This window comes from Simiduia curdlanivorans (genome assembly GCF_030409605.1).
Taxonomy (GTDB): Bacteria; Pseudomonadota; Gammaproteobacteria; order Pseudomonadales; family Cellvibrionaceae; genus Simiduia; species Simiduia curdlanivorans.
Genome location: NZ_JAUFQG010000004.1, coordinates 2,405,001 through 2,520,343 on the forward strand (window position 1 = coordinate 2,405,001; position 115,343 = coordinate 2,520,343).

74 protein-coding genes, 2 tRNA genes, 2 rRNA genes and 1 riboswitch (1 of these 79 only partly in view) are annotated in these 115,343 nt (G+C 51.8%); of the genes, 50 read left to right on the top strand and 28 right to left on the bottom strand.

Annotated elements, in window-relative coordinates:
• Positions 1 to 295: 295 nt before the first annotated feature.
• The 3 genes from QWY82_RS10655 (at position 296) to QWY82_RS10665 (ending at position 5,391) form a co-directional block, all read left to right on the top strand.
• Positions 296 to 3,183: ribosomal RNA gene (locus QWY82_RS10655) — 23S ribosomal RNA — on the top strand.
• Positions 3,184 to 3,434: 251 nt separating this feature from the next.
• Positions 3,435 to 3,550 (top strand): 5S ribosomal RNA (gene rrf, locus QWY82_RS10660).
• A 590-nt stretch (positions 3,551 to 4,140) separates the two neighbouring features.
• Positions 4,141 to 5,391 carry a hypothetical protein gene (locus QWY82_RS10665; RefSeq protein WP_290262090.1) on the top strand — a complete coding sequence of 417 codons (1,251 nt, stop codon included), beginning with the start codon at positions 4,141 to 4,143 and terminating at the stop codon, positions 5,389 to 5,391.
• On the opposite strand, the gene QWY82_RS10670 is transcribed toward QWY82_RS10665, so the two are convergent.
• The 5 genes from QWY82_RS10670 to xseA all read right to left on the bottom strand — a co-directional run bounded on the left by QWY82_RS10670 (position 5,297) and on the right by xseA (position 10,805).
• Positions 5,297 to 6,892, bottom strand: coding sequence for a cation:proton antiporter family protein (locus tag QWY82_RS10670; RefSeq protein WP_290262093.1), 1,596 nt, complete (start codon positions 6,890 to 6,892; stop codon positions 5,297 to 5,299). The two genes, QWY82_RS10665 and QWY82_RS10670, sit on opposite strands and share 95 nt — an antisense overlap.
• A gap of 85 nt (positions 6,893 to 6,977) precedes the next feature.
• Positions 6,978 to 7,799, bottom strand: coding sequence for a thiazole synthase (locus QWY82_RS10675; protein ID WP_290262095.1), 822 nt, complete (start codon positions 7,797 to 7,799; stop codon positions 6,978 to 6,980).
• A gap of 1 nt (position 7,800) precedes the next feature.
• Positions 7,801 to 8,013: a sulfur carrier protein ThiS gene (gene thiS, locus QWY82_RS10680; protein WP_290262097.1), complete on the bottom strand. Its 213-nt coding sequence runs from the start codon at positions 8,011 to 8,013 to the stop codon at positions 7,801 to 7,803.
• The gene (thiO, locus tag QWY82_RS10685) at positions 8,001 to 9,134 is read right to left on the bottom strand and encodes a glycine oxidase ThiO (protein ID WP_290262100.1); all 1,134 of its coding nucleotides are present in this window, start codon (positions 9,132 to 9,134) and stop codon (positions 8,001 to 8,003) included. The genes thiS and thiO overlap by 13 nt, the downstream gene beginning before the upstream one ends.
• A 50-nt stretch (positions 9,135 to 9,184) precedes the next feature.
• Positions 9,185 to 9,338, bottom strand: a riboswitch (TPP riboswitch).
• Between the two features lie 57 nt (positions 9,339 to 9,395).
• Positions 9,396 to 10,805: an exodeoxyribonuclease VII large subunit gene (gene xseA / locus QWY82_RS10690; RefSeq protein WP_290262102.1), complete on the bottom strand. Its 1,410-nt coding sequence runs from the start codon at positions 10,803 to 10,805 to the stop codon at positions 9,396 to 9,398.
• A gap of 218 nt (positions 10,806 to 11,023) precedes the next feature.
• On the opposite strand from xseA, the gene guaB reads away from it, so the two are divergent.
• The 5 genes from guaB (at position 11,024) to QWY82_RS10715 (ending at position 17,443) form a co-directional block, all read left to right on the top strand.
• A complete protein-coding gene (gene guaB, locus QWY82_RS10695; RefSeq protein WP_290262105.1) occupies positions 11,024 to 12,499 on the top strand; it encodes an IMP dehydrogenase in 1,476 nt (491 codons plus the stop codon).
• Between the two features lie 110 nt (positions 12,500 to 12,609).
• Complete coding sequence (gene guaA, locus QWY82_RS10700; RefSeq protein WP_290262108.1) at positions 12,610 to 14,187, top strand: glutamine-hydrolyzing GMP synthase; 1,578 nt, start codon at positions 12,610 to 12,612, stop codon at positions 14,185 to 14,187.
• Positions 14,188 to 14,236: 49 nt separating this feature from the next.
• Positions 14,237 to 14,599 carry an FHA domain-containing protein gene (locus QWY82_RS10705; RefSeq protein ID WP_290262111.1) on the top strand — a complete coding sequence of 121 codons (363 nt, stop codon included), beginning with the start codon at positions 14,237 to 14,239 and terminating at the stop codon, positions 14,597 to 14,599.
• A 41-nt stretch (positions 14,600 to 14,640) separates the two neighbouring features.
• Entirely contained in the window at positions 14,641 to 17,043 is a 2,403-nt protein-coding gene (locus QWY82_RS10710; protein WP_290262114.1) for a serine/threonine-protein kinase, read from the top strand.
• A 46-nt stretch (positions 17,044 to 17,089) separates the two neighbouring features.
• Positions 17,090 to 17,443 carry an FHA domain-containing protein gene (locus QWY82_RS10715; protein ID WP_290262117.1) on the top strand — a complete coding sequence of 118 codons (354 nt, stop codon included), beginning with the start codon at positions 17,090 to 17,092 and terminating at the stop codon, positions 17,441 to 17,443.
• Positions 17,444 to 17,775: 332 nt separating this feature from the next.
• On the opposite strand, the gene fdxA is transcribed toward QWY82_RS10715, so the two are convergent.
• Together fdxA and mutS are read right to left on the bottom strand one after the other, a co-directional pair.
• Positions 17,776 to 18,099: a ferredoxin FdxA gene (gene fdxA / locus QWY82_RS10720; RefSeq protein WP_290262120.1), complete on the bottom strand. Its 324-nt coding sequence runs from the start codon at positions 18,097 to 18,099 to the stop codon at positions 17,776 to 17,778.
• Positions 18,100 to 18,186: 87 nt separating this feature from the next.
• Entirely contained in the window at positions 18,187 to 20,805 is a 2,619-nt protein-coding gene (gene mutS, locus QWY82_RS10725) for a DNA mismatch repair protein MutS (protein WP_290263517.1), read from the bottom strand.
• An 82-nt stretch (positions 20,806 to 20,887) separates the two neighbouring features.
• On the opposite strand from mutS, the gene QWY82_RS10730 reads away from it, so the two are divergent.
• The 4 genes from QWY82_RS10730 to QWY82_RS10745 all read left to right on the top strand — a co-directional run bounded on the left by QWY82_RS10730 (position 20,888) and on the right by QWY82_RS10745 (position 23,675).
• The gene (locus QWY82_RS10730) at positions 20,888 to 21,379 is read left to right on the top strand and encodes a CinA family protein (RefSeq protein WP_290262123.1); all 492 of its coding nucleotides are present in this window, start codon (positions 20,888 to 20,890) and stop codon (positions 21,377 to 21,379) included.
• A gap of 135 nt (positions 21,380 to 21,514) precedes the next feature.
• Entirely contained in the window at positions 21,515 to 22,561 is a 1,047-nt protein-coding gene (gene recA / locus QWY82_RS10735) for a recombinase RecA (RefSeq protein ID WP_290262126.1), read from the top strand.
• A gap of 75 nt (positions 22,562 to 22,636) precedes the next feature.
• The gene (locus QWY82_RS10740) at positions 22,637 to 23,116 is read left to right on the top strand and encodes a regulatory protein RecX (RefSeq protein ID WP_290262129.1); all 480 of its coding nucleotides are present in this window, start codon (positions 22,637 to 22,639) and stop codon (positions 23,114 to 23,116) included.
• Between the two features lie 88 nt (positions 23,117 to 23,204).
• Positions 23,205 to 23,675 (top strand): phosphate-starvation-inducible PsiE family protein, encoded by a 471-nt coding sequence (locus tag QWY82_RS10745; RefSeq protein ID WP_290262131.1) that lies wholly within the window; start codon positions 23,205 to 23,207, stop codon positions 23,673 to 23,675.
• Positions 23,676 to 24,401: 726 nt separating this feature from the next.
• Here the strand turns inward: QWY82_RS10745 and QWY82_RS10750 are convergent.
• Positions 24,402 to 25,133: a transposase gene (locus tag QWY82_RS10750; protein WP_290262134.1), complete on the bottom strand. Its 732-nt coding sequence runs from the start codon at positions 25,131 to 25,133 to the stop codon at positions 24,402 to 24,404.
• Between the two features lie 272 nt (positions 25,134 to 25,405).
• On the opposite strand from QWY82_RS10750, the gene QWY82_RS10755 reads away from it, so the two are divergent.
• Positions 25,406 to 26,284: a PP2C family protein-serine/threonine phosphatase gene (locus QWY82_RS10755; protein ID WP_290262136.1), complete on the top strand. Its 879-nt coding sequence runs from the start codon at positions 25,406 to 25,408 to the stop codon at positions 26,282 to 26,284.
• A gap of 348 nt (positions 26,285 to 26,632) precedes the next feature.
• Here QWY82_RS10755 and QWY82_RS10760 read toward each other — a convergent pair whose 3' ends face one another.
• The 4 genes from QWY82_RS10760 to QWY82_RS10775 form a co-directional block, all read right to left on the bottom strand.
• Positions 26,633 to 28,996 (bottom strand): penicillin acylase family protein, encoded by a 2,364-nt coding sequence (locus QWY82_RS10760; RefSeq protein ID WP_290262138.1) that lies wholly within the window; start codon positions 28,994 to 28,996, stop codon positions 26,633 to 26,635.
• Positions 28,997 to 29,197: 201 nt separating this feature from the next.
• Complete coding sequence (gene nagA, locus QWY82_RS10765; RefSeq protein ID WP_290262140.1) at positions 29,198 to 30,352, bottom strand: N-acetylglucosamine-6-phosphate deacetylase; 1,155 nt, start codon at positions 30,350 to 30,352, stop codon at positions 29,198 to 29,200.
• Positions 30,352 to 31,404 (bottom strand): SIS domain-containing protein, encoded by a 1,053-nt coding sequence (locus QWY82_RS10770; protein ID WP_290262143.1) that lies wholly within the window; start codon positions 31,402 to 31,404, stop codon positions 30,352 to 30,354. Before QWY82_RS10770 ends, nagA begins: the two co-directional genes overlap by 1 nt.
• An 82-nt stretch (positions 31,405 to 31,486) precedes the next feature.
• Positions 31,487 to 32,512: a LacI family DNA-binding transcriptional regulator gene (locus tag QWY82_RS10775; protein ID WP_290262146.1), complete on the bottom strand. Its 1,026-nt coding sequence runs from the start codon at positions 32,510 to 32,512 to the stop codon at positions 31,487 to 31,489.
• Positions 32,513 to 32,739: 227 nt separating this feature from the next.
• Here QWY82_RS10775 and pgi point away from each other — a divergent pair, with 227 nt between their 5' ends.
• Positions 32,740 to 34,386 (top strand): glucose-6-phosphate isomerase, encoded by a 1,647-nt coding sequence (pgi, locus tag QWY82_RS10780; protein WP_290262149.1) that lies wholly within the window; start codon positions 32,740 to 32,742, stop codon positions 34,384 to 34,386.
• Here pgi and QWY82_RS10785 read toward each other — a convergent pair.
• Positions 34,378 to 36,486, bottom strand: coding sequence for a prolyl oligopeptidase family serine peptidase (locus tag QWY82_RS10785; protein ID WP_290262151.1), 2,109 nt, complete (start codon positions 36,484 to 36,486; stop codon positions 34,378 to 34,380). The genes pgi and QWY82_RS10785 overlap by 9 nt on opposite strands.
• A gap of 410 nt (positions 36,487 to 36,896) precedes the next feature.
• On the opposite strand from QWY82_RS10785, the gene QWY82_RS10790 reads away from it, so the two are divergent.
• Positions 36,897 to 39,425 (top strand): glycoside hydrolase family 3 protein, encoded by a 2,529-nt coding sequence (locus QWY82_RS10790; protein WP_290262154.1) that lies wholly within the window; start codon positions 36,897 to 36,899, stop codon positions 39,423 to 39,425.
• Positions 39,426 to 39,642: 217 nt separating this feature from the next.
• Here the strand turns inward: QWY82_RS10790 and QWY82_RS10795 are convergent, their stop codons facing one another.
• A complete protein-coding gene (locus QWY82_RS10795) occupies positions 39,643 to 40,104 on the bottom strand; it encodes a methylglyoxal synthase (RefSeq protein ID WP_290262156.1) in 462 nt (153 codons plus the stop codon).
• A gap of 157 nt (positions 40,105 to 40,261) precedes the next feature.
• Positions 40,262 to 41,545, bottom strand: a complete 1,284-nt coding sequence (locus tag QWY82_RS10800) for a sugar MFS transporter (protein ID WP_290262159.1) — start codon at positions 41,543 to 41,545, stop codon at positions 40,262 to 40,264.
• Positions 41,546 to 41,997: 452 nt separating this feature from the next.
• Between QWY82_RS10800 and zwf the strand changes: the two genes are divergently transcribed.
• From zwf to QWY82_RS10840, 8 genes are all read left to right on the top strand, one after another.
• Positions 41,998 to 43,434, top strand: a complete 1,437-nt coding sequence (zwf, locus tag QWY82_RS10805; protein ID WP_290262162.1) for a glucose-6-phosphate dehydrogenase — start codon at positions 41,998 to 42,000, stop codon at positions 43,432 to 43,434.
• Between the two features lie 3 nt (positions 43,435 to 43,437).
• Entirely contained in the window at positions 43,438 to 44,124 is a 687-nt protein-coding gene (pgl, locus tag QWY82_RS10810) for a 6-phosphogluconolactonase (RefSeq protein ID WP_290262164.1), read from the top strand.
• Positions 44,125 to 44,159: 35 nt separating this feature from the next.
• Positions 44,160 to 46,016, top strand: a complete 1,857-nt coding sequence (gene edd / locus QWY82_RS10815) for a phosphogluconate dehydratase (RefSeq protein ID WP_290262167.1) — start codon at positions 44,160 to 44,162, stop codon at positions 46,014 to 46,016.
• 8 nt (positions 46,017 to 46,024) lie between these two features.
• The gene (gene glk / locus QWY82_RS10820; RefSeq protein WP_290262169.1) at positions 46,025 to 47,023 is read left to right on the top strand and encodes a glucokinase; all 999 of its coding nucleotides are present in this window, start codon (positions 46,025 to 46,027) and stop codon (positions 47,021 to 47,023) included.
• A 13-nt stretch (positions 47,024 to 47,036) separates the two neighbouring features.
• A complete protein-coding gene (locus tag QWY82_RS10825) occupies positions 47,037 to 47,669 on the top strand; it encodes a bifunctional 4-hydroxy-2-oxoglutarate aldolase/2-dehydro-3-deoxy-phosphogluconate aldolase (RefSeq protein WP_290262173.1) in 633 nt (210 codons plus the stop codon).
• 169 nt (positions 47,670 to 47,838) lie between these two features.
• Positions 47,839 to 48,843, top strand: a complete 1,005-nt coding sequence (gene gap / locus QWY82_RS10830; RefSeq protein WP_290262175.1) for a type I glyceraldehyde-3-phosphate dehydrogenase — start codon at positions 47,839 to 47,841, stop codon at positions 48,841 to 48,843.
• 131 nt (positions 48,844 to 48,974) lie between these two features.
• Positions 48,975 to 50,423 carry a pyruvate kinase gene (gene pyk, locus QWY82_RS10835; RefSeq protein WP_290262177.1) on the top strand — a complete coding sequence of 483 codons (1,449 nt, stop codon included), beginning with the start codon at positions 48,975 to 48,977 and terminating at the stop codon, positions 50,421 to 50,423.
• A 114-nt stretch (positions 50,424 to 50,537) separates the two neighbouring features.
• Positions 50,538 to 51,539 (top strand): LacI family DNA-binding transcriptional regulator, encoded by a 1,002-nt coding sequence (locus QWY82_RS10840; RefSeq protein WP_290262180.1) that lies wholly within the window; start codon positions 50,538 to 50,540, stop codon positions 51,537 to 51,539.
• Between the two features lie 60 nt (positions 51,540 to 51,599).
• Here the strand turns inward: QWY82_RS10840 and QWY82_RS10845 are convergent, their stop codons facing one another.
• Positions 51,600 to 51,941: a hypothetical protein gene (locus QWY82_RS10845; RefSeq protein WP_290262183.1), complete on the bottom strand. Its 342-nt coding sequence runs from the start codon at positions 51,939 to 51,941 to the stop codon at positions 51,600 to 51,602.
• A gap of 63 nt (positions 51,942 to 52,004) precedes the next feature.
• Here QWY82_RS10845 and QWY82_RS10850 point away from each other — a divergent pair, with 63 nt between their 5' ends.
• The 11 genes from QWY82_RS10850 to QWY82_RS10900 all read left to right on the top strand — a co-directional run bounded on the left by QWY82_RS10850 (position 52,005) and on the right by QWY82_RS10900 (position 80,295).
• Positions 52,005 to 54,167 carry a type I secretion system permease/ATPase gene (locus QWY82_RS10850; RefSeq protein WP_290262186.1) on the top strand — a complete coding sequence of 721 codons (2,163 nt, stop codon included), beginning with the start codon at positions 52,005 to 52,007 and terminating at the stop codon, positions 54,165 to 54,167.
• Positions 54,148 to 55,524, top strand: a complete 1,377-nt coding sequence (locus QWY82_RS10855) for an HlyD family type I secretion periplasmic adaptor subunit (RefSeq protein ID WP_290262189.1) — start codon at positions 54,148 to 54,150, stop codon at positions 55,522 to 55,524. Before QWY82_RS10850 ends, QWY82_RS10855 begins: the two co-directional genes overlap by 20 nt.
• A 322-nt stretch (positions 55,525 to 55,846) precedes the next feature.
• Positions 55,847 to 57,130 (top strand): TolC family outer membrane protein, encoded by a 1,284-nt coding sequence (locus QWY82_RS10860; RefSeq protein WP_290262192.1) that lies wholly within the window; start codon positions 55,847 to 55,849, stop codon positions 57,128 to 57,130.
• 84 nt (positions 57,131 to 57,214) lie between these two features.
• Entirely contained in the window at positions 57,215 to 74,032 is a 16,818-nt protein-coding gene (locus QWY82_RS10865) for an Ig-like domain-containing protein (RefSeq protein WP_290262194.1), read from the top strand.
• Entirely contained in the window at positions 74,019 to 74,915 is an 897-nt protein-coding gene (locus tag QWY82_RS10870) for a M23 family metallopeptidase (RefSeq protein ID WP_290262197.1), read from the top strand. The genes QWY82_RS10865 and QWY82_RS10870 overlap by 14 nt, the downstream gene beginning before the upstream one ends.
• A 95-nt stretch (positions 74,916 to 75,010) precedes the next feature.
• Complete coding sequence (locus QWY82_RS10875) at positions 75,011 to 75,205, top strand: Trm112 family protein (RefSeq protein ID WP_290262199.1); 195 nt, start codon at positions 75,011 to 75,013, stop codon at positions 75,203 to 75,205.
• 30 nt (positions 75,206 to 75,235) lie between these two features.
• On the top strand, positions 75,236 to 75,586 hold the full coding sequence (locus QWY82_RS10880; RefSeq protein WP_290262201.1) for a histidine triad nucleotide-binding protein: 351 nt from the start codon (positions 75,236 to 75,238) through the stop codon (positions 75,584 to 75,586).
• 58 nt (positions 75,587 to 75,644) lie between these two features.
• A complete protein-coding gene (alaS, locus tag QWY82_RS10885; RefSeq protein ID WP_290262203.1) occupies positions 75,645 to 78,272 on the top strand; it encodes an alanine--tRNA ligase in 2,628 nt (875 codons plus the stop codon).
• Positions 78,273 to 78,414: 142 nt separating this feature from the next.
• On the top strand, positions 78,415 to 79,653 hold the full coding sequence (locus QWY82_RS10890; RefSeq protein ID WP_290262205.1) for an aspartate kinase: 1,239 nt from the start codon (positions 78,415 to 78,417) through the stop codon (positions 79,651 to 79,653).
• A gap of 223 nt (positions 79,654 to 79,876) precedes the next feature.
• Positions 79,877 to 80,059, top strand: coding sequence for a carbon storage regulator CsrA (gene csrA / locus QWY82_RS10895; protein ID WP_253360927.1), 183 nt, complete (start codon positions 79,877 to 79,879; stop codon positions 80,057 to 80,059).
• Positions 80,060 to 80,204: 145 nt separating this feature from the next.
• A tRNA-Ser gene (locus tag QWY82_RS10900) sits at positions 80,205 to 80,295 on the top strand.
• A 433-nt stretch (positions 80,296 to 80,728) separates the two neighbouring features.
• Here QWY82_RS10900 and QWY82_RS10905 read toward each other — a convergent pair.
• A complete protein-coding gene (locus QWY82_RS10905) occupies positions 80,729 to 81,568 on the bottom strand; it encodes a 6-pyruvoyl trahydropterin synthase family protein (RefSeq protein WP_290263520.1) in 840 nt (279 codons plus the stop codon).
• A 125-nt stretch (positions 81,569 to 81,693) separates the two neighbouring features.
• On the opposite strand from QWY82_RS10905, the gene QWY82_RS10910 reads away from it, so the two are divergent.
• Entirely contained in the window at positions 81,694 to 83,040 is a 1,347-nt protein-coding gene (locus tag QWY82_RS10910; protein WP_290262210.1) for a sensor histidine kinase, read from the top strand.
• Positions 83,041 to 83,408: 368 nt separating this feature from the next.
• Here QWY82_RS10910 and QWY82_RS10920 read toward each other — a convergent pair whose 3' ends face one another.
• Entirely contained in the window at positions 83,409 to 83,843 is a 435-nt protein-coding gene (locus QWY82_RS10920) for a type 2 periplasmic-binding domain-containing protein (protein WP_290262211.1), read from the bottom strand.
• Positions 83,844 to 83,855: 12 nt separating this feature from the next.
• Complete coding sequence (locus QWY82_RS10925) at positions 83,856 to 85,043, bottom strand: porin (RefSeq protein WP_290262212.1); 1,188 nt, start codon at positions 85,041 to 85,043, stop codon at positions 83,856 to 83,858.
• A 313-nt stretch (positions 85,044 to 85,356) separates the two neighbouring features.
• Between QWY82_RS10925 and gltX the strand changes: the two genes are divergently transcribed.
• The 3 genes from gltX to QWY82_RS10940 all read left to right on the top strand — a co-directional run bounded on the left by gltX (position 85,357) and on the right by QWY82_RS10940 (position 91,686).
• Positions 85,357 to 86,859: a glutamate--tRNA ligase gene (gene gltX / locus QWY82_RS10930; protein WP_290262214.1), complete on the top strand. Its 1,503-nt coding sequence runs from the start codon at positions 85,357 to 85,359 to the stop codon at positions 86,857 to 86,859.
• A gap of 99 nt (positions 86,860 to 86,958) precedes the next feature.
• A tRNA-Ala gene (locus QWY82_RS10935) sits at positions 86,959 to 87,034 on the top strand.
• A 2,159-nt stretch (positions 87,035 to 89,193) separates the two neighbouring features.
• Positions 89,194 to 91,686, top strand: coding sequence for a DEAD/DEAH box helicase family protein (locus QWY82_RS10940; RefSeq protein WP_290262217.1), 2,493 nt, complete (start codon positions 89,194 to 89,196; stop codon positions 91,684 to 91,686).
• A 365-nt stretch (positions 91,687 to 92,051) separates the two neighbouring features.
• Here QWY82_RS10940 and QWY82_RS10945 read toward each other — a convergent pair whose 3' ends face one another.
• Both QWY82_RS10945 and QWY82_RS10950 read right to left on the bottom strand, forming a co-directional pair.
• Positions 92,052 to 92,660, bottom strand: a complete 609-nt coding sequence (locus QWY82_RS10945) for a hypothetical protein (protein ID WP_290262219.1) — start codon at positions 92,658 to 92,660, stop codon at positions 92,052 to 92,054.
• Positions 92,657 to 93,262: an AHH domain-containing protein gene (locus QWY82_RS10950; RefSeq protein ID WP_290262221.1), complete on the bottom strand. Its 606-nt coding sequence runs from the start codon at positions 93,260 to 93,262 to the stop codon at positions 92,657 to 92,659. Before QWY82_RS10950 ends, QWY82_RS10945 begins: the two co-directional genes overlap by 4 nt.
• Before the next feature lie 276 nt (positions 93,263 to 93,538).
• Here QWY82_RS10950 and QWY82_RS10955 point away from each other — a divergent pair, with 276 nt between their 5' ends.
• A complete protein-coding gene (locus QWY82_RS10955; RefSeq protein ID WP_290262223.1) occupies positions 93,539 to 93,859 on the top strand; it encodes a hypothetical protein in 321 nt (106 codons plus the stop codon).
• A 14-nt stretch (positions 93,860 to 93,873) separates the two neighbouring features.
• Here the strand turns inward: QWY82_RS10955 and QWY82_RS10960 are convergent, their stop codons facing one another.
• The gene (locus QWY82_RS10960; protein ID WP_290262226.1) at positions 93,874 to 94,140 is read right to left on the bottom strand and encodes a hypothetical protein; all 267 of its coding nucleotides are present in this window, start codon (positions 94,138 to 94,140) and stop codon (positions 93,874 to 93,876) included.
• A 199-nt stretch (positions 94,141 to 94,339) separates the two neighbouring features.
• Between QWY82_RS10960 and QWY82_RS10965 the strand changes: the two genes are divergently transcribed.
• The 8 genes from QWY82_RS10965 (at position 94,340) to QWY82_RS11000 (ending at position 102,749) form a co-directional block, all read left to right on the top strand.
• On the top strand, positions 94,340 to 94,960 hold the full coding sequence (locus QWY82_RS10965) for a hypothetical protein (RefSeq protein ID WP_290262229.1): 621 nt from the start codon (positions 94,340 to 94,342) through the stop codon (positions 94,958 to 94,960).
• 403 nt (positions 94,961 to 95,363) lie between these two features.
• Positions 95,364 to 95,720 carry a MerC domain-containing protein gene (locus QWY82_RS10970; RefSeq protein WP_290262231.1) on the top strand — a complete coding sequence of 119 codons (357 nt, stop codon included), beginning with the start codon at positions 95,364 to 95,366 and terminating at the stop codon, positions 95,718 to 95,720.
• The gene (gene zigA / locus QWY82_RS10975) at positions 95,717 to 96,991 is read left to right on the top strand and encodes a zinc metallochaperone GTPase ZigA (RefSeq protein WP_290262233.1); all 1,275 of its coding nucleotides are present in this window, start codon (positions 95,717 to 95,719) and stop codon (positions 96,989 to 96,991) included. Before QWY82_RS10970 ends, zigA begins: the two co-directional genes overlap by 4 nt.
• A gap of 12 nt (positions 96,992 to 97,003) precedes the next feature.
• A complete protein-coding gene (locus QWY82_RS10980; protein WP_290262235.1) occupies positions 97,004 to 97,609 on the top strand; it encodes a DUF1826 domain-containing protein in 606 nt (201 codons plus the stop codon).
• A 118-nt stretch (positions 97,610 to 97,727) separates the two neighbouring features.
• Positions 97,728 to 100,106 carry a TonB-dependent receptor gene (locus tag QWY82_RS10985; protein ID WP_290262237.1) on the top strand — a complete coding sequence of 793 codons (2,379 nt, stop codon included), beginning with the start codon at positions 97,728 to 97,730 and terminating at the stop codon, positions 100,104 to 100,106.
• 51 nt (positions 100,107 to 100,157) lie between these two features.
• On the top strand, positions 100,158 to 101,546 hold the full coding sequence (locus tag QWY82_RS10990) for a 5-methyltetrahydrofolate--homocysteine methyltransferase (protein ID WP_290262240.1): 1,389 nt from the start codon (positions 100,158 to 100,160) through the stop codon (positions 101,544 to 101,546).
• A gap of 110 nt (positions 101,547 to 101,656) precedes the next feature.
• Positions 101,657 to 102,280, top strand: coding sequence for a ZrgA family zinc uptake protein (locus QWY82_RS10995; protein WP_290262242.1), 624 nt, complete (start codon positions 101,657 to 101,659; stop codon positions 102,278 to 102,280).
• Between the two features lies 1 nt (position 102,281).
• Positions 102,282 to 102,749: a Fur family transcriptional regulator gene (locus QWY82_RS11000; protein WP_290262244.1), complete on the top strand. Its 468-nt coding sequence runs from the start codon at positions 102,282 to 102,284 to the stop codon at positions 102,747 to 102,749.
• A gap of 209 nt (positions 102,750 to 102,958) precedes the next feature.
• Here the strand turns inward: QWY82_RS11000 and QWY82_RS11005 are convergent, their stop codons facing one another.
• From QWY82_RS11005 to QWY82_RS11015, 3 genes are all read right to left on the bottom strand, one after another.
• Complete coding sequence (locus QWY82_RS11005) at positions 102,959 to 103,618, bottom strand: hypothetical protein (RefSeq protein ID WP_290262245.1); 660 nt, start codon at positions 103,616 to 103,618, stop codon at positions 102,959 to 102,961.
• A gap of 517 nt (positions 103,619 to 104,135) precedes the next feature.
• Entirely contained in the window at positions 104,136 to 105,788 is a 1,653-nt protein-coding gene (locus QWY82_RS11010) for a lytic polysaccharide monooxygenase (RefSeq protein WP_290262248.1), read from the bottom strand.
• 269 nt (positions 105,789 to 106,057) lie between these two features.
• Entirely contained in the window at positions 106,058 to 107,488 is a 1,431-nt protein-coding gene (locus QWY82_RS11015) for an aminotransferase-like domain-containing protein (protein ID WP_290262249.1), read from the bottom strand.
• Positions 107,489 to 107,641: 153 nt separating this feature from the next.
• On the opposite strand from QWY82_RS11015, the gene QWY82_RS11020 reads away from it, so the two are divergent.
• A complete protein-coding gene (locus tag QWY82_RS11020) occupies positions 107,642 to 108,523 on the top strand; it encodes an EamA family transporter (protein ID WP_290262252.1) in 882 nt (293 codons plus the stop codon).
• A 168-nt stretch (positions 108,524 to 108,691) separates the two neighbouring features.
• On the opposite strand, the gene QWY82_RS11025 is transcribed toward QWY82_RS11020, so the two are convergent.
• The 3 genes from QWY82_RS11025 to QWY82_RS11035 form a co-directional block, all read right to left on the bottom strand.
• A complete protein-coding gene (locus QWY82_RS11025; RefSeq protein ID WP_290262254.1) occupies positions 108,692 to 110,554 on the bottom strand; it encodes a DUF885 domain-containing protein in 1,863 nt (620 codons plus the stop codon).
• Between the two features lie 222 nt (positions 110,555 to 110,776).
• Positions 110,777 to 111,949, bottom strand: coding sequence for a tetratricopeptide repeat protein (locus tag QWY82_RS11030; RefSeq protein ID WP_290262256.1), 1,173 nt, complete (start codon positions 111,947 to 111,949; stop codon positions 110,777 to 110,779).
• 155 nt (positions 111,950 to 112,104) lie between these two features.
• Positions 112,105 to 112,938 carry a helix-turn-helix domain-containing protein gene (locus QWY82_RS11035; protein WP_290262257.1) on the bottom strand — a complete coding sequence of 278 codons (834 nt, stop codon included), beginning with the start codon at positions 112,936 to 112,938 and terminating at the stop codon, positions 112,105 to 112,107.
• Positions 112,939 to 113,063: 125 nt separating this feature from the next.
• On the opposite strand from QWY82_RS11035, the gene QWY82_RS11040 reads away from it, so the two are divergent.
• Together QWY82_RS11040 and QWY82_RS11045 are read left to right on the top strand one after the other, a co-directional pair.
• Positions 113,064 to 114,869: an acyl-CoA dehydrogenase gene (locus tag QWY82_RS11040; protein ID WP_290262259.1), complete on the top strand. Its 1,806-nt coding sequence runs from the start codon at positions 113,064 to 113,066 to the stop codon at positions 114,867 to 114,869.
• A gap of 36 nt (positions 114,870 to 114,905) precedes the next feature.
• A protein-coding gene (locus tag QWY82_RS11045; protein WP_290262261.1) for a MaoC family dehydratase crosses the window boundary here: on the top strand, positions 114,906 to 115,343 show its 5' portion. Its footprint extends 21 nt past the window's final position; only the first 438 of its 459 coding nucleotides appear in the window; its start codon is at positions 114,906 to 114,908; the stop codon falls past the right edge of the window.

A 115,343-nucleotide genomic window follows, 5' to 3' on the forward strand; every position in this document is an offset into this window, starting at 1 on the left:
TGCTTGATTCACTACGTAAGACATCAGAAACCTAATTTTTTGATGTAACCGCACTGAGGTTACAGAAAAAAAGAAATTAGCTTTCTGGTTTCACACCAGCCGCTCTTTAACAAGGTAAATGTAAAGTTGTAATAATTGCTGATATATAGATGAGTGTGTCTCAAGCACATAAATCTGGCGTAATTTGTTGTTGCAATTGACTTCAGTATTTTAGTTGGCGTGAAAGCGTTAATTATTAATCGTTTGAAAATCAGATATTTTTAAAAAATAGTCAATACAGTCGCTTGTGTTATATGGTCAAGCGACTAAGCGCATACGGTGGATGCCTAGGCAGATGGAGGCGATGAAGGACGTAGGAGCCTGCGATAAGGTTAGGGGAGCCGGCAAACATGCTTTGATCCTAACATTTCCGAATGGGGAAACCCACTGAGCTTTGCTCAGTATCGTACAGTGAATACATAGCTGTACGAAGCGAACCCGGGGAACTGAAACATCTAAGTACCCGGAGGAAAAGAAATCAACCGAGATTCCCTTAGTAGCGGCGAGCGAACGGGGACCAGCCCTTAAGCAACTTGTGTTTTAGTGGAACCTTCTGGAAAGTTGGGCGATACAGGGTGATAGCCCCGTACACGAAAAGGCACTTGTTGTGAAATCGAGTAGGACGGGACACGTGATATCCTGTTTGAACATGGGGGGACCATCCTCCAAGGCTAAATACTCCCATCTGACCGATAGTGAACCAGTACCGTGAGGGAAAGGCGAAAAGAACCCCTGTGAGGGGAGTGAAATAGATCCTGAAACCGTATGCGTACAAGCAGTAGGAGCCCACTTGTTGGGTGACTGCGTACCTTTTGTATAATGGGTCAGCGACTTATTGTATGTGGCAAGGTTAACCGTTTAGGGGAGCCGTAGGGAAACCGAGTCTTAATAGGGCGTTTTAGTCGCATGCAATAGACCCGAAACCGGGCGATCTATCCATGAGCAGGTTGAAGGTTGGGTAACACTAACTGGAGGACCGAACCCACTAATGTTGAAAAATTAGGGGATGACTTGTGGATCGGAGTGAAAGGCTAATCAAGCTCGGAGATATCTGGTTCTCCCCGAAATCTATTTAGGTAGAGCCTCGGACGAATACCACTGGGGGTAGAGCACTGTTTGGGCTAGGGGGTCATCCCGACTTACCAACCCCATGCAAACTCCGAATACCAGTGAGTACTATCCGGGAGACAGACAGCGGGTGCTAACGTCCGTTGTCAAGAGGGAAACAACCCAGACCACCAGCTAAGGTCCCAAATGTTAATTAAGTGGGAAACGATGTGGGAAGGCTTAGACAGCTAGGAGGTTGGCTTAGAAGCAGCCACCCTTTAAAGAAAGCGTAATAGCTCACTAGTCGAGTCGGCCTGCGCGGAAGATGTAACGGGGCTAAATTAGCAACCGAAGCTGTGGCTACAGACTTTGTCTGTGGGGTAGGGGAGCGTTCTGTAAGCTGTTGAAGGTGTGTTGAGAAGCATGCTGGAGGTATCAGAAGTGCGAATGCTGACATGAGTAACGACAAGGGGAGTGAAAAACTCCCCCGCCGGAAGATCAAGGTTTCCTGTCCAACGTTAATCGGGACAGGGTTAGTCGGCCCCTAAGGCGAGGCGGAAACGCGTAGTCGATGGGAAGTAGGTTAATATTCCTACACTTTTTGTTACTGCGATGGAGGGACGGAGAAGGCTAGGCCATCACGGCGTTGGTTGTCCGTGTTTAAGGTTGTAGGCTGGGGGATTAGGCAAATCCGGTCCCCTAAGGCTGAGAACTGATGACGAGCTCAATTTATTGAGCGAAGTGGTTGATGCCATGCTTCCAAGAAAAGCTTCTAAGCTTCAGGTAACAAAGAACCGTACTGTAAACCGACACAGGTGATCAGGTAGAGAATACCAAGGCGCTTGAGAGAACTCGGGTGAAGGAACTAGGCAAAATAGTACCGTAACTTCGGGAGAAGGTACGCCACTGACGGTGAAGGATTTACTCCGTAAGCTGTCGGTGGTCGAAGTAACCAGTCCGCTGCAACTGTTTATTAAAAACACAGCACTCTGCAAACACGTAAGTGGACGTATAGGGTGTGACGCCTGCCCGGTGCTGGAAGGTTAATTGATGGGGTTAGCGTAAGCGAAGCTCTTGATCGAAGCCCCAGTAAACGGCGGCCGTAACTATAACGGTCCTAAGGTAGCGAAATTCCTTGTCGGGTAAGTTCCGACCTGCACGAATGGCGTAATGATGGCGGAGCTGTCTCCACCCGAGACTCAGTGAAATTGAAATCGCTGTTAAGATGCAGTGTACCCGCGGCTAGACGGAAAGACCCCGTGAACCTTTACTGTAGCTTTGCACTGAACTTTGAACCTATTTGTGTAGGATAGGTGGGAGGCTTTGAAGTCGAGACGCTAGTTTCGATGGAGCCGTCCTTGAAATACCACCCTGGTATGTTTGAGGTTCTAACGTAGGTCCCTTATCGGGATTGCGGACAGTGCATGGTGGGCAGTTTGACTGGGGCGGTCTCCTCCCAAAGAGTAACGGAGGAGCACGAAGGTTGGCTAATCCTGGTCGGAAATCAGGAGGTTAGTGTAATGGCACAAGCCAGCTTGACTGCGAGACTGACACGTCGAGCAGGTACGAAAGTAGGTCATAGTGATCCGGTGGTTCTGTATGGAAGGGCCATCGCTCAACGGATAAAAGGTACTCCGGGGATAACAGGCTGATACCGCCCAAGAGTTCACATCGACGGCGGTGTTTGGCACCTCGATGTCGGCTCATCACATCCTGGGGCTGAAGCCGGTCCCAAGGGTATGGCTGTTCGCCATTTAAAGTGGTACGCGAGCTGGGTTTAGAACGTCGTGAGACAGTTCGGTCCCTATCTGCCGTGGGCGTTGGAGATTTGAGAAGAGTTGTTCCTAGTACGAGAGGACCGGAATGAACGAACCTCTGGTGTTCGGGTTGTCATGCCAATGGCATTGCCCGGTAGCTACGTTCGGACGGGATAACCGCTGAAAGCATCTAAGCGGGAAGCCTCCTTCAAGATTAGATCTCCCTGGGACTTTAAGTCCCCTAAAGAGCCGTTGAAGACTACGACGTTGATAGGTTGGGTGTGGAAGCGCTGTGAGGCGTTGAGCTAACCAATACTAATTGCTCGTGAGGCTTGACCATATAACAGAAACGATTGTGTTGACGTTGTACTTTTTAGAAATAGAAAATGATTTGAGAACGATCTGAAGTATTGCGTGAGAGATCACACAACAAGTTAATCAGATTTATGTAAGGCGAGACTCAGCATCTACAGAATTATTACGACGACTTTGTTATCGAAAGACAACAGAGCACATTTACCGCCCTATTTGGATAACGCATGCCGTTGCTTATTGAAAGTGACATAAGACACAGCGATCCATACCAGTTTGCTTGACGACCATAGCGATTTGGAACCACCTGATCCCATCCCGAACTCAGTAGTGAAACGAATTAGCGCCGATGGTAGTGTGGGGTTTCCCCATGTGAGAGTAGGACATTGTCAAGCATCTAAATTAAAACGCCCGATAGGTTAAACCTGTCGGGCGTTTTTCTTTGTCTGCGAGTTGGGTGGGCAATGTCCTACTCTCGCATGGGGCAAGTCGGAGTGCCGCACCACCCTCTCTTTACCTGTGGGGCCGCTCACGCGGTCCGGCCGACAAGCGTAGCTTGCCTGCGCTCCGCGATGCAGGTTGCTGATCGCAACCTAAGCGCATCGCTTCGCCCCCATGTGAGAGCGTGCTAGTAGATGGTTTGTGACGTGAATAGTGCATTGCGGCTGCGCCGCTTGCTGTTAAAAGACGAGAAATAAAAAGCCCAATCGAATACTCGGTTGGGCTTTGTTGTTTGTGGTTAAGTGTAAGCAAAAGCACAATCTTGACTTGCAGCTTGCAGCTTGCAGCTTGCAGCTTGCAGCTTGCAGCTTGCAGCTTGCAGGGGGCGGCCATCCGTCTTGCAGCTTGCAGGGGCCGGCCATCCGGCTTGCAGCTTGCAGGGGCCCGAGCTATCGGGCTAGGCGCTCCGCCGTTTGCCCTCCCGCCCTTCCTGTAAACTGTACCCTGTCAACTCAACCCTTCTTTGCAGTCTAAAGCAGAGGAAGTGGCCCAGAAGCAGCAGGGGATCTACCCCGAGAATTATGCGGTAGAGGTGATAACCCCTGAACAAGCGCAAGTAGAACGCCAGGCTCTCACTGAGCGCGAGGATGCGCAGTACGGCATGGGTGACGTGGTATCGGGTATCAATGCTCAAGAGGCGGAATACCAGGAACGCGCACAACCGCAACAAAGTACGGCCGATATTATTGACGCAGTTGACATGCCGGCGGCGACAGTCGAAGCTAAACAAACATTACCTGAAGACCCGCGCGTAGGCCGGACGGTCGTAGCGTCCAGTTTTGCGGCGGATTCAGAACAAGCAAATGACGAAGGTTTACGGAGGCTAAATGCTCGATCAAGAGAACTCTCAGAAGGATACTTCGCCCAAAAAATTATCGAAGGAGGAGGGGGAGAAACTGATAGCGGGGTTGGAGAAGACCGGGCTCGCGATACAGATGGAAATCGAGAGTGGGAATCCAAACTCGCCCTTAGCCGCAGCTTTGAAGGACTTAATGCAGCCGGAATAGTTCAGTTCCTCCGAACCCCTTCTCCGGAACGAGATTTCTTCGCCAGAGACTTAGCAGCATTCGCCAAGGCTCAAAATGTAGATCCGGCGGCGCTAGCTACACTGCACAACTATAGGATTCGGCTGCAAGAGAATGTGGCGCGGAATACGCAGGATTTCGGGGAAGCTGCCGACGAAACCCGCGCGGAAGAAATTGACGCCGAGGAAGTAGAGCAAACACTCACAGAAATCGACCCTCCGGATACGGAAGATGCCGACGAAGTACTACTGAATAAGTACTGGCGCGATCCTTCCGGTAACGGAAAGCCTTTCCAAATGGCGGAAGGTACACGTAGCACCCGCGCCACATTCGCTCTCGCACTACTGCGCACAGCGTTCCCTAACTATGATTTCGTCCTGCAAAAGGTTCTGCAGGGGAATTCATCTGCGTACCTATATGAAATCCACCCGCGCATCAAAGAATACGCCGATAAAAAGTCGGCGGAGGCCGCGGCGCGGGAGTTTAAGGGGATCAATGCTAGCGACTCGTTCCATGTTAAAAAACGCGACGATAAATTTATCGTAGTGCGGGAGGAACCTGCGTCGGTTGTGGCGGGGTACAACGCTAAAGCACGTCGAATTGCTGCTCTAACCCCTAAACCGCCACTGCCGGTTTCTGCGGCAGTACATCTAAAAGGTTTGAGAGCGTATGCTCTGCAAAACCAGCGCCTGCTTCTGCGTAGTAGTTGAAAACCACATCGGCGCCGGCGGCTTTCATGGCGGTGCGTTCGTCTTCGTATTTGGCAACTGCTGCCACTTTGCCTTTGTATCCAGAATGTCGAAGCTGTTCTACAGCATCAACCATTTCCGACAGTGATGGCATGGTGAACATCACGAGGTTATAACGGGTAGATTGTAGGCCTTCCCAGAAGTCGGCATCTTCGGCGTCGCCGTAAATAACTCGTCGTCCTGCAGCTTGATGGGCTGCCATTTTTGATTTGTCGGTATCAACGCCGCAAACGCGTAAATTGTATTGATTTTGGATGGTGTCATAGGCGCCGGAGCCAACGCGGCCCATGCCGACGATAAGAACCTCGACGTTCTTCGCTGGGCATTGCGGGTCATCATCGGTATCGACATCTGTTTCGAAACGTTTGAGTACGTCTTTGTATTTGGCGTAGAGTTGATGTGATCTGCCGTTAACGAGTGTGGATAGAACAAATGATAGTGATACCGCAATAGCCAGTGTTGCCATCCAGCTTTCCGATAGCCAGCCCAGTTTTAAGCCCAGTGCCGCAACGATTAAGCCAAACTCGCTATATTGAGTTAGCGCTAAACTCGCCAGCATGGCTGTACGCGCCCGCATTTTGAAGCGGGTAAGCAGGAAGAAAAAGGCGGCGGCTTTTAGCGGCAACAGCAAGCAAAGTACTAAGGCGATGCCCAGCATGATCAGTGTCGGTTCGGCCGCCAGGCCGATATTAAGGAAAAACCCGATCAGGAAAATATCTTTGAAACTGATCATGCTTTTTGCTAACTCGCCGGCCTTTTTGTCGCCGCTAATGAGCATACCGAAAATCAACGCGCCGAGATCGGCTTTCATGCCGACCAGTTCGAACAGTGTGCCGCCCAGCGCGGTAAGAATGATGCCAGCGAGAATTAAAATTTCATCGTGACCGCTGGCCTTGATGACATAACTGAAAAGCGGTCGGGCAAAAAAGAGTAGGGGTAGCAACAGCGCCCATAGGCTTGGAATTTTACCGGTGGAAGCGGTTAAAAATAAAACCGCAACAATATCCTGAACAATGAGAATACCAATGGCTAATTGGCCGTGGCGGACGCGAAACTCGCCCCTTTCTTCGAGCATAGCAACGGCGCATACCGTAGAGCTGAAGCTGAGAGCAAAGGCGATTAATGCCGCTTGCTGCCAATTCACATCGGACACTAAGGGCAGGCCGAGGGCACCAATAAAGAGCACAAAGCCGAAAGTAATAGCGCCGTAAGATAAGGTGTGTTCAACGGTGGAGCGATAGATCTCGGGTTTCAACAAGCTCTTTAGGTCTAGCTTCAAACCGATAATGAACAGCATCAAGGATATGCCAGTATCGGAGATAAATTCGATGGTGGTGGAAGATTCAAATCCTGCGAGACCTAAGCCAAAACCAGCGATGAGATAGCCTACTAAGGGCGGTTGGCCAATTTGGCGTGCGGCAAAGCCGAACACAAAGGCGGCAATGATGATTAAGCTATCCATCGGTTCGGTTGACTCCTTGTTCGAATCTAAGGCAGGCGGCTTATTTGAGTCTGCCTTATACCACAAAGCCGAGCCTAGCCGAAGTTTACTTGTGTTGCCAAAAGGGCTGGCCAATAGGTGAGGTGGAGGGGCTGGCATTTTGACGGGGTAATATTAACCCCGCTTGATAGGCTAGGCGTCCTGACTCTATCGCCAGTTTAAAGGCGCTAGCCATCACGACAGGGTCGAGTGCTTTAGCGACGGCGGTGTTTAAAAGCACGCCATCAAATCCTAATTCCATTGCCTGCGCGGCATCGGACGGCGCACCTAGGCCTGCGTCAATGATTAGTGGTGTATCGGGTAGCCGCTCGCGCAAGGTTCGCAATGCATAGTCGTTCATCAAGCCTAGCCCAGTACCGATGGGTGAACCCCAGGGCATAATCGCCTCGCAGCCGGCATCTCTTAACCTCAAGCACAGAATGAGATCGTCCGTGCTGTAGGGCAAAACCTTGAAGCCGCGTTTAATCAGCTCGCTCGCCGCTTTTAGCAGCTCGAAGGGGTCTGGCTGTAAGTTGTAGTCGTCGCCAATAACTTCGAGTTTTATCCAGGCCGTGTTAAAAATTTCCCGAGACATTTCCGCTAGGTTAATGGCTTCTTCTGCGCTCTTGCAGCCCGCGGTGTTGGGAAGTAGCTGGCAGCCTAAAGATTGAATTTCTTGCCAGAAATTTTGCCCCAAGCGATTGGCCGGATCTTGCCTGCGTAAGCTCAGCGTGACTAAGCTTGCAGCGCTGGCTTTCACGGCATCCCTCATGATAGCGGGCGATGGATAAAGTGCTGAGCCTATTAGAAACCGGCTCGCAAAGGATTCGCCATAGAGTTGTAATTGGGCGGCGTTTTTTAGCTGGCTTGCACCTTGAGAAACCTCCATTTTAGCCTCCTGCTACGGGTGTGAGTAAGTCGATACAATCGTTTGGTTTGAGTTGATAGCTTGTGTATTGCGAGCGCGGTAAAAACTGATTGTTAATCGCTAGTGCAAACTTGCCTTGGTTGAGTTCCCACTTTGTTAACGCCGTACTGACAGGGGTATTGGATTCAATTACCTTTTTATCGCCGTTGAGATGCACAATGATTAACTCTTGCATAAGGCATTTTTATCCTTGTGGTGGTAGGGCTTTGATGGCGGTGTAAATCGCGCCTTGAGTTGCTGTATCGCTTCGGCGACTAAGGCCGGCGCAAGTAGAAAGCCGTGTCGGTATAGGCCGTTGATACTCATCACTTGATTGGTTTGAGTTATTTGTGGCTGGTTGTTTGGGTAGGCGGGGCGGAGATTGGTGTCGGTTTCAATCACTCGAGCCTCAGCAAAAGCTGGGTGCAGCGTGTAAAGCGCGCTCGATAGTTCCAGCGTTGATTGCAGGCTAATGGGGCTCGTATCTTCACTTTCGATTTCCGTGGCGCCAATAATGAATTGGTGCTTAGGTTTAGGTACGGCATAGAGTTTGTAGCGCGGGTGCATTAGCCGAATTGGGCGCTGAAAGGACACTTCTTTGGTTTCCACCCAAAGCACTTCGCCACGTACGCCACGCAGCGGGCCGGTGGCCAATTTAGCGCCCATGCCGCGACAGTCAATCCAATAATCAACGTTGTCGGCAATATTAAGTTGCTTGAGATTTAAGGTCGATGCCTCGCAAATGGCGCCATCGGTAAAACTGATCGGGCAGTTTTCAGCGCACATACCGCCGAGCTTTTTAATGGAGGTTAATAGCAGCGGCAACAATTGCCTGTTATCAACATGAGCTTCGCTCGGAAGGTAAATGGCTTGGTTGAACTGGTTTAGCTGCGGCTCAAGGGCACGCAACTGCGTGGCGTCTAGCCATTGCGCTGTTACGGTTTCACCTTGGAGTTTATGGCTTATGTCTCGATAAAATTGTGTCAGCTCTAGGTGGTCTTGCGGGTGGGCTAGAGCGACGCTGCCATTACAGGACAAGAGAGATTGCTTTGTATTGAGTGCTGGTAACCAACTCTGCCATAACGCTAACGATGTTAGTCCCAGGTCGTAGATGCATTTTTCGCTAACGGCGAGTTCACTCAGCGGCGATATCATGCCGGCAGCGGTAAAGGCAGCGGCGCGTGAGGCGGTGAAGCTTGAGGCTTCAAATAGATAAACCTTGTAGCCCTCGAGGAGCAGGCGCCAGGCGAGCAGTCTGCCTAGTAGGCCAGCGCCGCAAATAGCAATGTGGGGTTGAGCGTTTTGAAAGTGTGTCAAGTGCGCTGCCTGCTAACTAAACATGGGCGCAGAAATACAAAGATGTCGAGTGGCGGGCATCTCTTGTTTCCTACGCAGGTGTTAACCTGATCAGGTTCTACGGGTTCAGCGAACTGATCTCAGCCCTGCACAAGCCTATTTAAAACCACATTTAAACCAAGGTTTTAAAAGAGGGTGCGTAGCAGGGCGCCCCGACAAGAGCGAGCAGTTTAAAGAGCGCAGAATGTGGCTGCAAGGTCTATTCGTATTTAGGGCAGTATTTTAGGTTTTTGCCGACTCGACAATGGCGCTAAACTCACCCTCGTGTAAACGCGCGCGCACTCTTTCGCCAGTTTTCAGTTGCGAGGCTTTGGTAATAACCTCGGCCTTGTCGTTGGTGATTAAAGCGTAGCCACGTTCCAGCGTTTGCAGCGGGCTAAGGTTGTGCAAGCTCTGCATGTGTAAATGCAAGCTGTGTTGTTGCCCGTTGAGGTGGTGTTGCAATCTGTCGCTTAATTGTTGCAGCGCTAAGCTAACGCTGTCTCGTGCTAGATGAATTTGCCGTGTGGGGTTTTTGTTGTGCAGGCGCTTTTCAAGTTGTTGGAAATGCACTTTTTTACTCTGTAGTTGACGCGCCGGGTGCAGTTGCTGAAGCTGGCTGGTGAGATGTTCGGCTTTTACTTGGGCTCGACTTATGGCGTTGTTTAAAGCCAAGTGCAGCTGACGTTGGGCACGATTTACCTGCTGCACAGCCGGTAACAGCTTGGGTTCGCAGCGGTTAAGCCTGTGTGCATAGAAATCTGTTCTTTGGGCCAGTTGTTTGAGTTTTCGCTCCATGGCTTCTTCCAGCAGATAACCAAAACCGGTAAAACTCTCGAGCCAATCACTGGCGTCGGGCGATAGGAGTTCGGCCGCGGCGGAGGGGGTGGGTGCCCTTAAATCGGCGCAGTAATCGGCAATGGTGGTGTCGGTTTCATGGCCGACGCCGCACACCACGGGTAGTCGGCTCTGCGCAATTGCGCGCGCGACACTTTCTTCATTGAAACTCCACAAATCTTCCAGCGAGCCGCCGCCGCGGGCGAGCAAAATTACATCGAACTGCGCCTGTTGATTGGCAATCTCAATAGCTTTGACGATAGCCGGTGCCGCGTCGGTACCTTGCACCGGCACGGGTATCAGGGTTAACGGCTGGCCGGCCCAGCGGCGTTTGAATACCGCGAGAATATCTCTCAGTGCGGCACCGGTACCCGAGGTAATAATGGCGATGTGCTTGGCCGGTAGCGGTATTTTCTTTTTTCTACGCGGGTCAAATAAGCCCTCGAGTGCGAGGCGCTCTTTAAGTTCTTCGAAGGCCCGTTGTAAGGCGCCTAGGCCGGCGTCCTCCATGTGTTCGGCAATCAGTTGATAGTCGCCGCGCCCTTCGTACAGGCTGACGCGCCCGCGAATCAGTACTTTGGCACCGTTTTTAGGTTGAATGCGTAAGTGCAGGCTGCGATTTTTAAACATGGCACAGCGAATTTGTGCGCCACTGTCCTTTAGAGTGAAGTAGCTGTGCCCCGATGCAGGCCGCGTGTAATTGCTAATTTCTCCCTCGACCCAAAGGAGTGAAAGATGGGTTTCGAGTAGCTGCCTTGCCTGCCGGTTCAGCTGGCTGACGGTGTAGAGTTTTTTATCGGCAGTGATGGAGTTCATGGCACTCAAATGGCGGCAAAAGACGGACTATACCCAAGCACCCGTGCCGGTGCGAGCTGTAATCTGCACCACTAGCCATTGTAATAAGGCTGTTATATGCAAGCGATAGCCTCCTAATAGCTGAAAAAGCGTGACGTCCAGTTTACCCAATAGGTTCAAATCGTTATAATCGACCGTTTACCTTCTAAACCTTCTATTTACTAGGTTGATTGCAAACTATGTTGCGAATTGCACAAGAAGCACTGACATTCGACGATGTTTTATTGGTACCCGGCTATTCGGATATTACCGCCAAAGACGTGTCGCTCAAGACCCAATTAACCCGTGGTATTCAGCTCAATATCCCGCTGGTATCGGCGGCCATGGATACCGTCACGGAGTCTCGCCTAGCGATCGCCATGGCGCAAGAGGGTGGTATTGGCATTATTCACAAGAGTATGTCCATCGAGCAGCAGGCACTCGAAGTGCGCAAAGTTAAGAAGTTCGAGGCCGGTGTTGTTCAAGACCCGATTACCATCGATAGCAATGCCACTATTGCCGAGCTGGTGGCGTTAACCCGCGCCAATAACATCTCGGGCGTGCCCGTGCTCGATAACGGTGATCTGGTCGGAATCGTGACCGGCCGCGATGTGCGCTTCGAAACCAACATGGCGGCTAAGGTCGCATCTATCATGACGCCGAAAGACCAATTGGTGACGGTGAAAGAGGGCGAGGCGCCTGAAATCGTGCGCGGACTCTTGCATAAGCACCGCATCGAAAAAGTGCTGGTGGTGAACGATAAGTTCGAATTGCGCGGTTTGATCACGGTGAAAGATATTAGCAAAGCCGAGAACTTCCCCAGCGCCTGTAAAGACCCAGCCGGCCGCCTGCGCGTAGGTGCATCGGTAGGCACTAGCCCAGACACCGACGACCGGGTTAAAGCGCTAATTGAAGCGGGTGTGGATGTGCTGGTGGTCGATACCGCACACGGCCACTCAAAGAATGTGCTGGATAGAGTCAAGCGCATCAAAACCCTATACCCAGATATCCAAGTTATTGGCGGTAATATCGCCACCGGCGCCGCGGCTTTGGCCTTGGTTGAAGCTGGTGCAGACGGCGTTAAAGTGGGTATTGGCCCCGGTTCTATTTGTACTACCCGCATCGTGACAGGTGTTGGTGTGCCGCAGATTTCTGCTATTGCCGGTGTAGTTGAAGCCTTGAAAGACACGGACATTCCCGTTATTGCCGATGGCGGTATTCGCTACTCTGGCGATATCTCCAAAGCCGTTGTTGCCGGCGCGCACTGTTTAATGATGGGCTCGATGTTCGCCGGTACTGAAGAGGCGCCAGGCGAGGTTGAGTTGTATCAGGGCCGCACTTACAAGTCTTACCGCGGCATGGGCTCCTTAGGTGCAATGGCCAGAACCCAAGGTTCCTCCGATCGCTACTTTCAAGACGCCAGCCAGGGCACCGAAAAGTTAGTGCCGGAAGGTATCGAGGGGCGTGTACCCTACAAGGGCCCGCTGTCAGCCATCGTGCATCAAATGATGGGCGGGTTGCGCTCTGCCATGGGTTACACGGGCTCGATCGATATGCAGACCATGCGCACCAAGCCTGAGTTTGTGCGCGTCACCAGCGCCGGTATGGGCGAGAGCCATGTGCACGATGTCAGCATCACCAAAGAAGCGCCTAACTACCCCGTCGGTGGTCGTTAAGCTGCAAGCTTGATAAGACAGTGATCGGCCAAGGCCGGTCACTTTTGTTTTCGGGGGAGTGAAAAACCTCTCGTTATGTCAGTTTCGTTAGTAAAAAGTTGCGAGCCCTCATGAGCCAAGATATCCACGCCCAACGCATTTTGATTCTCGATTTTGGATCTCAATACACCCAGTTAATTGCCCGTCGCATTAGAGAAATTGGTGTTTATTCGGAAGTTCGCGCTTTCGATATGACCGAAGCCGAGATTCGCGAATTCGATCCCAAGGGTATTATTTTATCCGGTGGCCCGGAGTCTGTTACCGCCGGTGAATCGCCCCGGGCGGATGCAGCGGTTTTCGAACTGGGTATTCCTGTGCTGGGTATTTGCTATGGCATGCAAACCATGGCCGAGCAGCTGGGCGGTAAAGTGTCCACCAGCGATGTGCGCGAATTTGGTTATGCCCAAGTGAAAGTCGAAGGTGCAAGTGCATTGTTGCACGATATTAAAGATCATCTCGCGGCTGACGGCGCTGGCTTGCTCGATGTCTGGATGAGCCACGGCGATAAAGTCACCAGCATGCCGGCTAATTTTAAGTTGATGGCATCGACACCCTCTTGCCCCATCGCCGGTATGTACTGCGAAGAAAAGGACTTTTTTGGCGTGCAGTTCCATCCCGAGGTGACCCACACACTGCAGGGCCGCCGTATATTTGAACACTTTGTGTTAGAGCTCTGTGGCTGTAAAGCGCTGTGGACACCGGCCAATATCGTTGAAGACGCGATTAACCGCGTGCGCGAACAGGTGGGTAGCGATAACGTGTTGTTAGGTTTATCCGGCGGTGTAGATTCTTCAGTGGTTGCCGCACTCTTGCACAAGGCCATTGGCAGCCAGCTTACCTGTGTTTTCGTCGACAACGGTTTATTGCGCAAGAACGAAGGCGATCAGGTGATGGACATGTTTGCCAAAAACATGGGTGTCAAAGTGATTCGCGCCAACGAAGAAGCGCAGTTTTTATCGCGCTTAGCCGGTGAGAATGATCCTGAGAAAAAACGCAAGATTATCGGCAATACCTTTATCGATGTGTTCGATCAAGAGGCCACTAAGCTTAAGGGCATCAAGTGGTTGGCACAGGGCACAATCTATCCCGATGTGATCGAATCGGCGGCCAGTAAAACCGGCAAGGCCCATGTGATTAAGTCGCACCACAATGTTGGTGGTTTGCCCGATGACATGGCTTTCGAACTGGTTGAGCCGTTGCGTGAATTATTTAAAGACGAAGTACGCAAAATAGGCTTAGAGCTAGGCTTGCCCTACGACATGGTTTACCGCCATCCCTTCCCCGGCCCAGGGCTAGGTGTGCGTATTTTGGGTGAAGTGAAAAAGGAATATGCCGATATTTTGCGCGAAGCCGATGCAATTTTCTTAGAAGAGTTGCATAAGGCAGACTGGTATCACAAAACCTCACAGGCTTTCGCGGTATTCTTACCGGTCAAGTCTGTCGGCGTGGTGGGCGACGGCCGCCGCTACGAGTGGGTGATTGCTCTGCGCGCCGTGGAAACCATCGATTTTATGACAGCTCGCTGGGCGCACTTACCCTATGAGTTGTTGGAAACCGTATCGAACCGTATTATCAACGAAATCTCTGGTGTTTCTCGCGTCGCCTACGATGTCTCGAGCAAGCCACCAGCAACGATTGAGTGGGAATAGTACGGACAGGGCTTGGGTAACCAGGCCTTTTTTATGCGTGAGGGATAACATGGCGTTTTTACAGCATTGCCTGAATGGCGCGATTGTGGCGCACTACCAAGTGGAGGGTGCGCTTCTTCTGGGTCGCCAAAGCGACAACGATATAGTGCTAGAAGATACCACTGTTTCAAGCTTGCATGCGGAAATCACGGTGGATAGCGATGGCGTGTTTCACTTCAAAGATCTGGGTAGTACCAATGGTGTACTTTATCAGGGCAAGAAAGTTGCGTCCGGCACACTGTTGGTAGGTGAGTGGTTAAGCGTTGGCTTGCACGAGTTTACCCGTATTGAACATTTGGCCGAGGGCATGGAGCGCACCTTGCGGATTAAGAAGAGCTGGATACCCGGCGTCTATTACACATCCGATAAATAAAGGTAAACTGCCAGCTAATAATACCGATAATGGCATTGCGCATGCGCCCACTTAGGCGAATATTTGACCAGTTAGAAATCATCGACGTTACCTATCTGCTGCTGAGCCTAGGTTTTGTGCTGGCTTTACAGTGGCCTGCGTGGCTGCAGCAGCCCTTGCAGTGGTTAGATCAGCGTTTGCTGTCGGCCAGTTACTCCTTAAGCGCAGCACCGCCAAGTCCGGTAAAAATTGGCTTGGCGGAAATTCCCGATGAACTTCTCGCGGATTTTACCCGCCTTCCCGTTAACCATCCGCTCACTGAAAAGCTCATCGAGCTGCATCTCGCTGGGGTGCCTTTTCACGTATTTCTACCCTCGGCGTTTGGCGTTGCTGGCTTTACCCAGCAGGAGGATTTTACTGCCTTGGCCTCGGCACTTTCCGCTGGCGAGGGCGAGGCTACGCAAGCCCAGCGACAATTATTGTTGGCGAGAGTGAATGAGCTAAAGCAGTGGAAAGATTTTGTCGGAAGTCCAGATATTTTCTGGTTTTTACCCTGGGGCCAACTGGAGTTGGGCGGCGGCCGGGCGCTCAGTTTCCAATTAACCGCATCGCCTTGGAGCGTTGGCCTACTGCAGTGGTTGGCCGGTCGGGATCAGACGCCGGCGGGGATGCAAAATCTTGCGGCTGCGCAGCAACATTATGAGTTTCTAGGCGCTGGCGCTCCTGGCTTGGCGCGCTTGTGGAGCCAGGTGGGTGAGCACCAAAAGATAATAGCCGCGCCGTTATTGTTGGCGCAAAAACACCGATCCTTAGGCCCTTTGCAGTGGTCTGATGGCCAGTTGCAGGCGCAAAATCAGGCTTGGTTCCGATGGGTTAATGCCCGCGGTATCCTTCCGGTGGATTGGCGCTTGGCTCCGGTGGTCTTACCGATGAATGACGTGGCTGGTCGGTTAAGCGAATTTGACCTCCTGTTGATTGCACCGCAATCGAATTCTGAGGCGCTGTTAACGGCGGCAGCAATGAATACCCTGTTGGCCGACCATTACCCGAAAAGCCCAGATTGGGCTTGGGCCTGGGAGCCTATGAGTCTGCTTCTGCTGGCACTGTTAACCGCACCCATTTGGCTGCGCGCCGGTTCCGCCGTTTTGATACTTAGCTTGGTTTTAGTTTCGACGGCGTTAGTTGCATGGCAACTGGCTGCACATATCTACTACCAATGGTGGCTGCCCACGGCAACCGCGCTAATGTTTATTTGGTGTGCCGTGATCTTGCGTCTGATCGCGCTGGTTTTTTCTCGATCACTGGAAGGCTTAAGAGAAAGTTGGCGATTAGGCTGGCAGCAAATAGTGCGCGAACAAATTGGTTCTGGAAAACTGGCGGAGGCTGAAAATAGTTTAAATAGTTTAATGCAGCTGCGCCATGAAAAGTGGCAATTACAAGCATGTTATGACATAGCGCAAAGTTACGAAAAGCAGCGTCGGTACGAGCAAGCGGAAAAGCTGTATCGCGATATTTTAATCAAGGCACCGAAATTTTCCGATGTAAAAAATCGTCTTATGCGCCTGCAAGAACTATCCGGCAGCCAGGGCACAGGCGGCCTGGATGCAACGCTCGTCATCGATGAGCAGATTATTAACAAGCCGGTACTGGGGCGCTACGAAATTCAGAAAGAGTTAGGGCGTGGTGCCATGGGGGTGGTTTACCTCGGCCGAGACCCACGTATTAGTCGTATGGTGGCAATCAAAACCTTGCACTATAAACACTTTGAACCCAGCCAATTACCCGAGGTAAAGGCGCGCTTTTTTAGAGAGGCGGAAGCGGCTGGGCGGCTCAGTCACCCGAATATTGTGTCAGTGTTCGATGCGGGCGAAGAGGCCGACTTGGCATTTATAGCCATGGATTATGTGCCTGGTAAGGCGTTAAATTACTTCACCAACCCCAAGCGTTTACTGCCGGTGCCTATTGTCTATGGATTAATGGCCAAGGCTGCCGATGCGCTTTTTTATGCCCATAAACATCAAATTATTCACCGCGATATTAAACCCAGCAACCTGCTGTACGACCCTGAAACCGGGCGCATGAAGGTAAGTGATTTCGGTATTGCGCGGCTCGTGGATAACTCCAAAACCCGCACCGGCGATGTTATGGGAAGCCCGCTCTATATGTCGCCCGAGCAACTTAAAGGTATAAAGGTGAGCGAAGCCGCAGATATTTATAGCTTGGGCGTTACTATGTATCAGTTGCTCACCGGTAAGCTGCCTTTCGATGGCGATAGTCTGGCTAATTTGACTTACCAGATCTTACAGGGCAAGCACGCCAGTGTGCGAACGCACAGAGCAGAATTGCCTCCAAGCGCCACACGAATTACCAATAAGGCGTTGCAAAAGGACCCAGAGGATCGCTTTGCCAATGCCCGCGAAATGGCCGAAGCGATTCGTAAATCGCTAGCGCGGGATTTCGAGTAGACTAGAAAATTATTGAATAAAGTGCAATTGTTTAGACGAGGTGTATATGGCTCAGTTAGCGCAATTAATTGACGATGTGGTAGTGAATAAATTCGACTTAGATAAAACACCACTCACCATCGGTCGCCACGCCGATAATCGAGTGCAGATAGACGATGGTGCCGTCAGCGGCCGTCACGCGGTGGTTTCGATCAGGAAAAATCCAGACTTTCCTGAATATCAAGAGATAGTGTTAGAAGATTTAGGTAGCACCAACGGGACGCGAGTGAATAGCGAAAAAATTAAAGGTAAGGTGATTTTAAATCATGGCGACGTGGTCAAGATCGGCTGGAATGAATTCAAGCTTATTGATAGTAAACAAAAGAACTTAGCCAGTACGGTGCATATGCTGCAGGACTAGTGTAATCGGCAAAGTGAAAACGTGCGGCATTGTTTTACTGGTGTGGGACTACTGGTTAAGGCTGAGCCGGGCGTTTGATTTAGCCTCTGCGTTTAATGCGGCAGTGGATTTTGGCCACCCTATTAATAGCTTTAGTAGATATTAATAGGAGTTAATAGATATTTAGTAAAAAGGGTTCCTGAGCCTTACAGCCTATACCACTTGAGGCGAGTCCGCGCTGGGCTTGTTGTTTGAATGTGTGTTTAAGCGTGTTGTATAGGTTAAAAAGCAAGTATAAAAAAACCGCGCTTAGCGCGGTTTTTTTATCGTTGAAACCTGCCGCTTGCTCGGGCTTAGCGCTCCAGATATTGCAGCTTGTTTTCAACGCCATCCCACTCAGCGGCATCCGCCGGGGCATCTTTCATCTCGGTGATGTTGGGCCAAACTTGTGCCAGCTCAGCATTCAGTTCTAAGAATACTTCTTGACCTTCCGGTAGTTCGTCTTCTGAAAAGATGGCTCCTACGGGGCATTCTGGCTCGCACAGGGCGCAGTCAATACATTCGTCTGGGTGAATGACGAGGAAGTTGGGGCCTTCATAGAAACAGTCAACTGGGCAAACTTCCACGCAATCGGTGTGTTTACATTTAATACAGTTATCACCAACTACGAATGTCATTTATTGCACTCCGTCTTAATACGAAAAATTCGCCGGCATTCTACCGTAACCTTTGGCAGGTTTCTAATCTTTTGCGGCTAACGTCACTCAAATCTGCTGTTTTAGCGCGTAAAGGAGATCAAGTGCCTGCCGCGGTGTTAGCTCGTCTAGGTCTAATTTCTCCAATTTTGTCACCACTGGGTGGGGTGGGGCACTAAATAGCTCGCCTTGCCAAGGATCTGGCGCTGGTTCACTCTTTTTCGCAGCCTGCCTTTCCACCACTGCACCGGCGTCAATTGGCGCGACACTAGCCCCGTGGCTACCCGCTTCCAATTGCGCTAATTGTCGCCTCGCCATGGCTAATACTGCTTCGGGAATGCCGGCGAGTTTTGCCACCTGAAGACCATAGCTCTGGCTGGCCGGGCCATCTTGAATATGGTGTAAAAATACAATGTTATCTTTGTGTTCCGTGGCGGTTAAATGCACATTGGCAACTCCAGCGAGTGTCTCAGGCAACGCGGTGATTTCGAAGTAGTGGGTGGCAAACAGGGTAAATGCCTTGACCGTTTGGCCCAAGTGCATGGCCGCCGCCCACGCCAGCGACAGACCGTCGAAGGTGCTGGTACCACGGCCCACCTCATCCATTAACACCAAGCTGTTCGGCGTGGCATTGTGCAGAATATTGGCTGTTTCGGTCATCTCCACCATGAAGGTCGAGCGGCCGCTGGCGAGGTCATCGCTGGAGCCGATACGGGTAAAGATGCGATCTGTTAGACCCAGCTCGCACTGCGCAGCGGGTACGAAGCAGCCTATTTGCGCCATCAATACGATGAGCGCCGTTTGTCGCATGTAAGTCGACTTACCGCCCATGTTGGGGCCGGTGATGATCAGCATGTGGCGCTGTCTGGATAGCGCTAAGTCGTTGGCGACGAAAGGCTGGCTGGACACCTGTTCCACCACCGGGTGGCGGCCTTTTTCTATGTGAATACCGGGTTCTTCGGTAAGTGAGGGCTTACAAAAATTGAGATGCTCGGCGCGCTCGGCAAAGCTTGCCAGCACGTCCAGCTCTGAAACGGCGGCGCTGGCATCCTGCAATTCAAGTAAGTGCTCATTGAGGGTTTCTAGTAGTTCTTCATAGAGCGCTTTTTCACGGCTTAGGGCGCGGCTTTTGGCCGACAGCGCTTTATCCTCAAATTGCTTCAGCTCGGGCGTGATAAAGCGCTCGGCATTCTTTAATGTTTGGCGGCGAATATAGTCGGCCGGTGCTTGATCGGCTTGGCCCCGGCTCAGCTCGATGAAGTAACCGTGCACGCGGTTATAGCCCACTTTCAAGGTGGAAAGTTTGGTGCGTTCCTTCTCCCGCGTCTCTAAGTCGATCAAAAATTGGCCGGCATTGGTGCTAATAGCGCGCAGTTCGTCGAGCTCTGGGTCGAAGCCCTCGGCAATCACGCCGCCTTCGCGAATCACCACCGGTGGGTTTTCGATCAAGGCGCGGTCGAGTAGATCGACTAGCAGGGGAAACTCGCTCACTAGGCTCGCCAGTTTGCGAATACGGGCGCTGTTCGACTCGGCTAACTGTTGTTGCAAGAGTGGGAAGCAGGCGAGAGAGCTTAACAGGCGGCTCAAATCCCGCGGCCGCGCCGAGCGCAGCGCCAGGCGCCCCAAAATGCGCTCCATATCGCCGACATTTTTTAAACTCTGGCGGATGGGCTCGAAGGCATAATCAGCGAGCAGCCAGCTGATGGCATCTTGGCGCTGGGTTAGGGTGTTTAAGTTGCGCAGCGGCCGATTAACCCAGCGCCGCATTAAGCGCCGCCCCATGGCGGTAACGCCGGTGTTGATCACCGACAGCAGGGTATTCTCCTCGCCGCCGCTGAGGTTGGTATCTAGCTCGAGGTTGCGCCGCGTTGCCGTGTCCATGGCCACCGCCTCGTCGCGATTCTCAAACGCTAGCGTGCGAATATGGGGTAACGCCGTGCGCTGGGTTTCGCGCGCGTAGCTAAGCAAGCAGCCGGCGGCGCACAGGGCGTGGCGAAGGTGGGAGCAGCCAAAGCCGTCTAGATCTTGAGTGCCAAATTGTTGGTTCAATAATCGCAATGCCGTATCCAGCTCGAACTCCCAAGGCGCGCGGCGGCGTAAGCCCTTGCGCTTGGCGAAGAGCTCGAGCTCCACCAGCTCGTCGGCCACTAGCAGCTCGGCTGGGTTTAAGCGTTGCAGCTCGGCCGCTAGCGCTTCTAAGCCTGTCACTTCTAAGAGCAGGAAGCGGCCCGAGCCGATATCGAGACTGGCGATGCCGTAGTCGTTATCTTGCGCGTGTACGGCGACGAGTAGGTTATCTTGGCGCTCGTCGAGCAGCGCCTCATCACTGACGGTGCCGGGCGTGACGATGCGCATGACCCTGCGCTCGACTGGGCCCTTACTGGTGGCTGGGTCACCCACCTGTTCACAAATGGCGATGGACACCCCTTGTTTGACTAAGCGCGCGAGGTAGCCGTCGGCTGAGTGGAAGGGAATGCCGGCCATGGGAATAGGTTCGCCATTGGATTTGCCCCGTGCGGTCAGGGTGAGATCCAATAGTTCACTGGCGAGTTTGGCGTCGTCGAAGAATAGCTCGTAGAAGTCACCCATCCGGTAGAACACGATTTCATGGGGGTGTTCGGCCTTAATGCGCAAATACTGTTGCATCATGGGCGTTTCATTGGAGAGGTCTTGGACGGCTTGGTTCATAATGTCGACTGTGCTGGTCAGGATCAAGCGGGGTATTCTACGCAAATCTACCTTGGTCATAAACGTTGTTTAGGAGAAGTTAATGACAGCAAGCCAAGATCACTTGGTTCAGCAGATAGCGGATCAACTTGTCGCCCAGGCGGCTAGCCTAAGTGTTGCGGAGTCCTGCACCGGTGGTGGTGTCGCGCAGGCACTTACTGCCGTGGCGGGTTCCTCGGCGTGGTTTGGTTATGGTTTTGTGACTTATGCCAATAGCGCCAAGATAGCGCTCTTGGGGGTGGATGAGGCGACACTTACTCAATTCGGCGCGGTGAGTGAACAGGTGGCGGTACAGATGGCGGAGGGCGCGAGAGCTAGGGCGTCGTCCACCTGGGCATTGGCGACCACCGGCATCGCTGGCCCAAGTGGTGGCAGCGCGGAAAAGCCCGTGGGCACGGTTTGGTTTGCCTGGGCTGGTCCCCGGGGAACACACTCGCGACGCTGTGTATTTGCCGGTGATCGAGCCTCTATCAGAGAGCAGGCGGTTGTGGTTGCCTTGACTGAATTAACTAAATTAATAAAATTTACTGTATAACCATATAGTACTGGTTGCGCATACAGTAAAATTGTCTTAAGCTACTCAACATAGATTGGTTAAGCCAACACATTTTGCTAACAAGCTCAGTAATGAGCAGACAACGTACAATTAGAAAATTACAAAGGTATCAACATGGATCAGAACAAGGACAAAGCCCTACAGGCAGCGCTCGCTCAAATTGAACGTCAATTTGGTAAGGGCACCGTGATGCGTATGGGCGATCGCGAGCGCATCGCTATGCCATCTATCTCAACCGGTTCATTGGGTTTGGATGTTGCCTTGGGCATAGGCGGCCTACCGAAGGGGCGTATCGTTGAAATTTACGGACCTGAATCCTCCGGTAAAACCACCTTGACCTTGCAAGTAATTGCCGAGGCCCAGAAAAAAGGTGGTGTCTGCGCGTTTATCGATGCCGAACACGCCTTAGACCCTATTTACGCAGAGAAGCTGGGCGTAAATGTTGACGACCTAATCGTCTCCCAGCCGGATACCGGCGAGCAGGCTCTAGAAGTCGCAGATATGTTGGTGCGCTCCGGCGCTGTGGATGTGCTCGTGGTGGATTCCGTGGCTGCACTGACGCCTAAGGCGGAAATCGAAGGCGAAATGGGGGATCACCATGTTGGTTTGCAAGCGCGCTTGATGTCTCAGGCGCTGCGTAAAATTACTGGCAATATTAAAAATGCTAATTGCCTAGCTATTTTTATTAACCAAATTCGTATGAAAATTGGTGTCATGTTCGGCAACCCTGAAACCACTACCGGTGGTAACGCACTCAAATTTTACTCATCTGTGCGTTTAGATATTCGCCGCACGGGTGCTGTTAAAGACGGCGACGAAGTGATTGGCAATGAGACCCGCGTTAAAGTGGTTAAAAATAAAGTCGCACCACCCTTTAAACAGGCTGAATTTCAAATTTTATACGGCCAGGGTATTAATTTGCAGGGCGAAATTATCGATTTTGGTGTGAAACTCGGGCTCATCGATAAGGCGGGCGCCTGGTATAGCTATAAAGGCGATAAAATCGGCCAAGGTAAGAGTAACGTCGGTAAGTTTTTAGTAGAAAACCCAGCAATACAGGCGGAAATAGAGCAGCAGGTTAGGGCAGAGTTGTTGGGTGGAAAGATGAAAGCTGAATCTTCAAGCGATGAAGACAGCGTTGTAGAAACGGAAGAATCATAAGGTTGTTAGCTCGCCCCGCAGTGTCAAAGCTGCGGGGCTTTTTTTTGCTTAAAAAAGGCTACAGAGGGTACTGACATGAAGTCTGCGCGGGCACCGTTGCAAACGGAAGCAGAAATTATGGATGCGGCGTTAAGTCTGTTATCTCGACGAGAATACAGCGAGGCTGAACTGACGCGGAAGTTGCTGGAGAAAACCGAACAGCAACATCATGTAGAAAGTGTATTAGCTCGGGTTCAAGAGTTTGGCTATCAAAACGATCAACGTTATACCGAAAGTTATATCCGCTACGGTATTAGCCAAGGCAAGGGTGAGAGCTGGATAGCTATGAAGCTGCGTCAAAAAGGCGTGTTGCCCGCGTTAATTGAGGCCTGCTTACGCGATGCGGAGCCCTGTTGGCAAGATATCGCTTTGGCACAGTTGGAACGAAAATTTAAAAGCCAAGGCTGTGATTTGCAGGAAAAGGCCAAGTGGTACCGTTTTTTGGCTTCCAGAGGCTTTAACCCCGATGCAATTTCCAGCGCCGTTGAGCGCCACGCCCAAAATCAGCTAGCGTGATGTTGTAGTTTACGACCTACGGGATTGTGATCTAAAGGTTTTCATCCAGCGTAGCTAGTGGGTGAATTCATTAAAGAGCGCATAGACGGTGACTAATAACGACGAGCTGCACCAAGAACTTCCGAAAGATCACCCCGATCCCTTGATTTCCTTTTTTCATAAAATTATTCAATACGCGGTGAAAGTCCTTGCCGGCTTAATGGTGTTGGTGATTATTTGGGGTATAGGTGACGTGTTATTTGTCTTATACCAACGGTTGATGGCTCCACCCTTCATGCTGTTGGATATTAACGATATCTTTTACGTATTTGGCACTTTTATGGCCGTACTCATCGCCATTGAAATTTTTATCAATATCCGATTATATTTGGGCTCTAATACCTTTCCGGTAAAGTTGGTCGTGGCGACGGCTTTAATGGCAATATCTAGGAAAGTTATTGTATTGGATATTGAAAAGCTATCTTATGAATATGTGTTTGCCATCGGTGTTACGATTTTAGCGTTAGGTGTTACTTATTGGTTACTTACGCTGAAGCAACCCGGGAAGATAGGAGTGTAAGGACTGTAAAACATTAATTAGTATTATTAATGGCGTGCGTGCAGCTTATCGCAAATGTCGTTAAAAATGGATTGCTAGAGTCTTAGTTTGAGCCAAGCATGTAATGCTTTCTTTGTATGAAATCCTATCGGTGCATTTTTGACGGCCGCGGCAATTTTCGATAATTTATAACTCAGTAAAGCGGGTGATAGATTTTTGCCTCGCGCCTATTGAATTCATTGGTGGCGTAAGAAACGCAGCCCTCCTTATTGGTCTCGTTTTACCAGCCCGACGGAAGCTGTTGCAACAACAGTTCCAGAGGTGCTCAAAGGCATAATTCATTAAATCCGAAGGAGCCGCTAGGTGAGGTTGTCCTCTGGCTGCAAAAGTCGCACTAACTTTGCGCCTAGCCAAGTAGAAGTATATGAAAAGGTGTATGAAAATTTATGCCGGCATGGCCTATAGCAATGGGTAACATCTTTTGAATTTTGGTGCAGTGATATTAGAAAGTTAGAGAGTTTGTAAAAAATAATTGTACATCTATACGCTTAGATGCTCCAACTCAGCGGGAAGGATATGCCGGTAAGTCGGTGTCCACTCAACTTATTGTGCGTGGTAGATTTTTTGGTGTGTAGAGGAGGCTAACCTTAGTGGTTAGCCTTTTTCTTGAGTGACTATACCTATCTTCGCATTGGCTACGCTGGCATCTAATAAGAGCGCCGAATGGTTACCCAATCATCTAGGGCGCTAAACGGTGCTGGTTTTATTCTCGCCTGTCTTTGTTGGTTGCTCATCTTGCTTGCGCGGACGGCCTCGTTTCAGTGGCCGCACGCGCTGGTTAGCAATTCGCTCGATACGGTCTTTAAAGGAATCTCCCCCTAACACTTGGCCTAACTTAACCGTTTCTGCAATGTAGGTTAAAAGTCGCGAGTCAAAGGCATAGCGAAATAGTTTTCGGTACGCCTGTACTCGCTCGCGCGTGTTTTTGCCGAGCTCAGTATAAAGTCGGTGATCTTTAATCAGCTCACTGGTCTCTAACGTCGTATGAAAGTTAAAGCTCGACCAAGGGTATTCGCCAGGTTCGTTTGCCAAGCCCAAGTACATGGGCTTGAGCTCTACATAGCGATAGCAGGTGAGTAAATAGGCTTCTGAGTCGATAAGGCTAGATTTATAGCGTCCGCCCCAGAGCGTACCCGAGCGCCGGTATCGGTGATTTACGTACTGCACATAGCGCCTACCGAGGGATTGCATCATCGAGGATATGCCTTGCTCTATGCGCGGCGTGGCGATGAATTGCACCATGTTCGGCAGTAATACGTAAGCATGAATATCGACGCGATATTGCTCTGCAGCTGTTTTTAGGCTCTGTAAATAAAATTCGTAGTCTTCATCATCAAAAAAACAGGGCAAATTATTGTGGCCTGTTTGTACGATGTGCTGCGGTATATCGGGTAGATTGAGTCGCGGTAATCTTGCCATCTTGGCAGGGAGTCCCTATTTGGTTTCGAATCCTTTTGAATAGCCTTCCCTATGGGGCAGCGCATTATCGCAAATCTGGGTGCAATTTTTCAAATACCTATGGCAAGAGTTTGTGGTGCTATCGTACTCATTTGGTTTGTATCTGGCGTCTTTGGGCTGTCAATCGATTATAAATCGTTGGACTTGCTTTAGTTTTGAAATTGGATTGCGCTAAAATGCCAGCGCAGCATGTTGCCTGATGGAGGCGGCAGGAGCCACATTGGATTAGTGCGATGACACCAAAGGAAGCAATTCGCCTCGCCATAAATGGTCGAACAGATATCGGCCAAATGCGGGATGAAAATGAGGACCATATTGGTTGGTATAATCATCCTTCATTGCCGATGGGTTTTGTCGTTATTGCCGATGGTATGGGCGGTTATACGGGCGGCTCTAAAGCCAGCCAAATTGCGGTTAAGTCAGTAACCGAGCATCTCGAAGCCCTGCCCACCAGTACTTTTCAGGCTTGTACGCCCGATCAGCAATTGTTAGTCATCCATGCCAAAATTTTAGATGCGCTGAATGCCGCAAATGCTGGAATTTTGGATGCTAAAATAACCGCGCCTCAATTAGCCAATATGGGAAGTACAATTGTACTTGCATTGGTTTGGCAGGATAAGGTCACAATTGCCCATTTAGGCGATTCACGCGCGTATCTCTGGAATAAAGAGGGTCTTTGTCAGCTCACCAGTGATCACAGTTTGGTTCAGGAGATGATCGATAGCGGTTCCTTGACCGTTACCCAGGCGCGCTCCAGTCGCGTTAGAAATCACATTACTCGAGCCTTAGGTGTGACTGATTTCATTGAACCTAACATTAATACTTATGCGTTAACCCAAAACTCATTATTGATGTTGTGCAGTGATGGCTTAACGGAGTATCTCGACCACGGTGAGCTCGAGTTTGTGTTGTCGACCCATAGGCCAGCCCTGGAGTGTTGCTATCGTTTTATTTCGGAAGCCAATGAGATGGGCGGGAAAGATAATATTAGCGTCGGTATTATCGAGTACACGGTGGATAAAAACGTGAATGCCGGTCAGGTCAATATTTCAGTGCCCGCACCCAGTGCGCAAGTGGAAGATGTGACGGTGCGAAAAGAGTCGCGAGCTTAAATATAAGTTTCATTGAAAAAGGCCTTCGATGAAGCACTGCTGTCCCACAGTTATGTCGCGGGAGAGTTTGGTGCCCGTACTAGCGACCGTCACCCGCATGGGTTGATATCGCTAATAGGCAAAGCATGCTTTGCAGCGATAGCAACGCCCACAATGTGTCATTGTGGGCCGGTCCCAAAGGGCGGGTGTTGAGACTAGATGGATGTATTCACGTCGTGTTGCTAGTGTGGGCACCAAACTCATGTCCAAGTACACGCCGAGATGTCGCATCTACTGTGAGGCTTAAAGCCTAACGATGGTCATATCGTTTTTGTGGGACAGCAGTGTTCGATGAAGGCCTTTTTTTATTTATGGACTTATTATCAGTGTGTGTGTCGTTTTACCCTTGAGCCAAGGCGAGGCTCTCCCATCTACCCAATCTTGATGACCATTGCCAAAAAACGGTGACAGCGGGTGCGCACTTTGCCCTGTTGCCATGTGAAAAATGCCTTCAGATTCTCGCCCAGGTGAAACGACAAAACGCTCGCTGGCGCCGTGCGTGGGCGTTTGCACTCGCGGCATGTGGGTGTCGCCATTGAGTGGTTCATGGGGCATGGACATAAACCACTTGATGGGGCCGACAAAGCGCGCCATGGGGTGTTCGATAATCACTTTATTGGCCTCGCCCCAGGTATTATCGGCGAGACTGCCGTCTTTATATAAAGGCTCCACCACCGCGTTAATGGCGAAAAGTTCCAGTTCATCCCAGCTGCTAAAGTCTGGATTGAGTAGGTGCAGCGGTCTGGCTTGCAGTAGGCTCCAAGCTGGGTATTCGATTTGCCGGTTAGCGTTTGCTAAATCGAAGTTTGGATCGATGGTTTGCATATAGCTAATCAGCGGTGCGGTTAAATACTCGATGGTCTTTAATCGGAACTCGCGCACTAGTCGATAGCCTACAGAGTCTATTTCCGCCCTTGCTGTCCATTGTTCTAGGTGCGCTTTCGCTTCAATCAATGAGGGCTGAGTAATGTCCGCTTGCGACAGGCGTTGCAATAGATGATCGCGCCAGGGCGTTAAGAAAACGGCCTTGTCGTCCAGTTGAATGTTGAGCAAGTCATTTTCGTCAAAGCTTTCTAGGGCGAATAAATCGTCTCTAATTTGCTGCTGCCGCGCACCAAGGGCGTAGCCAGAATCACCCATCCTTTCGAAGGCCTCATCTGAAAGGGTTCTTGCATTGGCCGTCCAAATGCGTTGGTTTTCCGGTGTAGATATGGCGGGATGTTCATCCAGCCCACGAATCCCTTGCCATGATCGCGAGCCATCGCTCCAGCTTTCAGGTAGTTTGCCGTCGGTACCGACACGCTTGGGAAAGGGGCCAGCGATGGTCCAGCCGATAGCGCCGCTATCGTCTGCCATAACGAGGTTTTGGTGCGGCATACCGAAACTGGGGCCGAGCTTAAGCGCATCGGCCACGGACGCCACAGACTCCATAATATAGGGACCCATGTTGGCGCCAGTTATGTCGTGCGCCGTCCATCTCAGCGCTAAGAGCCGGCCTTTTGAGTCTTCTCCGATGACCGGGCCCCACTGGGTTTCCCGGACTTGGAAGGAATGTGTGGCTTGGTCTTTGATCGCGATGGCTTCTTGGAAAAGTTCAAATGCCTGCCAGCCCTCGGCGGTTTTGTAGGCATCTTTGCTGTCATTGAGCTCGAGCAAAATAACATCGGACCAATCGCCCTGGGTATTGGTGAAGCCCCATGCCACTTTGCCATTTGAGCCTGCGACGACTAAAGGAGTGCCTGGGAGCGTGGCGCCGCTGACTAAACGCCCGGTATCAGGATGTTGCCACTGGGCGCGAAACCAAATATTGGGCACCCGAATGGCGAGGTGCATGTCATCGGCAATCATGGCGCCGCCATGTTTGGAGATAGCACCCGACACAGCCCAGTTATTACTGCCGACGACGACATCCTCAGACACTATGGGCACATAGCGCATCGCGGTCGAATCGGGCATTAAATCGGACCAACCGGTGCTTGGGATAGGCGCTGAGGCTAGGCTGGCCCCGGTTGTGTCGCTTTCTATCAGCGGCGCGTCCCACTGGCCTCCTTGTTGTGTGAAAAAGGCGTAGAGGTCAGCGGGTAAAGATTCGGCCATAATACCGCGGGTGCGTTCGAACCAACCTTGATCGTCTTGCAATACGAGAATCATGCTGAAGACGGTAAGAATACTGTCTTCTGGCTGCCAAGGGGCAGGGGTTTGCCCGAGCAGGGTGTACTCAAAAGGGGCGGCCGATAAACTTTCTAAACCAAAGTTAACGCCCTTGCTGTAGGCATTCAGAATATCGATGGCGTGGCTTGGGTAGTGCTGTAAGTTGCGTTGAGCCCGAGCGCGGAATCGATGTAATCTTACTTGCTTGTCGTGGTCTAGCGCCGCTTCTCCAAACAGCGCCGACAATTCGCCGGCGGCGTTGCGCCTTTGTAAATCCATCTGAAAAAAGCGTTCTTGGGCATGGGCAAAGCCTAGGGCAAAAGCGATATCAGCTCGAGTTTTACCTTCAATCTCTACGATGCCTTGCGCGTCTCGCTCAATCGATACCGGGGCTTGCAGATCGGATTGTGTTAGCGTGCCGTCGAGTTGCGGCAAACTCATGCGCAAGAGTAGGTAGATCGCGGTAATTGAAATGATAATAAGTGCGACAACACTTACGGATAAAACGCGCAAAAATTTCATGCCTGCTCCAAGGGTTTTATTATGGCTCCATAGTAGCAGGTCACTATTTATCTAACAGGCGGATTTGTGACTGGCTGTTCATTACCTTGCTTGTCCATCGTCCTGCTTGTCTAGGGTATTAGTAGCGAATAGGCAAAGAAAAATAGGCAGCTAAGCCGCCTATAGAATTTTTGACAAGAGGGTTATATCGGCTTGCGCAGACTAAATATATTGCACCAATTGGCCATCAATCCAACTGTGATGCACATTAAAATCATCATCGATGGTGATGCAGTTAGCGCGAAAATCAGGTTTGAGTTGCCCGAGCTCCGATGCCATACCCAACATCTCGGCTGGGTAGGTGGACGCCATTCGGATGGCTTCGCCCAAGGCTAGGCCCAATAATTCATGGGTGTTTTTAACGGCGCCAATCATATCCAGGTCTGAGCCGGCGAGCGTATCGTTAGCGGTGGCACAGCGGCCATCCTTAGCAAATATTTTTTCGCCATTTAAAATAAAGGATTTTTCGCTGGCACCTACGGTCGGCATGGCGTCGGTCACCAATACCATTTTGCCTTTAGCTTTTGCGGCTATAGCGACTCTCAGCGTGGCAGGCGCAACGTGATAATTATCGACAATAATGCCACACCAACTATGGTGATCTTCGAGTGCGGCACCCACCACACCGGGTTCTCTACTGGTGAGCGGCGTCATCGCATTAAATAGGTGGGTAAAGGCTTTCAAGCCGCTATCGAGGGCGAGTTTTGTTTCCTCGTATGTTGCCGCCGTGTGACCCGCGGCAACAATAACGCCGGCATCGGCAAGGCGTTTTATCATTTCCGGCGTGGTGCACTCAGGTGCTAGTGTTACGTAGGTTTTACCACTCTTGAGTGAGGTCAGCAGCTCGAAAGCCTGTTCGTCTATCACTTTAAACTTTTCTGCGTTGTGTACGCCTTTACGCAAACTGTTTAAAAACGGGCCCTCTAAATGCACGCCAATAACACCGGGCACTTTCTTTGCCATCGCCTCGGAAACGGCTTTGATGGTGGCGCCCACCACAGAGAGATCGTCGCTGATTAAGGTGGGTAAAAAAGAGGTGGTGCCCAGCTTTCTGTGGGCATCACCTATGGTGCAAAGGGTTGCGACACTGGGCTTGTCGTTTAACAGAGCCCCGCCGCCACCGTTGACTTGGGTGTCGATAAGCCCAGGAATAAGTTTTAATCCAGTCAGGTCGACCAGCTCGTAGTTAGCCTTTTCCAAGCCACTTGCTGGCACCAACGCGCGAATCTTATCATTGGCCAGCACTAGGGCTTTATCGCTGTGCCAGTGCTCGCCGTCGAAAATGGTTGCATTAATGAGCGCGGTTAGGCGTTGCATTAGAGGGTCTCCGTGACCTTGCGAAGGTGTGGTGGTTCATCTGGATTGTAACCGCGCGCCACGGATAATGCGTTGGCCATTTTATAAAAGCTTTGAATGGCCAAGAGCGGCGCGAGAGCGGGGTGAGCGCCGCCAACAACCTCTAAGCTTAATGGGCCTACGGCGCGTTCGCCGGCGACTAGTACTTTGGCCGAGCGAGCTTCAAAGTCTTTAATCAAGGCGTTAAATCCGTCGCTGGTTTCGTCCTGCTGCGCCAGCATGAGTACGGGGAAGCCGGCTTTTACGATGGCCATGGGGCCATGTTTTACTTCCGCCGAACTAAATGCTTCGGCGTGCAGGCCGCAGGTTTCTTTGAATTTCAGCGCTGCTTCCTGCGCCACGCCGAAGCCTAAGCCTCTGCCGATGACGAATAAATTGGATGCATCTTTTAAGGTGTCAAGCGCTGCGGACCAATCACATTGCCAGGCGTCGGCCAGCAATTGCGGCAGTTGTTTATACGCCTTCTGTAATAATTGATCTTCGCTCCACTCGCTCACTAGGTGCAATATCGCACTCAAGGTTGCGATGTAAGACTTGGTCGCCGCGACACTTTTTTCTGGCCCAGCTCTGAGTGGAATAACCAGATCTGCCATTTGCGCCAGCGGTGAATCTTCAACATTAACGATGGCTAGGGTCAGTGCGCCGGCCGCTTTTGCCTGCGCCACACCGGCTAATAGGTCAGGGCTTTTGCCCGACTGAGAAAACGCAATATACAAAACCCCGTGCAGCCGTTGTTTGGCCAGGTAGACCGAACTAACCGAGGGCGATGCGGAGGAAGTCAAAATGCCGGTGCGAGTCTCGATAAGATACTTGGCATAGGTTGCTGCATGATCCGAACTGCCGCGCGCCAACGTTACCACGGCGCTAGGGTTGAAGGCTCTAATAGCCGCCACGGCTTGTTGAACAGCGTCCTGATTTAAGGTTTGTTGGTTGGCCACCACATCGGCGCTCGACGCGGCTTCCTGGTACATCAAGGTTTGTTCTGCTTGGATGGTGGCGAGTGCGCTGGACATCAAATTCCCCAATAATTGTGAGACAACGTTGTCATTGTGAGGTAAAAAAACGGGCCTGTAAAGCCCCGTTTCACCCCTTATTTCATTGTGCGGCGGGGCAGCTCGAATCTCGAACCACTAATTTAGGATAAAAACCTTGATTCGCAGCATCGCTATCGTCATCGCGCTGGGACCGGATATCGTTGATAAGCAGTTTGGCGGCTGTCTGTGCGATGGTGTTATTGGGTTGTTGCGCAGTGGTGAGTTTTGGCCATGCTTGGCGAGAAAAGGGTGAATCTTCGAAGCCGACAATGGACAGCGCTTGGGGCACGGCAACGCCTAAAATACGCGCGGCAAATAAAGTACCCGCGGCAATTTCATCGTTACAGGCAAAAATAGCGGTGGGCTTATTGGCCAGTGACAGCAATTTTTTCGAGCGTTCAATGCCCGATTCAAACGCGTACTCGCCGGGTAGGATGAGCGATTCATCAATGGCTAAGTTATTCTGCTTGAGCGCGTCTTTGTAACCCTCAAGGCGCTCGCCACTGGAGGCGTGCTCCATATCGCCGCCGAGAAACGCAATGCGTTTGTGGCCTAAGTCGATCAAGTATTGGGTGATGTCAAAACCTGCGGTTTTATCGTCGATAAAAACGCAGGGGGATTGGCTGTCCGGTGCGTGCGAACCCGATAAAATACGCACAAAACGCACCTTTTTCTTTTTCAGCGCCTCGATAACCGCTGGCGTTTCCGACAGTGGTGGCGTTAACACTAAACCGCCGACGCGCGAGCGATCGAGCATTTCTGTCAGTTCGGAAAGTATGTCCGGCGATCTTGCATCACAGGGGTGAATCACTAATTCATAACCCTCGGTTCTGCAGGTGCTCAAAATGCCATTCTGCATTTCGATGACGTAGTTGCTGTTGGGGTTGTCGTAAATGAAGCCGATTGAAGAGGCGGCACCGCGCATGAGTCGCGCGCCTAAATTGGGTTGGTAGTTTAATTCTTTAACGGCAGCCAATACTTTTTCTTGCAGCTCTTGCCCGACACTCGGCTCGCGATTAATGACGCGAGAAACGGTTTTAAATGATACGCCGGCAAGTTTTGCCACGTCCTTGATGGTTGCCTTCATGGGGTTTGAGGTGCCTTTTTGCAAAATACGGATTCGAAGATGGGGCTAGGGTAGAGCGATTCGCGGGCTTCGGCAAGCCGAAACACCTTTCGGGCTCTGGTCTGTTTAGCTCGAGACGGTTATGGCTGCCACAGCAAGAAAGAAAGCGAACTTCGCATTGACAAGGTTTGATTGCTTGTGGAAAATGAGACAACGTTGTCATTTTTTATCGAAATTAAGGTTCCGTTATGTCTTCCAGAGCAGAGTTGCCCGAGTGGCAGAATTTGGTTCAGCACGCCGCGGCAGTTAAAGATCGCTCCATTTCGGGCTTGTTTCAGCAAGATGCGCAACGCTTTTCCAATTGCTCGCGCAGGGTGGCCGATAAGTTGTACGATTTTTCCAAAAACAACCTCTGCGAGACCACCTTTGAGCGCCTGTTAGATTTGGCTAAAGCGGTGGATTTTCCGGCTTGGCGCCAACAACTTTGGGATGGAGTGCCATTAAATAGCACCGAAAATCGCGCCGTGTTGCACGTGGCTTTACGGGATAGCAGCGGTCGTGCCTATTGGGTAGACGGTAAAAATATCGCCTTAGATGTGCAGCGCAGCCTAAAACAAATGCGCCGCTTTTGCGCTCAGGTTCGCTCGGGTCAATGGCTCGGGTACAGCGGCAAAACCATTACCGACGTGGTGAGTATTGGTATTGGAGGCTCCAATTTAGGCCCCCAAATGGCCTGCGAGGCCTTGGCGTCTTATGCCGACGACAGGCTTAAGGTCCATTTTGTGAGCAATGTCGACGGGGTGCAAATTCGCCGTGTACTGGCCGATTTAGATCCTGAGCGAACCCTTTTCGTGGTTGCCTCTAAAACCTTTACCACGCGCGAAACCCTGTTAAACGCGCGCACGGCGAAGGCCTGGTTATTGCAACAGGCTGGTGCAAACGACGCGGTGGCAAAACACTTTGTCGCGGTGACCTCTGCGGTGGCAAAAGCGCAGGCCATGGGCATAGCGCCGGAAAATTGTTTTGAGATGTGGGATTGGGTCGGCGGGCGTTTTTCACTTTGGTCTGCCATCGGATTACCGGTGGCACTGTATTTAGGCTTTGACCAGTTCGAGCAGATGCTGGCCGGCGCCTATGAGGTGGATCGACATTTTTTTGAGACGCCAGAACGCGACAATGTGCCCTTGTTAATGGCCTTGATTGGGGTGTGGAATAACACTTTCCTCAATATGCCAACGCAGGCCATTTTACCCTACGATCAGGCGTTAAAATATTTGCCGGCTTATTTACAGCAAGCGGAAATGGAGAGTAACGGCAAAACCGTCAACCGCGCGGGCGAGTCGATTTCCTACACCACTGGTGCGATTTTATGGGGCCAGTTGGGCATTGATGGGCAGCATGCTTTCTATCAGCTGTTACATCAGGGTGCTCATAACGTTGCCGCAGATTTCATTGGCTCAGTCACACCCGTGCTGGAAACAGATGAGCACCATACGAATCTTTTGGCTAATTTATTTGCCCAGACTCAGGCTTTGATGGACGGTGTGGATGAGCAGGCGGTGCTCGCCGATCTCGCGGCGCGCGGTTTATCGGAGGCAGAACAACGTGCCCTGGCACCGCATAAAGTACATAGAGGTAACCAACCGACCAGCACGCTATTGATGACAAAAATTACCCCGCAAAGCTTGGGCGGTTTAATTGCGCTCTATGAACACAAAATCTTCGTGCAAGGCGTGATTTGGGATGTGTGCTCTTACGATCAATGGGGTGTTGAGTTAGGCAAACTGTTGGCGAATAAATTGGAGCCACAGCTGGAGGGTGAAGAGCCGCCGGCAACACAGGACGGCTCTACCTCTGGGTTGATTCGCTATGTGAGAGCCCAGCAGTTAGCGTAAGGTTTCCCACAGTAATGTGTAACCAAGGGCAACGCGCTTTGCCAGTTGCTCTTTGGTGCTAGAGCCGCCGTGGCCGCCTTCGCGGTTTTCATAATACTCAACGCGGTGGCCCTGAGCTTTCATTTTAGCGGCCATTTTGCGCGCGTGGCCTGGGTGCACGCGGTCGTCTTTGGTTGAGGTGTAAAACAAAATCGGTGGGTATTGTTGTTCGGCGCTGACCTTTTGGAAGGGCGAGTAGGTTTTCAGCCACTGCCAGTTTGATTCTATGTCTGGGTTGCCGTACTCGGCCATCCAGCTCGCGCCGGCAAGTAGCCTATGGTAGCGCTGCATATCTAACAGCGGCACGCCACTGATAACGGCACCGTATAACTCTGGGTGTCTAACCATCGTGGCGGCGACGAGTAGGCCGCCGTTACTACGGCCCTCAATACCTAGATGTTTGGCCGAGGTGATCTTCTTGTTAACCAAGTCTTGTGCCACAGCTTCAAAATCCTCATAGGCTTTGTGGCGATTTTCTAATAGCACGCTGCTATGCCAAGCGGGGCCGTACTCACCACCGCCGCGAATATTGGCGAGCACGAATACACCGCCGCGCTCGAGCCAAAGTTTTCCGTAAACGCCATTTAGATCTTCATAGGAGCCGGAGTAAGACGGTTTTAACGAAACCCGAAAGCCTCCGTAGGAAAAAATATGGGTTGGGTTTTTACCGTCAAATTGGGTGTCTTTTTTCATCACCGCAAAGTAGGGAACCTGGGTGCCATCGGCGGATTGGGCAAAATACTGTTCAACCTTTAATTCGCTGGCGTCAAAACTTGCCGCTTGGGCGGCGACCACCTGGGATTTCAGGTTGGTGTCTAGGTAGTACAGGCTGGGCGGGGTAAGAAAATCTTCAAATCGCGCGAAAAACGCGCCGCTTTTCTGATCAATAGTTTCAATACTTAGGCTGCCCACCGAAGGTAAATCTAAGGCTTGGGAGCGCCAGTTGCCGTTAACCGAGGTGTACAAACGCGCCTGTGCTTTTACGTCGACCAAGCCAATGGCGAGAATGCCGCGCGGGCTTGCGTGTAATTCCTCGACGATAAACTCTGGACTTGGCTCTATCAACAGTGCGATGTCGTGGGCCGCCGCTTTTTCGGGTGTGACCAGTGCTTGTGGCCTGATTAACAGCACCGCGCCTTCGGGAAATAGGCGGCCGTTGAACTGCCATTCTTGTTTCAGTGAAACTAACAATTGGCCTTTTATAAAGTCGTTAATGGTGGCGGTTGATGGCAGAGCGATATCGCTCAGCTTACCGTTGGCGAGCAGCTGATAGCGAGACTCCCAAAAGGTGGTGGCGTCGGTAATGATGTCGACGCTGAACTGGCCGTCTTTATAGCGATGGCCGCTGGCCGATACCGAGCTCTTGTCGGCGCTATATAAAAGTTTGGCATCGGTAAAGGCGGTGCCGCGCGACCAAATACGCACTTGGCGTGGGTAGCCGGAATCCGTTTGGCTATCGGCGCCAAAATCGGTGCCGAGGTAAACCTGATTTTCGTCAATCCAGTCGATATTTGTTTTTGCCGCCGCGAGGTTAAAACCTTGCGCGACAAAGCTCAGTGTTTCCGTATTAAATTCGCGCACTTCGATGGTGTCGCCGCCGCCCTCTGACAGCGACAGCAGGCAGAGGCGGTATTCCGGCGCTAGGCAATTTAAGCCCTTAAACACCCATTTCTTGTTTTCCTCGGCCGACAGGGCGTCGAGATCGACGACGGTCTGCCAAACTGGGGCGTTAGCAATGAAATCACTGACTAAGCTGCGCCGGTAAACGCCCCGCGGATGTTCCGTATCCTGCCAAAGGTTGTAAACGTAGTCGCCCTTTTGATCGATCTTTGGCAAGCGCTCCGGGCTAGACAAAATAGCCAGCGCCTGATCATACAGGGGCTGATAGAGCGCAGATTTGCCGAGTCTGGCCGCCGTTTCACTGTTATTAGCATCGACCCAGGCAATGGCGGCTTTACCTTCTACCTGTTCTAACCATTGATAATCCTCAGCGCTGTCTTGCTCGGTCGAGCAGGCAAGCAGGTTCAAAAGGAGACTAAAGCAGGCGAGATATCTGAACATTCCGGCGTCCTATGGCTGATTGTTAGCGTGAGTATAGGGTTTTGTGACTGTATGACGAAACACACATCTAAACACCCAAATGCAAGATATCGACACAAGGGTCTTGCATTCTTATGGTAGTTTTGACTATATTGGTGGTGTGACGCGTTAGTGAGCCTTTTTGGGTGAGTATTTCAAGGGGCTGGGGTCACGGGTGTTTTGTAAGCACCGGTAATCTGATGTATGGGTACATCAGGCTGCGTATTCTCTCGTTCGCTTTGCCGGCCACCTTGGGTGGTCGGTATTTTTCAAGGTTAAGGCCTTAGATATTTAGATACGAGACGCATAAAAATAAACTCGTTGCGCCCGCCAGGGTGAATGAATGTCAAAAAAATAGGCTGAAAATCAGCGCATAATTCAAAGGCAGTGTTATGAAAACCACGCTTAAACTGGGGAGCCTAGGGTGTCTATTGTTGGCGCTAGCGGCCTGTCGTTCAGATCAGCCAGCGCCGGCTGAACAGGTTGCTTGGGCGCCAGTCAATAGCCCTATTCGCGCCGACGCAAAAACCGAGGCGCGCATCACCGAGCTGTTGGGGCAGATGTCTGTTGAGCAGAAGGTCGGGCAGCTGGTACAGGTTGAGATTCGCTATATAACACCGGCGCAGGTCAAGCAATACCACATTGGTTCAATTCTCAATGGCGGCGGCACCTTTCCCAATAACGACAAGTACGCCAGTGAAACCGATTGGGTGAATGTGGCCGAAGCCTTTTATCAGGCTTCCATGGACACCAGCGATGGCGATTTAGCGATTCCAGTCATCTGGGGTACTGACGCCGTGCACGGCCACAACAACGTGATTCGCGCGACCCTGTTCCCCCACAATATTGGCTTGGGCGCAACCCGCAACCCAGAATTAATACGCGCCATTGGTTCTGCCACGGCGCGCGAAGTGTCTGCCACCGGTGTGCAGTGGACTTTTGCCCCAACGGTGGCAACGCCGCGCGATGATCGCTGGGGTAGAACCTACGAAGGCTATTCGGAAGACCCGGAAATTGTGCGCCAATTTGCCGCGGAAATGGTCAAGGGCATCCAGGGTGAGGCTGGCACCAGCGAATTGTTTTCGCCCTCTAAAATGGTGGCCACGGTTAAGCATTTTGTCGGCGATGGCGGCACCTACATGGGCCGAGACCGCGGCGATACCAAAATAAGCGAATTGGAATTGAGAGATATTCACGCGCAGGGTTATTTTTCTGGCCTCAGTGCCGGCGCGCAAACGGTTATGGCATCGTTCAATAGCTGGAATGGCGAGCGGCTGCACGGCAGCTTCCACATGCTCACTGAAGTGCTAAAAAACCAAATGGGTTTTGATGGCTTCGTGGTCGGAGATTGGAATGGCCATGGCTTTGTGCCCGGCTGTGACTTCACCTCTTGCCCTCAGGCTATTAATGCTGGCTTAGATATGTTTATGGCCATTCAGGAATGGCATGACTTGCTGGAAAATACGATTCGCCAAGCAAAGAGCGGCGAAATTCCCATGGCCCGTTTGGACGACGCTGTGCGTCGTATTTTGCGCGTAAAAATGCGTGCCGGATTGTTTGATGGTGTATCGCCAAAGCAACGCGCGGTGCTTAACGGTGTTGGCGATGTGTTGGGCAACCCCGAGCATCGCGCGCTGGCTCGTCAAGCGGTGCGTGAATCTTTGGTATTGCTGAAAAACCAAGATCAGATTTTACCACTCAACCCCAAGCAACATATTTTAATGGCCGGTGACGGCGCCGATAATATTGGCAAGCAATCGGGCGGCTGGACGCTGTCGTGGCAGGGCACTGGCAACACCAATGCCGATTTCCCCGGCGCAACCTCCATTTACGCCGGTGTTAAAGCGGTGGTCGACGCTGCCGGTGGCAAAGTAACGCTGAGCGAAGAAGGTAAGTTTGATGACAAACCCGATGTCGCCATCGTGGTATTTGGTGAAAATCCATATGCCGAATGGCAGGGCGATATCAACTCGCTCGAATACCAGCCGGCAACGCGAAAAGATTTACAGTTGCTCGCCTCGCTTCGGGCCCAAGGCATTCCTGTAGTGTCGGTCTTTTTATCCGGTCGGCCTTTGTGGGTCAATGCCGAGTTGAATCAGTCCAATGCCTTTGTGGCCGCATTTTTACCGGGTTCTGAAGGCCAAGGTGTCGCCGATGTGATCATGGCAAAGGCGGATGGCTCAATTAATGTTGACTTCAAAGGCAAGCTCACCTTTAGCTGGCCGAAAGATTTAAGCCAAGTGATGTTGAATAAGGGCGATAAAAATTACCAGCCTTTGTTTCCCTATGGTTTTGGTTTGTCTTACAGCGATAAGGATACCTTGCCGAGCAATTTACCCGAGGACCGCAACCTAGCTGCGCCTGGTCAAGGGCCTGTACCCTTGGGCATATTTGAAAGCCGTGTGCTCGATCCTTGGCAAATTTATTTAGTCGACAGCGAGGGCAAAAAGCCGGTGACCACCAATACCGCCGAATCTTCAGCGGTGAGTTTAACCGGTCACGATTATCTACTGCAGGATGATGCGCGGCGACTCATTTTCTCGGGCACTGAACCTGCGTCAGTTGTCATCGCGTCAGATATCAGCGTCGATTTTTCTGGTTTCCTCGCCAGCAAGTCGAGCTTGATACTGGATTTGCGGGTGAACGCGGCACCCGAAGGTGCGGCGGCAATTCGTCTCGATTGCGGTGACGCCTGTAGCGGTGCTGTGGATATGACCACGTTGCTGAAACAGGGTGAGCTTAATCAATGGCGTAAAGTGTCGGTGGATTTACAGTGCTTTGTGAATGCCGGTTTGAAAATTGACGCCATTACCGCGCCTTTTGCCATAGACGCGGCGAGCAAAGTTGATATTTCTTTGGCAAACGTTCAGTTGCTACCAATGTCGGCGGGAGACGCCAATATTAGTTGTCAGCCGCAATAGAATGTAAAGTCACCAGATGGTAAAAAACCCGCGCAAGCGGGTTTTTTTATGGCCGATGAATAAATACCTAGGGAACCTCTCTGCGTGACCTGTAGCGGCCATCCGCTGCGTTGAACTTCTTGCTAAGGGCTACGGCCATTAGCTGCGAAACTCGCCTTGCGGCTGACCGCTACAGATCACGCAGAGCGGTACCAGAGTTATTCAGAGGTTCCCTAGCTTAGTTTCCCAGGCGCTCTTTTAAGTAACCCTCATAATCAGGCACTTGTCGGTCGAAGCTGCCGCGAAATAAGGTTGAATAGACCATCACATCGGCCGATGCGGGATTGCAGGCCACGGGAATATTCCACACGGCGGCAATGCGCAGCAAGGCTTTCACATCAGGGTCGTGTGGCAGCGGCTCGAAGGGGTCCCAAAAGAAAATTAGGAAGTCCACTTTGCCCTCGGTTATCAGCGCACCGATTTGTTGATCGCCACCCAAGGGGCCGCTAATTAACTTATTGATTGTTAAGCCCGCGTCGCGCTCAATCACCGCGCCAGTGGTGCCGGTGCCGTACAGTGTGTGCGGCGCTAAATCTTTATGGTGTTTTTGGCACCAGGCCACTAGCTCTTTTTTCTTGTTGTCGTGCGCCACTAACGCGACGCGCTTGGTGGCGGCCATGGTAACTGTCTTTTGCAGCATGAGTAATTCCTGTGACGGTTCAAAAGTCGTGCGGCCCTGCAGGGGCCAAGCTTCTCATTCAGCGTGAGCTTTGGTTGCGTATTGTAGCAGGGGCAGGGCGGTATTTGTCGGGCAAAAAAAAGCCCGCACAAGGTGCGGGCCAAGCGGTGCATCACACTTAGCGAGGCTGTGAGCCTTTTAATCCGTACACGGCGATATAGATGTAACAGACTAAGGGCAATATGAACGAGATTTGTAAACCAATACCGTCGGCCAACATACCCTGCATGAGCGGTACAATGGCGCCGCCAACAATCGACAGGCAGATGAGGCCGGCGCCATTGCTGGTGAGCCTGCCCAAGCCCGTGATGGCTAGCGCGAAAATGGTTGGGAACATGATTGAGTTGAATAGGCCAACGGCCAGAACAGACCAGAGCGCGATATTGCCGTCGGTCATCATCGTCACCGCCAGTAATATCACACAAGCGGTGGCATTGAATGCGAGAACATATTGCGGCTTCAATTTTTGCATTACCGCCGCGCCAATAAAGCGACCGACCATGGCGCCGCCCCAGTAGTAGGTAATGTACTCGGCGGCGGTTGCCTCGGGCATATTGCCAACTTCGGGCAGGGCGAAATAGTTCACCAGCAAACTACCTATGGCAACCTCGGCTCCTACATAGAGAAAGATGGCGATGGCGCCCATAATCAGGTGGGGGTGATGCCAAATCGTGTCGTTATCACCGCCGTGTACCACGGTTTCTTCTGGCGTGATGGCTGGCAGTTTAAACCACGCGAAGATGCAGGCAAGGGCGAACAGCGTCAGCGCTAAACCCACATAGGGAAGTTGTACGGCGGCAGCTTCTTGGGCGCGATGGCTGTCTAATTCGGCCGGGCTAAGCGCCGCTAATTGCTCTGCACCTAAAACCGCGGCAGACAGGATGAGCGTAGCGCCGAAGTAGGGTGCTACGGTAGTGCCTAGGGAGTTGAAGGCTTGGGTCATGGTCAGACGGCTGGATGCCGTGGCCTGTGGGCCTAGGGCGGTGACATAGGGGTTGGCCGACACTTGCAGTATCGTTATGCCAGCAGCGAGAACGAACAGCGCACCAAGAAACAGGGGGTAGTAGCGCAGGCTTGCCGCTGGGTAAAACATCAAGCAGCCAATGCCGGCAATAATTAGGCCGCTGACAATCCCTTTTTTGAAGCCAATCTTTTTAACCAGATGGCCTGCGGGCATGGATACTACGAAGTAGGCGCCAAAAAAGCAAAACTGCACCAACATAGCTTGGGTATAGCTGAGCGAAAAGACGCTTTTTAAATGGGGGATAAGGATATCGTTGAGGCAGGTAAGGAAGCCCCACATAAAAAATAAGATCGTTAACGCCGCTAAGGGTACGTTGTAGTTTTTGTCTTGGGTTTCACTCGCTAGCTGATAGCTGGCACTTTCGGTCGCACTGGCCATTGGTCACACTCCTGAAAATCTTATGCTTATAGTCATATGAACTCTAACAGTGTTTTGTGGTGCCGTCATCCGTTTCTGTGTTTTGCGATGCAGCTTTTCACTGTTGGAATGCGACTTTGATCCAAGTTGACAGCGCTGTCAATGGCAATATGCGCCTTTTGCGGGTCTAAGTGGCGATAATGGGTCTTTGTCTGCAGCCTAATTGTGGCATAATAGTCATCGATATATATCAAGCTGTTAGCGGGCTTGATCACATAAAAGACAGCTCTGCATACGTATGAATCGCCGCAATCGCATTTTGCGCCAAGCATTCCGTTGACAGCGCTGTCAATTAATAATTATGCTTCCCTCAGAGTCTTCTGCTGCTATTCCCGCAAAAGCGGGGTGGTTTTGGCGGTGTTGGATCTTGGCTAGTGGGTAAGTAGGTGCAGAAATAATTTAAGGGGTTTCAATTGCAGGCGACAGATTGGGTGATATTTGGCGGTACCGGTGATCTATCGATGCGCAAGCTTATGCCTGCGCTCTACCGTTGCGAAGAAGAGGGCCGAATGGTGGAGGGGTCGCGCGTCTTGGCGACGAGCCGCGGCAACACCACGCAAGAAGAATTCGTGCAGGGCGTGAAAGCAGCCCTGCAGAAGTTTTTACGCCCAGGCGAGTTTGAAGAGTCGACCTGGGTGCAATTCGCCGAGCGCTTGTTGATTGTCAATGTCGACCTCAGCGATGTGGCCAGTTGGAACGATATGGCCGAGCTACTTAAAGCCTCCGCAGCAACGCCGGTGTACTACCTCGCCATCCCGCCCTCGCTCTTTGGCGGTGTGTGCGCCACCTTGTCGAGCCTGGATCTCGTCAGCGACAGCGCCCGCGTTATCGTAGAAAAGCCCTTGGGTTACGATCGCGAGTCAGCCGAGGCAATTAATGGCGAGATCGCGCTGTATTTCACGGAGTCGCAAATTTTTCGAATCGATCACTACCTAGGTAAAGAGTCGGTGCAAAATTTATTGGCGCTGCGCTTTGCCAATCGCATGTTCGAAAATATTTGGGACGCCAACTCTATCGATCACGTGCAGATCACACTGGCCGAATCCGTCGGCGTTGAAAGTCGCGGTGGTTTTTATGATGGCGCCGGTGCCATGCGCGATATGGTGCAGAATCACTTGCTGCAACTCTTGTGTTTCGTTGCCATGGACCCGCCCAACGCGCTAGACGCAGACAGCGTGCGCAGTGAAAAGATTAAAGTATTGCGCTCGCTGCGCAAAATTACCGGCGACGATATCGGTAAGCACACAGTGCGCGCACAGTACGTCGATGGCGAGGCGGGCGGCAAGCCAGTCGATAGCTACATCGGCGATCTGGGCAAACCCAGTCGCACAGAAACCTTTGTTGCCATTCGCGCCTTTGTCGATAACTGGCGCTGGAAGGGTGTGCCCTTCTACTTGCGCACCGGCAAACGCATGAGCGGTCGCTATGCCGAGATGGTTATCCAGTTCAAACCGGTGACTCACTCGTTGTTTGGCAAGGAGCAAAACAATCAATTGGTGATTCGCCTGCAACCGGAAGAACATATCTATATCAATCTGATGAGCAAGGATATCGCCAGTGCCGATGTAAAACTGCGCCCCATTGAATTTGAAATTGATTTGGCGGCCGAGTGCAATGCGCCGGTGGCAGATGCCTATAAGCGTTTGATGCTGGATGCCATGACCGGCAATGGCACCCTGTTTGTGCACCGGGAAGAAGTGGACTACGCCTGGCGCTGGGCTGACCCGATCATTGCCGGTTGGAAGAAAAACTTGGCGCCCCTGTCTTATTACGCGGCGGGAACCAATGGCCCTGAATCTTCTGAAGATTTAATGGCAGATGATAATCGCCAATGGCATGTGCAGGATTAAGTTGTGATTAAAGAATATTTTTTCGAATCTAAACAGGCACTGCAAGCGCAGCTAGAGCAAGACTTGTTGGCGCAGGTGGATCTGGCGCTAGCCTCCGCCGGCAAAGCCAGCTTGCTTTTATCCGGTGGCAGCACACCTGGCCCTGTGTATGAAGCCTTGGGTAAGGTGTTAGACCCGCGCGTGCAAGTGGCGTTGGTTGACGATCGCTGGGTTGCCTTGGATCACAAGGGTAGCAATGAAGCCCTGTTGCGTAACTGCTTTCCGGCCCAGCAAGTGATTGGCATGAAAACGCCGGATGCGAAACCCCAAGCGGCCGTTGCTGCAGTGAATCAAGCTTACCAACAATTGCATCAACCCTTTGCCATAACTGTATTGGGTATGGGCCCGGATGGGCACACCGCGTCGCTGTTTCCCAACGCCGAAGGACTAGACGCCGCACTTGCCGAGACAGCGCCAAACTGCGTGGCGATTACCGCCAAGCAAAGTGCGGTCACCGGTGAGTTGGTGGATCGCATGACGCTGTCGCTCAATGGCATTTTAAATAGTAAGAAATTAATTCTGTTGATCACCGGCGACGATAAGCTCGCGGTCTATCAACAGGCAAAAACAGTGAACAACATAAGTGATATGCCGGTCGCCGCGGTACTGCAACAGCAGCAGGTTGACTTGGATGTTTATTGGGCTAAATAGCCCCATCACCTAAATGAATTTTGTAAAGGCTAAACATGACCTCTGAAGCAACAACCAAACTTAACCCCGTTGTGGCGCAAGTAACGGCCACAATTATCGAACGCAGCCGCGCTAGCCGCGCCGATTACCTCGCCCGGATGGAAGCGCAAGCGGAGCAGGGGCCACACCGTAAAACTTTGCCCTGCGGTAACCTCGCACACGGGTTTGCCGCCTGCGGTAGCACGGATAAAGATCTACTGTCGCAATCCGATGTGGCCAATATCGCTATCGTATCGTCCTACAACGACATGTTGTCGGCGCACCAGCCCTTCGAAGATACTCCGAAAGCTATTAAAAAAGTGATCGCCGCCAAGGGCAGTGTGGCGCAGTTCGCGGGCGGTGTTCCGGCTATGTGCGACGGTATAACCCAGGGCATGCCGGGCATGGAGTTGTCGCTGTTTTCTCGCGATGTTATCGCCATGTCTACCGCTATTGCGTTGTCGCACAATATGTTTGATGGCGCCCTATGCCTAGGTGTTTGCGATAAAATTATTCCTGGCATGTTAATCGGCGCTTTATCCTTCGGCCACTTGCCGATGATTTTTATTCCCGCCGGGCCAATGCCCTCGGGTTTACCGAATGATGAAAAAGCCCGGATTCGACAGTTGTTTGCCCAGGGAAAAGTCGGGCGCGAAGAATTATTGGCAGCGGAAAGCGCCAGCTACCACTCTGCTGGCACCTGTACCTTCTACGGCACGGCAAATTCCAATCAGCTGTTAATGGAAATCATGGGCCTGCATCTGCCCGGTAGTTCTTTTATTAACCCCAATACACCGCTGCGTGAAGCCTTAACCGCTGCCGCCAGTGAACAAGTATTAAATTTGGTTAAGAGCGGTTCCGATTACCGCCCGCTGGCAAAAATTGTCGATGAAAAGGCTATCGTCAACGCCGTGGTTGGCTTGGTGGCAACCGGTGGCTCAACTAATCACACCATGCATTTGGTGGCTATGGCGGCGGCTGCCGGCATTGTTTTAACCTGGGACGATTTCTCGGCGCTGTCGGCGGTTATTCCGTCGCTGACAAAAATTTATCCCAATGGCGTGGCCGATATTAACCATTTCCAAGCGGCTGGCGGCATGTCATTTTTAATTGCGACGCTGCTAGACGCGGGTCTGCTGCATGCCGATGTGCTCACCGTTCACAGCGAGCCGGGTTTGCAGGCCTATCGCACCGAGCCGCAATTGCGCGAAGGTAAGCTAGCTTGGGTTGATGGCCCAGCGGAATCGCTCGATACCAGCGTATTGCGTTCGGCGACAGATCCGTTCAGTGCCGATGGCGGTTTAAAAGTACTGAAAGGTAATTTAGGGCGTGGTGTTATTAAAACCTCTGCGGTAAAAGAGGAGTATCGCGTACAAGAGGCGCCGGCGATTATCTTTCAAAGTCAGGCCGAGTTTATTTCGGCGTTTCAGCAAGGCTTGTTAGAAAAAGATTTTATCGCCGTGCTGCGCTATCAGGGGCCGCGCGCCAACGGCATGCCGGAGTTACATAAGTTGGTGCCCATCCTCGGCAGCTTGCAAGACAAGGGCTTTAAAGTTGGCTTGGTAACCGATGGCCGTATGAGTGGCGCCTCAGGCAAAGTTGCCGCCGCCATTCACGTGACCCCGGAAGCAGCGGCCGGCGGCGCCATCGGCAAGGTTCAGAATGGCGATATCGTGCGCTTGGATGCCACCACAGGTGAATTAAATGTACTGGTCGATCAAGCCGTGCTGGATGCGCGTATTGTTGCCATGCCGGATTTGTCGGCCAATCAAACGGGCTGCGGTAGAGAATTGTTTGCAGTGCTGCGCAATCAAGTAACCGGTGCCGGCACTGGCGCGCGTAGTTTTGATTTGTCGGTAGATGAGGGCTTGTGATGAGTGCTTTGGCATCAACAAATTTCGCGCAAAACCCGCAAACTATTTTTCCCTATGTGGTGGCCGATATCGGCGGCACTAATGCGCGTTGGGGTTTGGTGACGGCGCTAGAGGCCAGCGGCCACTATCGCATCGAGTCAATTAAAACCTTTGAAAATAAAACCCATCCCAAGTTTGAAGACTCGCTCGCGGCTTATATCGATTACTTAGCCGGCGTGCAGGTTCGCCATGTCTGCGTAGCCTTAGCGGGCCCGGTTTTAGGCGACCGCATAGAGATGACCAATATCAATTGGTCCTTTTCCGTGCGCGAAGTCGAGGCCGCGTTTTCATTGCAAAAACTGTTAATCGTCAACGACTTTACCGCCTTAGCTTATGCCACCAGTGCGCTAGTAGGCGAGCAGTTAATTACCATAAAACCGGGTCAGCAAAAGCATGCCCCGCGCGCCATTCTCGGCCCTGGCACCGGTTTGGGTATGGCGTCGCTTATTCCCGTGGGTGAAACTTGGTTGCCGCTAAGCGGTGAGGGCGGCCACACCGCCTTTGCGCCCCGCGGTGAAGAAGAAATTGCGCTGTGCCAATATTTACAAAACAAGCAAGGCTACCTTTCCAAAGAGACCTTCCTATCTGGCGCGGGGCTAGAGCGAATTTACGCTGGTTTAGCAGCTGTTCGCGGCCAAACCATCGCGCCGAAATCGGCTGCCGCAATCAGCGCTACCGCTGTGTCTGGCGAAGATGCTTTGGCGGTCGATACGCTGAATTTATTTTGCGCTGTGATGGGGTCTGCGGCTGCTGATTTAGCCTTAACAGTTGGCGCCTTAGGCGGTGTTTTTTTGGGTGGCGGTATTTTACCGAGGGTGCGTGAGTTTTTGTTGCAAAGCCCGTTTGTAGAAAGGTTTTGCGATAAAGCGGTGATGTCGCACTATGTAAGAGAGATACCTGTTTTTCTAATCGTGGCTGATGAGCCTGCACTTATCGGTGCAGCTGCTTTATTGGCTGAACATTCGTAACTTTGGATTAATTATGTTTTCAGCAATTGAACGAGTTGTAAATGCGGCGCCAGTGGTTCCGGTGATGGTTATCGAAAAAATTGAGCACGCCGTGCCCTTGGCCAGAGCCTTAGTGGCAGGTGGCCTGCCAGTGCTTGAAATCACCTTGCGCACCGATTGCGCGCTTGAGGCGATCAAACAAATTAAAGCCGAAGTTGAAGGCGCCATCGTTGGCGCTGGCACGGTCAATACGCCCGCCGATGTCGAGCGCGCTGTGGCGGCCGGCTCCGAATTTTTGGTGTCTCCCGGATCAACCCCCGCCTTGATCGACGCAGCAATTGCTTCGGGCGTGCCTTTGTTGCCGGGAGTAAATTCGCCTAGCGAAGTGATGGCATTAATGGAGCGCGGTTTGCGCTATTTGAAGTTTTTCCCCGCCGAAGCGGCTGGCGGCGTGCCCATGTTGAAGTCCATCAGCGGCCCGCTACCCCAAGTGAAGTTTTGCCCAACCGGTGGCGTTAGCTTGAAAAATCTCAATGATTATTTGGGTTTGCCCAATGTGGTTTGCGTTGGCGGTAGCTGGATGGCGCCGGTTGAACTGATGCGTGCCGGCGATTGGGCCGGTATCGAGAAGTTAGCGCGTGAAGCGCGCGCAGCCGCTGGCAAGTAGTTTACAGAATGAGGTGAGAAGTGAATGCCCTGTTATTAGCGGGGTATTTCGAGAGAAGTGTATAGCCGAGAGACATCGGACATATCCGTAAAACCCTGAGCAGATAAAAATCTGACGCGGTTTCACATTTAGCCAACTTATTGAAAAGACAGAGTTAAGGGTAAATATCATGATTAAAGTAGCAATTAACGGCTATGGCCGAATCGGTCGAAATACCTTGCGCGCGCTCTATGAGAGTGCACTTAAGGATAAAATTCAAATTGTTGCTATTAACGATTTGGGTGATGCCAAAATGAATGCGCATCTCACTCGCTACGATACCGTGCATGGTAAGTTTGCCGGCACTGTCGAGGTGGATGGTAATGCGATGATCGTCAATGGCGATGTGATCCAGATCTTCTCCGAGCGCGACCCAAAGAATCTACCTTGGGCGCAATTAGGCGTCGATGTTGTCTATGAGTGCACGGGTTTCTTTACCAGTAAAGCTAAGGCAAGCGCGCACATTGATGCCGGTGCTAAGAAAGTTATTATTTCCGCGCCCGCAGCCGACGCCGACATTACCGTGGTTTACGGTGTTAACCATGACAAGTTGACCAAAGATCATCAAGTTATCTCCAATGCGTCCTGCACCACTAACTGTTTGGCACCCGTTGCCAAAGTGTTGAATGATGCCATCGGTATTGAGCAGGGCATGATGACCACCGTGCATGCTTACACCAATGATCAGAAGTTAAACGATGTTTACCACGATGACATGTACCGTGCTCGCAGCGCTACCCAGTCGATGATTCCTACCAAGACGGGTGCAGCCTCCGCTGTGTCTCTGGTGCTGCCTGAGTTAAAGGGCAAGCTCGACGGCATGGCCGTGCGTGTGCCGACAATCAATGTGAGCTTAGTGGATTTCAACTTCCTAGCCAGCCGTGAAACCAGCGCCGAAGAAGTGAATGCGTTGATTGAAAAAGCCAGTGCTGGTGCTCTGAAAAATGTCTTGGGTTACAATCTCGAGCCGTTGGTCAGTATCGACTTCAACCACAATACTCACTCTTCGGTATTCGATGGCACCCAAACTAAGGTGGCCGGAAAGTGGGTCAAGGTAATGAGCTGGTACGACAACGAATGGGGTTTCTCAAATCGTATGCTCGATAACACCATCGCATTGATGAATGCAAAGTAAGATCGAAGGTTCGTTACCGTAAAGTTACCTCGCTAGAAAGGTAGCTTGCGGCTCAGGCGAGGGAGCCTGGCGACTTTGCGCTAACCTCGAAAGGCGCGCTCAGTCCATATTCACAGAATGACGGAATAGCTATGTTAAGAAGAACCAAGATTGTTTCCACACTAGGTCCTGCAACGGATGATCCAGCGGTATTGGAGCGTTTGATTCTGGCAGGTGTCGATGTTGTGCGTTTAAATTTTTCCCACGGTCAGCCTGAAGACCATCAGTTGCGAGCGAACTTGGTGCGCGAGTTTGCCGCCAAACACAATCGCCACGTAGCGGTACTCGGTGATTTGCAAGGGCCTAAAATTCGTATTGCTCGTTTTAAAACTAGCAAAATTGAATTAGCCAAAGGCGATAAGTTTTTTCTCGACTCTGAATTAGATACCAATGCCGGTGATCAGAACGGTGTTGGCATCGACTATAAAGAGTTGCCTGGCGATTCGCGCTCTGGCGACATCTTGTTACTCGATGACGGTCGTGTTGTATTCGAAGTAGATCAAGTGGTTGGTACCCGTATTTTTTGTACCGTCACTGTCGGTGGTCCGCTGTCCAACAATAAGGGCATTAATAGGCAGGGCGGTGGACTTTCTGCGCCGGCCTTGACCGAAAAAGATCATCGCGATATTGAATTGGCGGCAAAAATTGGCGTCGATTACTTAGCCGTGTCTTTCCCGCGTAAAGCCAGCGATATTCACCGCGCGCGCGATCTGTTGATTAAGGCGGGTGGTTCTGCACGCATCGTTGCTAAAATTGAGCGCGCTGAAACTGTATTCGATACAGATTGCCTAGACGATATTATCTGCGCATCCGATGCGGTGATGGTAGCGCGTGGTGACTTGGGTGTTGAAATTGGCGATGCCGCGCTGATTGGCGTGCAAAAAGATTTGATCAGCCGTGCCCGTCGCTTGAACAAGGTGGTGATTACGGCGACGCAAATGATGGAGTCTATGATCAATAGCCCTATGCCAACCCGCGCTGAGGTGTTTGACGTAGCTAACGCAGTCTTAGATGGCACCGATGCGGTGATGTTGTCGGCCGAAACGGCAGCGGGTAAATACCCGATCGAAACCGTTGAGGCGATGGTGCGAGTCATCTTGGGCGCAGAAACCCATCCCAAGGCTAACTCGTCGCTCGAGTCATTCAATATGAGTTTGGCATCGGTTGATCAGTCTATCGCCATTGCGGCCATGTTTGCTGCAACCCGTATGCAGGGCGTGAAAGCCATTATCTGTATGACGGAATCGGGTAGCACGCCTTTGTTGATGTCTCGTATTAGCTCTGGCCTACCGATTTTTGCCTTCAGTCGACAGAAAGAAACTCAGGCGCGTGTGGCCATGTTTCGCGGTGTGCACAGCATCCCCTTCGATAACAAAGAAATTGCCAATGAATTGGTCAATCAAAGTGCTGTTGATGAACTGAAAAAACGTGGCATTGTTAATGATGGTGACTTGGTTGTTATTACCAAGGGCGATTTCATGAATGTGTTAGGCGGTACTAATACCATGAAGATCGTTAAAGTAGGGCAGGCGGTTAAGTAACTGTTTGTACCTTGAGCCGGGCTAGGCCCGGCTTTCTATTTTTCGTTAAAGCCAAGTGATATTCATTATTGGCTCTAATTTAATGGCGATATTTACTTAATTCTGGGGCGATAGTTGGCAAAAGCAACCATCGATGATGTAGCAGCCTTGGCTGGTGTGTCGATCAAAACCGTTTCTCGCGTGGTTAATAGCGAACCTAACGTGCGAGCGGCTACCCGGGAAAAAGTGCAAAAAGCGATCGACAAGTTGGGCTATCACCCGAGTCAGTCAGCGCGAAGCCTGGCGAGCAACCGCTCATTCTTGGTTGCGCTTTTGTATGACAATCCATCGGCCAGTTATGTCATCGATGTGCAAAACGGTATCTTAGCCGAGTGCCGACCCGCTGGTTACGACTTGTTAATTCATCCCTGCGATCACGCAGACCCAGAGCTAGAGCAACAGGTTGTCAGCCTCGTGCGTCAATCGAGAGTGGACGGTGTGGTGTTAACACCACCCTTGTCTGACCATGAAAATCTGGTGCGGCGCTTGATGGAGTTGCACATTTCAGTGGTGGTGATAGCGCCGGCTCAAGACGCCATACCCTGTTCCAGCGTGATGACCAATGATGAGGAGGCCGCTTTTGCCATGACTTCTCGCTTACTCGAAAAGGGCCATCGGCGCATCGGTTATATTTTGGGTCACCCGGATCACAAAGCCATGGCGAATCGCTATCAGGGCTACCAAAAGGCGTTGATGTACCAAGGTATCCCCGTGGAAAAGCGCTTGGTCGTGCAAGGCATGAACAGTTTTGAATCGGGCTATTACGCGGCGGAAAAATTGCTGTTGTCGGCAAATCCGCCCAGCGCTATTTTTGCCAGCAATGACGATATGGCCGCGGGCGCCATTAAGTTAGCCCACAAACTTGGCAAAAAAATTCCCAGTGACGTGGCCATAGCGGGCTTCGATGATATTCCTGCGGCCGAGCAACTGTGGCCGGGTTTGACCACCGTGCGCCAACCCATCGTAGAGATGGCGCGCCAGGCTGCGCAGCTGATGTTAATGCAGCTCAGATCCTCTGAGCCGGTTGTGCAACACCAGCGCGTTAAGTCGACCTTGATTCAGCGCGAGTCGGTTTAGCTAGCCTCTGCTCGCGGGCGTTTGCTCGCCTCTTATTTCTTGCCGCTTCTTACTCGCCTGTTATAGCAGCTCACTATCGTCTAAAAAATTATCTTCTGCCTCTTGCAGGTGGGAGCGTAGCCTTTCCCTGTCGAGCAGTTTCTGTTGCACCACATTCGGCAGGTCGGTGAACAGAATCAGATTCTTGGAGATCAATAAGTGAATCAAATCTTCGGTAATGCGGGCGATATCCTGATCCGATTCGGCCAGCGCGCGTTTGAAGGCCTCGGGCGTCGGCATGGTGGTTTGGGCTAAAAAACGCTCAACCTCTGGGTGGCTAGCGGAGAGCTGCTCACTCGCTTCTTCTGCATCGCCATGCAGGCTAACAATTCGTCCGGCGGAATCGCGTTTAACGTAGGGCATGAGTTGACCTGTGCTGTGGCTTAATAGACTATGCTGCAAATTACTGTCTTACAGAGCATAGCAATGAATTCAGAAGCCTTGGCAGGCGTTTCTCAGGAAAAAAGCCAGCGGCAGCATGATCCACTGTTGGAATGCCTACTTTCTTTGGCTAAGCGAGAGCATCGCCAGTGTTCGGCCACGTCCCTCGTGGCAGGCCTGCCACTAGTGGATAATCGTCTTTCGCCCGATTTATTTGTGCGCGCGGCCAAGCGCGCAGGGTTATCAGCCAAGGTGGCCAAGCGCACATTGGCTGAAATTCCCTCGCTGGTTTTACCCGTTGTACTTTTACTTGAAGACAATCAAGCGGTGGTCTTGCTCAAGCGTGAAGACAGCGGCGACTTACTTTTGCTCGATACGGCAACTGATGGCCGTGTCACGCTGAGCGCCGATGAACTGGCTAAATCTTATACCGGCTATTGTATTTTTTGTAAGCCAGAGCACCGCTATGACGAGCGCACCTTGGAGTTGGCGCGCCAGCACGATGGGCACTGGTTTTGGCGGGTGATTGGCAAATCTTGGCGGATTTATCGCGATGTTTTAGTGGCTTCTGTTTTAATCAACCTGTTTGCCCTAGCTAATCCGCTGTTTGTCATGAATGTGTACGACCGGGTGGTACCCAATGCCGCCTTGGAAACTTTATGGGTCTTAGCCATTGGCGTGATGTTGGTGTATGGCTTCGATTTAATTTTAAAGTTATTGCGCAATTACTTTATCGAGGTGGCGGGGAAGAAAGCCGATGTACAGTTGTCGGCCTATATATTCGAACGCGTGCTCGGGGCCCGCTATGAAGAACATCCGCAATCAGTGGGTGTGTTTGCCAGCCAATTGCGCGAATTTGAATCGATCAGAAGTTTTATTACCAGCTCCACGGTAACGGCCTTTGTCGATCTCCCTTTTACGGTCTTATTTCTTGTTGTGATCGCTTATCTGGGTGGTCCCTTAGTGTTGGTGCCCTTGAGTGCTATCCCCATCATCTTAATTTTCTCTTGGTATATGCAGCGCAAATTGGGTTTTGCCGTAGAGGAAACCTATCGCTCCTCGGCTCAGAAAAATGCCACCTTGGTGGAAACCTTAACGGCCTTAGAGACAGTGAAACTGATTGGCGCCGAAGGCCGGTTGCAGCGCTCGTGGGAAAAGTCGGTTGGGCATCTGGCGCAGTGGGGGCAAAGGGTCAAATTGCTGACCTCTACCACCACGGCCGGCGCCGGCATGGTGCAACAGGTGGCGGGCGTGGTTGTGGTAATTGTTGGCGTGTATCAAATTGCCGAACGCGACCTCACCATGGGTGGGTTAATTGCCTGCGTGATGCTAGCGGCCAGAGCTATGGCGCCTATGGCGCAGGTGTCTGGGCTCATGGTGAATTTCCATCAAACCAAGACGGCGCTAGAATCTCTCGATGCCATCGTGAATAAGCCCCAGGAGCGGGATGATGACAAACCCTTTGTGGCGCGCTCGCAGTTAAAAGGCAAAATTACCTTCGATAAAGTGACCTTTTCCTACCCGGGTGAAAAGCAAACGGCGGTCGAGCAGGTTAGTTTCACAATTGATGCCGGCGAGCACGTTGCCATTATCGGCCGCATCGGCTCGGGCAAAACAACGCTGCAGAAATTAATGACCGGCTTGTATCGGCCATCGCAAGGCGCGGTGTTGATTGATGGGGTCGATCAAAGTCAAATTGACCCGGCGGATTTACGCGCGCACATCGGCTCGGTACCACAGGATGTGACCTTGTTTTTTGGCTCGGTGCGGGAAAATATTTTATACGGTAACCCCATGGCCACCGATGAGGATGTGATTCGCGCAGCCCAGATTAGCGGCGTATCCGAATTTGTTAATGCCCACCCCAATGGCTTGGATCGGCAGGTGGGTGAGCGCGGCTCAGCGTTATCGGGCGGGCAACGGCAGAGTATTGCCATCGCGCGCGCGGTGCTCAACCAACCGCCCATTTATATCTTGGACGAACCCAGCACGGCAATGGATAACAGCACGGAAGAGCGCTTGAAGCGTCACCTCACGCAAACCTGCGATGGTAAAACCTTAATTGTCGTGACCCACAAAACCTCGCTGTTGACCTTGGTTGATCGCATTATTGTTTTAGATCAGGGGCGGTTGATTGCCGATGGTCCGAAAGATTCCGTGCTAGAAGCACTTAAAAAGGGGCAGCTTCGTGTTTCACCCGCTCACTAAATGGCGTCAATACGTAGGCTCTGCAGATGACCCTGTTGAGCGGCCGCACTTTGACGATGATTTGGATTACATGTCGTCTTCGGCCGCTGCTGTTTTGCAGCAGTCGCCGCGCGGCGGCCAGGCTTTACTCTGGGCCGTTGTGGTGTTTTTCGTGGTCATTCTATTGTGGGCGAGTTTTGCTTCCGTCGATGAGTTTACCCGTGGCGAAGGGCGTGTTATTCCTTCGCAAAAACTACAAGTTATTCAGAACTTGGAGGGCGGTATTGTTCAGGAATTATTCGTGCGCGAAGGGCAGGTGGTAACCCGCGGCCAGCCCTTGTTGCGAATTGACGACACCTTATTTAATTCATCGCTACTCGAAACCGATGTAACCCTCGATCAATTAACAGCAAAAGTGGTTCGCTTGGAGGCGGAGGCTGCTGGGCGAGAATTTTCGCCCGACAGCATCAAAGATGTAGACGAGCAATTTGTCGCGCAAGAGTTTGCCTTATTTACCTCGCGTAAATTGGAGCGCCAAACCGGCGAGTCCGTATTTCGCGAACAGGCTACGCAAAAACAACAGGAGCTGAATGAACTGGTGGCGCGCGAGCGCCAAATCGCGCGCAGCTATAAATTATTGGAATCTGAGTTGGAACTGACCCGGCCCTTGGTGCAAGACGGCGCTGTGTCGGAAGTGGAAATGTTGCGCTTGGAGCGCCAGGCCAATGATTTACTGGGCGAGCTCGAGAGCGCCCAGCTCGGCATTCCGCGCGCCCAAGCCGGGCTGGATGAAGTGAAAGAAAAGTTAGCTGCCTCGCAGCTGGCGTTTCAATCGGAGGTGCAAAAAGAATTGGCCGAGGTTAAAGGTGAATTGTCGCGCCAGCTGCAGTCCAGTAAAGCCGCGGAAGATCGGGTTATGCGAACCTTGGTGCGCTCACCCGTGGCCGGCACGGTTAAGCAAATGCTGGTGGATACCATCGGTGGAGTGATAAGGCCCGGTATGGATATTGTGGAAATCGTCCCCAATGAAGATAAGTTGTTGGTTGAGGCCCGCGTGCGTCCGGCTGATATTGCCTTTATTACCCCTGGTCAGGTCGCCAATGTCAAAGTCACCGCCTACGATTTTGCCATTCACGGCGGCTTGGAAGGCAATGTGGTGCAGATAAGCCCTGATACCATCGTCGACGAAGAGGGCAACAGCTATTACCTGGTTCGAATCGAAACCGGGTCGGCATTTCTTGGCACCGAGGCCAACCCGCTGCCGATCATTCCTGGCATGGTGGTCAGTGTTGACATACTCACCGGCGAGAAGACTATCCTCGACTACCTGCTGAAACCTATTCTCAAAACCAAGCAGCTCGCCCTCCGAGAGCGCTGATTAAGCATAAGCACATACCTTTTTTAGAACTATTCCGCTTGTTCTGGCTCCAATACCGGTATTATTGTCATATGTCTGGCGGGTAATGCCCTATTTTTGGCGCTTAATTCCCTGCACAATGGCAAAATCCACGTTTTTATAACGAATGATTGTGGTACTGACGTACCTTTATGGCCGTTGATTAGACCGCTCGGTTATTCGTTTTTACGCTTTAAGAAGTTTTTATTAGGTCATTATTGCCTTTTCTCAGACGTAAATGTGAAATTGGTCACGTTTATCTTCCGCAATAGTGTGGTGAAGGATCAAGGAGTTATTGGAATTCATGAAGTTCATTAGATCGCTAATCATTGGCTTACCGTTATTGGGCACAGCTAGTTTTGTTCACGCACTGTCTTTAGAAGACGCAGTTAGGCAGACTCTTGAATCCCACCCCGAGGTCCTGGCTGCACAGCATGAATTAAATTCTCGCAAGGCTGAAGTTAGCCTCGCCAAGGCGGGTTACCTGCCAAAAGTTGATGTCACGGCGGGTGTTGGCTACGAGGAAACGCGTAACCCATCTACCTTAGATGAAACGGTTTCTTTAAATCGCAACGAATTGTCACTACAAGCCCGGCAGTTGGTCTTTGATGGCTTTGCCACCTCGGAAGAAGTGAATCGTCAGCGCGCCCGCGTGGATAGCGCCAGCTATCAAGCTTTGGCGTCCACCGACAGCGTCACCCTGCGCACCGCGGAGGTGTATCTCAATCTGTTGCGTCAGGTGGATCTGCTCCAGTTGGCGAAAGATAGCTTGAAAGAGCATCAGAATATTTACGATCAAATGGTGCTGCGCAACCGCTCTGGTGTTGGCAGCAAGGCCGACTTAGATCAAATCTCCGCACGTTTAGCCTTGGCCAATAGCAATTTGGTGGTGGCTGAGAACAATCTGCTCGATGCGCGCACCAACTTTTATCGCGTGGTAGGTTTCCTGCCCGACACTAAAGCCATGGCGATGCCCAGCCAAGTGGTACAGCTACCGGCGGATATGGAAGCTGCCGTGGGCGAAGCTTCCGAGCGCCATCCCACATTGCTGGCTGCCGTTGCCGATGTGAATGCCGCGCAAGCGCAATATGAGGCGGCGGGCAGTAACTACTGGCCGACCTTGCAGTTAGAAGCCGACAAAAACATCGACAATAATATTGGCGGTGTTGAGGGGCGCGACGAAGACTTAGTGGTGGCTTTGCGTCTGCGCTACAACCTCTATAACGGTGGCGCGGATAAAGCCCGTCGCGGTCAAACCGCTTACTTGCTCGAACAGGCCCGTGAAATTCGCAACAACACACACCGTCAGGTGATCGAAAGCATGCGCTTGTCCTGGAGCAATTACGAAGCAGTGAGTAATCAGCTGCGTTACTTGCAGGAACATGTCCGCGCCGCCAGTAGCACTAAAAAGGCTTATCAACAGCAGTTCAATATAGGCCGCCGCACGCTGTTGGATTTATTGAACACCGAAAACGAACTGGTGGATTCCAAGCGCTCATTAATTGGTGCCAATTATGATCGTTTGTTTGCCCAGTACCGTATTTTGAATGCAAAGGGCGACCTTACTGCCTACTTAAGTGGTCAATAGCCACTAAACTGTAAGGATACCCTGCCGGCCTAGCGCCGGCGTACTAGGGGCGAGGCCCCTTTGATTTAGTATTTCGAGGTAAGCATGGCTAATTCTTTCGCAGCAAACGTAACGTCCGCACAAGTCCTTGCCGTACAGGGGCAGGCTTGGGTTACCGATGCCAATGGCAATAAGACGCCGTTGACTGCCAATGATCAAATCCGGCTTAACGACTTACTAAATACAGATGCACAAGCTGTGTTGGTGTTGGCTATCGGGCGCGATGCGGTGGTGACACTTGGGCAGTCGGAAAAGCTGCGTTTTGACAAGGCGTTTCTCGCCCAGCTCGATAGCAAAGAGGTTGACGGCGGCTTTCAGGAGGCGGTGAATTTCGACGCCATTGAACAAGCCATTGCCGAAGGGCGCTCGCTAGACGACGTTTTACCCGCGGCGGCAGCCGGTGAGACTGGCAGCGGCAACGCTAGCGCCGGCACCTCTGGTGTTCGAATCGATTTAACGGCGGAGCGGGTAACCCCCGAAAGTGGTTTCGAAACGAGCACGGGTGCTGACGGCAATCGGCGCTTCGACGAGATCGGTGGCCGCGACAGCGATGGTTTGTTTGCCCCAGCGCCAACACCCATCCTTTCGATTGATGCGCTGGCTATCGACGATGTCTTGAATGCCCAAGAGCAAGCCCAGCCACTGGTGATCACAGGGCAGGCGGAGAATGTGCCGAACGGCTCTATCAATGTGATTTTTAACGGTGCTGTGTACACGGCAACGGTGGTCGACGGTGTTTGGTCGGCGACGGTACCAAGTGCCGACTTGTTGGCTGCCGCTGATGGCCAGTACACGGTGAGTGTGACGGCCGGTACGGCGAGTGCCAGCAGAGATTTTAGTATCGATTCAGAAATTAACGGCGCCATCGGCTTTTCATCGCCGGTAACGGCTGATAATTTCTTAACCTTGGCCGAGGCTACCGGCAGTATTCCCATTACCGGTGCCGTGTCTGGTGATTTCAGCGCTGGAGACTCGGTTACCCTTACTGTTAACGGTGTCGACTACCTTGCAGCTGTCGCCGCGGATGGCAGCTTTAGTGTCGATATTGCCGGCACGGATTTACAAGCCGATAGCGATCTCTCAATTCTTGCCAGTTTTACCGCCACCGATGCTGCTGGCAATAGCCTGCTCGTGACCAACCAACTGAGTTATCAGGCCGAGCCGCTAAACCAGCCAGGTAGCCTCGTTATCACGGGTTCGGTGCAAGAAGATCAAGTGTTGACAGCGGTGCTCACCGATCCAGATGGCCTTAGCCCTGCGGTGAGCTACCAGTGGTTCTCTAATGGCGTAGCAATCGATGGCGCGACGCTATCAACCTATCAATTGGGCGATGCCCAGGTTGGCACAGTTATCACCGTACGGGCTGTTTATACAGACGCCTTAGGCGAAACCTCTACGCTGACCTCCGCCGCCACGGCGCCGGTTGCCAATGTTAACGATGCGCCGACAATTGAGTCGGCGACGGGTAGCACGCAAGTTGAAAATGAAGCTGTTGCTGGCGACATTGTTGCAACTTTCGTGGCGAATGATCTGGATGGGGATAATATCTCCTTCAGTATTACGAGTGGAAATGAGAATGATTATTTCGCGATAGATACGTCAACGGGCGTCGTAACCCTCACCTTAGCCGGTCAACATGCGATCGATAATTTGGGGTTAGGCGATCAAAGTATTGGCGTGACAGCAAGCGATGGCGTGAGCAGTTCGGCTGAGGCATTTGCTACTGTCGCTATCAATCAGGTGAACGACACCTCGAGCCTGAGCCTGACCGATGGCAGCGCCACCGAAGACAGCACCGCCGCCGGTGCGGTCATGGGCGTGATCAGCCTGAGCGACGAAGAAGGCAACGCCACGGTGGACTTCACCGCGGGCAGCAACGACAACAACTACTACGAAATCGTCGGCAACGAAGTGCGCCTAACCGCCGCCGGTGAAGCCTACCTGGATGCGGGCAACAGCCTGCCCAACGTCAGCTTAACCACCAACGACGGCGTGACGGTGAGCAACACCGTGAGCACCACCTTGGTGAACGACACCTCGAGCCTGAGCCTGACCGACGGCAGCGCCACCGAAGACAGCACCGCCGCCGGTGCGGTCATGGGCGTGATCAGCCTGAGCGACGAAGAAGGCAATGCCACGGTGGACTTCACCGCGGGCAGCAACGACAACAACTATTACGAAATCGTCGGCAACGAAGTGCGCCTAACCGCCGCCGGTGAAGCCTACCTGGATGCGGGCAACAGCCTGCCCAACGTCAGCTTAACCACCAACGACGGCGTGACGGTGAGCAACACCGTGAGCACCACCTTGGTGAACGACACCTCGAGCCTGAGCCTGACCGATGGCAGCGCCACCGAAGACAGCACCGCCGCCGGTGCGGTCATGGGCGTGATCAGCCTGAGCGACGAAGAAGGCAATGCCACGGTGGACTTCACCGCGGGCAGCAACGACAACAACTATTACGAAATCGTCGGCAACGAAGTGCGCCTAACCGCCGCCGGTGAAGCCTACCTGGATGCGGGCAACAGCCTGCCCAACGTCAGCTTAACCACCAACGACGGCGTGACGGTGAGCAACACCGTGAGCACCACCTTGGTGAACGACACCTCGAGCCTGAGCCTGACCGACGGCAGCGCCACCGAAGACAGCACCGCCGCCGGTGCGGTCATGGGCGTGATCAGCCTGAGCGACGAAGAAGGCAATGCCACGGTGGACTTCACCGCGGGCAGCAACGACAACAACTATTACGAAATCGTCGGCAACGAAGTGCGCCTAACCGCCGCCGGTGAAGCCTACCTGGATGCGGGCAACAGCCTGCCCAACGTCAGCTTAACCACCAACGACGGCGTGACGGTGAGCAACACCGTGAGCACCACCTTGGTGAACGACACCTCGAGCCTGAGCCTGACCGATGGCAGCGCCACCGAAGACAGCACCGCCGCCGGTGCGGTCATGGGCGTGATCAGCCTGAGCGACGAAGAAGGCAATGCCACGGTGGACTTCACCGCGGGCAGCAACGACAACAACTATTACGAAATCGTCGGCAACGAAGTGCGCCTAACCGCCGCCGGTGAAGCCTACCTGGATGCGGGCAACAGCCTGCCCAACGTCAGCTTAACCACCAACGACGGCGTGACGGTGAGCAACACCGTGAGCACCACCTTGGTGAACGACACCTCGAGCCTGAGCCTGACCGACGGCAGCGCCACCGAAGACAGCACCGCCGCCGGTGCGGTCATGGGCGTGATCAGCCTGAGCGACGAAGAAGGCAATGCCACGGTGGACTTCACCGCGGGCAGCAACGACAACAACTATTACGAAATCGTCGGCAACGAAGTGCGCCTAACCGCCGCCGGTGAAGCCTACCTGGATGCGGGCAACAGCCTGCCCAACGTCAGCTTAACCACCAACGACGGCGTGACGGTGAGCAACACCGTGAGCACCACCTTGGTGAACGACACCTCGAGCCTGAGCCTGACCGACGGCAGCGCCACCGAAGACAGCACCGCCGCCGGTGCGGTCATGGGCGTGATCAGCCTGAGCGACGAAGAAGGCAACGCCACGGTGGACTTCACCGCGGGCAGCAACGACAACAACTATTACGAAATCGTCGGCAACGAAGTGCGCCTAACCGCCGCCGGTGAAGCCTACCTGGATGCGGGCAACAGCCTGCCCAACGTCAGCTTAACCACCAACGACGGCGTGACGGTGAGCAACACCGTGAGCACCACCTTGGTGAACGACACCTCGAGCCTGAGCCTGACCGATGGCAGCGCCACCGAAGACAGCACCGCCGCCGGTGCGGTCATGGGCGTGATCAGCCTGAGCGACGAAGAAGGCAATGCCACGGTGGACTTCACCGCGGGCAGCAACGACAACAACTATTACGAAATCGTCGGCAACGAAGTGCGCCTAACCGCCGCCGGTGAAGCCTACCTGGATGCGGGCAACAGCCTGCCCAACGTCAGCTTAACCACCAACGACGGCGTGACGGTGAGCAACACCGTGAGCACCACCTTGGTGAACGACACCTCGAGCCTGAGCCTGACCGATGGCAGCGCCACCGAAGACAGCACCGCCGCCGGTGCGGTCATGGGCGTGATCAGCCTGAGCGACGAAGAAGGCAATGCCACGGTGGACTTCACCGCGGGCAGCAACGACAACAACTACTACGAAATCGTCGGCAACGAAGTGCGCCTAACCGCCGCCGGTGAAGCCTACCTGGATGCGGGCAACAGCCTGCCCAACGTCAGCTTAACCACCAACGACGGCGTGACGGTGAGCAACACCGTGAGCACCACCTTGGTGAACGACACCTCGAGCCTGAGCCTGACCGACGGCAGCGCCACCGAAGACAGCACCGCCGCCGGTGCGGTCATGGGCGTGATCAGCCTGAGCGACGAAGAAGGCAATGCCACGGTGGACTTCACCGCGGGCAGCAACGACAACAACTATTACGAAATCGTCGGCAACGAAGTGCGCCTAACCGCCGCCGGTGAAGCCTACCTGGATGCGGGCAACAGCCTGCCCAACGTCAGCTTAACCACCAACGACGGCGTGACGGTGAGCAACACCGTGAGCACCACCTTGGTGAACGACACCTCGAGCCTGAGCCTGACCGATGGCAGCGCCACCGAAGACAGCACCGCCGCCGGTGCGGTCATGGGCGTGATCAGCCTGAGCGACGAAGAAGGCAATGCCACGGTGGACTTCACCGCGGGCAGCAACGACAACAACTATTACGAAATCGTCGGCAACGAAGTGCGCCTAACCGCCGCCGGTGAAGCCTACCTGGATGCGGGCAACAGCCTGCCCAACGTCAGCTTAACCACCAACGACGGCGTGACGGTGAGCAACACCGTGAGCACCACCTTGGTGAACGACACCTCGAGCCTGAGCCTGACCGATGGCAGCGCCACCGAAGACAGCACCGCCGCCGGTGCGGTCATGGGCGTGATCAGCCTGAGCGACGAAGAAGGCAACGCCACGGTGGACTTCACCGCGGGCAGCAACGACAACAACTATTACGAAATCGTCGGCAACGAAGTGCGCCTAACCGCCGCCGGTGAAGCCTACCTGGATGCGGGCAACAGCCTGCCCAACGTCAGCTTAACCACCAACGACGGCGTGACGGTGAGCAACACCGTGAGCACCACCTTGGTGAACGACACCTCGAGCCTGAGCCTGACCGATGGCAGCGCCACCGAAGACAGCACCGCCGCCGGTGCGGTCATGGGCGTGATCAGCCTGAGCGACGAAGAAGGCAATGCCACGGTGGACTTCACCGCGGGCAGCAACGACAACAACTACTACGAAATCGTCGGCAACGAAGTGCGCCTAACCGCCGCCGGTGAAGCCTACCTGGATGCGGGCAACAGCCTGCCCAACGTCAGCTTAACCACCAACGACGGCGTGACGGTGAGCAACACCGTGAGCACCACCTTGGTGAACGACACCTCGAGCCTGAGCCTGACCGATGGCAGCGCCACCGAAGACAGCACCGCCGCCGGTGCGGTCATGGGCGTGATCAGCCTGAGCGACGAAGAAGGCAATGCCACGGTGGACTTCACCGCGGGCAGCAACGACAACAACTACTACGAAATCGTCGGCAACGAAGTGCGCCTAACCGCCGCCGGTGAAGCCTACCTGGATGCGGGCAACAGCCTGCCCAACGTCAGCTTAACCACCAACGACGGCGTGACGGTGAGCAACACCGTGAGCACCACCTTGGTGAACGACACCTCGAGCCTGAGCCTGACCGATGGCAGCGCCACCGAAGACAGCACCGCCGCCGGTGCGGTCATGGGCGTGATCAGCCTGAGCGACGAAGAAGGCAATGCCACGGTGGACTTCACCGCGGGCAGCAACGACAACAACTATTACGAAATCGTCGGCAACGAAGTGCGCCTAACCGCCGCCGGTGAAGCCTACCTGGATGCGGGCAACAGCCTGCCCAACGTCAGCTTAACCACCAACGACGGCGTGACGGTGAGCAACACCGTGAGCACCACCTTGGTGAACGACACCTCGAGCCTGAGCCTGACCGATGGCAGCGCCACCGAAGACAGCACCGCCGCCGGTGCGGTCATGGGCGTGATCAGCCTGAGCGACGAAGAAGGCAATGCCACGGTGGACTTCACCGCGGGCAGCAACGACAACAACTATTACGAAATCGTCGGCAACGAAGTGCGCCTAACCGCCGCCGGTGAAGCCTACCTGGATGCGGGCAACAGCCTGCCCAACGTCAGCTTAACCACCAACGACGGCGTGACGGTGAGCAACACCGTGAGCACCACCTTGGTGAACGACACCTCGAGCCTGAGCCTGACCGACGGCAGCGCCACCGAAGACAGCACCGCCGCCGGTGCGGTCATGGGCGTGATCAGCCTGAGCGACGAAGAAGGCAATGCCACGGTGGACTTCACCGCGGGCAGCAACGACAACAACTATTACGAAATCGTCGGCAACGAAGTGCGCCTAACCGCCGCCGGTGAAGCCTACCTGGATGCGGGCAACAGCCTGCCCAACGTCAGCTTAACCACCAACGACGGCGTGACGGTGAGCAACACCGTGAGCACCACCTTGGTGAACGACACCTCGAGCCTGAGCCTGACCGATGGCAGCGCCACCGAAGACAGCACCGCCGCCGGTGCGGTCATGGGCGTGATCAGCCTGAGCGACGAAGAAGGCAATGCCACGGTGGACTTCACCGCGGGCAGCAACGACAACAACTATTACGAAATCGTCGGCAACGAAGTGCGCCTAACCGCCGCCGGTGAAGCCTACCTGGATGCGGGCAACAGCCTGCCCAACGTCAGCTTAACCACCAACGACGGCGTGACGGTGAGCAACACCGTGAGCACCACCTTGGTGAACGACACCTCGAGCCTGAGCCTGACCGATGGCAGCGCCACCGAAGACAGCACCGCCGCCGGTGCGGTCATGGGCGTGATCAGCCTGAGCGACGAAGAAGGCAATGCCACGGTGGACTTCACCGCGGGCAGCAACGACAACAACTATTACGAAATCGTCGGCAACGAAGTGCGCCTAACCGCCGCCGGTGAAGCCTACCTGGATGCGGGCAACAGCCTGCCCAACGTCAGCTTAACCACCAACGACGGCGTGACGGTGAGCAACACCGTGAGCACCACCTTGGTGAACGACACCTCGAGCCTGAGCCTGACCGATGGCAGCGCCACCGAAGACAGCACCGCCGCCGGTGCGGTCATGGGCGTGATCAGCCTGAGCGACGAAGAAGGCAATGCCACGGTGGACTTCACCGCGGGCAGCAACGACAACAACTATTACGAAATCGTCGGCAACGAAGTGCGCCTAACCGCCGCCGGTGAAGCCTATTTGGATGCGGGCAACAGCCTGCCCAACGTCAGCTTAACCACCAACGACGGCGTGACGGTGAGCAACACCGTGAGCACCACCTTGGTGAACGACACCTCGAGCCTGAGCCTGACCGATGGCAGCGCCACCGAAGACAGCACCGCCGCCGGTGCGGTCATGGGCGTGATCAGCCTGAGCGACGAAGAAGGCAATGCCACGGTGGACTTCACCGCGGGCAGCAACGACAACAACTATTACGAAATCGTCGGCAACGAAGTGCGCCTAACCGCCGCCGGTGAAGCCTACCTGGATGCGGGCAACAGCCTGCCCAACGTCAGCTTAACCACCAACGACGGCGTGACGGTGAGCAACACCGTGAGCACCACCTTGGTGAACGACACCTCGAGCCTGAGCCTGACCGACGGCAGCGCCACCGAAGACAGCACCGCCGCCGGTGCGGTCATGGGCGTGATCAGCCTGAGCGACGAAGAAGGCAATGCCACGGTGGACTTCACCGCGGGCAGCAACGACAACAACTATTACGAAATCGTCGGCAACGAAGTGCGCCTAACCGCCGCCGGTGAAGCCTACCTGGATGCGGGCAACAGCCTGCCCAACGTCAGCTTAACCACCAACGACGGCGTGACGGTGAGCAACACCGTGAGCACCACCTTGGTGAACGACACCTCGAGCCTGAGCCTGACCGATGGCAGCGCCACCGAAGACAGCACCGCCGCCGGTGCGGTCATGGGCGTGATCAGCCTGAGCGACGAAGAAGGCAATGCCACGGTGGACTTCACCGCGGGCAGCAACGACAACAACTATTACGAAATCGTCGGCAACGAAGTGCGCCTAACCGCCGCCGGTGAAGCCTACCTGGATGCGGGCAACAGCCTGCCCAACGTCAGCTTAACCACCAACGACGGCGTGACGGTGAGCAACACCGTGAGCACCACCTTGGTGAACGACACCTCGAGCCTGAGCCTGACCGATGGCAGCGCCACCGAAGACAGCACCGCCGCCGGTGCGGTCATGGGCGTGATCAGCCTGAGCGACGAAGAAGGCAATGCCACGGTGGACTTCACCGCGGGCAGCAACGACAACAACTATTACGAAATCGTCGGCAACGAAGTGCGCCTAACCGCCGCCGGTGAAGCCTACCTGGATGCGGGCAACAGCCTGCCCAACGTCAGCTTAACCACCAACGACGGCGTGACGGTGAGCAACACCGTGAGCACCACCTTGGTGAACGACACCTCGAGCCTGAGCCTGACCGATGGCAGCGCCACCGAAGACAGCACCGCCGCCGGTGCGGTCATGGGCGTGATCAGCCTGAGCGACGAAGAAGGCAATGCCACGGTGGACTTCACCGCGGGCAGCAACGACAACAACTATTACGAAATCGTCGGCAACGAAGTGCGCCTAACCGCCGCCGGTGAAGCCTACCTGGATGCGGGCAACAGCCTGCCCAACGTCAGCTTAACCACCAACGACGGCGTGACGGTGAGCAACACCGTGAGCACCACCTTGGTGAACGACACCTCGAGCCTGAGCCTGACCGACGGCAGCGCCACCGAAGACAGCACCGCCGCCGGTGCGGTCATGGGCGTGATCAGCCTGAGCGACGAAGAAGGCAATGCCACGGTGGACTTCACCGCGGGCAGCAACGACAACAACTATTACGAAATCGTCGGCAACGAAGTGCGCCTAACCGCCGCCGGTGAAGCCTACCTGGATGCGGGCAACAGCCTGCCCAACGTCAGCTTAACCACCAACGACGGCGTGACGGTGAGCAACACCGTGAGCACCACCTTGGTGAACGACACCTCGAGCCTGAGCCTGACCGATGGCAGCGCCACCGAAGACAGCACCGCCGCCGGTGCGGTCATGGGCGTGATCAGCCTGAGCGACGAAGAAGGCAATGCCACGGTGGACTTCACCGCGGGCAGCAACGACAACAACTATTACGAAATCGTCGGCAACGAAGTGCGCCTAACCGCCGCCGGTGAAGCCTATTTGGATGCGGGCAACAGCCTGCCCAACGTCAGCTTAACCACCAACGACGGCGTGACGGTGAGCAACACCGTGAGCACCACCTTGGTGAACGACACCTCGAGCCTGAGCCTGACCGATGGCAGCGCCACCGAAGACAGCACCGCCGCCGGTGCGGTCATGGGCGTGATCAGCCTGAGCGACGAAGAAGGCAATGCCACGGTGGACTTCACCGCGGGCAGCAACGACAACAACTATTACGAAATCGTCGGCAACGAAGTGCGCCTAACCGCCGCCGGTGAAGCCTACCTGGATGCGGGCAACAGCCTGCCCAACGTCAGCTTAACCACCAACGACGGCGTGACGGTGAGCAACACCGTGAGCACCACCTTGGTGAACGACACCTCGAGCCTGAGCCTGACCGACGGCAGCGCCACCGAAGACAGCACCGCCGCCGGTGCGGTCATGGGCGTGATCAGCCTGAGCGACGAAGAAGGCAATGCCACGGTGGACTTCACCGCGGGCAGCAACGACAACAACTATTACGAAATCGTCGGCAACGAAGTGCGCCTAACCGCCGCCGGTGAAGCCTACCTGGATGCGGGCAACAGCCTGCCCAACGTCAGCTTAACCACCAACGACGGCGTGACGGTGAGCAACACCGTGAGCACCACCTTGGTGAACGACACCTCGAGCCTGAGCCTGACCGATGGCAGCGCCACCGAAGACAGCACCGCCGCCGGTGCGGTCATGGGCGTGATCAGCCTGAGCGACGAAGAAGGCAATGCCACGGTGGACTTCACCGCGGGCAGCAACGACAACAACTATTACGAAATCGTCGGCAACGAAGTGCGCCTAACCGCCGCCGGTGAAGCCTACCTGGATGCGGGCAACAGCCTGCCCAACGTCAGCTTAACCACCAACGACGGCGTGACGGTGAGCAACACCGTGAGCACCACCTTGGTGAACGACACCTCGAGCCTGAGCCTGACCGACGGCAGCGCCACCGAAGACAGCACCGCCGCCGGTGCGGTCATGGGCGTGATCAGCCTGAGCGACGAAGAAGGCAATGCCACGGTGGACTTCACCGCGGGCAGCAACGACAACAACTATTACGAAATCGTCGGCAACGAAGTGCGCCTAACCGCCGCCGGTGAAGCCTACCTGGATGCGGGCAACAGCCTGCCCAACGTCAGCTTAACCACCAACGACGGCGTGACGGTGAGCAACACCGTGAGCACCACCTTGGTGAACGACACCTCGAGCCTGAGCCTGACCGATGGCAGCGCCACCGAAGACAGCACCGCCGCCGGTGCGGTCATGGGCGTGATCAGCCTGAGCGACGAAGAAGGCAATGCCACGGTGGACTTCACCGCGGGCAGCAACGACAACAACTATTACGAAATCGTCGGCAACGAAGTGCGCCTAACCGCCGCCGGTGAAGCCTATTTGGATGCGGGCAACAGCCTGCCCAACGTCAGCTTAACCACCAACGACGGCGTGACGGTGAGCAACACCGTGAGCACCACCTTGGTGAACGACACCTCGAGCCTGAGCCTGACCGATGGCAGCGCCACCGAAGACAGCACCGCCGCCGGTGCGGTCATGGGCGTGATCAGCCTGAGCGACGAAGAAGGCAATGCCACGGTGGACTTCACCGCGGGCAGCAACGACAACAACTACTACGAAATCGTCGGCAACGAAGTGCGCCTAACCGCCGCCGGTGAAGCCTACCTGGATGCGGGCAACAGCCTGCCCAACGTCAGCTTAACCACCAACGACGGCGTGACGGTGAGCAACACCGTGAGCACCACCTTGGTGAACGACACCTCGAGCCTGAGCCTGACCGATGGCAGCGCCACCGAAGACAGCACCGCCGCCGGTGCGGTCATGGGCGTGATCAGCCTGAGCGACGAAGAAGGCAACGCCACGGTGGACTTCACCGCGGGCAGCAACGACAACAACTACTACGAAATCGTCGGCAACGAAGTGCGCCTAACCGCCGCCGGTGAAGCCTATTTGGATGCGGGCAACAGCCTGCCCAACGTCAGCTTAACCACCAACGACGGCGTGACGGTGAGCAACACCGTGAGCACCACCTTGGTGAACGATGCACCTTTACTTGATCTGGATGGCAACAATTCTAGCGGCGTATCAGGCTTTAATTATCAAACCTCCTTCACTGAAGGTGGTGCGCCGGTTCGAATTGCCGACGTTGATGTGCAAATTTCCGATGTCGATAGTGCGCTGATTACAAGTGCTAGGGTTCAGATTACTAATGTTGAAGCCGGTGATTTCCTCACAGTAGGTAATTTACCCAGCGGCATTGTGGCTAGTGCCTATAACCCGACCACGGGCTTGCTAACCTTGACTGGCAGTGCGTCCTTGTCGGAATACCAGAGCGCAATCCGCGCGGTTCAATTTACTAACGATGGCTCTGCATCTGGTGCAGCAAAGGATATTGCGGTGTCAGTCAGCGATGGCACCGATTGGAGCAATGTTGCTCATACAACTATCAATATGGTGTTAGTGCCGACGGTGTCGATTTCCGATATGTCGGTGCAAGAACCTCAATCTGGTACCACAACACTCACTTTTACTATAAACATTGATACGCCACCCGCGTCTAACTTGACCTTTACCTATCAAACTGTGAATGGCAGCGCGCAGGGTGGGGCAGACTACCAGCAGATTGGCCCATTAACCGGCACTATTTTGGCCGGTCAAACTAGCGCGACAATCTCTATCACTATTAACAGCGATAGCAATGTTTATGAAGGCGATGAGAATTTCTATCTCAATGTTACAGGCTTCAATCAAACCGTAAATTACGCACCTGGCTCCCATTTGATTACAAATGGTGTGCAAGCGGTTGGCACCATTGGTGCCAATAACGGTGCGCCCGTGGCCGAAGACGATCTTTACCTGACCGGTCAAGACGAAGTGCTCGTAACAGGCAATGTGCTAGCAAACGATACCTTGGTTGATGGTGCCGTTGTCTCCACCTTTGATAGCCTTTCAAGTTTCGGCGCTACGGTTAGCTATAACGGTGACGGTACCTTTACCTATACGCCCGCGAGTGGCTTTGTTGGCACCGATACGTTTACTTACACCCTAATTGATGACGACGGCGAAATTGATACAGCGACGGTGACCGTGGAGGTGAGCGATGTCACGATTCTGCCACCAACCATTGCTGCGCTAGCCGACGTCACCTACGTTGAGAATGCTATCGGTACCGCTTTATTTGACGGCGTTACTATCACCGATGCCGATAGCAATAATTTGTCGTCTGTAGTCGTAACGATCAATGGCTTTATTAATTCACAAGATGTAATTGATTACTTAACAGCGGGTACCAATGTAACGGCAGTGGTTAGCCAAACGGGTTCAACTTGGCAGCTAACCTTATCTGGTGGTGCCGATATTGGTGAATACATCACCGTATTAGATACGTTGACTTACCAAAATAGTTCTGAGAACCCGTCTGTTTCACTGCGGGAAGTTTCTTTAACCGCTTACGATCAAAACTTTGCCAATATTTACGATAGCGAAAGTTTCCAGCTGCAAGTCACACCAGTTAACGATGCGCCGGAAGTGTTCGATAACAGTAAGTTTGTTATTGAAGGGACGCTCAGTACACCGCTCAATATTCAAGCGCCAACCGATGTTGATTCAGATGATTCCCAGCTGATTATCACGGTATTGACCTTGCCCGATGTAACCACCGGTATTGTTATGATGGCCGACGGTCTTACTCAAGTGACAGTAGGGCAGGTGTTAACACTCGCGCAACTCACCTCGTTGGTATTCGATGCCAGCGGTGTGGAGGCCTCCGACACCTTCACCTATTCGGTATTTGATGGTGAGTTAACCACGATTGGCACCACTTCGTTAAATGTCGGTGCCACTCAGCCAGACTTTAATACGGTTTACGAAAGCGGCTTAGCCACTGGTTCGGGTGTTGAGGGTCAGTCAGCGCAGGCGAGTGGTAACCTCTTCGATAACGACGGCTCCGGCGGCGGTACCTTAACCAGTATTCAGTTTAATGGCACAACCTATTCACCAGCCGGAGGCGTTATTACGGTTACTACGCCCTTGGGTGTATTAACTGTTGACGCCAATACCGGTGATTACACTTATCAGCTTTCAACCAGCAATAGTACTGGCACAGACGTGAGCGAGGTGTTCACCTATAACTTTGTCAATGTCACACCTTTATCCGATGATTTGACCATCACCATCGTCGACGATGTTCCCATCGCGTCGAATGTGGCGCAAACGATTCCAGAGTCTGAAGAAAATATCTTCAACCTCATGTTTTCTTTAGATATCTCCACCAGTATGAACGAAGCAGTAGGTTCTGGTGGCGATACCCGATTGTCTCTGGCGAAAGATTCTTTGGTAAGTCTGGCTGAGGAATATTTTAATCAGTCGACTCAGGTGAGTTTGACCTTGTTGTTGTTTGCCAATGGTGCGCACCGCGTAGGTACTTTTACGGATTTTGAGTCTGCCAAAGCTGCCATTGAGGCTGTAACAGATGTTAGCCAAACGAATTATTCAGATGATTTGACAGGTAGCGGAAACTTGTCAAATGCGACTAGCTATGTTGATGCGCTGAATATGATCCGCAGTGAATTTACGACAGATTTAACCTCGCAAAATCCTGCCGATAATGTCCAAAATATTTCCTACTTTTTGTCCGATGGTGCAGTGACAAGAGATGGTAGCCCCGTAAATATCGGTTATCGCGAGTACGTAAACGAGCACGGTATTAAGTCTTACTCTGTAGGTATAGGCGATGGTTTGCCTTCAAACCTCACTGACTTAAATTACGCCCATAATATTGACGCTTTTGGCAAGGGCAATGGCACTATCGACGACGCACTTATCGTGTCAGATGTAGCGCTTCTGCAGTCCGAGTTGCTAAGCACTGTACCAACGGCCTTTGGCGGCAATATTACCCAAGAAGGCACTATTACCCGTATTGCAATGGGGGCCGATGGTGGTCATGTGGCGTCTATTGAAATATTGCTAGGCGATCCGGCAGTTGCGCACACCATTAGTTATGATGGCGGGGTCTTTACTGTGAGCCCAGCGCTTCCTGTGCCATTGGACATCGATGGTACTAAGGTAACGTTGAATGCCAATGACGGATTCCAATATGGCACCTTCACCATGGATTTTGCCGATGGCGCTTATTTGTTTATCGCACCAAACGGCACCGCCGGCTCGGAGTTTTCGTTTAACTACACCGTGATTGACGGCGACAACGACAGTGCCTCTGCAACCGCACGCTTCTATATCGTTGATGATAAGCCTGATGCGAGAGATGATTTGCATGCAGGTGATCATGGTGAGCAGTTAGAGGGCAACGTCGTAACCGGCATCGGAACAGACGGTGGGCCGGCATTGGGCGCAGGCTTTACACCGTTTGCTATCCAGGGCGGTGGTGTTGATAAGGTTGTTGATAATGCGAAAATCACCACCTTTTCTTACAAAGGTGAAGCGTTCACCCTTGAGTTGGCTGATGTTCAGCAGGTTATAGGGCAGTCCGAAAATATTACGCCCACTACCCAAACAATTATTAATAATAGTAATTTTACAATTTCGGCGACTCGCAATGGTGACCCTGCTAGCTTGGGCTTTGATACCGGTGGAGACGATAGAGGCGTAGGTATACAAGGTGATACCAACGATGAGATAGATACTAGTGAAGTTATGACCATTGCATGGGATTTAACTGATTTACCTTACGGTATCGAAGGACTACAGCTTGAGTTAGTTAATTTTGCAGATACTGATCGAGCGCAAGTTCGTTTGTACGACATTAATGGTACACAGGTGAGCGGAAGCCCCTTTACCCAGTTTGGCACCAATGACCTGCTCGATCTCAGTGCATTTTCTAATGTTGCACGTATAGAGATTTCTTCTCTGTCCGGGAATGGCTTTACGTTGCACAATATTAGCTATGATCCCGTAATGCCCGAGCCGTCTTTGCCTAGTGGTTCAAACGGAGCCGGATTGAGTTGGGAATACGATGTAGATTTTGATTTAGATGGTAATCAAGTGAACCAGGTTACCGTAGCCGATGCTAACGATGGTTCAACCTTTGTTATGCGCAGCAATGGCTATTACAACTACTCGCCAAATCAATCCGTTGATACAACACCTGTAACGGAAAGTTTTATCGACGGCAGCGCAGATCAAGGTGTTGTGGTAACGACTACGGCAAGCGGTAATCCAGCCATTACTTATAATGGTGGTAATGGTATTGGTGTCGACAGCGATGGTGATCGTTACGGCGACAGTGCTGATGGGGGAGAGAATATTATTCTTACCTTTAGCAATACGCTTTACCCTTACGGCGTCGAAGATATCACCCTAAACTTTGGTTGGAATGGTGGCGACGGCTCCGCTATTTTTTACGATGCGGCGAATAATATTATCGCTACAGTGGCATTGGCGGGTGTGGCTACACAATCATTTTCGGGTCTTTCTGGTGTTAGTCGAATTGAAGTGGCGACTGCTGCTAATGGTGATTACAGTATTCAACAAGTTAACTTTACGCCCAGTACATCTGTATCAAGCGCGACTGTTACACCGCCAGTGTTAATTGATTACACCTTAACCGATTCGGATGGTCAGTCTGATACTGCGCAGTTAGCCTTGTATACCATGGACAACATTATTGCCGGCACTAGCGGCAACGATAATATTATTGGTGGCAATCTCAACGATGCCATAACGGGCAATGCCGGTGATGATGTGCTTTCTGGTGGTGCAGGGCACGACAGTATTTCAGGCGGCGCGGGGGTAGATATTGTCAGTGGCGGCCTTGGTAATGATTATCTGTCCGGCGGTGCCGACAACGACGAACTCTACGGCAATGACGGCGATGATCACCTCGCTGGCGATGCCGGTAACGATTTGCTCGATGGCGGTATCGGTGCCGATATCCTATTAGGTGGCGCCGGTGACGACCAATTGTTTGGCGGTGCCGACAACGACCGACTTTACGGCGGCGACGGCAATGATAAATTGTACGGCGGCTCTGGCGATGATTTATTAGTTGGCGAAGCCGGTGATGATTTGCTCAACGGCGGCACGGGTAATGACACACTTTACGGCGGCCAGGATCAAGATACGCTTATCGGTGGTGAGGGTGATGACATTCTGTTTGGCGGCCGCGGCGATGACACCCTAACCGGTGGTAATGGCAGTGATCGTTTCATGTGGGTTGCCGGTAATGCCGGTACCGATACCGTTACCGATTTCAATGCCAGCGAAGGCGATGTGTTGGATCTGTCGGACTTATTGGTCGGCGAAGAGTCTGGCGATTTGCTTGATTACTTGCAGTTTAGTGTGGTTGATGGCGATACATACATCAGTGTTGATGCCAATGCTGGCGCGAGTTTTGAAACCGGTCAGGTCATTATTTTGCAAGGGCTCGACCTCACTGCGGCCGGCACCTTAACTAACCAGCAAATTATTGACGATCTGTTGGCTGGTGGAAATCTACATGTGGATAGCTAAGCTGCTAAAAAATATGCAGGGTGATTCGCCGCGCGCCAAACTGGCGCGGCGCTCTAACTTCAACATTTTTCTAAGCGGCGCTTTGTGCTTGTTGCCAGCCCCAGCGGTTTTTGCGTTAACGGCGGCAGACTTGGCATTGCAGCCGAGTTACAAGCAAGGCTCAGTCGTGCGCGGCAAGGCACCAGCCAATACACAAGTATTTGTTGGCGACAGGGCTTTGCGCTTGAGCGCCGATGGTCAATTTGTCTTTGGTATAGGTCGAGACACCAAAAAAGATCAGCGCTTGACCTTGGTTGATGCCGAGGGCAAGAAATCTATTGTCGATATTGGTGTGCAAGCTCGCAGTTATAATATTCAGCGGGTCGAAGGTGTGCCCGAAAAAACCGTCAATCCACCCGAGCAAGATCTGGCGCGGATTCGCAAAGAATCGAGCCTAGCTTATCAAGCGCGGGATATTGACAGCGCGTTAACGGATTTTACTAGCGCTTTCGTGTGGCCGTTAGTTGGGCCAATTACCGGCGTTTACGGCAGCCAGCGGGTGTATAACGGCACGCCGAAGAATCCCCATTTTGGCGTAGATGTGGCTCGCCCTAAAGGTACACTGGTCACAGCTCCTGCGGGTGGCATTGTGCGTTTGGCCTACGACGATATGTATTTTTCCGGCGGCACCTTGATTGTCGACCACGGCCACGGCCTAACCTCTACCTTTATTCACCTCTCGGCAATCTTAGTGCAAGAAGGCCAGCGGATAGAGCAGGGCGATGCCATTGCCAAAGTGGGAGCCACCGGCCGCGCAACAGGGCCGCACCTAGATTGGCGGATGAATTGGTACGAGCACCGAGTCGACCCGCAAACCCTTGTCGGCCCTATGCCTAAGCAGTAAGCCGCGCCAAACCCTTAAAAAATCCCCTGCGCCCGAGACAGCTTGCCTCGGGCGTTGTACTATATGGCCCTTTTGCACCGGCCTTGGTAGTGGATATGATTGATCAAAAATTGCTCAGTATTCTTGTGTGCCCCGTGAGCAAGGCGCCCTTAGAGTACAACACCGAAAAGCAAGAGCTTATCTGTTGGGCGAGCGGTTTAGCCTACCCCGTGCGCGATGGTATTCCCGTGATGCTGGAGTCCGAAGCGCGTGCGCTCAGCGACGATGAAAAGGCCGATCGCGCTAACTAACCCTGCGCTTCGTTTAAGGATGAGTGAATCATGAGTGGCGAAACCATTTTCAGTAAAATTATTCGCGGTGATATTCCCACCGAGTTTGTCTACGAAGACGAGCAATGTGTGTGCATTGCGGATATTAACCCCCAAGCGCCGGTGCATTTGTTGGTTATTCCGCGCAAACCTATCCCGCGTCTAGTAGACGCGACCCCAGAAGATCGCGAATTATTGGGGCATTTAATGATCAAAGCCGGTGATATTGCCAGAGCGGCTGGCTGCGGTGATGCCTTTCGGTTGATCGTTAATAATGGCGAGCAAGCCGGGCAAACCGTGTTTCATTTGCATTTGCATATATTGGGTAATAAGGCTTACACCGAGGCGGGTTTAGGTTTTTAGTCCCGCCGTCGAATTGAATTGGCGCACCGCGCTCACGTAACAACATTGGAACTGGATTATGAAAAGCGCCGACATTCGCGCCGCCTTTTTAGGCTTTTTTGAATCGAAGGGGCACAGCATTGTGCCTTCAAGCTCGCTGATTCCGGGCAATGACCCCACCTTGCTCTTTACCAATGCCGGCATGGTGCAATTTAAAGATGTTTTTTTAGGCGACGACAAGCGCCCTTACACCCGCGCGGTCAGCTCGCAGCGCTGTGTGCGCGCCGGTGGTAAGCACAACGATTTAGAAAACGTTGGTTACACAGCGCGGCACCATACCTTTTTTGAAATGCTGGGTAACTTTAGTTTCGGCGATTACTTTAAGCGCGAAGCTATTTTTTACGCCTGGGAATTTCTCACCAGTTCGGAGTGTTTACAGATTCCGGCGGAAAAACTCTGGGTTACTGTCTATGCCGATGACACCGAAGCCTACGATATTTGGGCCAAGGAAGTTGGCGTGCCAACCGAGCGGATTATTCGCATTGGTGATAACAAAGGCGGCAAATACAATTCCGATAACTTCTGGGCCATGGGTGACACTGGCCCCTGTGGCCCCTGTTCAGAAATTTTTTACGACCATGGCGAAGAGGTTGCCGGTGGCCCACCGGGTAGCCCCGAGGAAGACGGTGACAGATACATTGAAATCTGGAACAACGTTTTCATGCAGTTTAACCGCAGTGCCGATGGCACCATGAACCCCTTGCCCAAACCGTCGGTGGATACCGGTATGGGTTTGGAGCGCATTTCTGCGGTGATGCAACACGTACATTCAAATTATGAAATTGATTTATTTCAAAGCTTGCTCAAAGCCGCGGCGCAAGAAACCCATACCAGCGATATTACTAATCAGTCACTGCGCGTGATCGCCGACCATATTCGCTCCTGTGCATTCTTAGTGATCGACGGTGTCGTACCGTCTAACGAAGGCCGTGGTTACGTGCTGCGTCGTATTATGCGCCGAGCGATTCGCCACGGGCACAAGCTCGGTCAAACCCAGGCCTTCTTCCATAAACTTGCCGCCGCACTGGCTGACGAGATGGGCGATGCCTACCCAGAATTGCGCGAGCAGCAAGCACACATTACGAAGGTCATTTTGGCCGAGGAAGAGCAATTCGCCAAAACCCTAGATAAAGGTTTGACCGTACTCGAAGCGGCATTGGCCGATGTGAAGGGCAAAATCATCGACGGTGCGACAGTCTTCTCCTTATATGACACCTACGGATTTCCGGTAGACCTCACCGCAGACATCGCGCGCGAGCGCGGTTTACAGCTCGATATGGATGGCTATGACAAGGCCATGGATGAGCAGCGCAAACGCGCTCGCGCCGCCGGTAGTTTTAAGGTGGATTACAGCGATACCCTCAAACTAGAGGGGCAAACCGAATTTGACGGCTATAAAACGCTGCAAACCAAGAGCAAAGTGCGCGCCCTGCTGAAGGACGGCAAATCCGTTCAAGCTTTGGCCGCTGGCGATCAAGGCGTTGTGGTGCTAGATCAAACCGCTTTCTACGCAGAGTCGGGTGGCCAAGCCGGCGATACCGGTTATTTGCTCGCCGATAACGTTAAGTTTGAAGTGCAAGATTGCAGTAAGCAGGGCGCCCATCATTTACACCTTGGGCAATTACTGTCTGGCGCCATTGCCGTTGGCGATACCGTGACCGGCGAAGTGGATGCAAGTGTGCGTCAGCAAACGGCGCTGAATCACTCAGCCACGCATTTACTGCATGCCGCCTTGCGCAAAGTGTTGGGCGAGCATGTTACGCAAAAAGGTTCGCTAGTAAATGCCGAGCGTTTGCGTTTCGATTTTTCCAATCCAGAACCCGTTAAAGCCGAAGATTTACGCGCTATTGAACAAATGGTAAATGCGGAAATTCGCCAGAACTCGCCGGTTGAAACTGAAGTTTGCGATATGGAAACCGCCAAAACCAAAGGCGCCATGGCGCTGTTTGGCGAAAAGTACGGTGACTCTGTTCGCGTTTTAACCATGGGCTCGGGCTTCTCAGTGGAACTGTGCGGCGGCACCCATGTGCAGCGCACCGGCGATATCGGTTTGTTCCGAATTATCTCCGAAGCCGGTATTGCCTCGGGTGTTCGACGTATCGAAGCGGTCACCGGCGCGGCCGCCTTAGAGCAAGTAGAGCAACAGGCCGATGCCTTGCAGCAGCTATCCAATACCCTAAAAACAAGCCCGGATCAGCTGCAAGAAAAAGCTGAGCAATTGGTGCTCGGGCAAAAGGCCTTGGAAAAGGAATTGGCGGCACTGAAATCTAAACTGGCATCTATGGCCAGTGGCGATCTTGTCAGTCAGGCGGTTGAAGTGGCCGGTGTGAAAGTGTTGGCCGTTAGTCTCGATGGCGCCGACAGTAAATCACTGCGCGATATGGCCGACCAGCTGAGAAATAAACTGGGCTCGGCGGTGGTCTTAGTGGCAGCGGTGGAAGGCGAAAAGGTTGCTCTAGTGGCCAGCGTGACGAAAGATTTGGTGGCTAAGGTGAAGGCGGGCGAGTTAATGCAATTTGCCAGCGCCGCCTTAGGTGGCAAGGGCGGTGGCCGCCCCGATATGGCGCAAGGTGGTGGTTCAGACGTGGCCGCCTTGCCCGCGATGCTGGCCTCGGTGCCAGATTGGGTATCAATAAAGCTAGGTTAAGCTGATTAGCGCCATAAATTATTGTTTTTGGTGCTTTAGCGCGATTTTTTCTTAACTTTGGTGTTTTTTTATGCTTAAGTTGCGCCTCCCTGAAGGTAGGGCAACTTAACCATTTCATTTATAGACAGAGGAAGGCTTTTTCATGAGCCTGTTGGTACAGAAATACGGCGGCACCTCCGTGGGTTCCGTAGAGCGTATAGAAGCAGTAGCCGAAAAAGTCGGTAAATTTCGCGATCAAGGCCACGACATGGTCATTGTTGTGTCGGCCATGAGCGGCGAAACCAATCGCTTAATCGACTTGGCAAAAAATATTCAAGCCACACCAGACCCAAGGGAAATGGATGTCTTGGTATCCACCGGCGAGCAGGTAACCATCGCGTTGTTATGCATGGCGCTAAAAAAGCGCGGCTACGATGCGCGCTCTTACACCGGCGGCCAAGTGCGCATTATTACCGATGACTCCTTTAATAAGGCGCGCATTCAGCAGATTGACGATGAGAATATTCGCGCAGATTTGAAAGCCGGTCGCGTTGTTGTGGTCGCCGGTTTCCAGGGCGTGGATGAAAAGGGCAACATTACCACCCTCGGTCGCGGCGGTTCTGATACCACCGGTGTCGCTTTGGCGGCAGCCTTGAAGGCCGATGAATGCCAGATTTACACTGACGTAGACGGTGTTTACACCACCGACCCGCGTGTAGTTTCCAGTGCGCGTCGCCTAGATCGCATTACGTTCGAAGAAATGCTTGAAATGGCGAGCCTCGGTTCAAAAGTTTTACAAATTCGCTCAGTGGAGTTTGCCGGTAAATACAACGTACCTCTACGTGTATTGCACAGCTTTCAAGACGGCCCTGGCACATTGATCACCCTCGACGAGGACATTAACACCATGGAACAACCCATAGTCTCCGGTATTGCATTTAACCGCGACGAAGCCAAAGTGACATTAGCTGGCGTGCCCGATTTACCCGGTGTCGCCGCGCGTATTTTGGCGCCTGTTGGTGAGGCCAATATTGAAGTCGATGTTATTGTGCAGAACATTTCTTCTGCCAATACCACAGATTTAACCTTTACGGTCCATAAAAACGATATGGAAAAAGCCCGTGCCGTGCTCGAGCAGGTAGCTAAAGACGTTGGCGCGCGCGAGGTTCTATGCGACGGCAATGTGGCGAAAGTTTCGCTGGTTGGCGTTGGCATGCGCTCTCACGCAGGCGTGGCGGCAACCATGTTCAAGGCGCTAGCAGAAGACAATATTAATATTCAGATGATTACCACCTCTGAAATTAAGATTTCTGTGATAATCGATGAAAAATATTTGGAATTAGCCGTGCGCGGATTGCACGCAGCCTTTAATATGCACCTAGAGCCACAGCAAGCAAAATAAGTGGTAAATAGAGCTTGGGGGTTCTGGCTCGGTAAACGTCTTACCCCCTTATTCGGCAGACATTGGTAGAGTTGTTTTCTTTTTTGCAAATCTAGGCTTTACTTAAGCGGTAACTCGCTGGGGTAACTCCGGGCATTTAAGGAAGAAGGTTAGCGATAACCAACAACGGCCTCCACCACTGTGGTACCGTTGTACAACAGGATGATTTTGAAGGAGAATCGTGATGTTGATATTGACACGTCGCATAGGTGAAACGCTTATGGTAGGCGACGAAGTAACAGTCACAGTACTTGGCGTAAAGGGTAACCAAGTAAGAATTGGCGTGAATGCGCCAAAAGAAGTGGCCGTGCACCGCGAAGAAATCTACCAGCGTATCCAGCGAGAAAAGCAGGATAACGACGAGTAAACAGCTCGCGTAATGTTTCTCAAATGGCGACTTTCGGGTCGCCATTTGCGTTTTTGCTGGATGAAAATTAAGCAGCTAAAAACGCAAGAAAAAATCACATAAGCCTTTGATTTATTAATAGATGTGGTATTATGCCGCCCTTGTTGGAGAGGTGGCCGAGTGGCCGAAGGCGCGCCCCTGCTAAGGGCGTATACCCTAATCCGGTATCGGGGGTTCGAATCCCCCCCTCTCCGCCATTACAAATAAAAAAAGCCCCACTCGAGAGAGCGGGGCTTTTTTTATTTGTGCGGAGCAGGGGTTGGGTGAGAACCCCCGCGGGTTCGACTAAAACGGCGCTTTTCAGCCGTTTTAGGACGCCGAAGCAATAGCGCAGGCGCCCCGAAGGGGTGGGGCGCTTTTTGCCCCATCAATCCCCTTCACGTGATACTCAAAGTCTTGTTTGAATCAGCGGGGTTTTTTGTATTGGGGTAGAGGGGTTGGGTGAGAACCCCCGCGGGTTCGACTAAAACGGCGCTTTTCAGCCGTTTTAGGACGCCGAAGCAATAGCGCAGGAGCGCCCAAGGGAGGGGGCATTTAGCCCCATCAAGCAAATGGCGAGCTTAGGTGTTAATGAGCCTGAGGGTTGTACAAAAATGCCCTCAGAGCGCCGGGTGGGTGTTGCCGAGGCGACTATATTTTCGCTTCTGCAATAGCGCCTTTATGTAAGCCCTCAAAGGCTTGCACGCGCACTGATTTACCGGGGTTTTGTTGCGCTAGGGTGTTGGCGATGTATCGTGCCAACCACTCCACTGTGGTGTCGGTGTTGATCATTTCGCATTGGCTTTTTGGCATCGTCAGTTCGAACGGGCCCTGTGCCGATACGTAGGCGAAATGCAGCTGTTGATCACCCTTAATTAGGTCTTCATCCGAGCCTAAATAAATGTCTTCCCAGCGCTTGGCCCAGTCCGCTTCTAAATGCACAGCTTTGGCGCCATCCAGCCAAATGTTAATTCGCGACCGGTGGCCATGGGCAATGCGTTGGCAATTGCCCGCATGTTTCTTTAGGCCGTGAGAGTAGTGATAAAAGGCGCCATCGATAGCTTCTTCGGCGAAGCGGATGTCCAGCCGTGCAACCGAGTCGGCAAACTGTTGCTTGAGCTTGTCGATGCACCACTTAGCGACGCTTTCAGGTGTGATAGTTGGAGCGTTTATAAGCGCTATTGCTTGCGCAGGGGACTTGCAGGTCAACTGCTTATTGGCGCCATAAGTCCAAGTTAGGTTAACCTGACCGTCTTGCTGCTCGAGCGTCAGGTTTGGTGCCAGCGTGGGCACTAACAGGCAGTGATCGAGTTCTTTATCGAGAAAATGGCGCAGCAAGCGCTTAACCTCGCCAAAATCACACACCATGCCCTGTTCATCTAATGCGCCTTCGAGCGACGCGCTGGCAAGCCACGTTTCGCCTAACATGCCACGCTCGGTGTGCAGGTAGCTAAAGTCTACGTTGGTGAGGTTATCGACGAATAAAAGCATGATCATAGGGTATTGGGGAAGGGCTGTGCATAATACCGTTGTCGAGGCGCTGCTGCTACTGTTGTCGTCACCGTCGAAGTGGGCGAACTAAGCTAAGCTTTCTAAAATAAGGAATATGGGGGTTGATGTTGGCAGAGTTTATACGGTGGGCACTCTACGCAGGTGATGACCCAGCAACCTTGTCGGCAGTAGAGGCGCGCCAACTCAGTTTGTTGCGCAAGAGTCAGTGGTTGGTTGTTTTTCTTGTTCTCGTTTTTTTACTTATGGCCCTACGCCAGTGGATCGAGTTCCGGGTGCTGGGTTTGTCTGTGGCCTGGGTTTTAACGGTGCTGGGGCTTTTCCTCGCTAACTATAAACCCGCTCGCACTGCGGCCCTACACACCAGCATGCTGGGCGTTTCAATTGCAATTCTGACGGCCTGCTTAACCAACGGCGGGCTCGGCAGTGTGGCCTCTGCTTGGTTGCTCTATATGCCCCTTATCGCCGGTGTAATGGGTGGTATGCGGGCGGCGAAACATTGGATTGTTTTTGTTTTGCTGAGCTTTAGCTTACTTTGGGCTGTTGAACTTCTCGGTTTCGAGGCGCCGAATTTAACCCGGCCTGAATTTCAATATTGGCAGGATAGAATCCAACAGTTTATGCAAGGGGTTGGCGTGGTCTTGTCCGTCATCGCCTTGATAGGCCAAGTGGAGCTATCGGAGACTAGCTTGCTTAAAACAATTGATAGTCTCCATGAGGAAGTTACCGCACGGATATTGGCCGAGCAAAAAGCCGTGATAGCTGAGCAAAAGAAAACCGCCTTTTTTACCTCAATGAGCCATGAGCTGAGAACACCGCTCAATGCCATTAATGGTTTTACCGCTATGGTGCTTAAAAACATTGATCGGGGCAAAACGATGGATGCACGCGGAGAGGATGCATTGCAGCGTGTGTTAGTCAATGGCCAAGATATGTTGGCGCTGGTTAATAATCTATTGGATGTGGCCAAGTCCAGTGAATCTGAACCCTTGCTACACAAAGAGTCGTTTGATTTAAATGCGCAGATTAACGCCTTAATGGGCGACCTGGCTAGCTTGGCATCGGCCGATGTTAGGCTCTTGAATTTATCCGATAAGGCGTTAGTCATTCAAACCGATAAGAGTCTTTTACGTCGCATTTTAGTGAATCTCATCGGTAACGCACTAAAATTTACCAGCCAAGGCTCGGTGCAGGTTAGTTGTGTAACCCAAGGTGTATGGCTGCAAGTTAAGGTTGTTGATACGGGCGCCGGTATTTCGGATGAAGAGCGCGACATCATCTTTGAACCCTACATCCGGGGCTTGGCTCAGCGCGGTGTCTCGGGCACTGGTCTTGGTTTAATGTTGAGTCAGCAGTGGGCCAAGATGCTAGGTGGAAAAATTGATTTTGAATCTAGTTTAGGCAAGGGCAGCACATTTTCATTGTACTTACCTCGGGATGTCATCGAGATTTAAGATCAGTGGGATTGCCATATCATGTGTTCGCTTTCGCATAAGAGGGGCGCGTGGAGTGCCCACAATAGGTTTTTCGTAGGTAAACACATTTCAGAAGGGGGCATGTTTCCGAAGCTAACTGAGTGCGGTGCTTCGTCCTAGGGTGTCATAAGTATCCTGAGCCTGCTGGTAGGTCATTCCGCCTTTTCCTAACTGCTCGGACACGGCTAATTTTAAAGCCTAAGTTGTAACCTTGCTGAGTGTGCTTTGAAGGGGCGTGTCGTGTTGTTCATCAATAAGTTCTTACGGTGTAAACACATTTCAGAAGGGGATAACCCAGGCATAAAAAAGGGCAGCGAAAACGCTGCCCCTTTTTTAGTGGGTTCTAGTTAGAACTGGAACACAACTTTTACACTTGCATCCACATCGGCAGTATCGATATAACCGATCAGTGATGGGTTTTGTGCGATTAGCTTCTTAACATCGGCGCTACCGCCCACTTCCTTCGGAGGTGTGCCTTTACCGGTGAACAGTAACTGCGCCCAGTAAGCTTTGATTTGCTGATCGTTCTTTTTAAGAACGGTAGAAACAAAAGCGCTACGGTTGGCAGAGCCGTCGGCCTGATCTACAGGTATCGCTTCCGAACCATCCGGGAAAGACTTCTTCTTGCCTAAGAATACGCGAGAAATATCATCTTCACTCATGCTGTTAGCGTTACCAGGGTGAACCACTACCGCCACGCCAGACCAAGCTGCACAGCTCATGAGCACTGTGGCAGCAAACACTAAGCGAGAGGCAATCTTTTTGGTGAAAAACGTTTTCATGTTAATCCTCCCTTAGAATACTGAGTCAATGGAGAAGCGCACAACGCTGGCGTCGCCATCAACATCGTAGGTGCTAGCGGAATCGAAGCTACGCTGAGAGTAGTCGATTTTAAATGATGCTGACGGATGGAAGTTATAGCGCATACCAACGGTAATGGTGTTGCTCTTTTCTTCGGCTGAGTTAGCGATAGCTTCAGCACTGCCAACCAAGAAGTCTAAACCAGCGTTGCCGCTTGGGAATGGAATGCCGTCGGTAATACCGTCAGTGCGAGTATCTTCTTGCATTTCATAAGTGACATGGAACATTAGATCATTGAAGGTTTTACCGATCGTGATATAAGCAGAATCTTGGTCGGCAACGAAGGAGTCTTCAACCTTGATCTGTGTAACTTCACCCGCTAACAGCCAGCTGCCGTTGTCAGCTTTGAAACCTAGACCCAAGAATGAGCCTTTGTCGTCTCGCGCCGCTAGGCTATTGCCTTGGTCAGCGAATCCGGCACCTATCAAACCAGCCTCAACGGCGTTAAGGCTAGTGTTTTCAATGGTCGTGTCTGCTTGAAAGTAAGCAGCACGTAGGGTGAGCCAATCATTGTTGATTGTCCAAGCGCCACCAACCAAGTTGCGTAGGTCAGCATTTGACTCTTCGCCTGAAATAACCAAGTCATTTGCGGTACGGCCCATTACTAACTGTAAGCCTGAATCCCAGCTGCCCATCGCGCCATTAAACTGAAGGTTTGCACCTTCCATTGTGGAGAAGAACAGATCGTATACAGACTCTGGTGGACGAATCCAAGGGTAGGCGTAGCCAACATCTAGGAAGTCAGAATACTGGTAGAACGGAATACGAAGTTTGCCGACGTTGATGCGCGAAGACTCACCGAAATCGTAGGACACGAAGGCCCATTCCATATCAACATTGAAATCGTCGGCGCCGCGAGCAATAGCTTGTGCGGTTACAGACAGCCCATTACCGAGGTTGCTAGATGCCTGCAACGCCAGCTTTGACTCTGGACGGAAATCAAAGTCATCGTCGTAGCCGTAGAGGCGAAGTTCTTCGCCATCTGCGCGATCTGCTTCGCTGGTGCTAATGCCGCCAGTAATAGAAGCGAAACCATTCCACCGAATATCGGCGGCATTGACGTTAACTGCCAAGGCCGTTGCCATGCTAGCAACCGCCGTCGCAAGTAAGGCTTTTTTCATAGTCGTACTCTCTCGTTTGATGATAAGAAACAGGTTAGATGAAGAATGCAAAAATTGCCTAATTTAAGGTAATTTTTATGTCAAAAAGAAAAAGTAGAAGCTACTTTTGTGAACCTGACTCTAACTTCCATGACGGTCAATCGGCGTGTTGCGCGGATACTAAGAGTCATGGCGACACTTGTCAAAATATTGACCGGTTTTTTTTGTGACCAGGTAGTCATTATCGAAGCCGCGCACAAAATGCGTATAATGCCGCACCCGGCCATTGGTAATGGCTGCATTTAACTGTTAGCTCGGATCGGAAACTTGCCCCATGACTGTTCGCACTCGTATTGCGCCATCGCCCACCGGCGACCCGCACGTTGGTACTGCCTATATCGCCTTGTTTAACTACTGCTTCGCCAAGAGCCAAGGCGGCGAGTTTTTGCTGCGTATCGAAGATACCGACCAAGTGCGCAGCACGCCCGAATCCGAGCAAGCCATTCTCGATAGCTTGCGCTGGCTAGGTTTAGAGTGGGACGAAGGCCCAGATGTAGGCGGCCCGCACGGCCCCTATCGCCAAAGTGAGCGCAGTGATATCTACCGCAAATATTGCGATGAACTGCTGGCCAAAGGCCATGCCTTCAAATGCTACCGCACCCCCGAAGAGCTTGATGTGCTGCGCGAGGCGCGGCGCGAGCAGGGTGGTTTCGCCGCCATTAAGCCGAGCGAGTTGGCCTTAGATCCCGCTGAGGTAGCCAAGCGCGAAGCGGCAGGCATGCCCTATGTGATTCGCATGGTGGTGCCCGAAGGCGAGGGCCCTTGCCCGGTGGACGACCTGTTGCGCGGTACCATCGAGCTAGATTGGGGCCAGGTGGATGCCCAGGTGCTGTTGAAATCCGACGGCTTGCCTACCTACCATCTCGCCAATGTGGTGGATGACCACTTAATGGGTATTACCCACGTCTTGCGCGGCGAAGAGTGGATTAACTCGGCCCCCAAGCACAAGTTGCTGTACCAATATTTCGGCTGGGACATGCCGGTGCTGTGCCATCTGCCGCTGTTGCGCAACCCCGACAAATCCAAACTCAGCAAGCGCAAAAACCCCACCAGCATCCTTTATTACAAGGACATGGGTTACCTGCCCGAAGGCTTGTTGAACTATTTAGGGCGCATGGGCTGGTCTATGCCGGACGAGCGCGAAAAGTTCACCCTGCAAGACATGATCGACAATTTCGACATCAATCGCGTTTCCCTCGGCGGCCCAATCTTTGATGTAGAAAAGCTCGATTGGCTCAACGGCCTATGGATTCGCGAGAATTTAAGCCCCGAGCAGCTAGCGGAGCGCCTGCACCAGTGGATGTTCAATAGTGAGCGCTTGGCGGCACTCTTACCCCATGCGCAAACGCGCATGAACAAGCTCACCGACTTCGCGCCGCTGATGAGCTTCATGGCCGCCGGCCAACTCGCCATTACCCCGGCCAGCTTTGCCGAGGTAAAAATGGACGAAGACCAGCTCAAGAGCGTGCTGCAATTCGCCCTGTGGCGCCTAGAAACCCTGAGCCCCTGGAACCGCGACGCCATCTTCAACGAGCTAAAAACCCTGGCCGGGCAGATGGACATCAAAGTAAAAGACTTTTTAGCGCCACTGTTCATCGCCATCGCCGGCACCACCGCATCTTTCTCTGTGATGGACTCCATGACCCTGCTGGGGCCAGACATGAGCCGAGCGAGATTGCGCCATGCGCTGAACAGCGTCTTTGGTGAAATCGGCAAAAAACAGGCGAAGAAGCTCGAAAAGGCCTACGAACAGCTGGGTAAAACCGAGTCTATTTAAACGCCAAAAGTCTTCATAAGGTTTTGATTTATAAAGCTTGACAGGCAAAGGCGGGGTGATACAATGCGCCCCGCTTTCGCAAGAAGGCCACCCAAATTTGGGGCTATAGCTCAGCTGGGAGAGCGCAACACTGGCAGTGTTGAGGTCTGCGGTTCGATCCCGCATAGCTCCACCATACAAAAACCCCCTGCGTGAAAACGCAGGGGGTTTTTTTATGGTCGCGCTACGCGCGATTGTTCTCAGCCCCGGTTCACAAAATTGCCGGGAGCAATTTTGGGCAATGGCGCTTTTCAGCCATTGGGCGCAGCCCGAGGGCCAGGACGGCCCGAGTCCATCCCGCAGGGCAGGCGAAGTGCGAACTTCTTCGTAGTGCCCAAAACGCGGGGGTTTTTTTATGGCTGGAGCTATGCGGGTGAGAATCGCAGATGCGGTTCACAAATTCGTCTGGAACGAATTTGGGCAGCGGCGCCTTATAGCCGCTGGGCCGTAGGCCCGAGCACAGGGAGGTGCGAGTCCATCCCGCAGGGCAGGCGGAGTACGTGCTTGTTCAGTGAGCCTAAAGCGCTGGGGGCTTTTTATGATCTCAGCGTTAATCGACTAGGCTTTGTCTCATTGAATTCGTTGCGTATTTTCCTCCTGTCACTTTTTGTTATACGACAAAAAGTAACCAAAAAACGTACCCCGACTGCGCGTTAATCCATTCAAAGCACCGGATTTCGGGGTCGCCGGCAACCGCCATCCATGGCGGAACGCCGCTCAATTGGCCTTCCGTGGCCAATTGCCCCCGAAATCCGGCACTTTGAATGGACGCTTCGCAAGGGGCCCCAAAAGCGGCGCTTCGTAGGGGGCTTTCAAGGAGTCGGACCCGAATGGCACTAAGTTAAGGGTTTCTAGCTCAATAGCCAATTGCATGCTTAGTTAACTCTTAATAGGCCTTTATCGTTGAATTTTACTATATTTAAAGTCTTTTAAAGTTCGGAGCCTCTAAAGTTTATGGCCTGAAGATTTGGCGCAAAGTAAGCTTAACTTAGTGCCATTCGAGCCTGACCCCATGATGTGATTGCATTCATAGAGTGTTGCGGCATATTTCAGTTCTTAACGCCATTTTGCTTATACCTGCGACTACGAAGCAGGAGCCCGCGTCGATTGTTGAACCAACTCTAACTAGGGTTAATAATCCAAAATCTACTTTTATCGATAATCAACCTGTAACTTCTATTGGTTTTAGAAGTGACTAACTCGAGTTTGGATAACTAAAATTGTAGTTTCAAAATTATCGTTCGGTTGCACGAATACAGCCCAATTTTTAATCATATTCTTTGATAAAAGTATTCCATTGAGTCAACTGCGGTGAGCTTGACGGCTCACCGCAGTGCATCAACAAAAGTTGGATATTATGTGTACGGAAATACTCATATCTATGTCTCCATCAATGCTAGTTAAGAGACCGGTGACTATTAGGAATAGTTTGTAGGATGCAAAACTGAGCTTAAGTAGGATCGAGAGAATGTGTTCGTCTTTCGGTTTTTTGGGTGCAAGATGCTGCATGCTTAACTCCAAAGGTAAGCAAAAAAGTACACGCAAAAACTTGCAATTAAATACAAATATCTCTATCGTAAAAAGCTGCCTGTTCTCGCGCATTTAATTAGACGTTCGATTTAGGCTTTGGGTTTTAGCGGCAAGGCTGAAACCTTTTCTATATTTATAATTTCATTATTATCTCCTCATTCTTTGTTGCCAAAAAAATCCAGATTACGATTATAACATGCTGGAGCATAAAAATCATGATTTTACCAATAGTATTTTTCTATCGATCCTATGTTATCAATAATAGATGGTATGGCTTGGCGTTGGGTGAATGGGATTTAGTGCATTAAATAGGGTTGGCGTGACTTATAACTCGATCGCATAGTTTTTGTTCACCTAAATTGGATAAATTCCTTTGTTTTTAATGAGTTATATTGTTGTTCGCACATTGCTGGCAGTGTTGAGGTTTGCGGTCCGATCCCGCATAGCTCCACCAAAAAAGCGTTGTAAATCAAAGCGTTATAGGGACTGCCTAGGAGCGGATTTTTTATTGTCCGTAATTTAAGTCCATACTAAGTCCAATTGAAAATGGGTGGGTTTTAGTGGAGCCCATCTTAATTTCATGCACTGATCTCATAAACGTGTGATGACTACTATCCGTAGGTAATCTAATCCCCAAAGAGAGGCTTCCATATGTGCTTTGCTAGCGGTTTTTGCTCTGTAGGCCCCTAGAGTTGCGTGTAGGTGCAATATAAACCGTTCATATGTGCTATTTTCTTCTCCAACAACCCGATCACGGACTGAAAAATGGTTAACTTTGACGCGCTTTTGGGTGATGGAGAGGACGCAGATTATTCCAACCTCGTACAAGTGTTCGAGTCACTGGATAGAAAGACATCCCACACTGAATTGAGAAATGCTCAGAGGGAATCCCTGGAGGCCCTTTCGGGCGCTCAATTGGGTGATAATGTTCTAAAAGTTAGTACCGGTGCAGGGAAGACCACTGTAGGCTTACTCTTTCTTTATCGCTACATGCGAAAGAATAATGAGCCCGTTGTTTACCTTTGTCCCACAAATCAACTAGTTGAGCAGGTTCTCGCTGAGGCGGAAGCGCTTGGGGTTGAGGCGGTTCATTACAAGCGCGGTGAGGCGCAGCCTGGTTACAAGGGAAGTTCTGCTCAGGCTGTTATTGTCTGCACGTATGACAAGCTGTTTAACGCCAAATCAACATTTAATCGACCTGATGTAATGTTGCGCCCAGGTGCGATCGTCTTGGACGATGCGCACTCAGGTTTAGAAATTATTCGTAGGTCGTTCTGTCTAAGATTAGACGGAGATGCTTTTCGAGCGATGGTAAATGTTCTCGATGGTGAGTGCAGCTCATATAAACGTTCAACATGGAAAAAAATCAAAGAAGAAGATCCTAGTGCCCAAATGGAGGTGCCGTATTGGATCTGGAAAAACAATGCGGCTGGACTATTTACTGCTCTTAGCGAGTTCAGCGAGGATGATCGCGCGAAATTTGTTTGGCCCTATCTCTCAGAAAATCTTCATCTGTGTCGTTGCGTGATGTCGGGGGCAGGTCTGGAAATTACGCCGTATTATCCCCTCGTTGATGCAAGTCAGGCATACACTTCGGCTGCGTGCCGACTCTTTATGTCCGCCACACTTGCTGATGATTCTAGTTTGATAAGAGAGCTTTCCTGCGACGAAAAGGCTGCAATGAATCCTGTAATTCCTCCCTCGGATAAGGGCTTGGGGGAAAGGATGGTTTTGGCTCCTTCCCTCGTAAACGCAGCTCTTAATAGGGAAGAGATCATGCAAATATGTGGGCAGTTATCCGCAAACTACAACGTTGTGGTTTTGAGCCCAAGCAAATTGCTTGCAAGAGATTGGGAGAGGGTGGGGGCTAAGGTATTTACGGATGACGAGGTTGTTGGCGGAATAGAGGCACTTAGAGATCCTCTCGATCCACTTAGTTTCGCTGTATTTGTTCAGCGTTACGATGGGGTTGATCTAGCAGATGATGCCGCAAGAATATTGGTGATTGACGGAATGCCTTACGGGGAAGGGATTACTGATAAGTATGACTCCGCCTTGATAGATCAGGTCGGGGGTGCTCGACGAAAGATTATATATCGAATAGAGCAAGGTTTGGGGCGTGCTGTCAGATCTCATGTGGATTATGCCTGTGTTCTCCTTTGTGGAGAGGACTTGGCCAATTTTGTTGCGAAGAAAGATGTTGTCGAGTCAATGAATTTCGACACACAGAACCAAATTCGGCTTGGTTTAGAATTGTCTGATCTACTTTCGAGGGAGCGTCACTTAACTCCTACGTTAAATCTTGTGGGCACAATGAAGCAGTGCCTGGACAGAGATTCATCTTGGAAAAGGTTTTATAAAAGGAGGGTCAAAGATGTGGACTCTCCCGAACGGCTTATTAACTGTGACGCCGCAAAGTTTGCGGCAGAAGAAAGGTCTTCGTTTAAGTGCGCGCAATCAAATGCGTTTCCTAAGGCAGCTCAAAAATTATCGGATGCCATAGGCAAGTATATCCACGATGAGAAGGAAATAGGGTTATATTTGCAGCGAAAAGCATCATATGTGAATAATTACGATTCGGCGAAGGCAGCCGAGATTCAGCAGGGGGCTTTTAATCGAAATTCGGAGGTCTGTAAACCCTTATCGGTTGTTCCAAGGTCATCTAATGTGGCTATCGTAGAGGGAGAACTTGCGTCAGAGTGGCTCAAGAGATTCGAGAATCCAAATGGCGCGATAATAGAAATTGTCCGCTTGGGGTCAGCGTTAAAGTTTACGAATTCGTCGGCCATAGTTGAGCAGGCTCTGAAAGAGTTAGCTGTTCTTTTGGGTGCTCTTGGTTCTCGCCCTGAAAATGAGGTTGGAGAAGGTCCGGATGATCTTTGGCTTTGGCCGAATGCTTCATTAGTTATTGAAGCGAAGACAGGGAACGCAAATAGCTTGCATAAATCGGATGCTGAACAGATGCTAGCTAGTCTTCAGTGGTTTGGAAACGTGTACCCGGGGCGAGCTGTAGCAACTCCTATTTTTGTGGCCAAAACCGGCAAAGTGGATAACTTGTCATATTTCCCTGACGAAGCGCGGGTCATTGATCTAGTAAGCATTAGCGCTCTCCTTGAAGCACTAAAAGATATGTATCAGTCGCTAATTGATCAGGGGCCTGTATTTTGGACAAGTGAGCTGCTCGCTAGGCAACTTGATTCGCGAAACCTGTCGACGGGGAAGTTTTTGGGTGCATTCACGAAAAAGCTATTTGAGTAAAATATTTCGTACAGTTATTGACATAACTCCAAGGAAAAGTGCTCCTTGGAGGTGCATGGCGTGGCGCCGCCATGATGGCGCCTAAAAAGTGATTACTCTGGGATTTCACTGTTCCAAGCCGATTCAAAGCCTAGATTGCCACAATGAATATGCAGAGCTGAATATGCTTGTTCCAGAAGGTATTCAACATCGTCGCCAACGGTGGCATCCACTACCGCCCAATAGAGTTTTGCAAGATGGGTGGCGTCCTCTGCGAATATTAGGCTCAGATAAGAATTAAAGCCGATCAGCGCAGCTTAATTTTATCTGACCAAAATGGATTCATTAGTTACGTTTGCTTTTCACCGACGACACCACTCACCCAATCAGTTAACACTACCCACTTCTGCCGTCCCATCCGCCGGCGGTCTATCTGCCAAATCAATCGCGAAAATGCACCCGGTTAACTCGCTTTTATCAACCACTATTTTTAGCTGCTCCGTACAATAAACACCTCTAAAGCTATCTTGCTCCGTCCTAAATAATGGGTGTTTAAGTTTTTCGGGGTGGAAGGCGAGGTTGTTGAGATTACCCCATTTATCGCGGAGGGTAAGAGATAAATCGACGGCGTTGGATTCTTCGGCTAAAACAAGTGGGTTAAACAGCACGCCTGAGATTTCGCCACAGGTCACGGGTAAAAACTCTCCGCAGCCTGCTAGTAGATCCTTTAGACTTTGATAAGCCTTGTCGCTTAAAAATAATTTGCCGTTGTTATCACTGATGATATCGGGCAGGGGTTTGTTTTCAGGTTTTTTACTCATGCCTTCGTAGGCGTCGTAAAACTCTATCTCTAGGGGTTTCCAGTGCGGTAGGTAATGGGTAGGGCGGGAGTCCATGTAGATTAAGCAGTCTTCACCTAATGTGGCTTCAACTTGATCGGCGTCTAGGTGAAATAATTGATAGTGCTTCACGTCTGGGTGAATGCGGTAAATCATGAAGGAATCCCCTGGCCTTTCTTTAACATAACGTAATCTGGCTGTGCGCCAGCCTGTAGTTGCAGGCCTATGGTTTTAAGTGTGTATTTTAAATCGTCAGTGGCTTTGATCTTGTTCATGTTGATCAGAGATGCTAGCCAAAAATAGTAATTGTAGCGGTGAATCCTGCTGTGGGGCACTGCGTGCTTAAGGGGGCGTGGCATTTTGGATAAGGCTGCTGTGTTTTCGGGCAGCCAGCAGCCGTTGTAGGGGTCGTCAATTCTGAGTTTGAAAAAGGCTAGAATTGCCCTTGCGGTCGCCGCCCCTTTGTGCGCCCCAGATACAATTGCATGGGCGTGGCAGAGCGGATGAGGCTTATGATCTCCACTCGATTCGAGAAACTCACTAAGACGCTTAGATTGATGTTCCTCATCCCGACGCTCTTTACGGGTCATTTCATCGGCACTGTAACGGTATTTATCTAAGACGGTTTCTATCTGTGCCAGTGCGGCCACGGCCGTTAGGTCATTTTGTGTGAGTTGCGTTTTCTGGCTGACGGAGTGAATTTTTTGCTCGACTCTGTCCATTTCATGGAATCGCTTGGGGTTAGCGGGAACTGGCATAATTAACTCCGTTTAACTATGGCTATTAAAATCTATGTATTTGTAACTGTGCTTGGTAAGTAAGTGATCGTGGTTAAATGCCAATGATGTATGTTATATCAGGATCTTGGTCTAAATCTATACTTCCAGTAAGTTAGGGTGCTGTGACCAAACATTCAACTATACCTATCAGATAGGGAATCAGTAACGAGCAATGAATACAATGCTTTTGAATGGAAGTTTAGGCAGTATTTTTGGATTTTTCAGACAGAACGCGAATACTTTATAGGTCTATGAATGGAAATTATTTCAGCTTGGCTGATTGATCACAAAGCAAGTCTTGAGGAACTATCGCCAATGAATGACGATGGCTCTGAGTATATGATTGGTACGGCCGTTGTGCCTGCTACCAGTATGCAACAAGCGTTAGTGCTCTTTGAAAGCTATCTTGAAGAACAAAAAATGGGACTGCTTGAATTATCTAAATGTGAACAATTTGATCCCGTGCATTTTGACGCGACTAGCGAAAAAGGTCAGCAAGTTATGCATGCCGCACCTAAAGTGCTAGAGGATCAAAAAATTCGCCATTTTGGCGTCTCCTCAGAATCAACGCTTTAACTAACTTGTTCAGGCTATTCCTGAATTGCATCCTCCCACCTATCGCCAAACCCTCTGTTACCGCAATGTATGTGCAACGCCGTGTAAATCTTTTCAAGAAGGTGTTCAATGTCTCGGTCTAAGGTGTTGTCTACAATCGACCAATAGAGCTTTGCAAGATGAGCTGCATCGGAGGCACTTTGAACGCCCGTTTCTATTAATTTGAGTGAGCGCTGATCGTTTAGCGTGGCTGCGAACTCTAGCAGTAGCGCTTTTTCTTTATCATCCTTGAAATCAATCATGGTTTTCGTGACTCTAAAAGCAGAGGGGTGGTGACTCAAATTATTTGGAAGTATAGGCCTTGGAAACGAATACTTTTATCTCTCTTTGTAAATATGCGATCTAACCCAAACGCGTAGGTAGCTATAGGCTCCCATCACCACCAATACAGAAGCTTTCCCAACAAGCTTCAGATATGCTCCTCCTACTTTCGCAAGATGCATGAATATGGACATTACCCGCAAACCCATTGGTAAGCACCTTCTACTGATTGTTGGTGGTTTGGCCATTTTGATCTTGCTCAGTGATCTGAGTATTTTTTCACGGCTGTTTCCCAGTGAACCTGAGCTTGTTGTGCGCGGGAGGGTTGATCCCTCGTTGAGTTTAACTTTTGGCTCTAGCTACCTTGCAAAAAAGGACGGTATTGGTTGTGAAAATTGGTCTTTGTTTGCTGGCTGGGGGCGTCGTTATAGCGGTGACCGGCTGGTGGCGAAGGTCTCTGATGGCCATTATGAAGTCCGTATTCCGGTGCCGGATCGCAGTGCTGAGCGCTGTGGTTATACCTTGCAGGGGGTGCAGTTTGGTTTGGCGCCTAAGGGCAAGACGCTTAGCAATTGGGTGGCTTTATTTAATTACAGCAGTGAGATGTCGGGCACTGAGTTTGCCATTGCCAATCCGTTAGATGCCTACTGCACACCAATAAGTGACGCGCAGGATCAATGGATTTGCAGCCGCCGTGCCGATGCGCAGGTGGTGCTTGGTTACCGCACCGACCGTATGCCAAGCGCGATGACCATGAACATTCACGTTCAAGCTAACCCGCCCTATGAGGTCGCCTATTGAGCCTTGGTATAGGGTTTTCTCCTTATCATGGTGTTTATGTTGATTGTTCTTTTTGCTTGCCAACATAAAAACCATCCCTCTACTGAACAGCGGCTTGGGCGAAATTACATAAACCCAGTTGACGCAAATCTAGTCAGCTCACAAATCACAATACACTTCCAAATCTAGCCAGCCTAATTGCCGTCATAACCTCACGATTTTTATCTGGGTGGGCTAATGGCCGACTATTTGCCCTAGGTTTGGCGGGGCTTAGGCCTTGTAGGGCTTGGCTTTAGGATTATCTGAGTTGTACATTTCTCAACCATCCGAACCGATTACTCTAGACAAAGTTCATTTTGCACTTTAAGCTTCAAATGATATGTTATATCGTAACAGTATAATGCAAAAGCCGAGTATTTGAATCATGAGAGACGCGTTGGGTGCGGTTTGTTCTGGGCTTTGTTTGATCCACTGCTTGGCATTGCCTGTGTTGGCGGCTACGGGCACGACCTTTATTGGCTTTGCCATGTTATCGAGTGAATCAACTCACCTTTGGTTGTGTGCGTTGATGATGGTTTTTGCGCTCTGGGCTTTTCCGTCGGGTTGGCGTGCACACAAGTGTTTATGGCCAGGGCTGCTAGCGATTGCTGCTGCGGTGTTAGTACTGCTCGCACTATTCGCCTCAGAAGCCGAGGAGACCTATTGGATTGCTTCCAGCTTAACGCTGATTGGCGGGCACTTGATGAATCGATATTTGTTGCGCGCGAGGGCGAGTTTATGACATCTCCTATTTCCCGTTTAGAAAATGTAAGCGTTGCGAATCAATCGGCACGCTTACCGGTGACAGTGTTATCGGGCTTTTTAGGGGCCGGTAAAACCACGGTGCTGAGCCATATTCTGAATAACCGCGCCAGCCGCCGGGTCGCTGTTATCGTGAATGATATGAGTGAGCTGAACATTGATGCAGCTAAGGTAAAAAATGAGATTAGCCTCAACCGCAGCGAAGAAAAATTAGTGGAAATGAGCAACGGCTGTATCTGCTGCACCTTGCGTGAAGACTTATTGATTGAAGTGCGCAAGTTGGCGGAGGAGGGTCGTTTTGACTACCTGCTGATTGAATCTACGGGCGTTTCAGAACCCTTGCCCGTGGCTGAAACCTTTACCTTTGCCGATGAGTCTGGCCAAAGTTTAGCGGATGTGGCTAGGCTCGATACCATGGTGACGGTGGTGGATGCCGCTAACTTTTTAACCGACTACAACCAAGCTCGCGAGTTACAAGACAGTGTTGATCACATCGATGAAAGTGATACGCGCACGGTAGCGGATTTACTGGTGGATCAGGTTGAGTTTGCCGATGTTATCCTGCTGAGCAAAACGGATTTGGTCAGTAAAGCGCACACCAAGAAAGTCTTAGCGGTGGTTCGCGCGTTAAATCCAGACGCGAGGGTTTTACCTATACGCGAAGGTGAAATCGACTTGGCGGAGGTGTTGGGTACTGGAAAATTCAGTTTTGAAAAAGCGCAACGTGCGCCCGGCTGGTTAAAGGAAATGCGCGGTGAGCATGTGCCGGAAACTGAAGAGTATGGCATCAGCAGTTTTGTCTACCGCGCCCGCAAACCTTTTCATCCGAAAAAGTTTTTTGACTTCCTGCACAGTAAAAATATTGAAGGCAAGCTGCTGCGCTCGAAAGGCTATTTCTGGCTAGCCTCGCGGCCTGAGTTTGCCGGCCAATGGAATCAGGCGGGCGGCATTGCCCGCTATGGGTTTGCTGGCATGTTTTGGAAGGCAGTGCCTAAAACGCAATGGCCGGAAGACCCAGACCACCTTGCCTCGATCGAAAAAAGCTGGCTTGAACCCTTCGGTGATATGCGCCAAGAGTTGGTTTTTATCGGCCAAAACCTCAATCAACAGGTCGTTATTGAAACGCTCAACCAGTGCTTATTAACCGATGATGAACTCCTAGCGGGCAAAGATTTTTGGCAAACCTTGGAAGATCCTTTCCCTGCGTGGACAGAGGATTTTGTCGATGAAGAATTTGCCGCTGAGGCCTAGGAGTTAGAAACCGTGAGTGTAGCCCTGTCTTTAGCCGTGGATTTTCATCCCGGCGCGTTAACGGAAATTTATCGAGCCGACGTCAATATTGCTATTTGGCAGCGCCAACTAGACCCCCACATTACGCACTATGCGCAACATTTAATGGCCGTGGCACCGCACTGGCGCACACGTTTTATTCAGCAACCTGAAAAAATTGCGGCGCAGCTGGCGCAGGAGTTGCCGTTAGCGAGCAGTCGCCAGGCATTTATCGACGATGTTGCACTGGTGGTCGAGATGTTTAGTTGCTTATTTGAATTGGAGCATGTGGGGTTTCGTATGGCGGTTTTACGCACCGCCATGTGCCCCAAGTTTCATGTTGATCAGGTGCCTTGTCGCTTGATCAGCACCTATGCCGGCGCCGGTACGCAATGGCACAAGCATGGCCTGGTGGAGCGCACTGCGCAGGGTGTGTTGAATCTTCAGCCTCATATTCATTCTGAGCATTTGCGCGTGGGCGACGTGGCGCTATTAAAAGGCGAAACCTGGGAGGGCAACTGTGGCCGAGGTTTGGTGCATCGCTCGCCGCCTGCCTCGGATTCCGCTCCGCGCTTGGTGCTTACGCTCGATTTTGCCTAGCTGCCGGACAAAGAACCTAAGGAACCTCTGAATAACTCTGGAAGCCAGAGCGGCACCAGAGTTATTCAGAGGTTCCCTAACACTAAAAAATAAAATTGATTAACCCTTGGAGTAAACCATGAAGTACAAACTTTTGGCGGCGGCAGTCGCGCTCGCCAGCCTACCAGCGCACGCACTCGATGGCAGCGTTGTGGATGATCGGGGCTCGCCTATCGCGGGTGCAAGCATTGAAATTGAGGGCTCGAAGAAATTCATCGTTAGCGATGCGCAAGGCCGTTTTAGTTTGGCCGATGATGTGCAAGAAATTCATATTACTGCGCCAGGTTTTAGTCATCGCATGGTGCATCTAGACGATCAGACACGCGCGACGCTTGTGATCGCTTTGGCAAAGACCGTGATTGAGCAGGTGGATGTGATTGGTTTGCCGATTCACGCCTCGGCCATCGAATCGGCGATTCCGGTTGCGGTACTCAGTGGCGAGGCGTTGCGCAATCAACAGGCTGCAACCTTGGGCGACACTCTGGCGAGGGTGCCCGGCGTAAACACCAACTTTCATGGCAATGTGGCAAGCACTCCCGTGGTTCGCGGCTTAAGTGGCCCGCGTGTATTAATCACTCAAAATAGTTTGGACGTGAGCGACGTATCTCGCGTGGGGCCAGATCACTCGGTGGCAGCGGAAGTCTCAACCGCGCAGCAAGTGGAAATATTGCGTGGCCCAGCCACCCTGTTTTACGGCAGTGGCGCCATTGGCGGCGTTGTTAATGTGGTGGATAACCGAGTGCCGACAGATTCGGAAACCCGCGGCGCAGTGCTGTTGAGCCGGGAGTCGGTCAACAACCAAAACCTCGCCTCCTTTAACGTCACTACGGGCACAGATCAGTTCGCGTTTTACGGCGACGGATTTTGGCGCGAAGCGGACGATTACACAGTGCCTGCTGCACCGGAGCAAGGCCATGAGGCCGACCAACACAGTGGCGATTTTACCGTCGCCAACAGTGCTGAAGAATCCAGCGGTTACACCTTAGGCTCCAGCTATTTGATGGCCAATGGCTATGTGGGGCTGTCGTATGGTCGATTGGATCGCGAATACGGCATCCCTGGCCATAGTCACGGTGGGCACGAAGAGGAAGCTGCAGAGCCAGAGCGCGTTTACGCGGACTTGGGGCAAAACCGCTACCAATTGCTAAGTGAATTGGATGTCGACCTGCCTTGGTTGCGCGCTATTCAGGCGCGTGCTGCCTACACAGACTACACCCATGCCGAAGTGGAAGAGGGGATAGTAGGCACTACCTTCTCTAATGAAACCTCGGAGTTGCGGGTCGACCTATTCCACCAAGAGTGGGCGCATTGGAAGGGGGGGATCAATTTTCATTACAAGCGCAGCGAGGTGGCTGCTGAAGGTGAAGAGGCGTTCACGCCCCCCTCGACCTCGGAAACCTTTGCGATGGCGCTGATGGAAGAAAAGCACTTTGGCGATGTGTTAGTACAAATGGGCGCGCGCATCGAACAGGTGACTATCGCCGCCGACAATGTGCTGTTGCCTCATTTAGCCGTGCATGATCACGGTAGCCCCGATACCGGCGAAGACTCACACGCCGATGAAGCTACTCGTGTTTTTGCGGTAGAGCATGATTTTACACCAGTCAGTTTCTCCCTTGGCGCAGTATGGGATTTTAGCCCAGGTTATAACTTGGGAATCGCTCTGTCGCACGCGCAACGCGCACCCTCCGCTTCGGAACTTTTATCTTTCGGCCCTCATATAGGTACTCGATCTTATGAGATAGGTGCTTTATTTGCCGTGCACGAAGAGGAGGGTGAAGCGCATTTTGAGTTGAGTGATAGTGATGTGGCATTGGAGACCTCCAATAATGTCGATCTCACCTTTCGAAAATATGAGGGCGATATCGGTATTATTTTGAATGCCTTCTATAACCAAATTGATAACTATTACTACCAGAGTGCGACGGGACTGTATGCCGAAGGTGGCCATGATCATGGCGATGAGCATAACCATGGCGATGCTGCAGAAGACGAGCATGCAGATGAACTGCCCGTTTATTTGTACAGCTATGCCGACGCGAATTTCTACGGCTTCGAAGCGCAGGGTATTTGGCAATTCAGCGAGCGCTGGAAGGCGACGCTTTTTACCGACTATGTGCGCGCAGCATTGACCGATGGCACTGATTTGCCGAGAACGCCACCGCTGCGTTTTGGTGCCGACCTGGATTACACCGGTGAGCGCCTGAGTGCAAACCTAAACTGGACGCAATACGCCGAGCAATCTAAAACGGCGCCGCTGGAAACCCCTACCAATGGTTACGACATGCTGGATGCAAGCGTGACTTACCACTTACCTGTTGGCGCAAATACCTTGGCCCTGTTTTTAAAGGCCGAAAACATAACGGATACCGAAGCCCGCGTTCACACTTCGTTTATTAAAGATATCGCTCCCATGCCCGGGCGAAATTTTAGCGTGGGTGTTCGCGCCATTTTCTAGTTACCAAGACACGATTATTGTTTTTAAATTTGCATAATATAAGGATCAAAAATGAAACACGTTGCTTCAAAAATACCATTGCCGGCGCTAAAACCCTTAACCCTTTTTATTGCGCTAAGTACATCGCTCACGCTCATCGGCTGCGGTGATGCTACAACGACCATTGTTGAAAAGGAGCCCATTCCCGTTGAGGACGATGGCCACAACCACGGTGGTGAGCATGGTGCTGAAACCGCAGGTCGTTTATTCGTTGTGAACCCTGCCGCTGTTGAATCGCAAGTGTTTGACTTAGACGACAATGACCTGATAACAACTATCCCGCTGGATGCGCTGCCAAGTGCGGTGTATGCATCGGGCGGCTACCGTTTTGCTGCGTTAATTGAACGCAATGCCGACACAGTGGGTTTTGTCGATGGTGGTTTGTGGCAGGAGCCCCATGATGATCATTTTGATTTGTACACGTCTACGCCACAGTTAATTAACTACTCGTTGAACGGCAGTCGCCCCACACATTACGACACCTTTGAGGGCAGCGTTGCGGTTTTCTTCGATGGCAATGCGGGGGCTGGTAGCAATGCGTCAATTCAGGTTTTTGACGACCAGGTGATCGAAGAAGCAGATGCGCCTGCTATGGTCAGTTTTGGTTTGCCCATGCACGGTGTGGCAAAACCTCGTGGCGAGCAATTGCTGGCAACCCTTCGTCGCGATGATGCCGAAAGTACATCGAGCAATAAAATATTACCCGACCAAGTGGGTGTTTATCATCTGCATGACGGTGATTATGAGCTAGAGCAAACCCTCGATGTGGCCTGCCCCGACTTACACGGTGCGGCGCAAAACGAAACCCATGTGGTATTTGGCTGTAGCGACGGTGTGTTAGTGGCAGCGGAAGGCAGTGACGGTTTATATGCTGCGCAAAAGCTACTCAACCCCGCAACTATCTTGGACTCCGCCCGCATCGGCAGCTTGTGGGGGCACGAGGCGAGTGGCCAATTTATTGGCTCGGCTAGCGCCGATGGCGTAAGCCAATTCTTTGCCATTGATCCAGAGGAAGGCGAGATAGCGCTCATTGATTGGCAGCCTATGCCAAATGCAAAACCCGTTGCCCGTGACTTTGCCTTTGAGGCCGAGCAGTTTGTCATTTTGGACGACCAAGGTTACCTGACCTTGATCGAACCCCATCAGGACGGTCTTCACACCCACTGGGAATACGGCGCGCGTTTGGATATCACCGATGCGGATGTGAGCCAGATGCCTTCAGGCATGAAGTTTTCCATGACGCTCGCCCAAAATGGCCACACCGTTTACATCGCCGATCCTATTGCGCAGCATATTGTGGTGGTGGATCTCGAGGTGCTAGCCATTACAGACGAAATTGAATTGGACTATGCGCCGGCCATGGTTACTTGGTTGGGCATCGCAGAGGGTCACGATCACTAAGCAATATCGCTGCGTGATGGATTGAGCAGTAACCCCGTCTTCCCTAACGGGGTATTAGCGGGGGCTTTGGCCTCCGTGTTTTTGACTGACAAGTGTTCAAGTGGTGTTGTATGCAAGTATTAAAATGGGCTTTGCTATTTATACTTTATGGCATCTGCCAACAGGGAATAGCTGAAAGCCGCAATAACCCTCAGGCGCACAGCCATGGTTTGGCGCAAATGACGGTTATCTATGATGCTGATATGCTGCTCATCGAAATGGCGCTACCGGCTGTTGATATGCTGGGGTTTGAACATGCACCGCAAAATGCAGCACAATGGCAACAACTGGATCTGCTGGCACTTAGCCTTCAGACGCCGAGTGAGATAGTCAATTTGCAGCCCGCCTGTAACCTTCAGAGTGTAGACGTCAATCTGCCTTTTCATGATGCAGGGCGAGCGACAGAGGACCTGAATTCAGAAGGATACTCAAAGCATGCGCACGATGAATCTACAGCCCATGCCGATCATAGTGAGGGGCTTGACTTAGAGCGCGATGCAACCGTTTTACCTTTGCACCCGGATATTCATCTTAGTTACCAGTGGCAATGTAAGGCACTCACCTTGCCCGCGATAAGCTTGCAAGGGTTGTTTTACCGTTACAAAAGTATAGGGAAGGTGCAGGCCCAGTGGGTTGCGAATGGCAAGCAGGGCGCCACACTGCTTAGTAAGAACCAAGCGTTACTGGAGTTTTAGTATGAAAAAAAGTCAGTTAACTAACATCATGAACAAGGCGCAAGATATTTGCGCGCACTCCGGTGGTCGTTTAACGGAAAAGCGCCAACGAATTTTAGAGCTACTGTTGGTTTCAAAAACGCCTTTGTCGGCTTATGAAGTCGCTGATACCCACAACCGAAGCGTCGATATTTCCATGCCGGTGATGTCGGTCTATCGCATCCTAGATTTTTTGGAATCGGAACAGCTGGTGCATAAACTGAGTTCAACCAATAAATATGTAGCCTGTTCGCATATTGCCTGCAGCCATGCTCATGAAATACCCCAGTTTTTAATTTGCGGTAAATGCCAAAGCGTGAAAGAAATTGCCATTGCCAAGCGCATTATCGAAGAGCTGGACCAGCAAGTGGCAGAAGCAGGCTATAAGTTGGTTAATTCGCAGTTGGAACTGCAATGCGTGTGTGATAATTGTTTGGCGAATGCGGCGTAATATAAAAAATTTTTCCAATATGGCGCGGAAAATGCTCGTACGGTCGACACCTTAGCATTATGTTAAGCCTTGGATTAACCGCTATAAGTCAGGATGGCGCTGCTTGTGCTGTCGCGGTCGCACGGTCTTCTAGCGCTCACCCTGACGTTCTCCTGAGCTAGCTTTTAAGGCGTTAGTGATTCACGTCGCTCAGCGCTCAGGAATTCGATTTAGATATCCTGAAGCCCAATTATCTCGTCTTTGTGGTTTATATTTTGGGCATAGAATGACCAAACGCCATTTTTATTGCGCACGCCAAATACACGCGCATAGGTATCGTAATAGGTGGTGCCGGCTTTCATTTTTGTTTGCTTGTGCTCTCTGCCTGCTTTTCCTAAATCCTTCAGCCCGCCCACAGAAAGGCGCCTCGTCATTTTTGCTGGTTCTGTTTTTACTTCGTTTTCTAAGATGTCTCTCTCGGCGCTGCCCTGAACTCTGCCTTCGCTTTTGGTATCCCCGGCTACGTGCAGCACGGTGACTGTCTTGCCTTGGCCGTCGTGAAATTTCATGGTGAAGCGGCAATTACTGAAATGCGAGGTGACGAAATAGGGTGGGGAGTTTCCGTCAAGGGTTACTGATGTTGCGGTTTTTGTTGACCAAGGCAAATAACATATTTTCTTTCTTTTGCTGCCGTCATTTTCAGTTTTCTTGAGCATTTTAATAACATTTGGCTCTTGAAAATCCCAGGCAATATCGACTTCGTAGGCGCTTACCTTTACATCGCCAAATTGGTCGAAGGCTGCAGAGTTGAAATCTAGCTGATAATTTTTAAACGCTTCGTCGATTTTACCCTCGTGTAATAGCGCTCTGAACTCTTCTAGGCTGGCCATATAGTCGTCCTCCATATTGACGAATACTAATGCTGATTAAATTTTATGCGAAAATTGGCGATTACTTGCTGTGCGGTTTGTTTTTCCTCTGGTTATGCTTAAGAATTAAAACCAGCGTTCGCAATCTATAAGGACAATTAAATGTTAACTATTCGGTCGTGGCAAGGAGATAGCTTCGAGTGTTTGGTTTTGTACAAGCCAAAGCTACAGAATACGCGGCCATCGATGAGTGGAGGGTGTTAAAACCAGTCTTTAGTGGCAAGTGTGAATTGAGCGAGCTAGGAGGGGGATTTTCGATTTCCGCGTTAGACTCGCCTCAACGGTTGAGCTTGCTTAAAACGATTTGGATAAAGCGCGATGGGTGATGGGAAGTCTATTTACCTCTCTGCATGACGGGAGGTATATCTTTCACTGATGGAGATTCTTGGTCGCCACCTCTCCGAAGAAAAGCCACAGCTCAAATGTGCTGCGGCTTTATCTTTATCTCTGAAATAGAAAACATTAGGCCTTAGCTATTTCACGGGCAGGTTGCAGCGCCTATATCAGCCCAGCTGCCATCACTGCCGGGCTCTGCCTGTGTCCACCATTTGGCTTGCCATTGGCGCTGCTGGTGGTCGACTTTGTCGCCGCTGTTGTAGCTTTTGCCGGCTTGCCATTGTTGGGCAATGTTGCTGACCAGTTGCCAGGCGTCGTTATTAAAACGGGGTTCGCTGTTGTTCCACCACTTGGCTTGCCAGACCAATTGTTGGTGGCTGACTTTTTGACCTTGGGTATAGTTAGTGCCCACTTGCCAAGCGGGGAAGTTGCTGGTGTTGGGGTCTGTGTTTTGGCAGTTTTGTGAGTCAACGTTTACGGTCAAGGTGGTGTGTGCGCTAGCGCTGTTGACGCCATCGGACACCTGAACCGAAATGGCGTGTTGCCTGGTGGCGCTGGGGTTGCCGGTGTTGACGACTAACGTGGCCGAATTCGTGCCGCTAGCTGTGAGTTCTGCGGGCACTTGCCATTGATAGGTTAGGGCGTCGCCTTCAGGGTCGTCGGCGAGCAGGGTGATGTTAACGCTTTGGTTGGCCTGGGCATTGATGCTGCTGGCCAATGACAGTGTTGGGGGCTGATTGGTTTGCGCTTTTTTTACATCGAGGGCGAAGCTGTGTTGATTGTCGGGCAGCCAGACTTGGTTGGCGCGTAGATCGGCGGCCTTGTAGTTGATCTCGCCTTGACTGTTTTTAACACCTACTTGCACCTTTTGGCTGTGATTTATTGCCAGCTTATCAACGAGTTCTTGCGCCCAGCTGCTGGTGCTTTGGTTGCTGTTGGTGATGGTTGAAATCTCGAACACGAGCTCTTGGCCGTTGCCATCGAACACGCGAAACCACACCTTGTCGCCGGTTGCGGCCTCTGTACCTTGGGGCAAGAAGTAGCCTTTGTCGAACCACTGGGGCTCGCTTACCGCGCCGAAGGTAATGTCGCTGCAGTTGTAAAAGCCTTCGCCGGCAGCATCGTCTCGTTGCCAGCGGGTGTAGAGAATGGCATCGCCTTGGCGGTTGGCGGGCAGCTGCACGGGGATGCGGTAAACCCGCTGCCCGTTCACCATTTCTGTGGTGACATTGGCGGCGCTGTCGATCAAGTCGAGGTTATGCCAGTTCAACACTTGCGTGGCTGGGTCGAAGCCGGGCTTGCTGAGGTAAAACTCCCAGAAGGAGGGGTTGTGTGGCGTTGAGGCGAAAAAGATGAAATCCAATTCGCCTTGGGCATTGGTGACCACCTGGGTCTTTTGCCAATCTGGGTGCGGTAGGTTCATGCCCTGTTTGGCTGGGTCGCCGGCGCTGCACAGCTTGCCGTCGGTCACCACGGCTTTAACGGCTTCGATATTGGTGTAGTTGGCCACATTGGCCGAGAACTCGTGGTGTTGAGTGAAAGGTACAGTGCCGGATGCTAAAAACGCCGCGCGGCAGGCACTATTGGGCATGTTTGAGCCATCGTCTGGCCACCAATAGCCGCCGTCTTCGACGCAAAACTGTTGCCGCGCTTGCGGTTGTTGCACATAGCCGTGGCCGTGGCCAAGTGGTGCGATAAACGCGCCGATTAGTAGGCCTAGTGGGGCAAACCTTAGCTGTTTCGGTAGCCCTTGGCAGGCTTGCGTTAGCCGGTGAATAGAAGCTGTTTTTATCATTATCATCTCCTGAGAGTATTGTGTGATTGACCGCTGGTATGACCCCGAACTACCTAGCGGCAAGGTAACAACGCGGCAGCAGGACAACGTTGTCATTCGGTGAGATTACTCGCACTTGCACCAAAATTGAACAAAAAAGGCGTGTACCGGCGTGCCAGCCCGGCTTGGTTTAGCGTTCTTTTGGATGGTTTAGGATGGCTTAGCGGTCTTTTTGGATGATTAAGCTGGTGGCTAGCGGGAGAGGGTCTCTTGGCTTTCGAGTATCGCTGTTAGCGGGCTTTTTTAATCTCGCGACATAGCGCGATCAGGTGCTGCCTAACGCTGGTTTTATCGCTAAGACATTCATCCAATGGCCAGCCAGCATTGATGCGGATGCAGCTGTCGTAATGGGCGAGGGTAGAGAAGGCGCGACCTGGTCTGATGTCGAATTTCTGCTCCAGCTTTGTAACTAAGCTCGGTTGCTGTAAGGCCGCACTTTCCAGCCAAATCACGGTGCCGCCCTTGGGTTGGCTGATGGCAACCGCGTCGCCCAGTTCTTGGCTGATGATATCCCGATAACTCGCCAGCTGCTGCAAAAGTCGCAGCCTTAGCCTTTGTAAGTGGGCGAGGTATTGCCCGGTTTGAATGAAATCTGACACCGCCAGTTGCACCGGTTTGTTGACGCCAATGTGGGTGGTTTTTTGTTGGTTTACGTAGTCTTCCAAGTGTTTACCCGGTAAGCACCAACCCACCCGCAAACCGGCGCCTAGGGTTTTTGACACAGAGCCGCACCAGAGAATCCAGCCATTTTTGTCCCAGTGCTTTGCCGGTAAAGGGCAGCTTTTTTCGGTACCTAATTCTAAAAAGACGTCGTCTTCAATCATCGGCACTCGATATTTTTCTGCCAACGCGACCAATTTTTGCTTCTGGCTTGGCGTCATACTAATGCCCTGTGGGTTCATGTGGGTGGTGCTAAATAACCCGGCTTGAATTTTCTTTTCCCTACACAGCTGCTCTAGCTGCAATAAATCTATGCCTTCTTCCGTGCAGGGAATCTCGATCACTTTGCGTTGTTTATTGGCCAGTTGATCGAGCAGGCCGCTGTAGCAGGGCGAGCTGATGGCTATGGTGTCGCCGATGCGCGTGGTGACGTCAACGGCGAAATTGACCGCATCTAAGCAACCATTGGTGATCACCAAATCGTCGCCGTGAAAGGCGAAACCCTGCTGCAAAAAGTGCTGGGATAGGGCTTGCCTAAGAGCCGGTTCGCCTTGTACCGCGGGATAAAAATTGAGGCCATCGCCGAGTCGATTCAGGCTGCGTTTGAAACTTCGCTGCAAATTTTCTGTGGCCAGTAAGCTGGGCGCGAGCTGGGAGGTGCCAAAGGGGCTTAAGGGCAGCGGTTTGCTGTTTAGGCGCTTAGGTTGCGCTTCGATGGGTTCATAGCGCGCGTCGAGTTTAGGTTTTACCGCGCGGCCTTTGAATTGTGGTTGGTGCGGCACAAGGTTCGCACTCATGGGTTGTTTCACAAAATAACCGCGCTGGGGCATGGCTTTGAGCCAGCCCAGCTCTTCTAAATAGCGGTAGCAATTAATCATGGTGGTGAGGCTAACCCCGTGCCGGCTGGCACTGGCTCGCAGCGATGGCAACTTACAGCCGTGCACCAGCAGCCCGGCTTCTATGTCGTCGATGATAGTCGTGGCAATGTTTTTATAGTGCATGGCTGAAACCGCGTGGCGTGTTTAGCTCATGATGCCACGGCGTGTTTTCGTCTGTATATCATTTTTTATTTAAATTTGTATCTGTTTACTTTTTTCTAAAAGATGATAATTAGCCCATTCTGCTGAAATTCAGGGTTGAGAGGGGTAAGAAGGATGAGTGCAAGAGATCTAGTCATTGGCATCGCCCTGATGGTGTTGTGGGGCTTTAATTTTTCGGTGATTCAATTGGGTGTTGAGCATGCACACCCTACGATGATTACGGCAGCGCGATTCTTTTTTGCGGCTATTCCTGCAATATTTTTCGTGCCAAGGCCACAAGTGCCGACGCGTTATTTGGTGGGCTACGGTCTGAGCTTTGGTTTGGGTGTGTGGGGCATGATGACCGTGGCTATGAAGCTCGGCGTATCGCCGGGCATGGCCGGTTTGTTGTTGCAGCTAAGTGTGGTGTCGAGTTTATTTTTGGGCTGGTTGTGGTTGCAAGAAAATATCGCGATCAACAAAGTGATAGGCGTAGTGTTAGCACTGATGGGTTTGGCGGTTAGTTTGTTTATTGAAGACGGTTCGCTGCCTTTAGTGGGTTTGCCCTTTGCCTTGGTGGCTGCCATGTGCTGGAGTTTTAACGGCATACTGGTGAAGCGCTCCGGTACGCGCGAAGTGTTTAGCTTTTGCGTTTGGGGCATGTTGTTTGCGCCCATTCCTTTGTGTTTGATCGCGTGGTTGAGCTACGGCGATACGATGCTGATGGGCTTTACCGGCGAGGGCATGGAAAAAGTGTGGTTCAGTGTTTTGTTTCAGGCCTACCCTACAACCTTGTTTGGTTATTGGGTCTGGAATCGATTAGTGGTGAAGTACCCTCTATCCACTGTGGCGCCGCTGACTTTTTTAACGCCCGTTACGGCACTGCTCGGTGGCGTTATTTTCTACGGCGAGGCAGTGGGAGTGAGTAAGTTGTTTGCTTTTTCGTTTATTCTGCTGGGGCTTTTAGTGAGTCAAATGCCGTTGAAAAGCTATTGGCCGAGACTAAAGCAGATCTAGAGATTTTGGCACTATTTTTCGTGCTAGGTTTTAGTGTTAGATTTTTGTGTTAGGTTTTTGTGTTAGGTTTTTGTGTTAGGTTTTGGTGTTGGATTTTTTATCCGCACGAAAAAAAGCCCAATCGTTTAAGCGACTGGGCTTTTTTGTTGGCTCACAATATAAAAAGGCTTAGCCTTTTTGAGTTGCAATCCAGCGATCAACGCGATCTTCCAGCATGGGCACGGGCAGTGCGCCGCCACCTAAGATGGTGTCGTGAAAGCCGCGAATATCGAATTTATCGCCCAGTGCTGTTTCTGCTTTAGCGCGCAGCTGTTGAATTTTAATCATGCCGATTTTGTAGGCTGTGGCTTGCCCTGGCCATACTAGGTAGCGCTGAACTTCCGAGCGCACGGCGGTTTCTGGAATAGACGAGTTAGCTAGGAAATATGCTACCGCTTGCTCTTCAGTCCAGCCCTTAGCGTGCATACCGGTATCAACCACTAAGCGAATGGCGCGCCAAATTTCCGCGGTTAAATTGCCGAAACGCTTGTAGGGGTCGGTAAAGGCGCCCATCTCTTTGGCCAGTTTTTCTGCATAAAGAGCCCAGCCCTCCGTGTAAACGGTAAAGCCCACTTGGGTACGGAAGTTGGGAATACCGGTCATTTCCGCCGCAATAGAGCGCTGCATATGGTGACCGGGGTTGCCCTCGTGGTAGGCGATGGTTTCCATATCGGCTTTCGAATAGGCGTTCATATCGGCTAAATGCGCATAGTAGATGCCGGGGCGGCTACCGTCGGCCGTGCCTGTGTAATAGTGTTGTGCACCGCCTGGTTGCTCGCGAAAGGGTTCTACCCGTTTAACGATCAAATCGGCTTTCGGCAGTATGCCAAAGTAGTCGGGTAGTTTGACTTTAATGGCGTCTAAGAAAGCCTTTGAGTCATCCAAATAGGCTTGGCGACCAGCGTCGGTATTTGGGTAATAAAACTGTTTGTCGGTGCGCATAAAAACGAAAAAATCGGCCAAGCTGCCTTCAAACTTTACCTCTTTTCTAATCTCATCCATTTCCGCCTTTATGCGCGCTACTTCGGTCAAGCCCAATTGATGGATTTCCTCGGGCGTCATGTCTGTGGTGGTAATAGACTTTAACCGTTGCTGATAATAGGCCATGCCGTTGGGCAGATTGCTGGCACCTGTGCTCGCGGAAGCGAGCGCTATTTCCGCACTTAACCAAGTGTTGAGGGCGGTGTAAGCGGGCAGTAAATCAGACACTAGCGCTTTGCGCGTTGCGTCCAGTAATTCGCTCGCCTCTTCCTGGGTGATCAAGTCATCGGTTTGCAGTTGAGCAATTTTAGTTTTGGCGTTGCCCCAAATGGGCGAGTCTTTTTCAGACTCGGCAAATGGCTGGCCAGCAATCATGTTTTGGGCTTGGCTTAAGCTACCTTCCAGTGCAAAACGCGGCGCTCTTACACCAAGTGAAGCCGAGTTTTTTGCTCGCTCTAGGTATTGGCCGAGGGCCCTGGAAATACCCGAAATACGCTCGATGTAGGCTTCCATGTCACTGCGGTTGTCGACCTTATGAAAGCTCATTAGGAAGGTGGGCAATGATGCTTGTGGGCCGCGCATTTGATTGAAGATATAGCTGTTGTTGCGAAATTGGCTGTCGGCTTTTTCTTCTTCGAATTGGAATATCCACAGATCGAAAGAGCTCTTTGCTTCATCGGAAAGAGCGGCGTAATTAATACTTTGCTTGAGCTGGTTCACGCTCTCTTCGAGCCAGGCGAGCTGGCGTAAATGGGCCGCGTCGCTGACATCGTCGATCTGGTTGTAGAGATCTTTTCGGCCTAGGTAGCTGAGTGACATAGGGCTGAACTGCAATTGCTCTTCATAGCGGGTATTTAACCAGTGTTCTAGTTTTTGCGATTCCGTTTGCGTGGTCTCGGCAGTGGTGGTTTCAGCTTTGCTGGGTGTTGAGGGTGTTGTTGTGTTGGGTTCGCAGGCGCCGAGCAGCAGCGCAGCCGCGAGAGCCGATAGGGTGTAGGCCATCTTATGCATAGCGTATTTCCTAATGAATTATTATTGTTGGACAGGTGTTCAACAGACGCGACCATCATCCCATAAAGGAATAGGTAGGTCGAGATGAGGCGAGGGTTTTAGATAGATTAACAGCCATCGGCTGATTGGCTTCATCGCTAGCCTTATATTCAGGCGGGCGTTGATAGCGTCCAGCTAAAAGGCTGCTGGAGCCGATTTGTTTTGGCCGTAGTTTGACTGACGTTAATGTAAGGTCGCTAAACGCTCAAGCTTAGTTTGGTACATTTCCTTTTGATCTGCCTTTAGGGCGATCTCTTCTGCAAGCTGCAAATCTTGTTTTACTTCGGTTTTCATGCCAAGGCTTGCGTAAATTTGAGCGCGCAAATAATAAAAGCGATGATCTTTGTCGAACAATTTTATAGCTTTGTTGACATAGGCTAGAGCTTTTTCGTTATCGCCTTGCTGTTGATTGTCTAGGGCGCGCTTGAATTGCAGATAGGGGTTGCGTTTATGAAAATTTTTCAGCGCCTGGTGTATTGCTTCCGCCTGGCTTTCTCGGTCGCTCGTCTCGTAGATGCGCGCCAAGTTACTCGCAGCTACAGGTTCAAACTTGCCGAAGGAGAGGGCGTGTTTAAAGGATGCTTCAGCTAGGTCTCTCTGATCTGTGCGGTTGTAGAGTACGCCTAAATTGCTCCAAATAAAGTGGGTGGAAGGGCTAAGGAGTATGGCTTTTCTGAAATAGAGGAAAGATTGGGTGTAGGCTTGGTCGCTCATCGCTTCTACGCCTCGATTATTATAATAAAGGGCTTCTGCTTCGGCTTTGGAGAGTGTGCTCTGTTCGTAATTTTCGTTGTAGTCTTCCATATTAATGTCGACCACCGCATCAGGGTGCTGTCGAAGTTTTACCAGCGCGTTGACGTGGCGGTAGTAAACTAACCGATTGCCATCTTGGAGATCCCAAGTTGGCGGAATGGAGACTTCATTGAGCTCGGCTTTTAAACCCACTTCCTCGGCCATGCTGATCAATAACATGGTAAAAGATAAGCAGTTAGCTTCTCTTCTGGCAAACGATTCCGCGGCGGTATAGGTGGCCGTGGGGTTGTAGTCCAAGCCTAATGTGTTAGGGCTCATGATGGCCCAAACTAACTGTTTTAACCTGAAGTTGGCGCTCATGGTTTTGGGCGCATAGTGGTGTGCGAAACGTTTCATGTCTTCAGTCAAAGCAAAGGGGTTTTCGTCCGGCAGTGCGTTGTTAAGGTGTTCAAGTTGCGATTCTTGGATGAAGGCTTCTCCGGCTAGTACACGCTTGACCAGATCCGGTGAGGTGTCGGCGATCTTTGGGGTGTTTTGGCAACCGGCTGACAGAGCCGCAATGATGCTAAAGCACAGGCTCGCAAATAGATGACGGTAGTGCATGTCACAACTCCCTATTTCTCGCAGATGATTTAACATAACGCGACTTAGACCTATTGTCATGGTATGCGCGATCAATGGCGCATAAATCGCGATCTTCTGATGAATTAGAGCTGATTTGGTGCCCGGTTATCGCTATTCGGCCTAACGTTATCTGTTTAGGGTAATAACGGATGGGTCGCCGTCGCATCTAGTAATCCGGATAGATCTAAGTTGTCGTCCTCGGGGTAGAGGGTGCTCACCGTTAAGCGCGGTTCGGCGAGATAGGCTGCTGGGCCTAAGGCGCCGACTGTCTGGCTGACGTTATAAAAGCGCTGCAATTTACCCGCATAGTCAATTTGCACGCGATAGCTGGCCATGGGCTCGAGTTTCGCGGCGCGTTGAGGCCAGTCGGCAGGTACATTTTTGTGGGTTAGATAGCGCTCAAAGGTTGCTAGGTCCTTGTCTGAGTTGGTCAGCATGGCGTTTTGCTTGAGCGCCATCAGGATCATCGAAATCGTGTCTTGCCAGCCGGTTAAGAGGGCGCCGTCGCCCATTTGGGTGAACAAGAAATCGTACAAGTTGGTGACTTTTTCGAGGTCACTTGCGCCAATGCGCGACTGATAAAAGTTTACCCAGGCTTGATTGACCATGAGTATTTTACCGGTGCTGTCGGTTAAGGCCGTGGGAAAAGGGTTGAGGGCCTTGAGTGTTAAACCCATGGCCTTACGCAGCCAGCGTAGTTTTGCATCGCTGTAGTCAACGGCCGTTTCTTGCACATAATAGCCGGCGGCGATGCGCAGGTGATTGCGGTCGCGCTCGCCAAGGCTGAGGCTCTTGGCGATTTCCTCCACCAGCGTTTCACTTGGTGTGCTGGCATGGTTTTCGAGCCGGCTAATATGCCGAGGCGAACTGCCGAGGCGATCGGCTAACTCCTCTTGGCTAAGTTGGTGCACGCCACGCCAGAAACGTAGAAAACGACCAAAGGCTTTTGGGTGGGTGTTATTGTTCATGGGCTGCCTTTTTGTCTGTGCGCGTTTTAGCGCTAGGCTCTACCGGACACTCAATGTCATGGCTTGCCCGCCTAAACGCGTCAATAATCCGGTTATATTAACGCAAATCGATAAGGCAGAGAGTTATGGTTGCACCTATCTTAAATGACCGCGATATGGCCTTTTGGCTATTTGAAGTGTTTGATGTTGAGCAGCTCACCCGTCGCGAGCGCTACCAAGACCATAATAAGGAGTCTTTCCTTGCCGCTGTGGAGTTAGGTCGCAAGGTGGCGGAAAAGCATTTCCTGCCGATTCGACAAAAAGTGGATACTCATCAGCCAACCTTTGATGGCCAGCGCGTTAGTATGATTCCCGAAATTAAACCGGCGATTGAAGCGGTGAATGCCTCGGGTTTGGCCTGCCCCAGTGCCGACTATGACATGGGCGGTATGCAGTTGCCGCCGATTGTTGCCAGCGCCGCAACGGCGTATTTGTCGGCTGCCGGTAGCACCACCCTTGGTTACACCAGTTTAACCAACGCCAATTGCAATTTGATTGAGTCTCACGGTAGCGCCGAGCAAATTGCCAAGTGGGTGGTGCCTATGCGCGAGGGACGCTTCGCAGGCACCATGGCGATGACGGAACCGTCGGCCGGTTCCAGCATGGCGGATTTAACCACCAGCGCGGTTAAAAGCGATGACGGTAGTTACCGAATTTCGGGCAGTAAAATATTCATTTCCGGCGGCGATCACGAGCTGACAGAAAATATTGTGCATTTAGTCTTGGCCCGCGTTAAAGGTGCACCTAAGGGCATTAAAGGCATTTCACTTTTTATTGTGCCGAAGGTGTTAGTAAATGACGACGGCAGCCTCGGCGAGCGCAATGATGTTCATTTGGCGGGGTTGTTTCACAAAATGGGCGGCAGAGGGCAAACTTCTTGCGCCCTGAGCTTTGGTGAGCGCGACGGCGCGGTCGGTTATTTGGTGGGCGAGGAAAATAAGGGCCTTCGGTACATGTTTCACATGATGAACGAAGCCCGCATTATGGTGGGTACCAGCGCTGCGGTAACGGCGTTAACAGGCTATCAGTACTCACTGGACTACGCCAAAGAGCGGCCACAAGGGCGCTTGCCTTCGTCCAAGGACCCAGCTTCTGCACCGGTCAATATTATTAAACACCCGGATGTACGGCGCATGTTATTGGCGCAAAAAGCTTACGCGGAAGGCGCCTATACGCTCTGTCTGTTTGGCGCGCAGTTATCCGATGATGAACGCACTGCAGCAACCCAAGCCGAGCGCGAGCAAGCTCATGAGTTGTTAGACTTTCTAACGCCGATGATTAAATCCTGGCCGTCAGAGTATGGCCCGCGAGCAAACAGTTTGGCCATTCAAGTGTTGGGTGGGCACGGTTATATTAACGAACATCCCGTTGAAATGTTTTACCGCGACAATCGCTTGAATGCCATTCACGAAGGCACTTATGGCGTGCAGTCATTGGATTTGTTAGCGCGCAAAGTGCCGATAAATAATATGGCCGGCTATCGCGCTTGCGTGGCGGCCATTGAAGCCACCATTGAGCAAGCAAAGATGCACGAAAGTTTGCAGGTGTTTGCCGAGCAACTCATCGCATCCCTTGCCCTTTTGCAAACGACGACAAGTACTTTATTAGCGGCGATGATGGAAAAACCGATTGATTTGGCCTTGGCAAATTCGGTCAAGTATTTGGAGTTGTTTGGCAATATCGTTATTGCTTGGATGTGGCTCAAGCAGGGTATTGCGGCGCAAACTGGCTTGGATGCTACCGACCACCAAGCCGAGCGCGATTTTTATTTGGGTAAGCTACAGGCGCTGCGCTACTTTTTTAATGTCGAGCTCCCTGAAATTTACGCTTGGTCCGCGCTGCTTTGCAAACTAGAGAGCAGCGCCTTCGATATGGAAGAAAGCTGGTTTTAACACCATTAATCATAATAATGTAAGGAGCGATGCACAGTGAAAAATATTAGCCGAACGAATATTGAAAAATACGCAGATTATCAAGCCGAGCCCACGGCTTGGCATGAGGTAACACAAGCGCAGATCAACGCCTTTGCCGACTGCACCTTGGATCACCAGTTTATTCATGTTGACCCAGAGGCCGCCGCAAAGACGCCTTTTGGTGCTACCATTGCGCACGGATTTTTATCTTTATCGATGCTGTCGCATTTTGCCGAGCAATTTAGTTTGGTCATTGACGGCACAGTCATGGGTATTAATTATGGTTTCGATAAAGTGCGCTTTCTCAATCCAGTAAAAGTGGGTAGCCGCATTCGCGCCCATGCGACGACGCTCGATATTGTCGAGAAAAGTCCGGGGCAGTTTTTGTCGCGCACCAGTGTGATCATTGAAATTGAAGGTGAGGAAAAGCCTGCGCTGAGTGCCATTTGGCTC

Excerpts from the sequence above, each read along its gene's own strand:
- QWY82_RS10670 (WP_290262093.1), bottom strand. The coding sequence starts at position 6,892 with ATGGATAGCTTAATCATCATTGCCGCCTTTGTGTTCGGCTTTGCCGCA.
- QWY82_RS10675 (WP_290262095.1), bottom strand. The coding sequence starts at position 7,799 with ATGGAGGTTTCTCAAGGTGCAAGCCAGCTAAAAAACGCCGCCCAATTA.
- thiS (WP_290262097.1), bottom strand. The coding sequence starts at position 8,013 with ATGCAAGAGTTAATCATTGTGCATCTCAACGGCGATAAAAAGGTAATT.
- xseA (WP_290262102.1), bottom strand. The coding sequence starts at position 10,805 with ATGAACTCCATCACTGCCGATAAAAAACTCTACACCGTCAGCCAGCTG.
- guaB (WP_290262105.1), top strand. The coding sequence starts at position 11,024 with ATGTTGCGAATTGCACAAGAAGCACTGACATTCGACGATGTTTTATTG.
- guaA (WP_290262108.1), top strand. The coding sequence starts at position 12,610 with ATGAGCCAAGATATCCACGCCCAACGCATTTTGATTCTCGATTTTGGA.
- QWY82_RS10705 (WP_290262111.1), top strand. The coding sequence starts at position 14,237 with ATGGCGTTTTTACAGCATTGCCTGAATGGCGCGATTGTGGCGCACTAC.
- QWY82_RS10710 (WP_290262114.1), top strand. The coding sequence starts at position 14,641 with ATGCGCCCACTTAGGCGAATATTTGACCAGTTAGAAATCATCGACGTT.
- QWY82_RS10715 (WP_290262117.1), top strand. The coding sequence starts at position 17,090 with ATGGCTCAGTTAGCGCAATTAATTGACGATGTGGTAGTGAATAAATTC.
- fdxA (WP_290262120.1), bottom strand. The coding sequence starts at position 18,099 with ATGACATTCGTAGTTGGTGATAACTGTATTAAATGTAAACACACCGAT.
- mutS (WP_290263517.1), bottom strand. The coding sequence starts at position 20,805 with ATGAACCAAGCCGTCCAAGACCTCTCCAATGAAACGCCCATGATGCAA.
- QWY82_RS10730 (WP_290262123.1), top strand. The coding sequence starts at position 20,888 with ATGACAGCAAGCCAAGATCACTTGGTTCAGCAGATAGCGGATCAACTT.
- recA (WP_290262126.1), top strand. The coding sequence starts at position 21,515 with ATGGATCAGAACAAGGACAAAGCCCTACAGGCAGCGCTCGCTCAAATT.
- QWY82_RS10740 (WP_290262129.1), top strand. The coding sequence starts at position 22,637 with ATGAAGTCTGCGCGGGCACCGTTGCAAACGGAAGCAGAAATTATGGAT.
- QWY82_RS10750 (WP_290262134.1), bottom strand. The coding sequence starts at position 25,133 with ATGGCAAGATTACCGCGACTCAATCTACCCGATATACCGCAGCACATC.
- QWY82_RS10755 (WP_290262136.1), top strand. The coding sequence starts at position 25,406 with ATGACACCAAAGGAAGCAATTCGCCTCGCCATAAATGGTCGAACAGAT.
- QWY82_RS10760 (WP_290262138.1), bottom strand. The coding sequence starts at position 28,996 with ATGAAATTTTTGCGCGTTTTATCCGTAAGTGTTGTCGCACTTATTATC.
- nagA (WP_290262140.1), bottom strand. The coding sequence starts at position 30,352 with ATGCAACGCCTAACCGCGCTCATTAATGCAACCATTTTCGACGGCGAG.
- QWY82_RS10770 (WP_290262143.1), bottom strand. The coding sequence starts at position 31,404 with ATGTCCAGCGCACTCGCCACCATCCAAGCAGAACAAACCTTGATGTAC.
- QWY82_RS10775 (WP_290262146.1), bottom strand. The coding sequence starts at position 32,512 with ATGAAGGCAACCATCAAGGACGTGGCAAAACTTGCCGGCGTATCATTT.
- pgi (WP_290262149.1), top strand. The coding sequence starts at position 32,740 with ATGTCTTCCAGAGCAGAGTTGCCCGAGTGGCAGAATTTGGTTCAGCAC.
- QWY82_RS10785 (WP_290262151.1), bottom strand. The coding sequence starts at position 36,486 with ATGTTCAGATATCTCGCCTGCTTTAGTCTCCTTTTGAACCTGCTTGCC.
- QWY82_RS10790 (WP_290262154.1), top strand. The coding sequence starts at position 36,897 with ATGAAAACCACGCTTAAACTGGGGAGCCTAGGGTGTCTATTGTTGGCG.
- QWY82_RS10795 (WP_290262156.1), bottom strand. The coding sequence starts at position 40,104 with ATGCTGCAAAAGACAGTTACCATGGCCGCCACCAAGCGCGTCGCGTTA.
- QWY82_RS10800 (WP_290262159.1), bottom strand. The coding sequence starts at position 41,545 with ATGGCCAGTGCGACCGAAAGTGCCAGCTATCAGCTAGCGAGTGAAACC.
- edd (WP_290262167.1), top strand. The coding sequence starts at position 44,160 with ATGACCTCTGAAGCAACAACCAAACTTAACCCCGTTGTGGCGCAAGTA.
- QWY82_RS10825 (WP_290262173.1), top strand. The coding sequence starts at position 47,037 with ATGTTTTCAGCAATTGAACGAGTTGTAAATGCGGCGCCAGTGGTTCCG.
- gap (WP_290262175.1), top strand. The coding sequence starts at position 47,839 with ATGATTAAAGTAGCAATTAACGGCTATGGCCGAATCGGTCGAAATACC.
- pyk (WP_290262177.1), top strand. The coding sequence starts at position 48,975 with ATGTTAAGAAGAACCAAGATTGTTTCCACACTAGGTCCTGCAACGGAT.
- QWY82_RS10845 (WP_290262183.1), bottom strand. The coding sequence starts at position 51,941 with ATGCCCTACGTTAAACGCGATTCCGCCGGACGAATTGTTAGCCTGCAT.
- QWY82_RS10850 (WP_290262186.1), top strand. The coding sequence starts at position 52,005 with ATGAATTCAGAAGCCTTGGCAGGCGTTTCTCAGGAAAAAAGCCAGCGG.
- QWY82_RS10860 (WP_290262192.1), top strand. The coding sequence starts at position 55,847 with ATGAAGTTCATTAGATCGCTAATCATTGGCTTACCGTTATTGGGCACA.
- QWY82_RS10865 (WP_290262194.1), top strand. The coding sequence starts at position 57,215 with ATGGCTAATTCTTTCGCAGCAAACGTAACGTCCGCACAAGTCCTTGCC.
- QWY82_RS10870 (WP_290262197.1), top strand. The coding sequence starts at position 74,019 with ATGTGGATAGCTAAGCTGCTAAAAAATATGCAGGGTGATTCGCCGCGC.
- QWY82_RS10875 (WP_290262199.1), top strand. The coding sequence starts at position 75,011 with ATGATTGATCAAAAATTGCTCAGTATTCTTGTGTGCCCCGTGAGCAAG.
- QWY82_RS10880 (WP_290262201.1), top strand. The coding sequence starts at position 75,236 with ATGAGTGGCGAAACCATTTTCAGTAAAATTATTCGCGGTGATATTCCC.
- alaS (WP_290262203.1), top strand. The coding sequence starts at position 75,645 with ATGAAAAGCGCCGACATTCGCGCCGCCTTTTTAGGCTTTTTTGAATCG.
- QWY82_RS10890 (WP_290262205.1), top strand. The coding sequence starts at position 78,415 with ATGAGCCTGTTGGTACAGAAATACGGCGGCACCTCCGTGGGTTCCGTA.
- csrA (WP_253360927.1), top strand. The coding sequence starts at position 79,877 with ATGTTGATATTGACACGTCGCATAGGTGAAACGCTTATGGTAGGCGAC.
- QWY82_RS10905 (WP_290263520.1), bottom strand. The coding sequence starts at position 81,568 with ATGCTTTTATTCGTCGATAACCTCACCAACGTAGACTTTAGCTACCTG.
- QWY82_RS10910 (WP_290262210.1), top strand. The coding sequence starts at position 81,694 with ATGTTGGCAGAGTTTATACGGTGGGCACTCTACGCAGGTGATGACCCA.
- QWY82_RS10920 (WP_290262211.1), bottom strand. The coding sequence starts at position 83,843 with ATGAAAACGTTTTTCACCAAAAAGATTGCCTCTCGCTTAGTGTTTGCT.
- QWY82_RS10925 (WP_290262212.1), bottom strand. The coding sequence starts at position 85,043 with ATGAAAAAAGCCTTACTTGCGACGGCGGTTGCTAGCATGGCAACGGCC.
- gltX (WP_290262214.1), top strand. The coding sequence starts at position 85,357 with ATGACTGTTCGCACTCGTATTGCGCCATCGCCCACCGGCGACCCGCAC.
- QWY82_RS10940 (WP_290262217.1), top strand. The coding sequence starts at position 89,194 with ATGGTTAACTTTGACGCGCTTTTGGGTGATGGAGAGGACGCAGATTAT.
- QWY82_RS10945 (WP_290262219.1), bottom strand. The coding sequence starts at position 92,660 with ATGATTTACCGCATTCACCCAGACGTGAAGCACTATCAATTATTTCAC.
- QWY82_RS10950 (WP_290262221.1), bottom strand. The coding sequence starts at position 93,262 with ATGCCAGTTCCCGCTAACCCCAAGCGATTCCATGAAATGGACAGAGTC.
- QWY82_RS10955 (WP_290262223.1), top strand. The coding sequence starts at position 93,539 with ATGGAAATTATTTCAGCTTGGCTGATTGATCACAAAGCAAGTCTTGAG.
- QWY82_RS10960 (WP_290262226.1), bottom strand. The coding sequence starts at position 94,140 with ATGATTGATTTCAAGGATGATAAAGAAAAAGCGCTACTGCTAGAGTTC.
- QWY82_RS10965 (WP_290262229.1), top strand. The coding sequence starts at position 94,340 with ATGAATATGGACATTACCCGCAAACCCATTGGTAAGCACCTTCTACTG.
- QWY82_RS10970 (WP_290262231.1), top strand. The coding sequence starts at position 95,364 with ATGAGAGACGCGTTGGGTGCGGTTTGTTCTGGGCTTTGTTTGATCCAC.
- zigA (WP_290262233.1), top strand. The coding sequence starts at position 95,717 with ATGACATCTCCTATTTCCCGTTTAGAAAATGTAAGCGTTGCGAATCAA.
- QWY82_RS10985 (WP_290262237.1), top strand. The coding sequence starts at position 97,728 with ATGAAGTACAAACTTTTGGCGGCGGCAGTCGCGCTCGCCAGCCTACCA.
- QWY82_RS10990 (WP_290262240.1), top strand. The coding sequence starts at position 100,158 with ATGAAACACGTTGCTTCAAAAATACCATTGCCGGCGCTAAAACCCTTA.
- QWY82_RS10995 (WP_290262242.1), top strand. The coding sequence starts at position 101,657 with ATGCAAGTATTAAAATGGGCTTTGCTATTTATACTTTATGGCATCTGC.
- QWY82_RS11000 (WP_290262244.1), top strand. The coding sequence starts at position 102,282 with ATGAAAAAAAGTCAGTTAACTAACATCATGAACAAGGCGCAAGATATT.
- QWY82_RS11005 (WP_290262245.1), bottom strand. The coding sequence starts at position 103,618 with ATGGCCAGCCTAGAAGAGTTCAGAGCGCTATTACACGAGGGTAAAATC.
- QWY82_RS11010 (WP_290262248.1), bottom strand. The coding sequence starts at position 105,788 with ATGATAAAAACAGCTTCTATTCACCGGCTAACGCAAGCCTGCCAAGGG.
- QWY82_RS11015 (WP_290262249.1), bottom strand. The coding sequence starts at position 107,488 with ATGCACTATAAAAACATTGCCACGACTATCATCGACGACATAGAAGCC.
- QWY82_RS11020 (WP_290262252.1), top strand. The coding sequence starts at position 107,642 with ATGAGTGCAAGAGATCTAGTCATTGGCATCGCCCTGATGGTGTTGTGG.
- QWY82_RS11025 (WP_290262254.1), bottom strand. The coding sequence starts at position 110,554 with ATGCATAAGATGGCCTACACCCTATCGGCTCTCGCGGCTGCGCTGCTG.
- QWY82_RS11030 (WP_290262256.1), bottom strand. The coding sequence starts at position 111,949 with ATGCACTACCGTCATCTATTTGCGAGCCTGTGCTTTAGCATCATTGCG.
- QWY82_RS11035 (WP_290262257.1), bottom strand. The coding sequence starts at position 112,938 with ATGAACAATAACACCCACCCAAAAGCCTTTGGTCGTTTTCTACGTTTC.
- QWY82_RS11040 (WP_290262259.1), top strand. The coding sequence starts at position 113,064 with ATGGTTGCACCTATCTTAAATGACCGCGATATGGCCTTTTGGCTATTT.